At 64.4% G+C, this 110,541-nt stretch carries 112 protein-coding genes, 2 tRNA genes and 1 pseudogene; 65 read left to right on the top strand and 50 right to left on the bottom strand.

From position 1 onward, the window contains the following. Positions 1-98 precede the first annotated feature (98 nt). From FNJ84_RS16165 to FNJ84_RS16105, 13 genes are all read left to right on the top strand, one after another. Entirely contained in the window at positions 99-575 is a 477-nt protein-coding gene (locus FNJ84_RS16165) for a flagellar basal body-associated FliL family protein (protein ID WP_143794330.1), read from the top strand. Then, the gene (locus tag FNJ84_RS16160; protein ID WP_143794329.1) at positions 572-922 is read left to right on the top strand and encodes a hypothetical protein; all 351 of its coding nucleotides are present in this window, start codon (positions 572-574) and stop codon (positions 920-922) included. Before FNJ84_RS16165 ends, FNJ84_RS16160 begins: the two co-directional genes overlap by 4 nt. Positions 923-971: 49 nt before the next feature. Beyond that, positions 972-1,457 (top strand): MotE family protein, encoded by a 486-nt coding sequence (locus FNJ84_RS16155; RefSeq protein ID WP_255471252.1) that lies wholly within the window; start codon positions 972-974, stop codon positions 1,455-1,457. A gap of 10 nt (positions 1,458-1,467) precedes the next feature. Beyond that, on the top strand, positions 1,468-2,334 hold the full coding sequence (gene motA, locus FNJ84_RS16150; protein ID WP_143794327.1) for a flagellar motor stator protein MotA: 867 nt from the start codon (positions 1,468-1,470) through the stop codon (positions 2,332-2,334). Beyond that, a complete protein-coding gene (locus FNJ84_RS16145) occupies positions 2,335-2,601 on the top strand; it encodes a hypothetical protein (RefSeq protein ID WP_143794326.1) in 267 nt (88 codons plus the stop codon). Continuing rightward, positions 2,598-4,700 (top strand): flagellar biosynthesis protein FlhA, encoded by a 2,103-nt coding sequence (locus FNJ84_RS16140; protein WP_143794325.1) that lies wholly within the window; start codon positions 2,598-2,600, stop codon positions 4,698-4,700. The genes FNJ84_RS16145 and FNJ84_RS16140 overlap by 4 nt, the downstream gene beginning before the upstream one ends. Continuing rightward, positions 4,700-5,464: a flagellar biosynthetic protein FliR gene (locus tag FNJ84_RS16135; protein ID WP_143794324.1), complete on the top strand. Its 765-nt coding sequence runs from the start codon at positions 4,700-4,702 to the stop codon at positions 5,462-5,464. The genes FNJ84_RS16140 and FNJ84_RS16135 overlap by 1 nt, the downstream gene beginning before the upstream one ends. Further along, positions 5,461-6,531, top strand: a complete 1,071-nt coding sequence (flhB, locus tag FNJ84_RS16130; protein ID WP_143794323.1) for a flagellar type III secretion system protein FlhB — start codon at positions 5,461-5,463, stop codon at positions 6,529-6,531. Before FNJ84_RS16135 ends, flhB begins: the two co-directional genes overlap by 4 nt. After that, positions 6,525-6,878, top strand: coding sequence for a hypothetical protein (locus FNJ84_RS16125; protein WP_143794322.1), 354 nt, complete (start codon positions 6,525-6,527; stop codon positions 6,876-6,878). Before flhB ends, FNJ84_RS16125 begins: the two co-directional genes overlap by 7 nt. 143 nt (positions 6,879-7,021) lie before the next feature. Continuing rightward, positions 7,022-8,062: a biotin synthase BioB gene (gene bioB / locus FNJ84_RS16120; protein WP_363323864.1), complete on the top strand. Its 1,041-nt coding sequence runs from the start codon at positions 7,022-7,024 to the stop codon at positions 8,060-8,062. Positions 8,063-8,128: 66 nt separating this feature from the next. Then, a complete protein-coding gene (locus FNJ84_RS16115; protein WP_143794320.1) occupies positions 8,129-9,274 on the top strand; it encodes an 8-amino-7-oxononanoate synthase in 1,146 nt (381 codons plus the stop codon). Then, a complete protein-coding gene (gene bioD, locus FNJ84_RS16110) occupies positions 9,259-9,948 on the top strand; it encodes a dethiobiotin synthase (protein WP_143794319.1) in 690 nt (229 codons plus the stop codon). The genes FNJ84_RS16115 and bioD overlap by 16 nt, the downstream gene beginning before the upstream one ends. A 12-nt stretch (positions 9,949-9,960) precedes the next feature. After that, positions 9,961-11,205, top strand: a complete 1,245-nt coding sequence (locus FNJ84_RS16105; protein WP_143794318.1) for an adenosylmethionine--8-amino-7-oxononanoate transaminase — start codon at positions 9,961-9,963, stop codon at positions 11,203-11,205. Between the two features lie 86 nt (positions 11,206-11,291). Here FNJ84_RS16105 and FNJ84_RS16100 read toward each other — a convergent pair whose 3' ends face one another. Beyond that, positions 11,292-12,680: a Glu/Leu/Phe/Val dehydrogenase gene (locus tag FNJ84_RS16100; protein ID WP_255471251.1), complete on the bottom strand. Its 1,389-nt coding sequence runs from the start codon at positions 12,678-12,680 to the stop codon at positions 11,292-11,294. Positions 12,681-13,085: 405 nt separating this feature from the next. Between FNJ84_RS16100 and FNJ84_RS16095 the strand changes: the two genes are divergently transcribed. The 9 genes from FNJ84_RS16095 to FNJ84_RS16055 all read left to right on the top strand — a co-directional run bounded on the left by FNJ84_RS16095 (position 13,086) and on the right by FNJ84_RS16055 (position 19,697). After that, the gene (locus FNJ84_RS16095) at positions 13,086-13,769 is read left to right on the top strand and encodes a TetR/AcrR family transcriptional regulator (protein WP_255471250.1); all 684 of its coding nucleotides are present in this window, start codon (positions 13,086-13,088) and stop codon (positions 13,767-13,769) included. 242 nt (positions 13,770-14,011) lie between these two features. Continuing rightward, positions 14,012-14,257 (top strand): hypothetical protein, encoded by a 246-nt coding sequence (locus FNJ84_RS16090; RefSeq protein ID WP_255471249.1) that lies wholly within the window; start codon positions 14,012-14,014, stop codon positions 14,255-14,257. Continuing rightward, positions 14,257-14,559: an I78 family peptidase inhibitor gene (locus FNJ84_RS16085; RefSeq protein ID WP_143794314.1), complete on the top strand. Its 303-nt coding sequence runs from the start codon at positions 14,257-14,259 to the stop codon at positions 14,557-14,559. Before FNJ84_RS16090 ends, FNJ84_RS16085 begins: the two co-directional genes overlap by 1 nt. A 106-nt stretch (positions 14,560-14,665) precedes the next feature. Next, positions 14,666-14,998, top strand: a complete 333-nt coding sequence (locus tag FNJ84_RS16080) for a DUF2794 domain-containing protein (protein WP_143794356.1) — start codon at positions 14,666-14,668, stop codon at positions 14,996-14,998. Between the two features lie 124 nt (positions 14,999-15,122). Beyond that, positions 15,123-15,518: a VOC family protein gene (locus FNJ84_RS16075; RefSeq protein WP_143794313.1), complete on the top strand. Its 396-nt coding sequence runs from the start codon at positions 15,123-15,125 to the stop codon at positions 15,516-15,518. A gap of 60 nt (positions 15,519-15,578) precedes the next feature. After that, the gene (locus tag FNJ84_RS16070) at positions 15,579-16,100 is read left to right on the top strand and encodes a Twin-arginine translocation pathway signal (RefSeq protein WP_143794312.1); all 522 of its coding nucleotides are present in this window, start codon (positions 15,579-15,581) and stop codon (positions 16,098-16,100) included. A 15-nt stretch (positions 16,101-16,115) separates the two neighbouring features. Then, a complete protein-coding gene (locus FNJ84_RS16065) occupies positions 16,116-17,690 on the top strand; it encodes a GMC family oxidoreductase (RefSeq protein WP_143794311.1) in 1,575 nt (524 codons plus the stop codon). A 154-nt stretch (positions 17,691-17,844) separates the two neighbouring features. Then, positions 17,845-19,089: a sorbosone dehydrogenase family protein gene (locus tag FNJ84_RS16060; protein WP_370454607.1), complete on the top strand. Its 1,245-nt coding sequence runs from the start codon at positions 17,845-17,847 to the stop codon at positions 19,087-19,089. Then, the gene (locus FNJ84_RS16055) at positions 19,086-19,697 is read left to right on the top strand and encodes a cytochrome c (protein WP_143794309.1); all 612 of its coding nucleotides are present in this window, start codon (positions 19,086-19,088) and stop codon (positions 19,695-19,697) included. The genes FNJ84_RS16060 and FNJ84_RS16055 overlap by 4 nt, the downstream gene beginning before the upstream one ends. Positions 19,698-19,709: 12 nt before the next feature. Here FNJ84_RS16055 and ruvX read toward each other — a convergent pair whose 3' ends face one another. Together ruvX and ccmI are read right to left on the bottom strand one after the other, a co-directional pair. Then, complete coding sequence (gene ruvX / locus FNJ84_RS16050; RefSeq protein ID WP_143794308.1) at positions 19,710-20,177, bottom strand: Holliday junction resolvase RuvX; 468 nt, start codon at positions 20,175-20,177, stop codon at positions 19,710-19,712. Next, positions 20,174-21,418 carry a c-type cytochrome biogenesis protein CcmI gene (ccmI, locus tag FNJ84_RS16045; protein WP_255471248.1) on the bottom strand — a complete coding sequence of 415 codons (1,245 nt, stop codon included), beginning with the start codon at positions 21,416-21,418 and terminating at the stop codon, positions 20,174-20,176. The genes ruvX and ccmI overlap by 4 nt, the downstream gene beginning before the upstream one ends. Positions 21,419-21,597: 179 nt before the next feature. On the opposite strand from ccmI, the gene FNJ84_RS16040 reads away from it, so the two are divergent. The 6 genes from FNJ84_RS16040 to FNJ84_RS16015 all read left to right on the top strand — a co-directional run bounded on the left by FNJ84_RS16040 (position 21,598) and on the right by FNJ84_RS16015 (position 27,437). Then, positions 21,598-22,863, top strand: coding sequence for a sarcosine oxidase subunit beta family protein (locus FNJ84_RS16040; protein WP_143794307.1), 1,266 nt, complete (start codon positions 21,598-21,600; stop codon positions 22,861-22,863). A gap of 95 nt (positions 22,864-22,958) precedes the next feature. Beyond that, positions 22,959-23,228 (top strand): hypothetical protein, encoded by a 270-nt coding sequence (locus FNJ84_RS22055; protein WP_185968562.1) that lies wholly within the window; start codon positions 22,959-22,961, stop codon positions 23,226-23,228. Between the two features lie 107 nt (positions 23,229-23,335). Next, positions 23,336-23,671 carry a TfoX/Sxy family protein gene (locus FNJ84_RS16030; protein ID WP_143794306.1) on the top strand — a complete coding sequence of 112 codons (336 nt, stop codon included), beginning with the start codon at positions 23,336-23,338 and terminating at the stop codon, positions 23,669-23,671. A 4-nt stretch (positions 23,672-23,675) separates the two neighbouring features. After that, positions 23,676-23,999 (top strand): sarcosine oxidase subunit delta, encoded by a 324-nt coding sequence (locus FNJ84_RS16025; protein ID WP_143794305.1) that lies wholly within the window; start codon positions 23,676-23,678, stop codon positions 23,997-23,999. Continuing rightward, complete coding sequence (locus FNJ84_RS16020; RefSeq protein WP_143794304.1) at positions 23,996-26,926, top strand: sarcosine oxidase subunit alpha family protein; 2,931 nt, start codon at positions 23,996-23,998, stop codon at positions 26,924-26,926. Before FNJ84_RS16025 ends, FNJ84_RS16020 begins: the two co-directional genes overlap by 4 nt. Further along, the gene (locus tag FNJ84_RS16015; RefSeq protein ID WP_143794303.1) at positions 26,919-27,437 is read left to right on the top strand and encodes a sarcosine oxidase subunit gamma; all 519 of its coding nucleotides are present in this window, start codon (positions 26,919-26,921) and stop codon (positions 27,435-27,437) included. Before FNJ84_RS16020 ends, FNJ84_RS16015 begins: the two co-directional genes overlap by 8 nt. Positions 27,438-27,445: 8 nt before the next feature. Here FNJ84_RS16015 and FNJ84_RS16010 read toward each other — a convergent pair whose 3' ends face one another. After that, on the bottom strand, positions 27,446-28,111 hold the full coding sequence (locus FNJ84_RS16010) for a hypothetical protein (RefSeq protein WP_143794302.1): 666 nt from the start codon (positions 28,109-28,111) through the stop codon (positions 27,446-27,448). A gap of 39 nt (positions 28,112-28,150) precedes the next feature. On the opposite strand from FNJ84_RS16010, the pseudogene FNJ84_RS16005 reads away from it, so the two are divergent. From FNJ84_RS16005 to der, 5 genes and pseudogenes are all read left to right on the top strand, one after another. Then, a pseudogene (locus FNJ84_RS16005) lies at positions 28,151-29,305 on the top strand (exo-alpha-sialidase). Between the two features lie 171 nt (positions 29,306-29,476). After that, positions 29,477-30,076, top strand: coding sequence for a superoxide dismutase (locus FNJ84_RS16000; protein WP_143794301.1), 600 nt, complete (start codon positions 29,477-29,479; stop codon positions 30,074-30,076). A gap of 216 nt (positions 30,077-30,292) precedes the next feature. Further along, on the top strand, positions 30,293-30,973 hold the full coding sequence (locus tag FNJ84_RS15995) for a hypothetical protein (RefSeq protein ID WP_143794300.1): 681 nt from the start codon (positions 30,293-30,295) through the stop codon (positions 30,971-30,973). Between the two features lie 134 nt (positions 30,974-31,107). Beyond that, positions 31,108-32,439: a PQQ-binding-like beta-propeller repeat protein gene (locus tag FNJ84_RS15990; protein WP_143794354.1), complete on the top strand. Its 1,332-nt coding sequence runs from the start codon at positions 31,108-31,110 to the stop codon at positions 32,437-32,439. Further along, positions 32,436-33,920, top strand: coding sequence for a ribosome biogenesis GTPase Der (gene der / locus FNJ84_RS15985; protein ID WP_143794299.1), 1,485 nt, complete (start codon positions 32,436-32,438; stop codon positions 33,918-33,920). The genes FNJ84_RS15990 and der overlap by 4 nt, the downstream gene beginning before the upstream one ends. Here the strand turns inward: der and FNJ84_RS15980 are convergent. The 4 genes from FNJ84_RS15980 to FNJ84_RS22420 form a co-directional block, all read right to left on the bottom strand. After that, positions 33,917-34,819: a hypothetical protein gene (locus FNJ84_RS15980; protein ID WP_143794298.1), complete on the bottom strand. Its 903-nt coding sequence runs from the start codon at positions 34,817-34,819 to the stop codon at positions 33,917-33,919. The two genes, der and FNJ84_RS15980, sit on opposite strands and share 4 nt — an antisense overlap. A 79-nt stretch (positions 34,820-34,898) precedes the next feature. After that, the gene (gene serS, locus FNJ84_RS15975) at positions 34,899-36,191 is read right to left on the bottom strand and encodes a serine--tRNA ligase (RefSeq protein ID WP_143794297.1); all 1,293 of its coding nucleotides are present in this window, start codon (positions 36,189-36,191) and stop codon (positions 34,899-34,901) included. A 132-nt stretch (positions 36,192-36,323) separates the two neighbouring features. After that, positions 36,324-36,563 (bottom strand): hypothetical protein, encoded by a 240-nt coding sequence (locus tag FNJ84_RS15970; protein ID WP_255471247.1) that lies wholly within the window; start codon positions 36,561-36,563, stop codon positions 36,324-36,326. Continuing rightward, positions 36,563-37,039: a thioredoxin family protein gene (locus tag FNJ84_RS22420; protein WP_255471246.1), complete on the bottom strand. Its 477-nt coding sequence runs from the start codon at positions 37,037-37,039 to the stop codon at positions 36,563-36,565. Before FNJ84_RS22420 ends, FNJ84_RS15970 begins: the two co-directional genes overlap by 1 nt. A 165-nt stretch (positions 37,040-37,204) precedes the next feature. On the opposite strand from FNJ84_RS22420, the gene meaB reads away from it, so the two are divergent. The 6 genes from meaB to FNJ84_RS15935 all read left to right on the top strand — a co-directional run bounded on the left by meaB (position 37,205) and on the right by FNJ84_RS15935 (position 41,451). Next, entirely contained in the window at positions 37,205-38,182 is a 978-nt protein-coding gene (gene meaB, locus FNJ84_RS15960) for a methylmalonyl Co-A mutase-associated GTPase MeaB (RefSeq protein WP_143794296.1), read from the top strand. A gap of 46 nt (positions 38,183-38,228) precedes the next feature. Next, positions 38,229-39,308 carry a bifunctional transcriptional activator/DNA repair enzyme AdaA gene (locus FNJ84_RS15955; RefSeq protein WP_255471245.1) on the top strand — a complete coding sequence of 360 codons (1,080 nt, stop codon included), beginning with the start codon at positions 38,229-38,231 and terminating at the stop codon, positions 39,306-39,308. Continuing rightward, positions 39,305-40,039 (top strand): isocitrate lyase/phosphoenolpyruvate mutase family protein, encoded by a 735-nt coding sequence (locus FNJ84_RS15950; protein ID WP_143794295.1) that lies wholly within the window; start codon positions 39,305-39,307, stop codon positions 40,037-40,039. Before FNJ84_RS15955 ends, FNJ84_RS15950 begins: the two co-directional genes overlap by 4 nt. Positions 40,040-40,163: 124 nt before the next feature. Beyond that, the gene (gene rpmB / locus FNJ84_RS15945; RefSeq protein WP_143794294.1) at positions 40,164-40,460 is read left to right on the top strand and encodes a 50S ribosomal protein L28; all 297 of its coding nucleotides are present in this window, start codon (positions 40,164-40,166) and stop codon (positions 40,458-40,460) included. Between the two features lie 136 nt (positions 40,461-40,596). Further along, positions 40,597-40,935, top strand: coding sequence for a hypothetical protein (locus FNJ84_RS15940; RefSeq protein ID WP_143794293.1), 339 nt, complete (start codon positions 40,597-40,599; stop codon positions 40,933-40,935). A gap of 36 nt (positions 40,936-40,971) precedes the next feature. Continuing rightward, positions 40,972-41,451, top strand: a complete 480-nt coding sequence (locus tag FNJ84_RS15935; protein WP_143794292.1) for a copper chaperone PCu(A)C — start codon at positions 40,972-40,974, stop codon at positions 41,449-41,451. Positions 41,452-41,457: 6 nt separating this feature from the next. Here FNJ84_RS15935 and FNJ84_RS15930 read toward each other — a convergent pair whose 3' ends face one another. Further along, positions 41,458-42,081 carry an arylesterase gene (locus FNJ84_RS15930; RefSeq protein ID WP_255471244.1) on the bottom strand — a complete coding sequence of 208 codons (624 nt, stop codon included), beginning with the start codon at positions 42,079-42,081 and terminating at the stop codon, positions 41,458-41,460. After that, positions 42,078-44,534 (bottom strand): heavy metal translocating P-type ATPase, encoded by a 2,457-nt coding sequence (locus FNJ84_RS15925; RefSeq protein ID WP_221931999.1) that lies wholly within the window; start codon positions 44,532-44,534, stop codon positions 42,078-42,080. Before FNJ84_RS15925 ends, FNJ84_RS15930 begins: the two co-directional genes overlap by 4 nt. 426 nt (positions 44,535-44,960) lie before the next feature. Here FNJ84_RS15925 and FNJ84_RS15915 point away from each other — a divergent pair, with 426 nt between their 5' ends. From FNJ84_RS15915 to yghX, 3 genes are all read left to right on the top strand, one after another. Continuing rightward, a complete protein-coding gene (locus FNJ84_RS15915) occupies positions 44,961-45,536 on the top strand; it encodes a L,D-transpeptidase (RefSeq protein ID WP_143794289.1) in 576 nt (191 codons plus the stop codon). Between the two features lie 7 nt (positions 45,537-45,543). Beyond that, positions 45,544-46,596: a tRNA 2-selenouridine(34) synthase MnmH gene (gene mnmH / locus FNJ84_RS15910; protein ID WP_143794288.1), complete on the top strand. Its 1,053-nt coding sequence runs from the start codon at positions 45,544-45,546 to the stop codon at positions 46,594-46,596. 135 nt (positions 46,597-46,731) lie between these two features. After that, positions 46,732-47,622 carry a YghX family hydrolase gene (gene yghX / locus FNJ84_RS15905; protein WP_143794287.1) on the top strand — a complete coding sequence of 297 codons (891 nt, stop codon included), beginning with the start codon at positions 46,732-46,734 and terminating at the stop codon, positions 47,620-47,622. Here yghX and FNJ84_RS15900 read toward each other — a convergent pair. The 12 genes from FNJ84_RS15900 to FNJ84_RS15845 form a co-directional block, all read right to left on the bottom strand. After that, positions 47,619-48,362 carry a hypothetical protein gene (locus FNJ84_RS15900; RefSeq protein ID WP_143794286.1) on the bottom strand — a complete coding sequence of 248 codons (744 nt, stop codon included), beginning with the start codon at positions 48,360-48,362 and terminating at the stop codon, positions 47,619-47,621. The genes yghX and FNJ84_RS15900 overlap by 4 nt on opposite strands. Before the next feature lie 34 nt (positions 48,363-48,396). Beyond that, positions 48,397-49,197 (bottom strand): purine-nucleoside phosphorylase, encoded by an 801-nt coding sequence (locus tag FNJ84_RS15895; RefSeq protein WP_143794285.1) that lies wholly within the window; start codon positions 49,195-49,197, stop codon positions 48,397-48,399. Further along, positions 49,181-50,128 carry an ABC transporter permease gene (locus FNJ84_RS15890; protein ID WP_143794349.1) on the bottom strand — a complete coding sequence of 316 codons (948 nt, stop codon included), beginning with the start codon at positions 50,126-50,128 and terminating at the stop codon, positions 49,181-49,183. Before FNJ84_RS15890 ends, FNJ84_RS15895 begins: the two co-directional genes overlap by 17 nt. A 93-nt stretch (positions 50,129-50,221) precedes the next feature. Beyond that, complete coding sequence (locus tag FNJ84_RS15885) at positions 50,222-50,860, bottom strand: LysE family translocator (protein WP_255471243.1); 639 nt, start codon at positions 50,858-50,860, stop codon at positions 50,222-50,224. Beyond that, entirely contained in the window at positions 50,860-51,957 is a 1,098-nt protein-coding gene (locus FNJ84_RS15880; protein ID WP_143794284.1) for an ABC transporter permease, read from the bottom strand. The genes FNJ84_RS15885 and FNJ84_RS15880 overlap by 1 nt, the downstream gene beginning before the upstream one ends. Continuing rightward, a complete protein-coding gene (locus tag FNJ84_RS15875; RefSeq protein WP_143794283.1) occupies positions 51,957-52,457 on the bottom strand; it encodes a hypothetical protein in 501 nt (166 codons plus the stop codon). Before FNJ84_RS15875 ends, FNJ84_RS15880 begins: the two co-directional genes overlap by 1 nt. Beyond that, complete coding sequence (locus FNJ84_RS15870) at positions 52,454-54,103, bottom strand: ABC transporter ATP-binding protein (protein ID WP_143794282.1); 1,650 nt, start codon at positions 54,101-54,103, stop codon at positions 52,454-52,456. Before FNJ84_RS15870 ends, FNJ84_RS15875 begins: the two co-directional genes overlap by 4 nt. After that, a complete protein-coding gene (locus tag FNJ84_RS15865; RefSeq protein WP_143794281.1) occupies positions 54,103-55,092 on the bottom strand; it encodes a BMP family protein in 990 nt (329 codons plus the stop codon). The genes FNJ84_RS15870 and FNJ84_RS15865 overlap by 1 nt, the downstream gene beginning before the upstream one ends. A gap of 102 nt (positions 55,093-55,194) precedes the next feature. Next, positions 55,195-55,596, bottom strand: coding sequence for a GNAT family N-acetyltransferase (locus tag FNJ84_RS15860; RefSeq protein ID WP_143794280.1), 402 nt, complete (start codon positions 55,594-55,596; stop codon positions 55,195-55,197). Further along, a complete protein-coding gene (gene tsaB, locus FNJ84_RS15855; protein ID WP_143794279.1) occupies positions 55,593-56,186 on the bottom strand; it encodes a tRNA (adenosine(37)-N6)-threonylcarbamoyltransferase complex dimerization subunit type 1 TsaB in 594 nt (197 codons plus the stop codon). The genes FNJ84_RS15860 and tsaB overlap by 4 nt, the downstream gene beginning before the upstream one ends. Then, on the bottom strand, positions 56,179-56,742 hold the full coding sequence (locus tag FNJ84_RS15850; RefSeq protein WP_143794278.1) for a NifU family protein: 564 nt from the start codon (positions 56,740-56,742) through the stop codon (positions 56,179-56,181). The genes tsaB and FNJ84_RS15850 overlap by 8 nt, the downstream gene beginning before the upstream one ends. Positions 56,743-56,871: 129 nt before the next feature. After that, positions 56,872-57,327 (bottom strand): universal stress protein, encoded by a 456-nt coding sequence (locus tag FNJ84_RS15845; protein ID WP_143794277.1) that lies wholly within the window; start codon positions 57,325-57,327, stop codon positions 56,872-56,874. A gap of 157 nt (positions 57,328-57,484) precedes the next feature. Here FNJ84_RS15845 and FNJ84_RS15840 point away from each other — a divergent pair, with 157 nt between their 5' ends. Beyond that, the gene (locus FNJ84_RS15840) at positions 57,485-58,243 is read left to right on the top strand and encodes a sugar transferase (RefSeq protein ID WP_255471241.1); all 759 of its coding nucleotides are present in this window, start codon (positions 57,485-57,487) and stop codon (positions 58,241-58,243) included. 43 nt (positions 58,244-58,286) lie between these two features. Here FNJ84_RS15840 and truA read toward each other — a convergent pair whose 3' ends face one another. From truA to FNJ84_RS15820, 4 genes are all read right to left on the bottom strand, one after another. Beyond that, a complete protein-coding gene (gene truA, locus FNJ84_RS15835) occupies positions 58,287-59,066 on the bottom strand; it encodes a tRNA pseudouridine(38-40) synthase TruA (RefSeq protein ID WP_143794276.1) in 780 nt (259 codons plus the stop codon). Between the two features lies 1 nt (position 59,067). Next, complete coding sequence (locus FNJ84_RS15830; protein WP_143794275.1) at positions 59,068-60,033, bottom strand: 5-bromo-4-chloroindolyl phosphate hydrolysis family protein; 966 nt, start codon at positions 60,031-60,033, stop codon at positions 59,068-59,070. A 192-nt stretch (positions 60,034-60,225) separates the two neighbouring features. After that, a tRNA-Gly gene (locus tag FNJ84_RS15825) sits at positions 60,226-60,299 on the bottom strand. A 41-nt stretch (positions 60,300-60,340) separates the two neighbouring features. Then, positions 60,341-60,955: an HAD family phosphatase gene (locus FNJ84_RS15820; RefSeq protein WP_255471240.1), complete on the bottom strand. Its 615-nt coding sequence runs from the start codon at positions 60,953-60,955 to the stop codon at positions 60,341-60,343. Positions 60,956-61,092: 137 nt separating this feature from the next. Here FNJ84_RS15820 and FNJ84_RS15815 point away from each other — a divergent pair, with 137 nt between their 5' ends. After that, a complete protein-coding gene (locus FNJ84_RS15815; RefSeq protein ID WP_143794274.1) occupies positions 61,093-62,046 on the top strand; it encodes an XdhC family protein in 954 nt (317 codons plus the stop codon). On the opposite strand, the gene FNJ84_RS15810 is transcribed toward FNJ84_RS15815, so the two are convergent. The 11 genes from FNJ84_RS15810 to trpS form a co-directional block, all read right to left on the bottom strand. Then, positions 62,047-64,647 (bottom strand): nitrate reductase, encoded by a 2,601-nt coding sequence (locus FNJ84_RS15810; protein WP_143794273.1) that lies wholly within the window; start codon positions 64,645-64,647, stop codon positions 62,047-62,049. It lies immediately after the preceding gene. Positions 64,648-64,653: 6 nt separating this feature from the next. Beyond that, a complete protein-coding gene (locus tag FNJ84_RS15805; protein WP_143794272.1) occupies positions 64,654-65,502 on the bottom strand; it encodes a formate/nitrite transporter family protein in 849 nt (282 codons plus the stop codon). A gap of 23 nt (positions 65,503-65,525) precedes the next feature. Further along, complete coding sequence (cynS, locus tag FNJ84_RS15800) at positions 65,526-65,990, bottom strand: cyanase (RefSeq protein ID WP_143794271.1); 465 nt, start codon at positions 65,988-65,990, stop codon at positions 65,526-65,528. A gap of 12 nt (positions 65,991-66,002) precedes the next feature. Further along, positions 66,003-66,350: a nitrite reductase small subunit NirD gene (gene nirD / locus FNJ84_RS15795; protein WP_370454606.1), complete on the bottom strand. Its 348-nt coding sequence runs from the start codon at positions 66,348-66,350 to the stop codon at positions 66,003-66,005. Next, positions 66,347-68,773 carry a nitrite reductase large subunit NirB gene (gene nirB / locus FNJ84_RS15790; RefSeq protein ID WP_143794270.1) on the bottom strand — a complete coding sequence of 809 codons (2,427 nt, stop codon included), beginning with the start codon at positions 68,771-68,773 and terminating at the stop codon, positions 66,347-66,349. Before nirB ends, nirD begins: the two co-directional genes overlap by 4 nt. After that, complete coding sequence (locus tag FNJ84_RS15785) at positions 68,773-70,416, bottom strand: ABC transporter ATP-binding protein (protein ID WP_143794269.1); 1,644 nt, start codon at positions 70,414-70,416, stop codon at positions 68,773-68,775. The genes nirB and FNJ84_RS15785 overlap by 1 nt, the downstream gene beginning before the upstream one ends. Before the next feature lie 3 nt (positions 70,417-70,419). Then, complete coding sequence (locus FNJ84_RS15780) at positions 70,420-71,484, bottom strand: ABC transporter permease (RefSeq protein WP_143794268.1); 1,065 nt, start codon at positions 71,482-71,484, stop codon at positions 70,420-70,422. A gap of 13 nt (positions 71,485-71,497) precedes the next feature. Beyond that, positions 71,498-72,859 carry a CmpA/NrtA family ABC transporter substrate-binding protein gene (locus FNJ84_RS15775; RefSeq protein WP_143794267.1) on the bottom strand — a complete coding sequence of 454 codons (1,362 nt, stop codon included), beginning with the start codon at positions 72,857-72,859 and terminating at the stop codon, positions 71,498-71,500. 225 nt (positions 72,860-73,084) lie between these two features. Further along, positions 73,085-74,248: an ABC transporter substrate-binding protein gene (locus FNJ84_RS15770; protein WP_370454605.1), complete on the bottom strand. Its 1,164-nt coding sequence runs from the start codon at positions 74,246-74,248 to the stop codon at positions 73,085-73,087. Then, positions 74,245-74,829, bottom strand: a complete 585-nt coding sequence (locus tag FNJ84_RS15765) for an ANTAR domain-containing response regulator (RefSeq protein ID WP_143794265.1) — start codon at positions 74,827-74,829, stop codon at positions 74,245-74,247. Before FNJ84_RS15765 ends, FNJ84_RS15770 begins: the two co-directional genes overlap by 4 nt. Before the next feature lie 131 nt (positions 74,830-74,960). Beyond that, on the bottom strand, positions 74,961-75,983 hold the full coding sequence (trpS, locus tag FNJ84_RS15760) for a tryptophan--tRNA ligase (protein WP_143794264.1): 1,023 nt from the start codon (positions 75,981-75,983) through the stop codon (positions 74,961-74,963). Positions 75,984-76,058: 75 nt separating this feature from the next. Between trpS and FNJ84_RS15755 the strand changes: the two genes are divergently transcribed. Then, complete coding sequence (locus FNJ84_RS15755) at positions 76,059-76,760, top strand: rhomboid family intramembrane serine protease (RefSeq protein WP_143794263.1); 702 nt, start codon at positions 76,059-76,061, stop codon at positions 76,758-76,760. A gap of 49 nt (positions 76,761-76,809) precedes the next feature. Next, positions 76,810-77,553 carry a hypothetical protein gene (locus tag FNJ84_RS15750; RefSeq protein WP_143794262.1) on the top strand — a complete coding sequence of 248 codons (744 nt, stop codon included), beginning with the start codon at positions 76,810-76,812 and terminating at the stop codon, positions 77,551-77,553. 53 nt (positions 77,554-77,606) lie between these two features. On the opposite strand, the gene murJ is transcribed toward FNJ84_RS15750, so the two are convergent. From murJ to FNJ84_RS15735, 3 genes are read right to left on the bottom strand one after another with little or no spacing between them, the layout of a single operon-like run. After that, entirely contained in the window at positions 77,607-79,142 is a 1,536-nt protein-coding gene (murJ, locus tag FNJ84_RS15745; RefSeq protein ID WP_143794261.1) for a murein biosynthesis integral membrane protein MurJ, read from the bottom strand. Then, on the bottom strand, positions 79,139-81,943 hold the full coding sequence (locus FNJ84_RS15740; protein WP_370454604.1) for a [protein-PII] uridylyltransferase: 2,805 nt from the start codon (positions 81,941-81,943) through the stop codon (positions 79,139-79,141). Before FNJ84_RS15740 ends, murJ begins: the two co-directional genes overlap by 4 nt. A 2-nt stretch (positions 81,944-81,945) precedes the next feature. Then, complete coding sequence (locus tag FNJ84_RS15735) at positions 81,946-83,154, bottom strand: penicillin-binding protein activator (protein ID WP_143794260.1); 1,209 nt, start codon at positions 83,152-83,154, stop codon at positions 81,946-81,948. Between the two features lie 140 nt (positions 83,155-83,294). Here FNJ84_RS15735 and rsmI point away from each other — a divergent pair, with 140 nt between their 5' ends. From rsmI to gshB, 3 genes are all read left to right on the top strand, one after another. After that, positions 83,295-84,170 carry a 16S rRNA (cytidine(1402)-2'-O)-methyltransferase gene (rsmI, locus tag FNJ84_RS15730; protein ID WP_143794259.1) on the top strand — a complete coding sequence of 292 codons (876 nt, stop codon included), beginning with the start codon at positions 83,295-83,297 and terminating at the stop codon, positions 84,168-84,170. A 17-nt stretch (positions 84,171-84,187) separates the two neighbouring features. After that, positions 84,188-84,589: a YraN family protein gene (locus FNJ84_RS15725; protein ID WP_143794258.1), complete on the top strand. Its 402-nt coding sequence runs from the start codon at positions 84,188-84,190 to the stop codon at positions 84,587-84,589. Between the two features lie 80 nt (positions 84,590-84,669). After that, on the top strand, positions 84,670-85,617 hold the full coding sequence (gene gshB / locus FNJ84_RS15720; protein WP_143794257.1) for a glutathione synthase: 948 nt from the start codon (positions 84,670-84,672) through the stop codon (positions 85,615-85,617). Between the two features lie 88 nt (positions 85,618-85,705). Here the strand turns inward: gshB and FNJ84_RS15715 are convergent, their stop codons facing one another. Then, complete coding sequence (locus FNJ84_RS15715) at positions 85,706-87,220, bottom strand: YifB family Mg chelatase-like AAA ATPase (RefSeq protein WP_143794256.1); 1,515 nt, start codon at positions 87,218-87,220, stop codon at positions 85,706-85,708. A 123-nt stretch (positions 87,221-87,343) separates the two neighbouring features. Between FNJ84_RS15715 and coaBC the strand changes: the two genes are divergently transcribed. The 8 genes from coaBC (at position 87,344) to FNJ84_RS15675 (ending at position 95,656) form a co-directional block, all read left to right on the top strand. Next, entirely contained in the window at positions 87,344-88,594 is a 1,251-nt protein-coding gene (gene coaBC / locus FNJ84_RS15710; RefSeq protein WP_143794255.1) for a bifunctional phosphopantothenoylcysteine decarboxylase/phosphopantothenate--cysteine ligase CoaBC, read from the top strand. Further along, complete coding sequence (locus tag FNJ84_RS15705) at positions 88,591-89,634, top strand: cysteine desulfurase family protein (RefSeq protein WP_143794254.1); 1,044 nt, start codon at positions 88,591-88,593, stop codon at positions 89,632-89,634. Before coaBC ends, FNJ84_RS15705 begins: the two co-directional genes overlap by 4 nt. Before the next feature lie 31 nt (positions 89,635-89,665). After that, positions 89,666-91,183, top strand: coding sequence for a Fe-S cluster assembly protein SufB (gene sufB, locus FNJ84_RS15700; protein ID WP_143794253.1), 1,518 nt, complete (start codon positions 89,666-89,668; stop codon positions 91,181-91,183). Positions 91,184-91,262: 79 nt separating this feature from the next. Then, the gene (gene sufC / locus FNJ84_RS15695) at positions 91,263-92,018 is read left to right on the top strand and encodes a Fe-S cluster assembly ATPase SufC (RefSeq protein ID WP_143794343.1); all 756 of its coding nucleotides are present in this window, start codon (positions 91,263-91,265) and stop codon (positions 92,016-92,018) included. Next, positions 92,018-93,355, top strand: a complete 1,338-nt coding sequence (locus tag FNJ84_RS15690) for a SufD family Fe-S cluster assembly protein (RefSeq protein ID WP_143794252.1) — start codon at positions 92,018-92,020, stop codon at positions 93,353-93,355. Before sufC ends, FNJ84_RS15690 begins: the two co-directional genes overlap by 1 nt. Positions 93,356-93,357: 2 nt before the next feature. Next, the gene (locus tag FNJ84_RS15685) at positions 93,358-93,852 is read left to right on the top strand and encodes a hypothetical protein (protein WP_143794251.1); all 495 of its coding nucleotides are present in this window, start codon (positions 93,358-93,360) and stop codon (positions 93,850-93,852) included. Next, the gene (locus FNJ84_RS15680; protein ID WP_143794250.1) at positions 93,849-94,448 is read left to right on the top strand and encodes a YIP1 family protein; all 600 of its coding nucleotides are present in this window, start codon (positions 93,849-93,851) and stop codon (positions 94,446-94,448) included. The genes FNJ84_RS15685 and FNJ84_RS15680 overlap by 4 nt, the downstream gene beginning before the upstream one ends. Further along, positions 94,445-95,656: a cysteine desulfurase gene (locus FNJ84_RS15675; RefSeq protein WP_143794249.1), complete on the top strand. Its 1,212-nt coding sequence runs from the start codon at positions 94,445-94,447 to the stop codon at positions 95,654-95,656. Before FNJ84_RS15680 ends, FNJ84_RS15675 begins: the two co-directional genes overlap by 4 nt. Positions 95,657-95,696: 40 nt before the next feature. On the opposite strand, the gene FNJ84_RS15670 is transcribed toward FNJ84_RS15675, so the two are convergent. After that, positions 95,697-96,593, bottom strand: coding sequence for a LysR family transcriptional regulator (locus FNJ84_RS15670; protein WP_143794248.1), 897 nt, complete (start codon positions 96,591-96,593; stop codon positions 95,697-95,699). Between the two features lie 100 nt (positions 96,594-96,693). On the opposite strand from FNJ84_RS15670, the gene FNJ84_RS15665 reads away from it, so the two are divergent. Both FNJ84_RS15665 and FNJ84_RS15660 read left to right on the top strand, forming a co-directional pair. Then, complete coding sequence (locus FNJ84_RS15665; RefSeq protein WP_143794247.1) at positions 96,694-97,677, top strand: aldo/keto reductase; 984 nt, start codon at positions 96,694-96,696, stop codon at positions 97,675-97,677. Next, positions 97,674-98,054, top strand: coding sequence for a carboxymuconolactone decarboxylase family protein (locus FNJ84_RS15660; protein WP_143794246.1), 381 nt, complete (start codon positions 97,674-97,676; stop codon positions 98,052-98,054). The genes FNJ84_RS15665 and FNJ84_RS15660 overlap by 4 nt, the downstream gene beginning before the upstream one ends. Before the next feature lie 84 nt (positions 98,055-98,138). Here FNJ84_RS15660 and FNJ84_RS15655 read toward each other — a convergent pair. From FNJ84_RS15655 to FNJ84_RS15630, 6 genes are all read right to left on the bottom strand, one after another. After that, a tRNA-Arg gene (locus tag FNJ84_RS15655) sits at positions 98,139-98,215 on the bottom strand. A gap of 56 nt (positions 98,216-98,271) precedes the next feature. Continuing rightward, positions 98,272-98,958: an ABC transporter ATP-binding protein gene (locus FNJ84_RS15650; protein ID WP_143794245.1), complete on the bottom strand. Its 687-nt coding sequence runs from the start codon at positions 98,956-98,958 to the stop codon at positions 98,272-98,274. Further along, positions 98,958-99,701, bottom strand: coding sequence for an ABC transporter ATP-binding protein (locus FNJ84_RS15645; protein WP_143794243.1), 744 nt, complete (start codon positions 99,699-99,701; stop codon positions 98,958-98,960). Before FNJ84_RS15645 ends, FNJ84_RS15650 begins: the two co-directional genes overlap by 1 nt. Then, complete coding sequence (locus tag FNJ84_RS15640; protein WP_143794241.1) at positions 99,698-100,642, bottom strand: branched-chain amino acid ABC transporter permease; 945 nt, start codon at positions 100,640-100,642, stop codon at positions 99,698-99,700. The genes FNJ84_RS15645 and FNJ84_RS15640 overlap by 4 nt, the downstream gene beginning before the upstream one ends. Next, positions 100,639-101,556 (bottom strand): branched-chain amino acid ABC transporter permease, encoded by a 918-nt coding sequence (locus FNJ84_RS15635; protein ID WP_143794240.1) that lies wholly within the window; start codon positions 101,554-101,556, stop codon positions 100,639-100,641. Before FNJ84_RS15635 ends, FNJ84_RS15640 begins: the two co-directional genes overlap by 4 nt. 46 nt (positions 101,557-101,602) lie before the next feature. Next, the gene (locus tag FNJ84_RS15630; RefSeq protein WP_143794238.1) at positions 101,603-102,766 is read right to left on the bottom strand and encodes an ABC transporter substrate-binding protein; all 1,164 of its coding nucleotides are present in this window, start codon (positions 102,764-102,766) and stop codon (positions 101,603-101,605) included. Between the two features lie 232 nt (positions 102,767-102,998). Here FNJ84_RS15630 and FNJ84_RS15625 point away from each other — a divergent pair, with 232 nt between their 5' ends. From FNJ84_RS15625 to FNJ84_RS15615, 3 genes are all read left to right on the top strand, one after another. Then, positions 102,999-103,382 (top strand): DUF6522 family protein, encoded by a 384-nt coding sequence (locus FNJ84_RS15625; protein WP_255471237.1) that lies wholly within the window; start codon positions 102,999-103,001, stop codon positions 103,380-103,382. A 484-nt stretch (positions 103,383-103,866) separates the two neighbouring features. Continuing rightward, the gene (locus tag FNJ84_RS15620) at positions 103,867-106,491 is read left to right on the top strand and encodes a ribonuclease E/G (protein ID WP_143794235.1); all 2,625 of its coding nucleotides are present in this window, start codon (positions 103,867-103,869) and stop codon (positions 106,489-106,491) included. Positions 106,492-106,609: 118 nt separating this feature from the next. Then, positions 106,610-107,353 carry a cytochrome c biogenesis CcdA family protein gene (locus FNJ84_RS15615; RefSeq protein WP_143794234.1) on the top strand — a complete coding sequence of 248 codons (744 nt, stop codon included), beginning with the start codon at positions 106,610-106,612 and terminating at the stop codon, positions 107,351-107,353. A gap of 97 nt (positions 107,354-107,450) precedes the next feature. On the opposite strand, the gene FNJ84_RS15610 is transcribed toward FNJ84_RS15615, so the two are convergent. Further along, positions 107,451-108,236: an enoyl-CoA hydratase gene (locus FNJ84_RS15610; RefSeq protein WP_143794232.1), complete on the bottom strand. Its 786-nt coding sequence runs from the start codon at positions 108,234-108,236 to the stop codon at positions 107,451-107,453. Positions 108,237-108,292: 56 nt separating this feature from the next. Here FNJ84_RS15610 and FNJ84_RS15605 point away from each other — a divergent pair, with 56 nt between their 5' ends. From FNJ84_RS15605 to rpsI, 3 genes are all read left to right on the top strand, one after another. Further along, positions 108,293-108,715: a PaaI family thioesterase gene (locus tag FNJ84_RS15605; protein WP_143794230.1), complete on the top strand. Its 423-nt coding sequence runs from the start codon at positions 108,293-108,295 to the stop codon at positions 108,713-108,715. A gap of 150 nt (positions 108,716-108,865) precedes the next feature. Then, positions 108,866-109,330 carry a 50S ribosomal protein L13 gene (gene rplM, locus FNJ84_RS15600; protein WP_101753476.1) on the top strand — a complete coding sequence of 155 codons (465 nt, stop codon included), beginning with the start codon at positions 108,866-108,868 and terminating at the stop codon, positions 109,328-109,330. Positions 109,331-109,332: 2 nt separating this feature from the next. Continuing rightward, positions 109,333-109,830, top strand: a complete 498-nt coding sequence (gene rpsI, locus FNJ84_RS15595) for a 30S ribosomal protein S9 (RefSeq protein WP_143794229.1) — start codon at positions 109,333-109,335, stop codon at positions 109,828-109,830. Positions 109,831-110,348: 518 nt separating this feature from the next. On the opposite strand, the gene FNJ84_RS22235 is transcribed toward rpsI, so the two are convergent. Then, on the bottom strand, positions 110,349-110,541 hold a 193-nt coding region (locus FNJ84_RS22235), incomplete at its 5' end, for a hypothetical protein (RefSeq protein WP_221931998.1).

The following is a 110,541-nucleotide window of genomic DNA, read 5'->3' as shown; positions in this document are numbered from 1 at the left end:
TCAAATCATTCTTCCTGTCCAATGAGATGGCATGGCGCCCGTTAATATTCGGTTAGTGCCGGCATGATATTCAGCCTGTAATCAGCCGGAGAATCACGATGCAGGCCGAAGCTGCCACTAATGTTGAAACTGAACCGGGTCGGCGAAGGCTTCTGCTGCCACTGATTGCGGCAGTGGCCCTTGGTGGGGCTGGGTTCGGTTCGACCTATCTGGGCCTTTGGGCCCCGCTGGACATGGTTATGAAATCGCCTGGTAAGGCGGTTGCTTCCAAGGACGAGGCCGCCGTGTTCGTCGCCGTTCCACCGATCGAGCTCAGCCTGGCCGGCGGTCGGCACCGCACCCTGGTTCTCTCTGCAACAATTGAAACCGATGAAGCAGCAGAGCAGCAGATCGAGGCCTTGCTGCCGCGTGTTGTCGACAGCTTTAACGGCTTTCTTTCGGATATCGACCCGGCGGCCTTCGACAAGCGCGGTGTGCTGGAAATCATAAAATACGAGCTGACCGCACGTGCCGGCGAGGCGCTGCCGGGGCTGACTGTCAACGATCTGCTGATTACGGAGTTCAGACTTAAATGACATTTCAAACGCTGATCGAGATTGCCATCGTAGCCGGCACCGCCATCCTGATGGTGTTTTGCGTGGTTCTGGCCCGCCGCCTGCGTCGCCTGAATGATCTGGAGGACGGGCTGGGCGGTGCAATCGCCGTCATGGCGGCCGAGGTCGACCGGCTCGAAAGGTCGATCCGCCTCGCCAGACAAGAGGCCATGACCGCAGGCGAGGCCTTGGCAGTTCAGGTCCGGCAGGCACAATCCGAACGGGCGCGTTGGGACTTGCACCTCAAGATGCGCAGCGCCATGCCCCCTCAGCCAGAGCGCAGCCCAACACCCAAGTTGCGCAAGCGTCGGGTGTCGGCCGATGCGTAGGGGCGTGCTGCCCATACTGGGGGTTCTTTTTGCCGTACCAGCGGTCGCGATGCTGCTTCGCAATCACGATCTTGCGCTAAGCCCATTCGCCTTTGCCGAGCCGGCCGGGCTGATGGACGGCTGTGGTGACGTGCCAGAAGCCGTCGCCCTGGCAGAGGAACTGCGAGACCGCGCCTTGCGCATCCAGCGCTACCTTGAGGAAATGGATAATCGCGAACGCGAGTTGCAGGCTGCCGAGGCGACGCTGCGGTCGCGGCTGACCGAGTTGAAGGCGATGAAAGCCAGTGTTCGGTCGGGCGAGGTTAATCGCCGGTCCACGGTGCAAAACGACATTGACCGGCTGGTGGCGGTCTATGGCCAGATGAAGCCGGCCGAGGCTGCTGCGGTGCTGACCAACCTGCCTGCGGATTTCGCGGCAGAGATCCTGATGCGCGTCGAGCCCGAGGCCGGCGCCCGGATTATCGCGGCTGTCGAGCCGAACCAGGCCGCTGTGCTGACGACACATATGGGCGCCCGCAGCATCGGCAGCAGATAGGAGATCATGAATGTTCGGTTTCGTCGGTATCGCATTGACGATGCTTATGGTTTTCGGCGGTTTCATGTTGGCCGGCGGGCATATGGCGGTGATCCTGCATTCCCTTCCCTTCGAGATGATGATGATCGGAGGGGCGGCGATCGGCGCCTACCTGCTGTCCAATGACAGCGCCGTCCTGAAGGCCACGTTGGGCGGGATCGTCCGGTCGTTCAAGGGGCCTCGCTGGACCGAGGGCGATCATCAGGATGTGCTGTGCCTGCTGTATCAACTGTTGCGTGTCGCCCGCGAAAACCCGGTTGCTCTGGAAGAGCATATTGAGAACCCGCATGAATCGCCGATCTTCGCCGCCTATCCGCGCTTGCTGACGGATGAGAATGTGGTGTCGCTTATTACCGATACGTTGCGGTCGGCCAGCTTGAACTATGACGACCCCTACCAGGTGGAAGAAATGCTGTCGCGGCGGATCGCCGCCATGCGGGAAGAGGCGCTGGAGGTCTCGCATGCCTTGCAGACAACGGCCGACGCCTTGCCGGCGCTTGGGATCGTCGCGGCCGTTCTTGGTGTGATCAAGACGATGAGCTCGATCGACCAGCCACCGGCTGTTCTGGGCAAGATGATCGGCAGCGCGCTGGTCGGAACCTTTCTTGGTGTTTTTCTGGCCTATGGATTTGTCGCACCGCTATCGCATCGGCTGGCCGCCGTCACGCGCAAGGATCTGGCCTTTTACGACGTGATCAAATCGGTTCTTGTCGCCGGTCTGCACCAGCATGCCACCAATCTGTGTGTCGAGGTTGGCCGCCAGGCCGTGCCCGAACATGTGCGCCCCGGCTACGACGCCCTAGAGGCAGCGCTGCGCGAACTGAGAAAGGCGGCCTGAATGCTGTTGTCGGCGATCCTGCTGGCCTGGCCCCTGCAACAGGCGGTCGCGCCCGAATTGTACAGCTTTCAGCAGGATGCGATGGCGCGGCTTCTCGCGGGCGATGCGCTGGCGCCGGATTATCGGCAGCAATTGCAGGGCATGCCACCGTCTGAGCGGGTCGAAGCGATCATCTTTCTGCGCCGTGCCGGGTTGTTGACCGGGAAATCTTGGCGGGTCGACGATCTGTTGCGGCCCGCGCGAAATGACATGGAAAGCGACGAATGAACCAGATCTCTGCTGTTGGGCGTCGTGAAGGCGGCGAACGTGCCTCGACACCCCTGATCGTAACCGGCGCGCTGGTGCTGATCGTGATCTCGCTGGTCGTTCCTCTACCGCCTGGATTGCTGGACTTCGGGATCGCGCTGTCAATCGCGACGGCAATTCTGGTGCTGGTCATGGCGGCCCTCGTCGAACGTCCGACGGATTTCCAGGCTTTTCCAGTATTGCTGCTGGTCTCGCTGGTGATCCGGCTGTCGCTTAACGTGTCATCGACACGGCTGATCCTGGCCGAGGGGCATACGGGGACCGAAGCGGCGGGCAAAGTCATCAGCGGGTTCGCGGATTTCGTTGCCGGAGGCTCGCTGCTGGTGGGGATGACCGTCTTTGCCGTGATCTCGGTCGTCAACTTCATGGTGATCACCAAGGGCTCTGGGCGTATGGCCGAGGTCTCGGCGCGTTTCGCGCTGGATTCGCTGCCGGGCAAACAGCTGGCGATCGACGGCGATCTCAGCTCTGGCGCGATCAGCCATGACGAGGCAAAGCGCAGACGGGTTGCGGAACAACGCGAGATCAGCTTTTTCGGGTCGCTGGACGGGGCGTCGAAATTCGTCAAAGGCGACGCGGTGGCCGGCATCGTGATCACCCTGATCAATCTGCTGGTCGGTCTGACCGTGGGGATCGTGGTTCATGGCATGCCCGTTGGCGCGGCGCTTTCCACCTATTCGCACCTGACGATTGGCGACGGGCTGGTCAGCCAGGTTCCGTCGCTGATCACCTCGATGGCGGCCGCGCTGCTGTTGTCACGGGGGGGCGCGACCGAAACCACGTCGAAACTGATATCGCATGAGTTTCTGCTGCGCTGGCATGGACCCGCGGTGGTTGCGGCGGCGATGGTGCTGATGTCCGTTGTTCCTGGAATGCCGCGCGGGTTGTTTCTATCGGTCGCAGCAGTTCTGGCGGTGCTGGCGTTTCGCATCGCTCGGCGTGGGGCAGCACCGGTCGAGGATGTCGCTGCAACCGCCAAGCCAACTGCGCCCGAGGAACAGACCAGCCGTATCGGAGATCTGCTGGATACCGATGAGATCAGCGTAGAGATCGGGGCAGATTTGGTCCTGACGGCGCTTGACCAGTCGCGCGGCCTGGGCGCCAGGATCGCCAACCTGCGAATCCACGTGGCCCGGCAGTTTGGTCTGATCCTGCCTGATGTTCGCATCACCGATAATCCCGAGCTGGCCGGCGGTGACTATCAGATCCGCATCCAGGGTGTAATCAGGGGCCGTGGTACCGTGCGACCCGATCAGGTTCTGGCGCTGGGCGCTGACGATGTGCTGGCGGGGCTGCCGGGTGCGGCCGTGCGAGAACCGGTCTATGGCAGCCCGGCGCGGTGGGTGTCGCGCGCCGAGCAGGAAAATGCTGCCATGTCCGGGGCAACCGTGGTCAGTCCGATGGAGGTGATCTCGACTCATCTGATGGAGGTGGTGCGATCCAATCTGGCGGCACTGATGACCATGGCCGCCATGCAGCGGCAGATCGAAGAGCTGAAATCGCTTTCCGATCCGACAAGAGCAGAGCGCCACCGTCGCTATTTCGACAGCATGCTTCCTGAAAAGGTTGCGCCAGACATGCTGCTATCGGTCTTGCGAGCCTTGCTGGCCGAGGCCGTTTCGATCAGGAACCTGCCCCTGATTGTCGACACGCTATATGAACTGCGCGGCGTGGACAGCACCGAAACGATGTACGAGATGGTCCGCAAGAGATTACGGGATCAGATTACCCAGCAATTGTCCGGTATTGGCGGCTCGCTGGCAGTGATCCAGCTGCATCCCGCCTGGGAAAACGAGTTCATCCAGACCGAGACCGAGGCTGGCCGTCCGGCCGCCGGCGCAATCAATCCCGCGCTGGCGCAAAAGCTGGCGGCAGCGGCCAAGCGCACCATTGCCGCCGTTGATTCCCGTGCCGAGGCCGTGATCGCCACGCCCGACCATCGCCGCCGTGTCGTGCGCAGCATACTTAGCGCGAATGGCATTTCAGCCCCGGTGCTTAGCATGGACGAAATCGACCCGACCGCCAATTTGCGGCTGGTTGGCACGATCGAGGCCGCGTGATGCTGGACAATCTGGTCATGCCAGGCTCGGCGCTGGATTGGTCGCTTATCCTGACCTATCTGCGGATTCAGGCCTGCATTCTCGTGATGCCCGGTTTTGGCGAACGGGTCGTGCCCGCCCGTGTCAAGGTTGCCGTTGCCATGGCTCTGACGCCAATCCTGGCAGAGTTTTCGCACGGCATGGACGGCGAAGCGCGTCTGGAAGGGCCGATGCTGGTGTTTGGCGGAGTGATCACCGAGGTGGCAATCGGTTTCGCCATTGGCACTCTGGTTCGTGTCATCGCCTTCGCCATCAACATCGCTGCAACCGCCATTGCTTCGACGGCATCATTGTCCCAGATCATCGGAGCCCCGAACGAGGCCTCGCCGCATCCGATCGGGAACCTGTTTCATCTTGGTGGAACCGCGCTGCTGCTGGCCATGGGATTGCCGGTGATGCTGATCCGGCTTCTGGCTGACAGCCTGGATCTGTGGCCGGTCGGGGGGCTGCCCGAGATTGCTGGGCTGGTGGGCGAGGTTGTAGGGATCGTCGCAGCCAGTTTTCAACTGGCAATGGTGCTGTCCGCCCCGTTTATTCTGGGCGGATTTCTGTTTCAGGCATTGTCGGGCGTGATCAGTCGGGTGATGCCCGCCCTGCCAGTGGTGTTCATCGGCGCGCCTGCTGCCATCATGTTGGCGTTGATGGCGCTGGTCCTGCTGAGTCCGATGATCCTGTCTGTCTGGCTGGATGCAGTCTTGTCCTTCCAATTGTCGGTGCGGCCATGAGCGCAGATCAGGATCAAAGCGAAAAGCAATTCGACCCGACCGAGCAGCGCTTGCGCCGGGCGCGCGAACAAGGCGATGTACCGCGCTCGACCGAGGTGAATGTGGCGGCAATGTATGCCGGCGCCTGGCTGGCCTTCGGGATCGGTGCGGCATTCGCGGTCAAGGCCTGGCTTGGGATGGCGGCGCGTATCATGGGCTCGGATGGCTGGCCCATCGGGCCGGTCTTTGCGCTTGGGGCGGCGGTGGGGCAATTCGCATCCGTGGCCGTCACCTTGTTGGCCGCCGTGCCGATGGTCTTTATCTTCCTGGTATTGATCGCGCAGCGCGGCCTGATCTTCACGCCGAAGAAGCTGGCTTTCGACTTCAACAGGATCAACCCGGTGAAGAATGCGGCCCAGAAATTCGGCAGTTCGGGCTTGGTGACATTCGCGATTTCGTTGGGAAAATCGGCGCTGGTCTGTGTCGGCGGGGTCTATCTGTTCCGGTCACTTTTCGTCATGTTGCAGAATGCCGGGTTGTCATCGGGCAATGCCTGGGTGGTGGGGTTGGGTGTGATCCTGCAACGGGCTTTCATGCTGGCCCTGGCCGTATCTGTTGCCTTTGCGGTTCTGGACCTGATGTGGAAACGGTTCGAGCATTTGCGCAAGAACCGCATGACGCGGAAGGAAATGCAGGACGAACACAAGGAATCCGAAGGCGATCCGCATATGAAGGCCGCGCGCCGGCAGAAGGCGGTCGATCTTGCGATGTCGCAGATGTTGCAGGATGTCGAGACGGCTGATGTCATCATCGTCAACCCGACGCATTATGCGGTGGCACTGAAATGGCATCGCGGCAGCGGTCGCGCGCCGATCTGTGTGGCGAAGGGCGTCGACGACGTTGCCGCCCGGATCCGCGACAGGGCGAATGCCCATAAGGTGCCGATCTGGTCAGATCCCCCGGCGGCACGGGCGATCCATGCGACGGTCAAGCTTGGCGAAGAGATCCGTCAGGATCATTTTGGCCCGGTCGCAGCCGCCATCCGCTTTGCCGAAAAGATGCGGGAAAGGGCGCGCAAGGGATGGTAACGATCCGCAACAAGATGGCGCAGCTTGCGCGTCTTGCCCAGTTGAAATCCGATTTGGAGCTGAAACGGTTTGCGGCCTTCAGCACGAATGTCGAGGCCGCCCGGCAGCGGATAGAAGCTTGCGAAGAGGCTGTTGCGCGCTGCTATGCTTCGGCCGCGCCAATGACGCTGGCCGAGGCTCGCGTGGCCAGCGCCCAGGCCGGCGAGATGTCGCGCAATGCCGAACGCGGACGGCGCGAGCTTCAGATGATGCTGCCGCGTTTTGAACTGGCGCGGCAGCGGGCTGCCAAGGAATTCGGCCGCGCGAATGTGCTGGAAAGCCTGTCAGGGCAATGGGATCGGAAATAGGCCGGGACAGGTCCGGTGGGTGGGCGGCTGCGATCGTCATTGCAAAGCCGGTATTGGACAGTCCGGTGGCGAGTTGTTAAGGGAAGGGCAATCAAGCCGCCGAGGTGCCTGCCATGCTGCAATCCAACCTGACCGCTGACGCGATGACCAGCCGCAAAGTCTGGTCCGCCGAAGAGGCAAAAGCGCTGTTCGATTTGCCGTTCATGGATCTGCTGTTTCAGGCGCAGACCGTGCATCGGCGGCATTTCGATCCCAACCGGGTGCAGATGAGCCGGCTTTTGTCGATCAAGACCGGCGGCTGCCCCGAGGACTGCACCTATTGCAGCCAGTCAGCGCGGTATGATTCGGGTTTGTCGGCGTCAAAACTGATCGAGGTCGAACGGGTCATTTCCGAGGCGCGGCGTGCCCGCGATGCAGGGGCGACGCGCTATTGCATGGGGGCGGCCTGGCGCAGTCCGAAGGAACGCGACATGGCGCAGATCGTCGCCATGATCGAGGGGGTCAAGGCGCTTGGCATGGAAACCTGCATGACGCTGGGGATGCTGGATGGTGATCAGGCCAAGCGGCTGAAGGTGGCGGGGCTGGATTACTACAACCACAATATCGACACTTCGGAAGCGCATTACAGCAACGTCATCACCACCCGAACCTTTGCTGACCGGCTGGAGACCTTGCAGAATGTCCGCGACAGCGGGATCAAGGTCTGTTCCGGCGGTATTCTGGGACTGGGCGAGGGCAATCAGGACCGGGTCGACATGCTGGTCACGCTGGCCAATCTGCCCGAGGCGCCCGAAAGCGTTCCGATCAACATGCTGATCCCTGTTGCCGGCACCCCGCTGGAGGATGCGCCGCCCGTCGATCCGATCGACTTTGTCCGCACCATTGCCACGGCTCGGATCATGATGCCCCAAAGCCATGTGCGTCTGTCCGCGGGCCGGACCGGCATGAGTGACGAGATGCAGGCGATGTGCTTCTTTGCCGGCGCGAATTCGATCTTTGTGGGCGATACGCTGCTGACCAAGGACAATCCGGCCGAGGATCAGGATATGCTGCTGTTCACCCGGCTTGGTCTGAGCCCGATGCAGGCGCATGAGCATTTTGCCGGCGATCCGGTTGCCGACACGGGTGACGCGCGGCGCCAGGCGGCAAGGGCTGCCGACCCTGCGATCCCGGTTCTGCGGTGAGGGGGCGGGGGCTTTGCCCCCACGGGCCTGCGGCCCGTTCCCCCAGGATATTTGGACACGGATGATATGGCAGGGATTGCGGACCGGCTGTCGGTTTATCGCGACCATCTTGACGCTTTGGCCGATCAGGCGCGGCTGCGTCGGCTAAGCGGGCGCGACGGCGTCGATTTTTCGTCGAACGACTATCTGGGGCTGGCCGGTTCGGCACGGCTGGCGGCGGCGGCGCGGCGCGCGCTGGACCAGGGTGTGCCCGTCGGTGCGGCCGGGTCGCGCTTGCTGCGTGGCAATCTCGGGTTGCAGGAGGCGTTCGAGGCCGAGGCCGCACGGTTTTTCGGGGCTGAGGCGGTGCTGGGTTTCGGTGGCGGTTATGTGGCGAATTTCGCCATGCTTGGCACTTTGCCGCAGCGTGGGGACCTGCTGCTGCTGGACGAGTTGGCCCATGCAAGTTCGAATGAAGGTGCGCGCAGCGGGCGGGCCGAGGTCATGCGGTTTCGGCACAGCGATGTGGACCATGCGGCGGATCTGATCGGTCGGTGGCGTGCGGCCGGAAACCGCGGGGCTGTCTGGATCGCGGTTGAGAGCCTTTACAGCATGGATGGCGATCTGGCCCCGCTGGACGAGTTGGCCGCGCTGGCTGATCAGCATGGTTTTCTGGTGGTCGATGAGGCGCATGCCACCGGCGTCTATGGACCGGAAGGCAGAGGTCTGGCCCATCATCTTGAGGGGCGGGCGAATGTGCTGACCCTGCATACGCTTGGCAAGGCTCTGGGTGGGTCAGGGGCGCTGATCTGCGCGGCGCGTCCGCTGGTCGATTTCCTGGTCAATCGCTGTCGACCGTTCATTTTCGCCACCGCGCCTTCGCCTTTGATGGCGGCGGTCGGGATCGAGGCGCTGGCGATTTTGCGGGACGAGCCTGAACGGCGGGCGGCCTTGCAGGGGCTGGTCGGGTTGTTCTCGGACGAAATGGCGCGGCGTCTGCCGCAGGTGCGGGTCAGCGGCAGCCAGATCGTGCCGCTGATCGTGGGCGGCAATGCCGAGACCATGCAGCTTGCCTCCCGCGTCCAGAGCCGGGGGTTCGATGTCCGCGGTATCAGGCCGCCAACCGTGCCCGAAGGGACGTCGCGGCTGCGGGTTTCGCTGACCCTGAATGCCTCGCCCGAGGATGTGCGGCGGCTGGCCGAGACGCTGGAGGAATTATGGCCCGATATGTGATCACAGGCACCGGGACGGATGTGGGAAAGACCGTCTTTGCGGCCGGGCTGTGCGGGTTGATCCGCGCCGATTACTGGAAGCCGGTGCAATCGGGGCTGGTTGGGAACCTGCCCAATCCCGTGGGGACCGGGGCCGCGCATCCGGTGGCTGCCACAGCTGTCGCAATGGACTGCGCCCCCCAGCAGGCCACGGATGCGGCGGAAATCGTGCGGCTGTCCGGGGCGCGGGTTTTTGCGGAATCCTATCGGCTTGGTCAGCCCCTGTCGCCTCATCGTGCCGCCGAACTGGACAATGTGCTGGTCGAGCCCGCCCGCCTGGTGCCGCCATCTGCCGATCCGCTGGTGATCGAGGGCGCGGGCGGCGTTCTGGTGCCGGTGACACGGCAGGTGCTGTTCGCCGATCTCTTTGCGGAATGGCAGATTCCTGTCATTCTGGTTGCGACCACCGGGTTGGGCACCATCAGCCACAGCCTGACCGCGATCGAAAGCCTGCGGGCGCGGGATGTGCCGATCCATGGCGTTGCCTTCGTCGGAGACGACAATCCTGACAATATGGCCACGATCGGGCAGATCGGCGCGGTGCCTGTGCTGGGGCGGTTGCCGATGCTGGACCATCTGGATCGGCACAGCCTGTCCGCTGCCATGGCCGCGAATTTCCGGCGCGATGACTTCTGAGGAGGGCGGGCAATGACCGGCAATGCAGTCTGGTATCCCTTCACGCAGCACGCGACCGAGCCGGTTCCCCCCGTCGTCACCCGCACGGAGGGTGCCTGGATCGAGACGGCGCAGGGGCGGCTGCTGGACGGGATCAGCAGTTGGTGGGTCATCACCCACGGCCATCGCGAAGCTCGGATCATGGCGGCGATCCGCGATGCAGCCGAGACGCTGGATCAGGTGATTTTTGCCGGCCTGACGCATGAACCGGCCGAGCAATTGGCAAACGCGCTGACCCAGGTTGCGCCAAAGGGGCTGACGCGGGTGTTCTATTCCGACAGCGGATCGACCTCGGTCGAGGTGGCGCTGAAGATGGCACTTGGTTATTGGCGCCATGCCGGCGACGGGCGGCACCGGATCGCGGTCATGCAGCACAGCTATCACGGCGATACCATCGGCACGATGAGCGTGGGCGAACGCGGCGTGTTCAATGCCACATACGAGCCGATGATGTTCGCCGTCGACAGCCTGCCCTTTCCCGAAGGGGACGGGCAGCAGACGCTGGATGCATTCGAGGCGTTGGCGCGCAGCGGTCAGATGGCCGCGCTGATCCTTGAACCGCTGGTGTTGGGCGCGGGCGGGATGCTGATGTATCGGCCTGCGGTTCTTCGCGGGCTGCGCGAAATCTGCGACCGCCATGACGTGTTGATGATCGCTGATGAGGTGATGACGGGCTGGGGGCGCACCGGCCGGCTATGGGCCTGTGATCATGCGGGGATCGCGCCCGATATCCTGTGCACAAGCAAGGGGCTGACGGGCGGGGCGATCCCCCTGGCGGCGACCCTGGCGAGTGAAAGGATTTTCCAGGCGCATTATTCGACCGACCGGACGCGGACCTTCTATCACTCGTCCAGTTATACGGCGAATCCGATCGCTTGTGCGGCAGGGCTGGCCAATCTGCGGCTGTGGGGGGACAGGCCGATGCAGGATGTGCTGGACGGGCTTGCCGCCATGCAGGCGCAGCGGCTGGCCCGGTTCGCCGACAATCCGCGTTTCGGAAATATCCGTCAATGCGGCACCATCGCCGCCATGGACCTGAACGTTCCACAAGGCGGATACCTGGCGCAGGAAGGGCCTCGGATGCGGGCGCATTTCATGGCCAATGGCGTGTTGCTGCGGCCACTGGGCAATACGGTCTATCTGTTACCCCCCTATTGCGTGACGGCTGGCGATCTGGATCTGGCCTATGGGGCCATCGAAAGCTATCGCCCCGCCTGAACGGGGGCGGAACGCAAAAGCCCGCAGCGGCATGGGCGCGCTGCGGGCTTTCCTGGCGATGTGTCTGGCGATATGTCTGGTGGGGCCTACAGCCCCATAGCCTGATAGCTTTGGGCAATCCGCCGGATGGCAACGACATAGGCGGCAGTGCGCAGATCCTCGACCTTGTCGTCGCTGTACCAGATTTCGGCCATGCTTTGGAATGCGCCGCGCATCGTGTCATCCAGGCCCGAGCGGACCAGTTCCAGCTCGCTTGCGCCCTTCAGATAGCGATCCTTGAAATCCTTGGTCAGCGTCCAGCCAAGGCCCTTGTCCGCCGATAGCCGTTCAAGTTCGGTCACCAGCAGGTTGGTCCGCGCCTCTTGTTCGCGCCGCTCCATCCGGCCAAATCGGATATGGGTCAGGTTCTTGACCCATTCGAAATAGGACACGGTCACACCGCCGGCATTGGCATACATGTCGGGAACGATGACGATGCCGCGTTTGCGCAGGATTTCATCTGCCTCGGCGGTGATCGGGCCGTTGGCGGCCTCGACGATCAGGCGGGTGTTGATGCGGTCGGCATTGCTGGCGTCGATCACACCCTCGATTGCGGCAGGAATCAGGATGTCGCAGTCCATCTCCAGCGCGCCAAGGCTGTTCTGGGAATAGCCGGTGGCACCGGCAAAGCCCGCGACACCGCCGGTTTCGCGGATATGTTCGCGCAGATCGCCGATATGCAGCCCGTCGGGGTTCATCACCGCCCCGTCGCGTTCGGATACGGCGATGATCTTTGCGCCGTCATTGTCGGACAGGAATTGCGCTGCGTGGAAGCCCACATTCCCCAGGCCCTGCACGATGATGCGCTTGCCTTCCAGCCCGCCTTCCAGACCGGCGGTCTTCATCGCCTCGGGGTGGCGGAAAAATTCGTGGATCGCGTATTGCACACCACGCCCGGTTGCCTCGACCCGACCCTGAATGCCGCCGAAGGATACCGGTTTGCCGGTGACGCAGCCGCGCGCGTCGATGTCGTCGGGATGCAGCCGCTTATAGGCATCGGCCATCCAGGCCATCTCGCGTTCGCCCGTGCCCATATCGGGGGCGGGCACGTTCTGGCTGGGCGAGATCAGGCTGCGCCGCGACAGTTCATAGGTAAAGCGGCGGGTGATCCGTTCCAGCTCTTCCTCGGTATAGGCGCGGGGGTCGATGGCCAAACCGCCTTTCGAGCCGCCAAAGGGCACCTCGACCAACGCGCATTTATAGGTCATCAGCGCCGCCAGCGCCTCGACCTCGTCCTGGCTGACGGACATGGCATAGCGGATGCCGCCCTTGACGGGCTCCATATGTTCGGAATGCACCGATCGGTATCCGGTGATGGTGTGGATACCACCCCGCATCCGCACGCCAAAGCGAACCGTATAGGTCGAATTGCAGACGCGAATCTTTTCCTCCAGCCCCTGAGGCAGATCCATCAGGCTGGCCGCATGGGTGAACATGCGATCAACCGAGTCGCGGAAAGATGTTTGTGGATGTGACATGGAAGCCCCCCCCCTTTTGCTGGTTTCTCGGCCCGCGAAGGGCCTGCTGACCCCATGCGGTTGCGGTGCATTTTGTTGTTCTTCTTGTAACAGATTGGGAAACTGAAACGGCTGCCGTCAAGTTGTGTGTCACACTGTCGAGGAATTTGATCAGCGGAGGCTTGCGGATTGACTGGATGCATGAGCAATTTAGACTTATGCAGGTAGGTGCCTGTTTCATTCAAGGCGAGTCTTTCTTTATCTGTCGAAGTTGTTGAACGACACAGTACTGATTTCATCGCTGTCCAGACCCTCCCCGGTCTGCCGGCAATTCTTGTTCACCGAATTCAATTTTCGGAGGGGTTAATGGTTTCGCAAAATAGTTTGCCCATCACAAAGGGGCGTAAATTCAAGCAGGTCCTGGAAGGTGCGCGTCGGGTTTTTCTGCGCGAAGGCTATGCAGGTGCCAGCGTCGACGACATTGCCGGTGAGGCCAAGGTTTCCAAGGCGACGCTGTATAGCTATTTCCCTGACAAGGAACTGATGTTCACCGAGGTTTTCCGCGCCGATCTGGCCCTCGACATCGAGGAATCGCTGGTGGCGGTGGTTGCCGACCGACCCGCGGCCGAGGCTTTGCCGTTCCTGGTGCATGCATTGGCCGTGCGGATGGTTTCGGGATCCGGCGTCAACTCTTACCGGTTGCGGGTTGGCGAATCTGCCCGCTTTCCCGACCTGGCGCGGGAATGCATGGATCGGGCCTGTCGCCGCAGGCGCGACGATGTGCGCAGCTATCTGGAACGTTGGACCCGACGTGGCGAGCTGGAGATCAACGACATGGAACTGGCGGCCGAACAACTGATCGCGCTGGCAACCGCGCTGATCCGCGACCGGGCGTTGTTTCTGGGCAGCGACAGCGTGACCGACGCGCATATGCGGCGGGCGACGGTCGGGGCGGCGCATGTGTTTCTGGCCGCCTATGGTCCGCGCTTTGGTGCTGCGGCGCGGGTTCACGGCGATCCGGCGATCAGCCGCGCCGACCGGGCCAAGACGGTGCCGCCGATGGAATGACATTCTGGCAACAGGGCCGGCGCGTCGTGCGGTGCTGATGGGATCGTGATAATAGAGCCAGCTTAACAAGCTGCTATCAACTTCCTATAACGCCGACATCTTTGCACCGGCCCGTCATCCGGGCCGTCATTCACGGACCAGACATGACCAGATCAGTGATCCTGCCGCTTATTGCCTCTGCCACGCTTTTGTCGGCCTGTATGCCGGCACCGGAACCTGCGCCAATGCCGGCGCCTGTGCCTATGGTTCAACCGATTGCCTCGGTTGATGGCGTTGCCGGACTGCAATCGCGCGAACCGGATCTGTGCGGGGCCAAGACCTATGCGACCTATCTGTCGCAGCCCGGCTCGATCATTCCGCAGCTGGGGATCACCAAGGATTACCGCGTCGTCGAATATCGCGGCATCGAGCCGCAGGATTACGACCCGAACCGGATCGTGTTCCGGCTGGATGCGGCGGGCAACATCTATAACGTGGATTGCGGCTGATGCGCGGGGTTCCGGGTCTGCCGCTGCTGGCCGGGGCTGCCATGCTGGCGCTGGCCGCCTGTGAACCGCTGCCCCCCGGCGGTGCGCCCCTGCCACAGCCGCCGGCACCGTCGGATGCCTGTGGCGCTTCGGGCTACAAGGGGCTGATCGGTCAGCCGCGCGAAGTTCTGAACGCGATGAAATTCCCCATCGGCACGCGCGTCATCGGGCCTGACGACGCCGTCACCGCCGATTACCGCGAGGATCGGCTGAACATCGAATATGGCAGCGGCGGCCTGATCGAGAAGGTCAGCTGTTTCTGATCCCTGCCGGCCGATGATTGCCAAAAAGCCGGCATATCCGCATCAGACGTGGATATGCCGGTTTTTCATTGCTTTGGCGCGGGTGCGGTGTCACCATTCTGACATGATGAATGCCTCTTCGCCGTTTAACGCCGACCCGGATCGTGTCGCCTTTGACCGAAGCGAGCTGGGCATTATCCTGTCAGTCTATGGCCGCATGGTCGCCGCGGGCGAGTGGCGCGACTATGCCATGTCCTTCCTGCGCGACGTGGCTGTGTTCAGCGTCTTTCGCCATGCCGCCGAACATCCGCTGTACCGGATCGAGAAGCGCCCCAAGCTGCGCGCGGCGCAGGGTGCCTATGCCGTCATCGGCATGGATGGCCGCATCCTGAAGCGCGGGCATGATCTGGCCATGGTCCTGCGCGTGTTGGAAAAAAAGCTGATCCGCGCGGTCGACTAGGCAGCGATCCGGGGCCGGAACAGGCCCCCCACCCACATATTCCCTTGCTGTAGTAACCCGCTACTACCCGCGGCGCGCGCCCATCCCCTAGCCTTGAATCTGACAAGGATGAAAGGGATGCCGCATGGCAAAATATATCCACTCGATGATCCGTGTGCTGGACGAGGCACGCTCGGTTGAGTTCTATCGCCGGGCCTTCGGGTTCCAGGTGGCCGACCGTATGGATTTTCCCGATTTCACGCTGATCTACCTGTCGAATGCCGAGGCAGAGGCCGAACTTGAACTGACCGTGAACAAGGGCCGGGCCCAGCCTTACGATCTGGGCGACGGCTATGGCCATATTGCGGTTTCGGTCGATGATGTCGACGCCCTGCACGCCCGCCTGACCGCCGAAGGGCTGACGCCACGCAAGCTGGTCGATTTCGCGCCTGCGGGCGAGGTGGTGGCGCGGTTCTTCTTCATCGCCGATCCCGATGGCTACCAGATCGAGGTGCTGCAACGCGGGGGACGTTTCAAATAACGCGAGGGCCGCGCGGCAGGGGAGGGCCGCGCGAACCCGCCAATCAGGGAGGACTTCAACATGAACCAACTTTCCAAGCAGGGGCTGACCCGACGCGCCTTGCTGTCGCGCGCCGCGGCGGCAGGTGCGCTGGCCGTGGCGGGTGCGGGCTTTATCGCCGCGCCTGACGCGGCCTGGGCGGTCGAGGTGACCACGATCAGTGAACACGAGATGGCCACGCTGTTGCAGATGGCGCGTGACATCTATCCGCATGACCGGGTCGGCGACCGTTTCTATGCCATCGCGGTCAAGGGCTATGACAGCGAGGACCAGAAGGCCGCCGTGGCCGAGGGCGTCGCCGCGCTGGACACCGCCGCCAAGGCGGCCGGTTTCGACGATTACATCTCGGCCGGATGGGAGGCTGATCGTGCCGCCATCCTGCGCAGCATTGAGGATTCGCCGTTTTTCCAGACGGTGCGCGGCGGCCTTGTGACCGGGCTGTATAACCAGAAAGAGGTCTGGCCGATCTTCGGATACGAGGGCGAATCCTTCTCGCAGGGCGGCTATATCAACCGTGGTTTCGACGACATCGACTGGCTGTAGAGGGAGGGCTTGATCATGGCTGAAGCAGCAAAATTCGACCTGACCGACAACAGCGTTGTCGTCATCGTGGGCACCGGCGCGGGTGGCGGGGTGCTGGCCAATGAACTGGCGCAGAAGGGCGTCAAGGTCGTGGCACTGGAAGCCGGCGGGCGCTATCTGCCCGAGGATTACATCAACGACGAATGGGACAGTTTCGGGCAGCTTGCCTGGACCGACCCGCGCACGACCAGCGGTGACTGGCGCGTGGCCACGGATTTCTCCGGCCTGCCCGCCTGGATCGTCAAGGCGGTCGGCGGCACCTCGATCCACTGGGCCGGGGCCAGCCTGCGGTTCCAGGACCACGAATGGAAGGCGCTGACGAATTATGGCGCGGTCGAGGGCGCAAACCTGCTGGACTGGCCCATAGACGGGGCCGAGATGGCGCCGTGGTATGACCTGGCCGAGGCAAAGCTGGGCGTGACGGGCGTTGGCGACCGTCCGCGACTGCCGGGCAACAATAATTACAAGGTCTTCGAAAAAGGTGCCAAGGCGCTTGGCTATCAGGACGTGCATACCGGCAACATGGCCATCAACAGCGTCGAATATGATGACCGGATGTCCTGCCAGCAGACCGGCTTTTGCTTTCAGGGCTGCAAATGGGGGGCGAAATGGTCCTCGGCCTATACCGACATTCCGCGCGGCGAGGCGACCGGCAATCTTGAGGTGCGCGACAACGCCCATGCGGCCCGCATCCTGCATGACGATGCCGGCAAGGTCACCGGGGTCGAATATTTCGACAAGGACGGTGCCTTGCAGATGCAGGCGGCGCGGGTTGTCTGCGTGGCCGGCAACAGCTTTGAATCGCCGCGCCTGCTGTTGAACTCGCATTCAACGATGTTCCCCGACGGGCTGGCCAATGGCTCGGGTCAGGTGGGGCGCAACTATATGCGGCACACGACTGGCTCGGTCTATGGCATCTTTGAACAGCCGGTGCGGATGTGGCGCGGCACGACCATGGCCGGCATCATCCGCGACGAGGCCAAACACGACCCCGCACGCGGCTTTGTCGGCGGATATGAGTTGGAGACGCTGGCCCTTGGTCTGCCCTTCATGGCCGCCTTCCTTGATCCCGGTGCCTGGGGGAGAGAGTTCACGACCGCGCTGGATGCCTATGAAAACATGGCGGGCATGTGGATCGTAGGCGAGGATATGCCGCAGGCCGACAACCGGGTGACGCTGTCGGACGCGACCGACAAGTTCGGGCTGAAGGTGGCGAATGTGAACTTCACCGACCATCCGAACGACATTGCGATGCGCAACCACGCCTATGAGGTCGGGCAGGCGATCTATAAGCAGGTCGGCGCGACGCGCACCTTGCCGACGCCGCCCTATCCCTCGACCCATAACCTTGGCACGAACCGCATGTCGGAACGGCCCGAGGATGGCGTGGTCGACAAATGGGGACGCGCGCATGAGGTGCCGAACCTGTTCGTCAGCGATGGCAGCCAGTTCACCACCGGTGCCGCCGAAAATCCGACCCTGACCATTGTGGCGCTGGCGATCCGGCAGGCGGATTATATTGCCAAGGAACTGGCAGCGGGTAATCTGTAACCTGCTCATTGATTGAACGTCGTCGGGGCGGGTCACCGCGCCCCGATTCTTGGTATTCCGGCGCCGCAGCTTCTTGCCGGGCCGGAATGCGGCACGCGGCGCATGCCTGCGCCGCAATCAGGGAGGACAAGAACCAATGAAATGCCATGTGACAATGATTGTGGCCGGGGCGGTTGGTCTGGGCCTGTCGGCGGCGGCCGCGCAGGATACGCAGGTGCCTGAAAATCTGGAAAAGCTGTCCAATTTCCAATCCACCGGCACGACCGAATTTACCGTGATCGAACAGGGCGGCGATTTCGCCGAGGGGATCAAGCGCAACCTGGAACGCATCACCCTGCCGGATGGCTTCAAGATCGAACTTTATGCCGTTGTCCCCGATGCCCGCCACATGGCAGTGGGGCCGCAGGGGATCGTCACCTTTGTCGGCACCCGCAAGGACAAGGTCTGGGCGGTGACGGATCGCAACAAGGACCGGGTGGCCGACGAGGTCAAGGATTTCGCGCCCTCGCTGACCTTCTCGATCCCGAACGGGCCGTGTTTCTCGCCCGATGGATTTCTTTATATCGCCGAACAGAACCGCGTCCTGCTGTTCCCGGCGGCCGAATTTTTCTATGAAAGCCCCGATGTCGCTGCCTTCAATCTGGTGCCAAAGGGGCAGTTGATCCCGGTCGAGGAAGAAAGCTTCAACCACACCGCGCGGGTCTGCAAGATCGGGCCGGATGGCATGATCTATATCTCGCTTGGCCAGCCCTTCAACGTGCCTGCTCCTGAAAAGCTGGACCTGTATGGCCCGCAGGGGATCGGTGGCATCATCCGCATGAAAACCGATGGCACCGGACGCGAGGTTTTCACCAGTGGTATCCGCAACTCGGTCGGGCATGCCTTTGATCCCAACACCGGGGATCTGTGGTTCACCGACAATCAGGTCGATGGCATGGGCGATGACATCCCGCCGGGCGAACTGAACCACCAGACCGCTGCCGGGCAGAATTTCGGCTTTCCCTGGTATGGTGGCGGCGAGGTGCGCACCAACGAATATGCCGATGCCGAGGTGCCCGCCGATGTGGTGATGCCGGCGGTCGAAATGACGGCCCATGCCGCCGATCTGGGCCTGACCTTCTATGACGGGAACATGTTCCCCGACCGTTACAAAGGGGCGATCTTCAGCGCTCAGCATGGGTCATGGAACCGCACCACCCCGGTCGGTGCGCGGGTCATGGTCACCACCATCGCCGAGGATGGCACCGCCACGGCCGAGCCATTTGCCGAGGGCTGGATCGACGAGAATGGCGAATATCTGGGCCGCCCTGTCGATGTGGCGCAGCTGCGCGACGGGTCTTTGCTGGTCTCTGACGATCTGGTTGGGGCGCTGTATCGCATCAGCTACAGCGCGGAATGAGGGCGCTGATCCTTGCCCTCGGTCTCGGCGTCCTGGTGGGCGCCGGGTCCGGTTTCCGGGCCGATGCGCAGCAGCCGGCGCCGGCCGAGGCGCTGGCGGGCGATCCGGCGGCGGGGCAGGCGCTGGCCGGGCAGTGCCGCACCTGTCACGGGGTCGACGGCTATGCCAGGATCCCGATTGCGCCCCATATCGGCGGCGAGCCTGCGGGCTATCTGGCCCGTCAGCTGACCGATTTCCGCGAGGGCCGGCGCGAGCACGAGATGATGACGGTTGTGGCGGCCAATCTGACCGATCAGCAGATCGCCGACCTTTCCGCCTGGTATTCGGCCCAGCAGGTCACGGCCGAGCTGCCCGCCGACCCCGCTGCCGCCCCCGAGACCTGTACCGCCTGCCATGGTGCCGACGGTATTGCGCTGGTTCCCGATGCGCCGAATCTGGCGGCGGAAACCAACATCTATATCGACACGCAGCTAAAGGCCTTTCGGTCGGGCAAGCGGATCAGCGAGATCATGCAGCCCATTGCCGAAGGGTTGGACGATGCCACCATTCGCGCCGCCGCCGACTGGTATGGCGCCGTCCGCCTGACCATCGCGCCGCCGCCCCAATAGCCGGGCGGCGGTTCAGCCCAGATGGCGCAGCCGGTCCAGTGCGCCTTGCAGGATATAGCCTGCCGCTACCTGGTCGATCACCTCGGTCCGGCGGCGGCGGGATGTATCATCCTCCAGCAGGGCGCGTTCGGCGGCGACGGTGGACAGGCGTTCATCCCAGAAGCTGATCGGCAGATCGGTCAACCGCGTCAGGTTACGTGCGAATGCGCGGGTCGATTGGGCGCGCGGCCCTTCGCTGCCATCCATGTTGCGGGGCAGGCCCAGAACGATGCCGGACAGCCCGCGATCCGCGATGATCGCCAGCAGCGCCTGCGCGTCTGCCGTGAATTTCGCCCGCTTGATCACCAGCAGCGGCGAGGCGACCTGGCGCAACCCATCACTGACCGCGACGCCGATGGTCTTGGTGCCCAGATCCAGCCCCACCAGGCCGCCTGCGCGGGGCAGGGCGTCGGCGAAATCCGCCATGTCCTCGTGGATCATTCAGTCAGCCCGCCCTGTTCGGCACCTGCACGGACGATCGCCAGCGCTTCGGGCTGAGAGGCAAAGCGGGTCTGGGCCTCGGACCAGAGATTGCGCGCATGATCGGTATTGCCCAGCATCGCGTGCGAGCTGATCAGCCGCGCCCATTCCTCGGGCGATCCGCCCTGATCGGCCATCCGCGATTCAAGCTGGGCCACCATCCCCTCGATCATCTGCTGGCGTTCTTCAGGGGTCATCTCTTCCGCTGCGGCCAAGGCATCGGCGTCGGGGCCGGGCAGGGCGGGCATTGCCGTCGTGGTGAACTCGGGGGGCACATAGTCGGGCTGCCCGGCCAGCCAGGCCAGTTCCTGTATCGTCGCGCGGATCGGCGCGGCCCAGGGGGCATCGGGCGGCCCTTCGGCCAACAGGTCGCGCCACAGCGGAAAGGCCCGGTCGGGCCGGCCGTTCTGCACCTGCAACAGCCCCAGCATATAGCGCGCCTGCGGATACCGGGGGTTCAGATCCAGTGCGCGGGCCAGTTCGGCCTCGGCCTCGGGGGTGATCAGCCCTCCTGCGGCCTCGGTCATAAGCCCGGCCAGCATGGTGTGATCCTCGACCGTGGCAGCCGCGCCCCTGACCTCGATCAGATTCCGCTGCGCCGCAATGGCCGCGTCAAGATTGCCCAGGCGCGATTCGTGCAGCGCCAGCAGGGCCAGGCCTTGCGGATCATCGGGCGTCGTCGCCACGGCGGCGCGCAATTCCTCGATCAGGGCGGCGTAGTCGGGGTCGATCTCGCCGCGCTGCGGGGCCGGCGCGGCGGCTGCGGCCTCGGCCTGGCTGGGGCGGCTGCGATAGGCGGCCTCGGCTGCGGCGATGCGTTCCGCCAGCGGCAGGTCGGGCATGCCGGGTACGCCCTCGCGCTGATACAGCCACAGCGCCCCGCCCAGCAACGCGGCCAGAACGACGGCCGCACCCGCCCAAGCCACCCCGGCGCGACCCGCGGGCGCGGCCTCGGTCATGCGGCGGTCGGCATCCAGCACCTTGCGCCCGATCTCGCGCCGCAGCCGGTCGGCATCCTCGGCCGCGATCACGCCGCGTTGCAGGTCGCGATCGACCTCGCGCAACTGGTCGCGATAGACCTGAAGGTCAAAGGCCGCCGCGGGCGCCAAGTCCTGCGCTGTCGCCCGCGCACGCAGGATTGGCGCCAGAATTGCCGCCGCCACCACAACCAGCATCGCCGCGGAGATCACCCAGAACAGCATTCGCGCCCTTTCATCCAGCCCCGTACTGCCTACCCGTTTTGGCCCTCGTGCAAAAGCCCCAAGCGGCTGACAAGCCCGCGATGGGTTGTCGCATTTCGCGCCGATGTGACGCATCGAGTCTTGAGCCTGCACCAATCAGCGGGCAATGCTGGTTGGCGAGGATGCAAAGGGGATGCGCCATGCCGACGCCAGCACGATCCGGTCGATACTCGGTCTTTGCCATCGCGCGCGAGGCGATGCGGAACCACACGGGCTGGAACCGGGCCTGGGCCAGCCCCGAGCCGCGCGACCGCTATCAGGTCATCATCGTGGGCGCGGGGGGGCACGGGCTGGCCACGGCCTATTACCTGGGCAAGAATTTCGGCATCACCGATGTGGCGGTGATCGAAAAGGGCTGGCTGGGCGGCGGCAATACCGGGCGCAACACCACCATCATCCGCAGCAATTATCTGCAAGACGCCTCGGCCGCGATCTATGACAAGGCGCTGAAGCTTTACGAAAACCTGTCGCAGGATCTGAACTATAACGTGATGTTCAGCCCGCGCGGGCTGATCATGCTGGCCCAGACCGAACACGAGATTCGCGGTTACAAGCGCACGGTCCACGCCAACCACCTGCAAGGCGTGGCGACCGAATGGATCGACGCAAAGCGGGTCAAGGAACTGGCCCCGATCATCAATATCGACGGCCCGCGCTATCCGGTGCTGGGGGGGCTTTATCAGGCGCGCGGCGGCACCGCGAGGCATGACGCGGTGGCCTGGGGCTATGCGCGGGCCTGTTCCGACATGGGCATGCACATCATCCAGAATTGCGAGGTGACGGGGATCGAGACCCAGGCCGGCCAGGTCCGCGCCGTGAACACCTCGAAGGGGCGGATCGGCTGTGACAAGCTGACTTTGGTGGTGGCCGGGCATTCCAGTCAGCTGGCCGAGATGGCGGGTTTCCGGCTGCCCATCGAAAGCGTGGCCCTGCAAGCGCTGGTCAGCGAACCGATCAAACCCTGCCTTGATGTCGTGATCATGGCCAATACCGTCCACGGCTATCTGTCGCAGTCGGACAAGGGCGAAATGGTCATCGGCGGCGGCACTGACGGGTTCAACAATTTCACGCAACGCGGCAGCTGGCACCATGTCGAGGAAACCGTCCGCGCGCTGGTCGAAACCTTTCCGATGCTGTCGCGGCTGAAGATGCTGCGCCAATGGGGCGGCATCGTCGATATGACCGGGGACCGCTCGCCGATCCTGTCGACCACGCCGGTCGGCGGCATTTTCGTCAATTGCGGTTGGGGCACGGGCGGGTTCAAGGCGATTCCCGGATCTGGCTGGGCGATGGCCGATCTGATCGCCAATGGCCGGCCGGGGCCGCTATCGGCGGAATTTGGCCTGAATCGCTTTCGTGAAGGGCGGTTTATCGACGAATCCGTCGCCGCCGGCGTCGCACATTAGGCGGACAGCTTGATGACCGATAGATTTAGGGGAACCTTTCCGGCACCGGCCGAATTGATCGGCCATAAGACTGTCAAAGCCAAAAAGGGATACTCATGGCTGATCAACAGAATAACAACTCGCTCTGGTTCATCGTCGGCGGCATTCTGGTCGCGGTGCTGGTCATCTTCTTCTTCATGTCGGGTGGCGATGACGCAACCACCGCAGGCGATGCCGGCGGCGACACCACCGTCACCGTTGAAACCGAGGCCCCGGTTGCCGACGCGCCTGTCGCTGACGCGCCTGCCGCCGATGCACCCGCTGCTGACGCGCCGGCTGCCGACGCGCCTGCCGCCGAAGGCGAAGCCGCTCCGGCCTCGAACTGATCGGCTGTCGGCCGGCGGGGCGGTGACGCCGCTTTCATCCGTGCCGAAATATCCACGGGGGTCCGGGGGCAGTCAGCCCCCGGCCTTTCTGTTCCGGGGGGCGCGACATGGCCGTTGACCCCGGTACCGCCCAGTTGATGCGCGACGATCTGTCGGCGCTGGACGGCATTTCCGAAAAAAAGATGTTCGGCGGTCTTGGCTTCATGCGGGGCGGCCATATGCTGAGCGGTGTGATGTCCACCGGTGCGCTGCTTTACCGTGTCGGCAAGGCGCGGCAGGCACAGGCGCAGGCGATGCCCGGTGTCGGCCCGATGGAACATGGCAGCCGGACCATGGGCGGCTTTGTCACGCTGACCGGCGAGGCCATGGCCGATGACGACCAGCGGGCCACGCTTCTGGCGCTGGCCCTTGCCAATGCCCAGGACCTGCCCGCGAAGGAGTAAACGCATGCTGACGCTGACCTGCCCCTATTGCGGTATCACCGCCGAGGAAACCGAGCTTCAACCCGGCGGCGAGGCGCATCTGAAGCGCGTCGGCCCCGATGGCTCGGATGACGAGTTCGAGGCCTATATCTTCGCCCGCGCCAATCCCCGGGGCGTGCATTTCGAACGCTGGCGCCATGCCTATGGCTGCGGCAAGTGGTTCCTGGCCGCACGCGACACGGCGACATTGCAGGTCTTTGGCACCTACAAGGCCCAGACCCCCGCCCCAACCGATGACATCATTGCGGCCATTCAGGCCGCCCGCCCCGACTGGACGCCCGCGCCATGACCCAGAACCGCCCCTTCCGCCTGCCCAAGGGCGGCCGCCTGATCGACCGCGCCTATCAACTGCCTTTCCGCTTTGACGGGCGGCACCTTCGGGGCCTGCAAGGCGACACGCTGGCCTCGGCGCTGCTGGCCAATGGCCAGATGATGATGGGCCGGTCCTTCAAATATCACCGCCCGCGCGGCCCCGTCGCCAGCGGCGCCGAGGAACCCAACGCCCTGTTCGGTCTGGGCCAGGGCGGCCGGTTCGAGCCGAACCAGCGCGGCACCACCACCGTTCTGGAAACCGGCATGGTGCTGCGCAGCCAGAATTGCTGGCCCTCGCTGGATGCCGATCTGGGCGAGATCAACAACTGGCTCTCTCCGTTCTTCCCCGCCGGGTTCTACTACAAGACCTTCATCCACCCGCGCCCCTTCTGGAAGCATGTGTTTGAACCCATCATCCGCCGCAGCGCCGGCCTTGGCCGTGCGCCGACCGACCCCGACCCGGACCGTTACGAACAGGCCTATGACTTCGCCGATGTGGTCGTCGTCGGGGGCGGTATCGCCGGTCTGACCGCTGCGCTGGCCGCCGCCAAGGGCCGCACCCGCGTGCTGGTGCTGGAACAATCCGGCCATTGGGGTGGCCGCACGCCCGTCGATCACAAGGGCGGTCAGGCGCAAATCGACGCCTTGCTGGACGAGCTTCGGGCCAAGAAGAACGTCACCCTGCGCCGCAACACCATGGCCACTGGCCTTTACGACCACGGCTATCTGCTGGCGCGAGAAGCGCTGGCCGATCACGATCCCAATCTGGGCATCCCGCGCCAGCGGTTGTGGCGCATCCGCGCGGGGCAGGTCATCACCGCAACCGGCGCGCTGGAACGTCCGCTGTCCTTTGCCTGCAACGACGTGCCCGGCGTCATGCTGGCCTCGGCCGTGCGCGACTTCATCGTGGATTTCGGCGTTGCGCCCGGTCAGCGCATCGTGGTCGTGACCAACAATGACGACGCCTATCGCACGGCGCTGACGGCGCTGGATGCGGGGCTAGAGGTCTCTGCCGTCATCGACGCCCGCCCCGAGGCCGATGGCGAGTTGGTCCAGGTCGTCCGCGCCCGCAACATCCCGGTTCTGACCGGCACCGCCATCGCCAAGGTCAAGGGCAGCCGGCAGGTCGAGGGCGTGGCCATCTGCGACCAGTCGGGTGACGGCACCATCACCGGCGGGATTGATTGCGACGTGGTCGCGATGTCGGGTGGCTGGTCCCCGGTCGTGCATCTTTACAGCCATTGTGGCGGCAAGCTGATCTGGGACGAAGCGCAAGCCATGTTCCGCCCCGACCCGAACCGCCCGCCACTGGGCGCCGATGGCCAGGGCAATGTCACCGCCACGGGCGCCGCCAAAGGCGATCTGACCTGCGCCGGCGATCTGGAACGCCCCGAGGGCGCGACCATGCCGGTCTGGGTCATGCCCGCGCAGGCGCCCTATAAGCTGCGCTCGAAGATGTGGCTGGATTTCCAGAACGATGTGAAGGTCTCGGACGTCGAACTGGCCGCGCGCGAAGGCTATGCCAGCGTTGAACATACCAAACGCTACACCACGCTTGGCATGGCCACCGATCAGGGGAAGGTCAGCAATATCAACGGCCTGGCCGTCCTGTCCGGGGCGCTGAACCAGCCGATCCCGGCCACCGGCACGACGACCTTCCGCCCGCCCTATACGCCCCTGACGCTGGCCACCATCGCCGCCGAGGCGCGCGGCGACGCCTTCCAGCCGCTGCGCAAGACGCCGATGCACACGTGGCACAACCTCAACGGCGCGCATTGGGAACCCGTGGGCCATTGGCGGCGCCCCTATTGCTATCTGCATGCGGGCGAGGATGCCCATACGGCGGTCGCGCGCGAGGTGCTGGCCGTCAGGAATGGCGTCGGCACGCTGGATGCCTCGACCCTTGGCAAGATCATCGTGAAAGGCCCCGATGCGGGCCGTTTCCTCGACATGCTGTATACCGGCATGATGTCCACCCTGCCGGTCGGCAAATGCCGCTATGGTCTGATGTGCAACGAAAACGGCTTTCTCAGCGATGACGGCGTGGTCGCCCGCCTCAGCGACGACACCTGGCTGTGCCACACCACCACCGGAGGCGCCGACCGCATCCACGGTCATATGGAGGACTGGCTGCAATGCGAATGGTGGGATTGGCAGGTCTATACCGCCAATGTGACCGAGCAATATGCGCAAATAGCCGTCGCCGGTCCCAAGGCGCGCGAGCTTCTGCAACGCCTGCCCGGCACCATCGACCTGTCGCCCGAGGCGCTGCCCTTCATGACCTGGGCCGAGGGCGAGCTGGCCGGTATCCCCGCCCGCATCTATCGCATCAGCTTCTCGGGCGAGCTCAGCTTTGAAATCGCCGTCCCCGCCGGTCGCGGGCTGGAACTGTGGGAGGCCCTGCATCACGCCGGGCGCGATCTGGGCATCGTCCCCTATGGCACCGAGGCGATGCATATCATGCGCGCCGAAAAGGGCTTCATCATGATCGGCGACGAAACCGATGGCACGGTGATCCCGCAGGATCTGGGGCTGAACTGGGCGATCTCGAAGAAAAAGCCCGATTATATCGGCAAGCGCGCGCAGGCCCGCAGCCATATGACCGATGGCAACCGCTGGCGGCTGGTGGGCCTTGAAAGCCTTGATGGCCGCATGATCCCCGATGGCGCCTATGCCGTCGATCAGGGGCTCAACGCCAATGGTCAGCGTGTGGTGCAGGGGCGCGTGACCTCGACCTATCACTCGCCCACGCTTGGCCGCCCCATCGCCATGGGGCTGATCCGCCACGGGCCTGAACGCATGGGGCAGGTCCTGGACTTCCCCACGCCTGCCGGTGAAACCATCCGCGCCCGGATCGTCGATCCGGTCTTTTACGACAAGGACGGAGGCCGCCTGAATGCCTGAAGCCCTCGCCACCATCGCCCCTGTCGCCGGGCTTGGCATGATCACCATCCGCGCCAACCTGTCGCGCGCGGGCGATGCCATCGCCGAGGCCTCGGGCCTGCCCATCCCCGAAGCCACGCGCATCACCACGGATGGCAGCCGCAGCCTTGGCTGGATGTCGCCCGATGAACTGCTGCTGCTTTTGCCCGCCGCAGAAACGGCCGAGGCGCTGACCGCCCTGACTAACGCGCTGGCGGGCGAACACGCGCTGGTCGCCGATGTCTCGGACCTGCGCGCGGTTTTCGACGTGACCGGCCCCAAGGTCCAGCAGGTGCTGCAAAAGCTGTCGCCCACCGATTTCGCCGCCTTCCCCAAGGACGGTCTGCGCCGGACCCGTGCGGCCCAGGTCGCCGTGGCCTTCTGGCGGCAGGGCAAGGGTTTTCGCGTGATCGGCATGCGCTCGACCGGCGACTATCTCCGGCTGATCCTTGAAAACGCCACCATCCCCGGCAGCGATCTAGAGCCGCGCTAACGATCGGGTCAGCCGCCCAGGCCGACCCAGATCATGCATCTCAGGGCTCGGCTGGTGGCGGTTATGGCCGTATTGGCCAGGTTGTCGCCAAGGCAAGCCAGAATGGCACGGATGCGGTTACGGATACCAGTGACGCTACCGGTCTGGTCATAGCATCTCATCGTTTGGCGCACAGAGGTGCTGATCCCTGCCTTGATGAGGCAACCGATAACGGGGTCGGTGCGGATCATGCCGATCAGTTGCTCGATCCGATTGTCTTGCTGGGCGTCAACGATCCTCTGCCAGGCAGCTTCAGGCGATGCGTCGGGCGCAATGGAAACATAATCCAAGGGAAATTCTGCGATTCCCTCACCCAGATATGAGACACGGCAGATCATCTTTTCAAAGTCGAAATCCAACCTGACCGTGACTGTCTTCCATTCGGCTGCGCCTATCTCGCGCCTGCGGGCCGTGACCTCGATCGAGACCATGTTCTCCATGATCGCCGCATCGCGCAGGTCCAGTGCCAGGTCATACTCGATGTTTTCACGGGAACGCGAAACTCGGTTATGCGTAGCATCTCGTTCCTGCTTTTGCTGAATGGAAACAAGCCTATCACGATATTGCGCAGGTCCGGTTCGATGATTGGTCGCCAGGAAAAGGGTGTGATACGTCTCTTGGGCTGGCCGTCTCATCCGTGATATTCTGGTTTGGCAAGGCAGAACGGGCACGCCATGACCGATCTCACCATTCTCGTGGGCACCACCAAGGGCGCCTTCCTGATCACCGGCGATACCAGGCGCGAAGGCTGGACCGTCAGCGGCCCCTTCTGCGACGGCTGGCCGATCAACCATATCATCGGCGATCCGGCGACCGGCACCATCTGGGCGGGCGGCGGCGGTGACTGGCACGGGGCAGGGGTCTGGCGATCCGATGATGGCGGCGAAAGCTGGGCGGTGACCCGTCTGACCAAGGGCCAGATGGATGACTGGGCCGCGAATGACCCGGATTTCGCCCAGATGATCGGCTGGACCGACACGCCCTTGCCCTTCACCGACCAGTTCCAGCAAATCTGGTCGCTCGGCCTTAATGACGGCAAGCTTTACGCGGGCACCAAACCCGCCAGCCTCTTGGTCAGCACGGACCGGGGTGACAGCTTCGACCGGCTGGACGGCCTGACCGGCCATCCCTCGGCGCCCTCATGGAATGGCGGCGCGGCTGGCCTGATCCTGCATTCCATCGTCGCTGACCCGACCGACCGCAAACGCATGTGGGTCGGCATTTCCGCCGCCGGGGTTTTTCAGACCGAGGATGGCGGCGAAACCTGGGACCGCCGCAACCGCCTGTCCAATGCCGAGGCCTGTGGCCAGTATCACCACCCCGCTGCCCCGCGCGACGGAGAGGTCGGCCATTGCGTCCACAACATCGTCCGCGCACCGGGCGACGGGCAACTTCTGTATCAACAAAACCACCACGGCGTCTGGCGCTCGCCGGACGGAGGCCGCAGTTAGGAAGACATCACGGCCAACCTTCCCTCGACCTTCGGCTTCCCGATCCATGTCCACCCGCGCGACCCGGAAACCATCTGGACCCTGCCGCTGAACGGCGACAGCATCGGCCGCTTTCCGCCCGACGCCGCCGCCGCCGTCTGGCGGTCCCGCGACGGCGGGCAAAGCTGGCAGGCGCAGCGCGATGGCCTGCCGCAGACCGCCTGCTTCTTCACCGTCCTCAGACAATCCATGTCCGGCGACCGCCGCGACCCTGCGGGCGTCTATTTCGGCACCAATAGCGGCTCGGTCTTTGCCACCAATGACGAAGGCGAAACCTGGGCCGAAATCGCCCGTCACCTGCCCACGATCCTGGCCGTTGAAACCCTTGACCGCGCCTGACAATTCTTCTTCACGCAAATATCCTCGGGGGTGAGGCGCGGCACGCGCCGAGGGGGCAGACAGCCCCCTGAATCCGGCCTGCACCATGGAACTGCGTTTCTGCCCTTGCGTTGAGGGGCTGAATTGGTGACCTTGCCCACCGAACCGCGAACCCCACGAAAGGACAGGAAAATGGCTTTCACGCTTCCCGATCTTCCCTATGCCCATGACGCACTTGCAGCTGCAGGCATGTCCAAGGAGACGCTGGAGTTTCACCATGACATCCACCACAAGGCCTATGTCGACAACGGCAACAAGCTGATCGCCGGCACCGAGTGGGAAAACAAGTCGGTCGAGGATATCGTCAAGGGCACCTATCAGAAGGGCGCCGTGGCGCAGAACGGCATCTTCAACAATGCCAGCCAGCACTGGAACCACACGCAGTTCTGGGAAATGATGACGCCGAATCCGGGCGCCATGCCGGGCGATCTGGAAAAAGCCATCACCGAATCCTTTGGCTCGGTCGACAAGTTCAAGGAAGAATTTGGCGCGGCCGGTGCCGGCCAGTTCGGGTCGGGCTGGGCCTGGCTGGTCAAGGATGCCGATGGCAGCCTGAAAATCACCAAGACCGAAAACGGCGTGAACCCGCTGTGCTTCGGCCAGACCGCGCTTCTGGGCTGCGATGTATGGGAACACAGCTATTACATCGACTTCCGCAACAAGCGCCCGGCCTATCTGACCAACTTCCTGGACAAGCTGGTCAACTGGGAAAACGTCGCCTCGCGCCTCTGACAGGGTGGCGGACAACGCCTTTCAACGGGCCTGCCGGGGGATCCTGGCAGGCCTTTTTGCATCCTGCCGCTGGCGTCGTGCCGGCTGGTCCCCGCCCGAGCGCGATACGCCACCCCGCCCGGCGCCGCGCCAATGGCCGGATGACAGCTTGCCATTGGCAATTCCGGCCGCGACCGTGTAAGAGCGGTCGCGCTAGGAATATGACGGAAAGCGGCCATGGCCAATCAGAATGACAGCTTCATCGACGAGGTAACCGAGGATCTTCGCCGCGACCGGCTGTTCGGTGTGTTTCGCCGCTATGGCTGGATTGCCATCGCGCTGATCGTCCTGGTCGTGGCCGGCGCGGCCTGGCGCGAATACAGCCTGGCACAGGCGCGCAGCGCGGCGCAGGATTTTGGCGATGCGATCATCGCTGCCGAGACGGCTGCCGATCCCGTGACGGCGCTGGCCGAGGCCGGTGACGACGGCCGGGCCAGTCATGTGGCGCTGGCCGCGCTTTTGCAGGGGAATGCACTGGTCGCGCAGGGGCAGGGCCAGCAGGCGGGCGAAAGGTTGCAGACCGCCGCCGGCGGGCTGACCCAGGCCGACGACCGTGTCATGCATGACCTGGCCCTGTTGAAGGCCGTTCTGGTCCAGGGCAACCAGATGGACCCGGTGCAGCGCGATCAGGTGCTGTCGCAACTGGCCCAGACCGGCGCGCCATTCGAGTTGTTGGCGCTGGAACAGCAGGCCGTTGCGCTGATTGGCGCGGGGCGCGCCGAGGATGCCGAGACACTGATCAAGCAGATTCAGCAGAAAGAGGGCCTAAGCGAAGGCTTGCGTCGCCGCCTGTCCGAGATGATGATCGCCATGGGCGTCGAGCCCGAACCGAACGACCTGACCCCGGCTGCCGATTGATCCGCAGCGCCACGGGCGTGCCTGGGAATGGGCCGTCCTGGGGTCGGTGCAAAGCGAAGTAAAAGGTAAGGCCGGGCCAGATCCGTATAACTGGTCGGTGAAACAGGGAACGAGGGAAGTTCAGCATGATCACGATGACGCGCAACCATGCCGCCGCGCTCGCCCTGTCGCTTGTGTCGGTGCTGGCGCTTGGTGCCTGCCAGGAACGGGAATATATCCTGCCCGGCGAGCGGCTGGACCCGATGGCGGTGAACTCGCCCGATGGGCCGGCCGTGATGGCCCCCACTGCTGTTGCCGCCACCACCGTCGGCCTTGCCGCCGCCCGCGCCAATGCCGATTGGACGCATCGCGCCGGCAATGCCGCCCATGCGCCCGGTCACGTGGCCCTTGGCAGCGGCACAGGCCGCATCTGGACCGCCGATATCGGCCAGGGCGATGACCGCCGCCATCGTATCACCGCCGATCCGATCGTTGCCGCAGGCATGGTCTTTACGATGGACAGCCGCGCGCGCGTCACCGCGACCTCGACCGGCGGCGGCCGTGTCTGGTCCGTCGATGTCACCCCGGCAAGCGAGGGTGGCGACAGTGCCTCGGGCGGTGGCCTGGCTTACGAAGGCGGGCGGGTTTTCGTCTCGACCGGCTATGGCGAGCTTGTGGCGCTGGATGCCGCGACCGGCGGGGTTCTGTGGCGCCAGCGGGTCAATTCCTCGATCAGCGGCGGGCCGGCGGCGCAGAACGGCGTCGTCTATGTCGCCGCGCGCGATTCGACCGGGTGGGCTGTCCGGGCCGAGGATGGCAAGCTGCTGTGGCAGACCTCGGGCAATACCTCGTCCTCGGGCGTGATGGGCGTCGCCGCCCCGGCCGTGTCGGGCAATACCGTGATCTTCCCCTTCTCGTCGGGGCAGTTGCTGGCCGCCGATACCCAGACCGGGTTGACCAACTGGACCGCGCAGGTCGCTGGTCTGCGCGTGGGCCGGGCCATCGCCTCGATCCGCGATCTGACCGGTGATCCGGTGATAGCGGGCGATACGCTGTATTCGGGTTCATCCTCGGGGCGCATCGCCGCCATCGACATGGCCACGGGGCAGGAGAACTGGTCTGCCCGCGAAGGCGCCAATTCGCCGGTCGTGGTCGCCGGCAACTCGATCTTCGCCGTCAATGACGAAGCCAGCCTGGTGCGCATCGACGCCGCCACCGGCGGGCAGGTCTGGCAGATCGAACTGCCCTATTTCACCGATAGCCGCGTGAAGAAGCAGGACAGCATCCATGCCCATTACGGGCCGGTTCTGGCGGGGGGGCGGCTGTTCGTCGCCTCGTCCGACGGGGTGTTGCGGGTCTTTGATCCTTCCAGCGGTGCGTTGGTCGGGCAAGCGCAGATCCCCGGCGGGGCGGCTGCCGCGCCGGTGGTTGCGGGCCAGACCCTTTATGTTGTTTCCCGTTCGGGCCAATTGCACGCATTCAGATGAGCTTTACCCTCGCCATTGTGGGCCGACCCAATGTCGGCAAGTCGACCCTGTTCAACCGGCTGGTCGGCAAGAAACTGGCGCTGGTCGATGACCAGCCCGGCGTCACCCGTGACCTGCGCGAAGGGCAGGGCCGGCTTGGCGACCTGCGCTTTATCGTGATCGACAGCGCCGGCCTGGAAATCGCCGAGGATGACAGCCTGCAAGGCCGGATGCGCCGCCTGACGGAACGTGCCGTGGATGAGGCCGATATCTGCCTGTTCGTCGTCGATGCCCGCACCGGCGTGACGGCTGCGGATGAATATTTCGCCGAGATCCTGCGCCGCCGCGCCCGCCATGTCATCGTCGCCGCCAATAAATCAGAAGGCCGCGCGGGCGAGGCCGGCACGCTGGAAGCCTATGCCCTTGGTCTGGGCGAGCCGCTGCGCATCAGCGCCGAACATGGCGAGGGGATGGACGACCTTTACCGCGCCCTGCTGCCGCTTGCCGATCAGGTCGAGGCCGAACGCCCCGCCCCGATCGAGCCGGAATTTGACATTGCCCTGTCCGATGAGGATGCCGAATCCGGCGAAGGTGCCGAGGAATGGCGCCCATCCGAAAGCCGCCCGCTGCAACTGGCCGTCATCGGCCGTCCGAACGCGGGAAAGTCGACGCTGATCAACAAGATCATCGGCGAGGATCGCCTGCTGACCGGCCCCGAGGCCGGCATCACCCGCGATTCCATCAGCGTGACGACCGAGTTCATGGGCACGCCCATGCGCATTTTTGACACGGCGGGCATGCGCAAGCGGGCTAAGGTGAATGACAAGCTGGAAAAGCTGTCGGTCGCTGATGGGTTGCGGGCCGTGCGCTTTGCCGAGGTGGTGGTGGTCCTTCTGGACGTCGCCATCCCCTTTGAGCAGCAGGACCTGCGCATCGCGGATTTCGCCGAAACGGAAGGTCGCGCCGTGGTGGTGGCCGCGAATAAATGGGATCTTGAAGAAGACAAGCCCGAGAAGCTGAAGGAATTGCGCGAAAGCTTTGAACGCCTGCTGCCGCAGCTGAAGGGCGCGCCTCTGGTCACCGTTTCGGCCCGCACGGGCAAGGGGCTGGACCGGCTGCACAACGCGATCCTGAAGGCGCATGAGGTCTGGAACCGCCGCGTCAGCACCGCCAAACTGAACCAGTGGCTTGGCGCCATGACCGAGGCGCATCCGCCCCCCGCGCCGGGCGGGCGGCGCATCCGGCTGCGCTATATGACCCAGGTGCGGACCCGGCCGCCGGCATTCATCGTCAAGGCCACCCATACCGACAAGCTGCCCGACAGCTATCAGCGCTATCTGATCAACGGGCTGCGTGCCGATTTCGACATGCCCGGCACGCCGATCCGGCTGATGTTCCGCGATCAGGGCGATCAGAACCCCTATCGCCACAAGGCCACCAAGATCAGCCAGTCGGGCGCGCTGTCCAAGCACAAGAACCGGCAGAAACCGAAGGGCAGTTAACTGGCTGCGCGCACCAGCACGATGGCCATGGCCGAAATTCCGATGATCGCCATCATCGCGATGGTGGCGTCGGCCTGCATGGTGGCCAGCGCCAGCCCGACCAACGACCAGATGATCGCCACGGAATAGCAGAACGCGCCGCCCAGCCTCAGCTGGATGATGACCCCCGCCGCCGCGCAAAGCAGCATCGCCGTCACGGTCGACGCCACGGCGGGAATACCCAGATGATCGTTCAGTAATGTCGCGAATGCCGCATAGGTCACGGCTGTCGCCCATCCGGCGAACAGCCCGACCGTCTGCATGCGCCGGATCCGGCTGCCATCGCGCTGCCCCCTGACCGCCGCCGCCAGCGCCAGCGACAGCATCGCCAGCGCCAGCACGAAGCCGCTTGCCTGATAGCGGTCGATAAGCCAGGGCCAGGCCGCCCCGGCCAGCAACGCCAGCGCCAGCGGGGCATGTTCGGCAAGGTCATTGTCATGGCTGTGGCGCAGCGCCAGCTGCTGCGCCGTCGGCGGCCCGGCATCACCCTTATCCTGACCGATCTTGGCGGGTGTCGCCTGACTGGCGACCGCGCCGGCCAACTCGGTCCGGTGTTGTCGGCGCAGCACCCCGAAGGCATGAATGGTCAATGCGATCCACACGGCAACCAGCAGCGACCACAACACCGGATCTTCGGGTTGCAGGAACAGGCTGTGCAGGCCAAGCGAACCATCGGGCAGCGGCGCGACGACATCGGGAATCCCCGGCATTCCCAAACGTGTCATCGCTGCAAGCTGCGTGCTTGCCGCGGTCATCGGCAGCGCTACCGGACCCGAATGCTGACCGACCGCATAGGTCAGGCTGCTGAAGATGAAGATCCCCACCGCCAGACAGACCATGATTGCCGCGCTTCTGTTCATGCCACGAAACGCCGCACGGTGCCCAAGGGTTTCGGCCCTTCAGACAGGAAGCCGAAAACCCCTGCTTCTGGGCGGGGACTCAGGCCAGAACGCCCTCGGCCGTCAGCCGCGTCTTGCCACCCAGATAGGGATGCAGCACGCCCGGCAGCTCGACCGAGCCATCTGCCTGCTGCCCGTTCTCCAGCACTGCGATCAGCGCCCGACCCACGGCCAGCCCTGACCCGTTCAACGTATGCACGAACTCGGGCTTGCCGCCGGCTGCGGGACGATAGCGCGCATTCATCCGCCGCGCCTGAAAGTCGCCGCAGTAACTGACGCTGCTGATCTCGCGATATTTGTCCTGACCGGGCAGCCAGACCTCAAGATCATGGGTGATCCGCGCGCCGAAACCCATATCGCCGGTGGACAGGACGACGGTGCGATAGGGCAGGCCCAATGCCTCCAGCACGGCTTCGGCACAGCGGGTCATCCGGGCATGTTCGTCCAGGCCGGTCTCGGCATCGGTGATCGACACCATCTCGACCTTTTCGAACTGATGCTGGCGCAACATGCCCGAGGTGTCGCGTCCCGCGCTGCCCGCTTCTGACCGGAAGCACTGGCTGTGTGCGGTCATCCGGCGCGGCAGATCGGCCTGATCCAGCAGATCGCCATGGACGGTATTGGTCAGCGTCACTTCCGAAGTCGGGATCAGCCAGTACCCCTCGCGGGTCTTATAACTGTCCTCGCCGAATTTCGGCAGCTGGTTGGTGCCATACATCATATCTTCCAGCACCAGAACCGGGGCCCAGGTTTCCTGAAGCCCGTGCTTGTCGATATGAAAGTCGATCATGAACTGCGCCAGCGCCCGGTGGATGCGCGCCACCGCGCCCTTCAACACGACAAAGCGGCTGCCCGACAGCTTGGCGGCGGTCTCAAAGTCCATGCCGGGCTTCACGCCCGCAATCTCGTAATGCTCGACCGGGCTGAAATCGAAACCGCGAGGGTCGCCCCAACGGCGGATCTCGACATTGTCAGCCTCATCGACCCCATCGGGAATGCTGTCCAGCGGCAGGTTCGGAATGCCCATCAACAGATCGCGCAGCTGCGCATCCATCTCGGCGGCCTCGGCCTGCATCCGCGCCACATCGGCCTTCTTCTCGGCCACCAGCCCGCGCAGCCGTTCAAATTCGGCCTCGTCGCCGCGACCCTTGGCGGCACCGACTTCCTTGCTGGCCTTGTTCTGCTCGGCCTGTGCGGCCTCGGCCTCGGCGATCCGGGCGCGGCGATCGGCATCCAGCCGCAGGATTTCGGGCGACATGGCGGGCAGCCGGCGCCGCGCCAAAGCGGCGTCGAATGCAGCAGGGTTTTCACGGATCGCGCGGATGTCATGCATGGGCTTGCCCTCGTCAGATATGACCAAGGGGCATAACCCAAGCGGCTACGGGACAAAAGCCCGCCCCATCATCCGTGCAAAAATATCCTGGGGAGTCGCCGTCAGGCGACGGGGCAAAGCCCCATGCCCGCTCTAATCCGCACAGAACAGACGATACATCAGGCCGACCACCTGCCCCGCCCGCGGATCGGCAATGGAATACAGCCGCGACTCGCCCTCGCCATGGGCCAGATGGCACAGGATCTTCATCCGCCCCTCATGGGCCAGCACCTTCAGAAAGGAGGCGGCTTCGGTCGCGCGGGCTGTCATCTCTTCCACCGGTGGGGACATGCCGCCGGCACCACCATCGGCGAAAACAGCGTGCTTTTCCATCATTCCACCTGTTCGATGGCCACACCTGCGTTGCGCATCATCTCGGCCAGAACCGGATGGAAATAGGCCTGGCCCACATAGCCCTCGATGCGGTCCAACTCGACGCCTTTCTTCAGCAGGATGAAGGTCGGCGTGATCGCAGGCCGCGAGTCCAGAACGATCCCGTCCGGCCATGGTCCATCTATATCGACGCGCATCAAGGGTGCCGTGCGACCCTCGGCGCTGTTGGCAAAGCCGGGGGCGATCTCGGCATCCCATCTTGCGCAATAGATGCAACCCGCCTGCTCGACCATCATCAGCCTTATGGGCTGGCCCTGCCAGTCTGGCGCAGCTGCGGCCAGGCTCTCTGCCTGGGCAGAGGGGGCGCTGGCGATCATGCCCCCGGCTGCCATTGTCACGGCAGCAAGGGCGGCACCGCACAAGGCGCCCCGCAGCGTCCTGATGCCGGTCAGGCCCCGGCTGATCGCGTTCTTCATGCCCTTGCATATACGAGCCGCCATCACCTGTCACAAGCAGGCCATGCGGCAGGGCCCGTCGCGGGTCGGGAAACTTCGCGTGACCATCCGCCCCTTGGCATTTCAGCCCTGCGCAAATATCCACGAAGCTGCGGGGCACCGGGCCCCTGCTGCTGACGGGGCGATATGGACGATCTGTTGACGGAACTGACCGGGGGCAGCCGCCGGGCCTTGTCGCGCGCGATCACGCTGATCGAATCGACCCGCGCAGACCATCGCGAACAGGCGCTGGCCCTGCTTGCCGGGCTGCCCGACCGGCAGGCCCTGCGCATCGGTCTGTCCGGCACGCCCGGCGTTGGCAAGTCTACCTTTATCGAGGCCTTTGGAACCATGCTGACCGGGCAGGGGCTGAAGGTGGCGGTTCTTGCTGTCGACCCCTCATCGGCGCGGTCCGGCGGCTCGATCCTGGGCGACAAGACCCGGATGGAACATCTGGCGCGTGATCCCAACGCCTTTATCCGCCCCTCGCCATCGCGGGCCGAACTGGGCGGCGTCGCCCGCCGCACGCGCGAGGCGATCCGGCTGTGCGAGGCGGCCGGCTTTGACGTGGTGCTGATCGAAACTGTCGGTGTCGGCCAGTCCGAAACGCTGGTGGCGGAAATGTCCGACCTGTTCATCCTGCTGCTGGCACCTGCGGGTGGCGATGAACTGCAAGGCGTCAAACGCGGCATCATGGAAATGGCCGACCTGATTCTGGTGAACAAGGCCGATGGCGACCTGCTGGCAACCGCTCGCCGCACCGTGGCCGACTACGCCGGCGCATTGCGGCTGTTGCGCAAGCGTCCGCAGGATCCCGAGGGCTTTCCCCTTGCCCATGCGGTTTCCGCCACCACCGGCATCGGGCTGGCCCAGGCCTGGGACGAGATGCAGACGCTGACCGGATGGCGCCGCGAACATGGGCATTTCGATGCCAATCGCGCGCGTCAGGCACGGAACTGGTTTCAGGCCGAGGTTCGCGCGGGCCTGTTGTCGCGGCTTGACGCGCCCGAGGCACGCGCCAAACTGGATGAACTGGGGCAGGCCGTCGCGGCGGGCAGCGCGGCGCCGGGCGAGGCGGCTGCACATATGCTGGCATGGCTGGACCGGGAAGCAGCGCCGAAATAGACGCCCGATTCTGCGGCCCGGCAGGAAGGCGAATCGAGTAGGGTAAATGCAGATAAACAAGGAACGCACCATGTTGGACCTGCCCGAACCCGGCGCGCTGTATGACGCGCTCAGCAGCCGAGACCCCGCCTTTGAAGGCCGCGCCTATGTCGGGGTCACCACCACCGGCATCTTCTGTCGCCTGACCTGCCCGGCCCGCAGGCCTCGCCCCGAAAACTGCCGCTGGTTCGCCAGCCCGGCCCAAGCTGCCGCCGCTGGCTTCCGCCCCTGCCTGCGCTGTCACCCGACGGGGCCAGAGGCCGAAGGGCACGCCACCGTCACCGCCCTGATCGCCGCGCTGCATGCCGATCCCGAGCGCCGCTGGAGCGAGAGCGACCTGACCGGACTGGGGCATGATCCTTCGACCGTGCGCCGGGCCTTCAAGCGCCATTTCGGCCAGACATTTTTGGAAATCGCCCGCGCCGCCCGCCTGCGCGAGGGGCTGAAATCCATCACGAAAGGAAGCGCCATGATTGACGCGCAGCTTGATGCCGGTTTCGATTCGGCCAGCGGTTTCCGCACCGCTTTTACCCGGCTTTTCGGCCATCCTCCGCATCAGATGCGCCAGCCCGCCGATCTGCGGGCCGACTGGATCGAAACCCCTCTGGGCGGCATGATCGCCATCGCCGACGATACCGCGCTGCATTTGCTGGAATTTACCGACCGCAAGGCCTTGCCTCAGGGATTGCGTCGCCTTTCGGGCTTTGTCGGCGGTCGGATCGGCCTTGGTCGCACCGCCGTGACTGACCGGACCGAATCGCAGCTGGCACAGTTCTTTGCGGGCGACCGCCCGTTATTCGATCTGGATCTGCACCTGCACGGCACCGATTTTCAGCGCCGCGTCTGGCAAGGTCTGCGCCAGATCCCGGCAGGCGACACCCGCAGTTATGCCCAACTGGCGGGCGCCATCGGTCAGCCCTCGGCCACCCGCGCTGTCGCCAATGCCAATGCGAATAACCGCATCGCCATCGTCATCCCATGCCACCGCGTCATTGGCGCCGATGGCACGCTGACGGGCTATGCCGGCGGGCTGTGGCGCAAGCAGCGCCTGATCGAGGTCGAACGCAGTTATGGGGTCGCCGCATGAGCTTTGCAGATCTTCACGAACCCGGCAAGCCGCTGATCCTGTTCAATATTTGGGATGCCGGATCGGCGGCTGCAGTGGCCGGGGCAGGGGCGCCGGCGCTGGCCACGGGCAGCGCGTCGGTGGCCGGGGCGAATGGCTATGGCGACGGGCAGAAGATGCCGTTCGACCAGCTTCTTGGCGTCGTCGAACGGATTCGCGCGGCCAGCGATCTGCCCCTGACCGTCGATTTCGAGGCGGGTTACGCCAACAGTCCCGATGGCGTGGCGCGGAACGCGCGCGCGCTTGCTGCGCTTGGCGTGGCCGGTGTCAATCTGGAGGACGGCGTTCCGCCCGAAACCGGCATTCGTCCGGCGGTCGAGATGGCCGCGCTGATCGCCGCCGTCCGCCGTGCCACCGATCTGTTCATCAATGCACGGACCGATCTTTTCCTGCAAAGCCCGGCCGAGGATCATCCCGCGCTGATGGCTGAAGCCGTTGATCGGGCGGGGGTTTATGCCGATGCGGGGGCAAAGGGTTTCTTTGCGCCGGGGCTTGTCGATCCGGGTCTGATCGGGGATTTGTGCAAGGTCAGCCCGCTGCCGGTGAACATCATGAAATCACCCCGCGCGCCGGGCATTGCGGAACTGGCCGCGCTTGGCGTGGCGCGGATCAGCTTTGGCCCGTTTCCGTGGCGCGAGGCCATGGCGGCGCTGGCGCAGGCCTATCGCGATCAGGTGGCCAACGGGGCTTGACGCCCGCCGCGCAAGGGACTAATCACCCGCGAACGGAATTTCGGGCGCTGCCACGCGGCGCCCTTTCACATTGGGGTGGTGCGCCTGGCGTCTCACCCGACAGCTGTAACGAAGGATGACCACCATGTCGCGCGTCTGCGAACTGACCGGCAAAGGCCCGATGACTGGCAACAATGTCAGCCACGCAAACAACAAGACCCGTCGCCGGTTCCTGCCCAACCTCAACGATGTCAGCCTGATCTCGGAAAAGATGGGTAAGACCTATTCGCTGCGGATCTCGGCCGCCGCGCTGCGTTCGGTGGATCACCGCGGTGGTCTGGATGCATTCCTGGCGAAGGCCAAGGATGACGAACTGTCGGCCCGCGCCCTGAAGATCAAGCGCGAGATCGCCAAGAAAGACGGCCCGGCCCAACTGGCCTAAGCCCTTCTGGCAGACCCGCATTGCGCCCCGCCCGTGACGGCGGGGCTTTTGCATTTGTGCGGCATCCGGGTGCCGGCAATCCGCGACAGTTTGGCTGATGCACAAGCCAGGCGTCGTCGCTAGGGTCGCCGGCACGATGCAAGTGATTCGCCCGCTCCTGATCCTGTGCCTTGTGCTGACCAGCTTTGCGCTTGGTTCGGCGCGCGGGCAGGCGCGGATCGGGGATCAGGTCGTGCTGTGTTCGGGCGAGGCCGTGGTTCTGGTCTATGGCCCCGACGGCGCCCCGGTTGAAAGCCCGTATTACTGCCCCGACATGGTGCTGTCGATGCTGGCGGCCACCGTGCTGCCCGACCCATCGGCACTGCCCGAGCCGACTGCTTTCGCCGCATATTTCACCGAATTGCACCTTGGTCTTGCCGAGGCGGCGCAAGTCGCGCCGCAGGCCCGTGATCCGCCGCTGGTCAGCATTACCTGACCAAAGATACGCGAACACGAACAAGGACAGATCCACATGAAAACCATCATTTACACCGCCGCAGCGGTGCTGTTTCCGCTGGCCGCAGCGGCCCATGACGGCATGGCCGTCGAAAACGCCTATGCCCGCAGCGCCAACCCCCAGACCGCGGCGGCCTTCATGCTGCTGGACAACCACCGTGCCGTCTCCTGCACGCTGGTCGGCGTTGCTTCTGACGCAGCAGCGAAGGTTGAACTGCACACCAATCTGGACGTCGATGGCGTGATGAAGATGCAGCCGATCGAGGGCGGGATCGAGGTCGCCCCCGGTGCCCAGCACGAACTGGCCCGTGGCGGTGATCATGTCATGATGATGGGGCTGAAGGCGCCGCTGGAAAACGGCCAGACCATCGCTCTGTCGCTGGATTTCGGTGATTGCGGCGTGATGGAGGTCGAGGTGCCGGTGGATAACGACCGCCAGCCCGAACCCGCCGATGCCGCAGCCGGGCAGGGCGAGACGGACCATAGCGGGCACTGAGCGGCCTCAGACCTGCCGGGTCAGGGCCTGCACGCTTGGTCCCAGATGATCCACCAGCAGCTTCACCCCTTTACCCGAGGGGTGAAGCCCATCGGCTTGCAGATAGGGCTTGCGGTCCCCCGCCGGAATGGCCGCCAGCGGCGCGATGATATTGGGCAGCAGCAGGCAGCCATGCCGCTCGGCCAGACGCGGCCAGATCCCGTCCCAGTCCGGTCCCGAACGGCGCAGCGACAGTCCGACCAGCAGCACCGGACGGTCGCCCTGCCGGGCGGCGGTCAGGATCGCGTCCAGATTGGCCTCGGCCTGCCGTGGCGACCAGCCCAGCAGCATGTCATTGGCGCCGAGGGCGACGATGACCGCATCGGCCCCGCCCCAAAGCGACCAATGGATGCGCACCCGCCCGCCATAGGTGGTATCGCCCGACAGTCCCTCATTCACGATTTGTGCGGGCGTGTTGTGCCGGGTCAGCCAGTCCTGAAGCACCGGAACCAGCCCCTCGGTGCTGGGCAGGCCGAAACCGGCGGTCAGGCTGTCACCAAAGGCCACGATGCGCGGCCCCTGATCGGCGCCGAGGGCGGCAGGGACCAGCGCGGCCCCCGCCATCGCAGCAAGAAAGCGCCGCCGGATCACGGCGCCCGCTTCAGCCGCAAGGCATTGGTCACGACAAAGACCGAGGACAGCGCCATCGCCGCAGCGCCCAGCATCGGCGACAGTTGCGGGCCGCCGAGCGGCACCAGAGCACCCATGGCCACCGGGATCAGCGCGGCGTTATAGGCAAAGGCCCAGAACAGGTTCTGCCGGATATTGCGCATCACCGCCCGGCTAAGGCGGATGGCCGTGACCACGCCCGCCGGATCGCCGCCGATCAGCACCGCATCGGCGGATTCGATGGCGACATCGGTGCCGGTGCCGATGGCGATGCCGGTATCGGCGGCCGCCAGCGCGGGCGCGTCATTGATGCCATCGCCCACAAAGACGCTGCCCTTGCCCATTTCGCGCACGGCGGCCAGCTTGCCATCGGGCAAGACGCCGCCAATCACGCGGTCGATGCCCAGCTGCCGGCCCACCGCATCCGCCGTGGCCTGCACATCGCCCGAGATCATGACGGTCTGGATGCCCAGATCATGCAGCGCCCGGATGGTGCCCGCGCTGCCCTCACGCACCGGATCGGCCAGCGCAAACGCTGCGGCATGGCGGCCATCGACCGCCAGATGCACCGGCGTCGCGCCGTCCGCCGACCATACCGTCGCGCGGTCCAGCAGGCTGGGTTCTGGGTCGATGCCGACCTCTTGCAAGGCGCGCAGATTGCCGATCAGCAGGGTTTTCCCGTCGACGGTCGCGGTCAGCCCGCGCCCGGCACTGGCCTGAACCCCCTGCGCCTCGGCCAGCGGCAGGCCACGCCCGCGCGCGGCGGCGACCAGGGCCGCGGCCAGCGGATGTTCAGAGCGGATCTCGGCGCTGGCGGTCAGGCGCAAGGCCTCGTCTTCGGTGATGCCTTCAGTGGCCAGCGCGGTCAGGGCAGGGGCGCCCTGCGTCAGTGTGCCGGTCTTGTCAAAGGCGACCACGCGCGCTTCGGCCAGCCGTTGCAGCGCGTCTCCGCGCCGGAACAGCACGCCCAGTTCTGCGCCCCGGCCGGTGCCGACCATGATCGAGACGGGCACGGCCAGACCCATCGCACAGGGGCAGGCGATGATCAGCACGGCAACCGCCGCAACAAAGGCCGGCGCAAGGCCGCCGCCGAAAGCCAGCCACAGCAGGAAGGCCAGCAATGCCAAACCGATCACCACCGGCACAAAGACGCGGGTGATCTTGTCCACCAGGGCCTGCACAGGCAGCTTTGCGGCCTGCGCATCCTCGACCATGCGCACGATGCGGGCCAGCGCGGTATCGGCGCCGGTCGCCGTCACGCGATAGGTCAGTGCGCTGTTCCCGTTGACTGTGCCGCCGGTGACGGCATCGCCGGGGGATTTCGTCACCGGAACCGGCTCGCCCGTCAGCATGGATTCGTCGATCAGGCCGCTGCCTTCGGTGATCAGCCCGTCCACCGCCACCCGTTCACCGGGGGCAAGGCGGAGCAGATCGCCGGGTTGCAGGTCGGCCACGGCCACCCGTGCCTCGATCCCGTCGCGGACCACCACCGCATGATCGGGCGCCAGTTCCACCAGCCGCCGGATCGCGGCGCTGGCCTGACCCTTGGCGCGTGCTTCCAGCCAGCGACCCAGCAGGATAAGGGTGACGATGACCGCCGCCGCCTCGAAATAGACATGCCGCGCGGTTTCCGGCAGCAGACCGGGGGCCAGAGTGACGACGGTGGAATAAAGAAAAGCCGCGCCTGCGCCCAGAGCGACGAGGCTGTTCATCTCGGGCGCGCCCTTCAGCAGGGCGGGGATGCCGATGCGAAAGAAGACCCGGCCGGGAAAGGCCAGGACCAGCGCGGTCAGCACCAGTTCGGCCAGCCACAGGGTTGGCGTGCCGATCGCGCCCATCAGCCAGTGGTGAAAGGCCGGAACGGCATGGCCGCCCATTTCCGCGATAAAGACCGGCAGGGTCAAAGCCAGCGCGATCAGGAAGTTGCGGCGCAGGGTTGTCGCTTCATCGTCATGGTGCAGGTGGCCGGCATGGGCGGCGTGATCAGCGCGCAATTGCGCCGGATAGCCCTTGGCGGTGACGGTCTGGGCCAGTGTTTCCGCGGCCACGCCTGCGTCATGGGTGATGTCGGCGCGGCCCGCGGCCAGATTGACTGCGGCCGCGCTGACGCCGGGCAGGGCGGTCAGGGCGCGCTCGACCCGGCCCACGCAGGATGCGCAGGTCATGCCCTGAACCTCTAGCGTGGTATGGACCGGCTCGGCGGGATAGCCGGCGCGGGCCAGCGCCTCGGTCGCGCGGGGCAGGGCTGCGGGATCGGTCAGGCGCAGATGGGCGCGGTGGGTGGCCAGGTTGACGCGCGGCTCGGTGACGCCGGGAACGGCGGCCAGCGCGCGCTCGGCACGGCCTACGCAGGACGCGCAGGACAGGCCGGTCAGGGTCAGTTCGACCTCGTGCGTGGGCTGGTGTGCGTGGTGTTTTTCAGATGCGGAAGGCATGGTGTTGTCCTTGGCTGAATCCATGATGCAGGGTTTCAGTCAAGGAAAACGGGGGTGCCTGTGGTTGACGCGTGGCGGCTTGCGGCGTCTCGGCCAGCGGGCCGGCGCCGGGCAATCGCTGCGGCGGCAGGTCCTCGCCAAGGGCCAGCGGCCAGACGGCGCGGGCATGGCGCGGACGCGCCGCCATGTGACAGCGACAACCACGCCCCCCACGGCCCCGGCACAGATGCGGGGCGCGGGTGGCGGCTTTGCGCGGGGCGTCAGGGCCGTATGTAGGTCGCGTTGCGGCGGTCATGTCTGGTGAGATGTGGCCTCGGGGTCGCTGCGTCAAGGGAAACTGTGGCGATGACGTTGGATTGAGTTGTCTTGCCCCCTATGGAACATATAGGGAATGACCAACCCGAGCAGTCACAGGATGAGTTTGCCATGAACCGCCGTCAGATGATTTCGCTGGCCGTGCCGCTGATCGCCGCGCCGTCGCTGCTGTTGGCGCAGGCCGCGCCCCAGGCCACCACCCCTGCCGCCGCCGGCCGTGATCCCTATGCCCCCACCGAGGTCGCCATTCGCGACGGGTTCGAGGTGGGCAGTATCATCGTCGTCAGCAAGGATTTCTTCCTTTATCACGTGATCGCGCCGGGCAAGGCGATCCGCTACGGTGTCGCCGTCGGTCGCGATGAACTGGTCTGGAAGGGCCGCGCCACCGTCGGCCGCAAGACCGAGTGGCCCAGCTGGCGCCCCACGCCCGAGATGATCCAGCGCAACCCGGCCGCCTATAAGAAATACGAAAATGGCATGCCGGGCGGGCCAAGCAATCCGTTGGGTGCCCGCGCGCTGTATCTGTATAACGACCGCGGGCAGGACACCGCGATCCGCATCCATGGAACGACCGAGCCGGGCAGCATTGGCCGCGCCGTCAGCAATGGCTGCCTGCGGATGCGCAACGAGGCCGTGATGAGCCTTTACGACCAGATTCCCATCGGCACGCCCGTTTACGTCTACTGATACCGACTTGAGCTTTCGTCTGACCGACGTGTCGCACCCCGTTCGCGCGGGGTTCGACGATATCATCGACGTCCGCAGCCCGGCAGAATATGCCGAGGATCATCTGCCCGGTGCGATCAACCTGCCGGTGCTGGATGATGCCGAGCGTGCGCGTGTCGGCACGATCTATAAGCAGGTCTCGCCCTTTGATGCGCGCAAGATCGGGGCGGCGCTGGTTGCGGGCAATGCCGCGCGCCATATCGCCGGGGCACTGGCCGACCGGCCGGGCGGCTGGCGACCGCTGGTTTACTGCTGGCGCGGCGGGCAGAGGTCGGGCAGCTTTGCCGCGATCCTGTCGCAGATTGGCTGGCGGGTCGAGCTGGTCGAGGGCGGCTATAAAAGCTGGCGCGGGCTGGTGGTGCAGCAGGTGCAGGACATGCCCGTTGCCGCGCCGGTCATCGTGCTGGACGGCAATACCGGCAGCGCCAAGACGGCGATCCTGTCGCGGCTGGCGGTGCGGGGTTGGCAGGTGATCGACCTTGAGGGTTTGGCCGCGCATCGCGGCAGCCTGTTTGGGGCGATGCCCGGCGGGCAGCCCAGCCAGAAGCTGTTCGAGGGGCGGTTAGCGCTGGCGCTGGCGACGCTGGATCCCGCGCGTCCCGTGCTGGTCGAGGCCGAAAGCAGCCGCATTGGTGCCGTCACCCTGCCCAAGGCGATCTGGCAGGCGATCTGCGCCGCCCCGCGCCTGCGCATCGAGGTGCCCGTTGCGGCGCGGGCGGCCTATTCGGCGCGCGACTATGTCGATGTGGCGGCGGATCCCGTGCGTTTGGGCGAGATTATCGCCGCATTGGCGCCGCTGCATCCGGGCGAACGGATCGAAGCTTGGCAACGGCAGGCAGCGGCCGGTCAATGGCCAGCGCTGGCCGAGGGGTTGATGCGTGATCACTATGATCCGCGCTATCTGAAGCACCGGGCGCGCTATGCCGCCGGTGAACGCGCCGTCGTGGCGCTGGATGATCTGTCGGATCTGGATCACGCGGCGGGACGGGTCGAGGCGGCGCTGGCGGTTCTGACCGGCTGAGCCTTGTCCGGGGTCGGCGGCGGGTGCCTCCGGCGGGGATATTTGGGTGAAGAAGAAAGCTGGTCGCCCGATTGTGAACGGGTGTGGCGGGATTGCGGCCTACACTTTTTGCGAAAGCAACAGGAGGGGGATGCGATGAACCGGATGACGGCCAAGGATTTCGACCAGGAGCTGCTGGAACTGTATGATTATTACGCGCATGGAGTGATCACCAAGCGCGAGTTTCTGGACCGGGCGACGAAATTCGCTGTGGGCGGCGTCACGGCGGTGGGGCTGTTGCAGATGCTGAGCCCGAATTACGCCATGGCCCAGCAGGTGAATTTCAACGACGAGACGATCCTGCCCGAATATGTGACCTATGATTCGCCCAATGGCAATGGCGAGGTCCGCGGCTATCTGGTGCGGCCTGCGGGCGTCGAGGGGCCGTTGCCCGCCGTTCTGGTCATCCATGAGAACCGGGGACTGAACCCCTATATCGAGGATGTGGCCCGGCGCGTGGCCAAGGCCGGGTTCATGGCGCTGGCGCCCGATGGGCTGACCTCGGTGGGCGGCTATCCGGGCAATGACACCGAAGGGCGTGAATTGCAGCAGAGCGTCGATCCCGAAAAGCTGATGAATGATTTCTTTGCCGGGGCCGAGCATCTGATGGGGCGCGAGGATTCGACCGGCAAGGTTGGCGCGGTCGGCTTTTGCTATGGCGGCGGGGTCTGCAATGCGCTGGCTGTGGCCTATCCAGAACTTGCGGCCTCGGTGCCCTTCTATGGGCGACAGGCCGCCGTCGAGGATGCGGCGAAGATTCAGGCGCCCTTGTTGCTGCATTATGCCGGGATGGATGAGCGGATCAACGAAGGCTGGCCGGCCTATGAGGCAGCGTTGAAGGCGGCCGGAAAGACCTATGAGGGGTATATCTATCCCGGTGTGAATCATGGGTTCCACAATGATTCCACGCCGCGATACGATCAGGCCGCCGCAGATCTGGCATGGCAGCGGACGATCGACTGGTTCAACCGGTACCTGACGGCCTAATCCGGCTTGGCGATGGTGCTGAGGTCGTCAAAGATCGCCCCGGTCGAGGGGATGTTCCTGATCCGGCTGGCAAAGCCCCACAGGCCCCATTCCGCCTGTTCAAGTTGCAGATTCAGCCGGCGGTAATGGGTGGTGGCGTGGGCAAGGTCCAATTGGCCGTCGGGTGGAACTGACACCAGCATATGCGCGCCACTGGTCGTTTCGGGCCAATGGGGCAGGCGATAATCGGTGGCGCCGATGCCTTTGGCATACCAGTAAGAGGTGGCCGAGATGAAGGCATAGCTGTAGGGAAACGGCGCATTACGGTCGGGGTTGTCCAGCGCCGCCCAAAGGTCGATTGGCCGTGACGGGGGATAACCTTCGGGATCGGTTACCCGTTGAATATCGGCGACGGTGACATCGCTGACGAAGGGCAGTTGCGCGAAGGGGCATTCCTCGCGGCAGGTGATCCCGGCGGTGTTCATGTTTTGCAGATGCAACAGCCGGCCCGGTGGCAGGGTCAACTGGTCGGGGCGAATGCTGTCGGGGGCAAGTGCGGCCAGATCCCTGCGCATTGTCACCCTGTCCGAAAGCGCAGGCAGGCAGGACAGGGCAACGGCGATGCCTGTCGCGCCGAGGATCGGCCAGCGCCAGCCTCGGCGGGATAAAATGCGATGGATGAGCAGTGTCAGCACCGCTGTCAGGACCAGCGGGACGGCATATTGCCAGCCGAAGATCAGCAGATACAGCAGGACTTCCATTCCGGTCTAGGCCCGCCCGGCAGGCACTGGCCGCTTAGCCATCCTTCAGAAAACGCCGCAGCACTTTTTCCAGCTTGGCCGCGCCCAGGGGCGCCATGGCCTTGGTGTGTTCGTGGCTGAGCGATTCATTCGACAGGCCCGCACCCATATTGGTGATGACCGAGATCGCCGCGCAACTGAGGCCGAAGAACCGGCCGAGAATGATTTCGGGAACGGTCGACATGCCCACCGCGTCGCCACCGATGATCTGGGTCATGCGGATTTCGGCAGGCGTCTCGAAACTGGGGCCGGAAAACCAGCAATAGACGCCCTCGGGCAGGTCGATCCCTTCGGCCTGGGCGGCGGCGGCAAGGCGGGCGCGCAGGGCGGCATCATGGGCGTCGGTCATCGGCTGGAAACGCGCGTCGGTCGTCTCGCCGATCAGCGGGTTGGCGCCGGACAGGTTGATGTGATCGGATAGCATCATCAGCGAACCGGGCTGCATCGCCGGCCGCACCGAACCCGCCGCATTGGTCAGGATCAGCTTTTTCGTGCCAAGGCCCGCCAGCACCTGAAGCGGCAGCCGCATCGCGTCGGGCCGCCCGGATTCGTAGTAATGCGACCGGCCGCCAAAGACGGCGACGCGGCGACCCTCCAGTTGGCCGATGACCAGTTGCGGGACATGGCCCGAGACGCCGGCATGGGGAAAGCCGGGCAATTCGTCATAGGGTATGGCCACACCGTCCACCGTGCCCGAGATATGCCCCAACCCGGATCCAAGGATCAGGCCGTATTCGGGGGCTTCAGCGCCCGCGCGGTCGCGGATCAGGGCGATCAGGTCAGCGTTCTTTGACATAGGGCTCTCCGCCCGCGCGTGGCGGGATGGCGCGGCCGACGAAACCGGCAAGGATGATGACGGTCAGGATATAGGGCAGCGCGTTCATGAACATGGACGGGATGGTGACGAAACCAAGGTCCAGATTGGGATATTGGTTGGCGATGGATTCCAGCAGGCCGAACAGCAGCGTGGCAAACAGCGCGCCCCAGGGCCTCCATTTCGCAAAGATCAGCGCGGCCAATGCGATAAAACCGCGGCCGGCGGTCATTTCCTTGACAAAGCCCGCCGACAGTCCAGTTGCCAGATAGGCGCCGGCAATGCCGCACAGCACGCCGCAGATCGCCACCGCGACATAGCGCTGGCGCGTTACCGACACGCCGGCCGTGTCGACCGAGGCGGGGTTTTCCCCAACCGCCCGCAGCCGCAGGCCAAAGCGGGTGCGAAACAGCACCCACCAGGTCAGTGGCACGCATAGCACAGCGACATAGACCAGGATCGAATGGCCCGAAATCAGCTGTGCATAGATCGGACCGATCACCGGCACGCCCGACAGGGCATCGGCAAAGGGCAGGGTGATTTCCTGAAAGCGGCCACTGCCTTGCAGCGAGGGCGTTCTGCCGCCCAGGCCAAAGATCTTGATCCCCAGCAGCACCGTCAGCCCCGAGGCGAGAAAGTTGATGGCAACGCCGGAAATCAGCTGATTGCCGCGAAAGGTGATCGAGGCCAGCCCGTGAATCAGCGACAGGGTAAGCGCGCCCCCGATCCCGGCGAGCAGGCCCAGCCAGGCGCTGTTGGTCAGCGCGGCCACGGTGGCGGCGGTAAAGGCGGCCATCAGCATCTTGCCTTCCAGCCCGATGTCGAAGACGCCCGCGCGTTCAGAATACAGCCCCGCCAGACAGGCCAGCAACAGCGGTGTCATCAACCGCAGCGCGCTGTCCATGCCTTGCATGGCCCGGCTGGAATCAATCAGCGCCCAGATCAGGCAGATACCAAGGACGATGATCGGGGTCAGCGCGTCTTTCAGCACGTCAAGTTTCATGGCTCAGCTCCGTTCCGTGGCCAGCCGGAAGGCGACAAGGGCCAGAAAACCGCCGATCGCGGCCTCGATCCAGCGCCGGGCGCGGTCATAGGCCAATCGGAAAGGGGACGAGGACAGCAGCACGGCATAGATGCCATGACCTACCAGCGACAGCAGGAAGGCGCCGGCGACGAAGGTGGCCACGACGGGCGCGGGGGCGCCGATGGTGGCCCCGACCGAGGCGATGGCCAGCCAGAAGACAATCGCCTTGGGATTGGTGATCTGCATCAGAAAGCCCATCGTGAAGGCGCGCCACAGGCCTTTGCCCTGAATGTTGCGGGTGATGGTGACGTGGGGCGGCTGCGCGGCGCGGCGAAAGGCCTTGAACGCCAGCCACAGCAGATAGAAGATACCGGCCACGCGGATGATGGTGGACAGCCACGCCACCTGCTCCATCAGCAGGCCAAGGCCCTGGGTCGTGGCCAGGGCCAGACAGGCAGCCCCAAGCGCGATGCCAACGGATGCCGCGAAGGCGCTGGCGCGTCCTTGCGACAAGGCGATGCCCAGAAGCAGCGCAACGCCCGGACCGGGCGAGGCCACCGCGACCGCCTGAATGGCATAGGCCGCGCCGAAGCCGGGCAGATAGGGGATCAGCCAGTCCATCACGCATCCCCCCGCTTGCGCAGCGCCAGAAACAGCCGCTCCAACGGCATGCGGACCATGTTGTCCAGCGCGCCGGTGAACAGGATGACCAGCGCCTGAATGACGATGATCAGCTCGCGCGGGATGGACGTCCACAGGGCCAGCTCGCCCCCGCCTTGATAGAGGAACCCGAACAGCAGCGCCGCCAGGAACACGCCTAAGGGGTGGTTGCGGCCCATCAGCGCCACGGCGATGCCGATGAAGCCGGCGCCCTCGACCGCGTTCAGCACCAGCCGTTCGCTTTCGCCCATCACGTTGTTGATCGCCATCATTCCGGCAAGACCGCCCGAAATCAGCATGGCGATGATGGTGATGCGGGCGGGCGAGATGCCGGCATATAATGCGCCGGGCTCGGATTTGCCGAAGGCGCGGATCTGATAACCCAGGCGCGTGCGCCAGATCAGCAGCCAGACCAGCAGGCAGGCCGCGATCGCCACGAAGAAGGTGACGTTGACCGGGGTGTTCTTGCCCCATTCCATCCCGATCGCGGCCGCCATGTCACTGATCGAGGGCAGATGCGTGCTTTCGGGAAACCGGGCCGAGGCCGGATCCATGCTGCCCACGGGGCGCAGGATATTGACCAGCACATAGTTCAGCGCGGCCGCCGCGATGAAGTTGAACATGATCGTCGTGATGACGATATGGCTGCCCCGTTTCGCCTGCAACCAGGCCGGTATGAGCGCCCATGCCGCGCCGAAGGCTGCCGCCCCGATCATCGCCACGGGCAGCGCGATCAGCCAATGGGGCAGGGGCAGATACAGCAGCACCAGCGCCACGCCCAGCCCGCCCATCGCCGCCTGTCCCTCGCCGCCGATATTGAACAGCGCCGCGTGATAGGCGACCATCACGGCAAGCCCGGTAAAGATGAAATTGGTCGTGTAATACAGGGTGAAACCCCAGCCATAGCTGGACCCAAGCGCGCCATCCACCATGGTGGTCAGCGCCACCCACGGACTTTCCCCGATGGCCAGAATGACCAGCGCCGAGATCGCCATGGCCAGAAAAAGCGAGATCAGAGGCGTCAGGATGACATCTGCCCATTTCGGCATCTTTTCCATCAGTCATCTATCCTTGTCGCCAGCGTGTCGGGCTGCAAAAGCTGGTCGCAAAGCCGGGTAAATGCCGCAGGATCGGACAGGCGCGATGTCACGTCGGGCCATGCGCCGCTGTTCACCGGGTAATACAGCCTTTCAAAACGCGGCCGGCGCGGTGATGAACTTGCATTGCGATGAAGCGTGACCACCGTGACAGTCGTGCCCTGACCTGGGCCGGATCTGGCAAGACAACGGCCCTCGCGGGCGGTTGCAAGACTGCGATCCGGCGTGGCCGCATCGCCCTTGAGCAGGCAGGCCGCGCCCTTGGAGGTGGTCGCGCATTCGGCGCCGGCGCTTTCAAGCCCCGCCAGCGGCGCGGCATCGGCCCAGGCCCCGCCGGGGCCACGCGCCACAAGCCGGCTTTCCGGGTCGGAAAGTGGCGGCAGCGACGCCAACCCTCCGGGCTCCGTCAAGGCGCAGGCCGAAAGGCCAAGGGTGACGATCAGGGCGGCCAGTGGTTTCATGGCTGTTCTCCCGGCAATGTCGCAACATGCTTGTGATCGGGTGGAAGCCCCGTGTTGTCGGCTGCATTTTCGGTATCGGTGATGCCGGCCATCAGCAGGCCCAGCTCGCCCGTCGTGGTCTGGCTGGGCAGGCGTTCGCCCATGATCCGACCGTCAAACATCACCGCCACGCGGTCCGACAGCGACAGGATCTCGTCCAGCTCGACGCTGACCAGCAGCACCGCCTTGCCCGCGTCTCGCAATTCCACGATGCGCTTGTGAATGAACTCGATCGCGCCGATATCGACGCCGCGCGTCGGCTGGCCGATCAGCAAAAGGTCAGGGTTCCGCTCGATTTCGCGGGCCACGACGATCTTTTGCTGGTTCCCGCCCGAGAAGTTGCGGGCGGCCAGGTTTGCATTGGGTGGCCGCACGTCGAAACGTTCGATCTTGCCCTCGGCATCGGCGCGGATGGCGGCGTTGTCCATCAGCCAGCCCTTGTTGTATTCAGGCGCGTGGTGATAGCCGAAGGCGACGTTTTCCCAGGCGGTGAAATCCATGATCAGACCCTCGACCTGACGGTCCTCGGGGACATGGCCGATGCCGCGTGCACGACGAGTGGCCGCGTCGGAATACCGGCCCGTCAGGTCTAGTTCCTGCCCGTTCATCCGCACCGAGCCGCTGACCTTGCTGCCCTTTTCGGGATAGCCGCCCAGCAGTTCCAGCAATTGCGTCTGGCCATTGCCGCTGACACCGGCGATGCCCAGGATCTCGCCGGCGCGGATGTCCAGGCTGATGCCGCGCAGGCGTTCCACGCCATCGGGATCGACCAGCCTAAGATTGCGCACCTCAAGGATGGCGGCACCGGGCTGCGCCGGGGTTTTCTCGACGTTCAGCAGAACCTTGCGGCCGACCATCAGTTCCGCCAGTTCCTCGGGGGTCGTCTCGGCCGTTCTGACCGATGCCACCATCTCGCCGCGCCGCATGACCGAGACATTGTCGGTGATTTCCATGATCTCGCGCAGCTTGTGGGTGATCAGGATGATGGTCTTGCCCTCGGCGCGCAGCCCTTCGAGGATGCGGAACAGGTGATCGGCCTCGGCCGGGGTCAGCACGCCGGTGGGTTCGTCCAGGATCAGGATATCGGCCTGTCGATACAGCGCCTTCAGGATCTCGACCCGCTGCTGGTGGCCGACCGACAATTCCTCGATCGTCATGTCGGGGTCGACGTTCAACTGATATTCCTCGGCCAGTTGCCGCAGCACGCCGCGCGCCTTGGCCAGCGAGGGGCGCAGCAATGGCCCGTCCTCGGCGCCGAGGATGATATTTTCCAGCACCGTGAAATTCTGCACCAGCTTGAAGTGCTGGAACACCATGCCGATGCCGGCGCGGATGGCGGTCTGACTGTCGGTGATGGTCAGCGGCTGGCCACCCACGCGGATCTCGCCGCTATCGGGTTTGTAGAAACCGTAAAGGATCGACATCAGCGTCGATTTCCCTGCCCCGTTCTCGCCGATGATGCCGTGGATCGTGCCCTTTTCAACCCGCAGGTTGATGTTCTTGTTCGCCTGCACCGGCCCAAAGGCCTTTGAGATCCCGCGCAGCTCGATTGCAGCAGGGGCGGCCGCATCGGGCCGCCCCTCTGAATTTTGCGATGCCGCCGCCATTACTGGACCGGGCAGGTATTGTCGGCCATGTAGTCATGCACCCGGGTGCTGCCATCGGCGATCTTGGCCGAGGCCTCGTCGATCGCGGTCTGCATTTCCGGCGTGATCAGATCCTTGTTGTTGTCGTCGATGGCCACGGCCACGCCGCCTGCTGCCAGATCCATGACCTTGATGCCCGGTTCCAGCTCGGTGCCGGCGGTAAAGGCGTCAAAGACCGCATTATCGACCCGCTTGACCATCGAGGTCAGCATCTGGCCCGGATGCAGGTGGTTCTGGTTGCTGTCGACGCCGACGCCCAGCTTGCCCTCGTCGGCGACGGCTTGCAGCACGCCGATCCCGGTGCCGCCAGCAGCGGCATAGACCACATCGGCACCTTGGCTGATCTGGGCCTTGGCCAATTCGCCGCCCTTCACGGGGTCATTCCACGCGGCAGGGGTGGTGCCGGTATAGTTGATGATGACCTTGCCCTCGGGCTTGACCGATTTGAAGCCCTGGGCAAACCCGCATTCGAACTTGTGGATCAGCGGGATGTCCATGCCGCCGATGAAGCCGACGGTATCGGTCTTGCTGGCCATAGCGGCCATGATGCCGGCCAGATAGCTGCCCTGTTCTTCGGTAAAGACCACCGATTGCACATTCGGCTGATCGACCACCATGTCGATGATGCCGAATTTGGTGTCGGGATAGTCGCCGGCGACCTTGTTCAGCACGTCGCCAAAGGCAAAGCCGGTCATGATGATCGGGTTGGCGCCGGTTTCGGCCAGTCGGCGCAGGGCCTGTTCGCGCTGCGCCTCGGACTGCATCTCCAGTTCCTTATAGGTACCGCCGGTTTCCTCGACCCAACGCTGCGCGCCGTTGAAGGCCGCCTCGTTGAAGGATTTGTCGAACTTGCCGCCCAGATCGAAGATCAGCGCGGGCTCGGCGGTGGCGATGCCGGCGGTCAGCGCCGTGGCTGCGCTGGCCACGAGAAGCGATTTCATCAAGGACATTCCAAGACCTCTTCCTGTTGTTCTTGTCATGGGCGATTCTGCCCGTTTGATCGTGCGATTGTGCCAATCGCAACTGGGCGGTCAACTGGTTTCTTGGCGATTTCAAAGCGCAAGGCGCAGGACCAGGGCATCAATTCCCGGTGCGTAATAGTCGCGCCGCAGGCCCGCCCCGGCCCAGCCATGGCGGCGATACAGCGCCAATGCCGCCGCATTGTCCGAGGCGACCTCAAGGAAGGCCGTCTCGGCTTCGCGTGCCCGCGACGCTGCGGCAAATTCGGCCAGCAATGCGCTGGCCAGCCCCTGTCGGCGGGCTTCGGGTGCGACGGCAAGGGTCAGCAGTTCCGCCTCGCCGGCAATGGCGCGGCCCAGCAGCATGGCATCGGGCGCGCGGGTCAGCAGAAAGCTGTGCGGGCTGTCAAGCAGCCCGGCAAGTTCAGTGGCGGTCCAGGGGCGTGGCTGCGTGAAGCAGCGCCCGTGCAGTGCTGCCAGCGCGTCGGGCGTCACGGCAGCATCACCGGCGGCGTATCGCGTGAGGGTGCGGCATCGGCGGGGCGCAGATAGATCGGCGCGGGCCGGGGGCCGGGGGCGTCGCGGCGCGACAGGGCGATGCGGGCGATGGCCACCGGCAGCGGCACGACCGGCGCAGCCGGCGTCGGGCCGGGCGGCAGCGTATCGGCCGCAGCTTGCTGCGGCCGAGCTTCGCCATCGGTTCCGAAATCTTGCCAGATAACCTGATCGCCCCGCGACGGGATCACAACGCGGCAGGGCCGGGGCAGATCCAGCGCCGTGGCTTCGGTCACGCTGACGCCGACGGCCGGGATGTCCAGCGACAGCGCCAGCCCCCGCGCCGCCGCGACGGCGATGCGGATGCCGGTGAAATTGCCGGGCCCGGTGCCGACGCCGATCACCGACAGATCGTGCCAGCGCATCCCCGCCTCGGCCATCACCTCTTCCAGCAAGGGCATCAGCCTTTCGGCCTGGCCCTTCGTCATCGGCTCGACCCGCTCGGCCAGGACGCGCCCGTCCGACAGCAATGCGGCCGCGCAATGCGCGGCCGATGTGTCAAAACCCAGAACAATGGCGGGGTCAGGCAACGGGCCGGACCTCGATCACCTCGGGGATATAATGGCGCAGCAGGTTCTCGATCCCCATCTTCAGCGTCAGGGTCGAGGACGGGCAGCCCGCGCAGGCGCCCTGCATATGCAGATAGACAATGCCGCGATCGAAGCCGTGGAAGGTGATGTCACCACCATCCTGCGCCACGGCCGGGCGGACGCGGGTATCCAGCAATTCCTTGATCTGGGTGACGATCTCGCCATCGGGGCCGTCATGGCTGGCATGGCCGCCGCCGGCCTGCGCCTGATTGCCCTCGATCGCCGGGGCGCCGGACTGGAAATGCTCCATGATCGCGCCCAGCACCGAGGGCTTCAGATGGTCCCACACCGCATCATCGGCCTTGGTCACGGTGACGAAATCGCCGCCGAGGAAAACGCCGGTCACGCCGGAAACGGCAAAGATGCGCGCCGCCAGCGGCGATGTGCCGGCTGTGTCGCGATCAGGAAAATCGGCTGTGCCGCCCGCCAGCACGGTTTCGCCCGGCAGAAACTTCAGCGTGGCGGGGTTCGGCGTGGTTTCGGTCTGAATGAACATGGCGCGGCTCCTTTGACAGGGCAGATATGGCCATCCCGACCCGCTGGGTCAAGCCGCGCAACCGGGCAAAGGGCGTGGTTTTCACCGCCGCGAACGGGGTCAGCGCAGGGAATTCGGTCCCCGCCGGCGTCAGGTGATCGCCTCCAGCCGTTCCTTGGACATGTCACCCGGTACCAGCGTCAGCGGGCAGCCCAGCACCCCGGCATCGCGCATAAGGCGACTGATCACAGGGTTTTTCGCCCCTTTTTCCGCGGAAACCCCCAGCACGACCACGCCGATAAGCGGATCTTCGCCGATCTGCGCCAGCATCTCCTCGGCCGGGTCTCCTTCGCGGATCACCAGCTCGGGTTCGACCTTGGGACGGTCGCGCATCCATTTCGCAAAGACCTCGAAATGGGCCTCGATTCTTTCGCGTGCCTCGGCCCGCATGACCTCGGCAACCCCCAGTCCGTGCTGGATTTCTTCGGCCGGGATCACCGCCAGAACGACCACCACCCCACCTGTATTCGAGGCCCGCATGGCCGCGAAGCGCATGGCATTCAGGCATTCGCGGCTGTCGTCCAGAAGGACCAGAAATTTGCGCATGACGCGGGCTCCTGTGCCGATTGTCGCGCATAGAGTGGCCCAAGCGACAACATGGTGCAAGTTCGTGGAACCCAAACAGCCACCGACTGTTTCAATAGCGGTTCCGGTGTGTTACCGGCAATCAGCAAGGTATGGGCACAGTAAGGCAGTCGCCAAAGTGACGATTCATCAAGATTGGGACAAGACCGAAGTTGCGCAGCTGACCGGGCTGAACATGCCGAAGATGGCATGGTTCACGGCCGAGTCCGCCGGTCAGATTCGTCCGATGCCGCCGTCCAAGCGGGTATTCGATATCGCCTTTGCCCTGGTCCTGCTGCTTCCCGTGCTGCTGCTGATGGCAGGCGTCGCGCTGACGCTGCTGATCCTTCAGGGTCGGCCGATCATCTACAGCGCCCGGCGCATGTCGGGGCTGAACCAGTCCTTCACGCTGTGGAAATTCCGCACCATGAGCCTGGAGGAAAGCGATTACGGCGTGACCGGCCCGCACAAGAACGCCCGCATCACCCCCTTTGGGCATTTCCTGCGTCGCACCCGCATCGACGAGTTGCCGCAACTTTTCAACATCCTGCGCGGCGACATGAGCTTTGTCGGCCCCCGCCCGCCCAATCGCGAACATGTCGAGCAATATCCCACGGTCTATGCTCAGGTGCTGAAAAGCCGGCCGGGCGTGACGGGGCTTGCGACGCTGATCTATCACCGGCACGAGGGGCGCATTCTGGCAACCTGCACCAGCGCCGAATCGACCGAGTTCGTGTATCGCCGCCGCTGCCTGCCGGCCAAGCTGCGGCTGGATCTGATCTATCAGCGGCATCGTTCGATCCTGATGGATCTGTGGATCATGTGGCAGACCGTCCGCATCGTCACCGTCGGCGTGGAACGCCGCAAGCGGCGGGCCCGCAAGCCAGTCACCGAATAGCGAACCGCCAGGCTCGGGCCTGGTCCGCAGACGGGTTCACGGATCACCCGGCAAATGGATCCTGCGGATAGTTAACCCCTGTCAGATACAGCCCCTGAGGCGGGCAAACCGGACCACAGGCTGCGCGATCGCGTGCGGCAAGGGCCTCGGCCACGCGGTCGGAATGCCATGATCCGGCACCAACCCGCTCCAAGGTGCCGACGATGGACCGCACCTGATTATGCAGGAAGGACCGCGCGCGCAGGTGAAAGCGGTATTCCGTGCCATCGGGCAGGGGGATTTCCTCGATCTCGATCCGGTCCAGCGATTTGACCGGGCTTTGCGCCTGGCAGATCGAGGATCGGAAGGTGGTGAAATCATGCCGGCCGATCAGATGCGCCGCCCCTGCGCGCATGGTCGTCACGTCCAGCGGGTTCAGCACCTGCCAGACCCTGCCGCGTTCATGGGTAACCGGCGCGCGCCGGGCGATCAGCCGAAAGGTGTAACGCCGTTCCAGTGCCGAAAACCGCGCGTGGAAATCATCCGCTACCGCTGCTGCGGCAAGGATCGCCACGGGTGCCGGTTTCAGGTGCCAGTTCAACGCCTCGGACAGACGGAACGGATCCCAGCCCTTTGCCAGATCGGCATGGGCCACCTGACCCGTCGCATGCACGCCCGCATCGGTACGCCCTGCTGCCGCGATCCGCGCGCCAGCGGCGAATCCGGGGTCCAGCCGGGCCAGCGCGGCCTCGACCGCGCCCTGAACCGAGGGCTGGTCGGCCTGCGCCTGCCAGCCGGCAAAGGGCGTGCCGTCATATTCGACCTTCAGCGCGTATCGGGGCATGTCAGTTTTTGGTTCCGGTCCGGCCAGGCACATGGTCGGGCGCGCGCAGCAACTCGTCCATGGTGACGGCATCACGGCTTTCCAGCGCGGCTGTCGCGCGTTCGGGGCTGGCGACGCCCTCGCGTGCCAGACGGTCACGCAGCACCTGAATCTCGATATCCAGATCTGTGCGCCCGCCCTGGATCAACTGTCGGGTCCGGGCGGCGAAATTGGTTTCCAGATCGTCCAGCAACGCCTCGTAATCCTGCCGGGTTCGGGCGTCGCGGGTCTGGGCGTAAAGATCGGCGAATTTCACCGTCGCATCCCGCGCACCCACCAGATAGACCCCGATATAGCGCCGCGCCGCCGCAAGATCGGCGGGGTTCTGCTGGACCTGACGGAACAGGTCATGCACGGTTGCCTCGAACATGGCGACCCGCGCCTCCAGCCGCCGTTCGCCGGTCCGCAGGATCGCGTCCTTCATGCCATCGAGATAGCGTTGCGCCTCGGTCACCATGCGGTCGACACGATCCTGTTGAAAGCCGTCGACGCCCTCCATCCCCTTGTCGCGCATCGGATCGGGGCCGAAGGCCAGCCAGTGCAGCACGGCGCCCGCGATGCCGATCAGGCCCGCGCCGGCCAATGCGCCCGGCTCATAGGCGCCAAGGCCAAGGCCAAGCCCGGTCAGGACGCCGCCCAGCAGCTTGCGTGGAAAGGCGGGGCGCCTGGCCACGCGGCGGGCGTCATAGGCGGCTTCGGCCTGCAAGCCTTCGCGGGTCAGCCAGCCGGCCAGCGCCATGATGCCAAAGGCGGCCAGATCGGTGAACATGCCGGCAGGGGCGCGGAAAAACGCGCCCAGCAGAAACGGGCTGGCGGCGATGGTGATCCATTTGACGCGGCTTTCCAGCGCGTGACGCACAGGTGCGGCAGGGACCGGGTTCTGCTGATTGCCGCCCGGTGAATAGCGGCCGCCGAAACGTTGCGCCATGGTCAGGCCGCGCCCGCCAGCGACGCATACAGCGTCAGCAGCACCAGCAGATAAAAGGACAGCCGTTGCGTGGCCTTGCGGGACATGGGCGGGACCTTCAGTCGTTTCACTTCTGCCGTGAAAGATAGGCAAGCCGGGCCGGTCGCGAAAGGGCCGGGGCCAAGAAATGCGTCGACTGTGCCGGGGGATGGTTGGAGCGGGTGATGGGAATCGAACCCACGTATTCAGCTTGGAAGGCTGCTGCTCTACCATTGAGCTACACCCGCATCGGGTTTGGGTATATGCGCCTCGCCCGGCCAGTTCAAGCTTATCCGAGCGCGATCCCGCGTTGATGCAGAGCCTCGGCCAGCGCGGTCGCGCCGGTGAAATGGATGGCGTCCATGCCGACGGCGCGGGCGCCGTCCACATTGGTGGCACTGTCGTCGATAAACAGGCAGTCGGTGGGCGCAATGCCGTTGCGATCGGTCAGGGTCAGATAGATCGCGGGGTCCGGTTTCAGCAGCTTTTCCTGACCCGAGACGACGATGTCCTCGAACAATGTCGTCAGCCGAGGATAAAGCCGCGTCGCGGCGGGCCAGTTATCCGCCGACCAGTTGGTGATGGCGAACATGCGGTGGCCCGCGGATTTCAGGGCCTCGGCGATCTGCCATGTGCCGGGCATCGGTTCGGCGATGGTGGCGGCGAAACCGGCGGGATAGGCGGCCAGCGGCGTGGCCAGATCGCCGAAACGCGCATGGGCGGCGGCAAGGCCATCGGCCAGGCTGCGGCCACCGTCCTGGGTGCGGTTCCAGTCGTGAAAGTCGATCTGCTCCAGCCAGTCGCGGGCGGCCTGCGGGTCGGGGAAGTGGTCGGCAAAGGCCACCTCGGGCTGCCAGCCGATCAGCACCCAGCCAAGGTCGAAGACGATATGGGGCAGGGGCATGGGGCGGCTCCGGGTGTTTGGGTTGGAGCGAAGGTGGCGCAGCCGCAAGCCGAAGGCAAGCCGCGTTCAGGACCAAAGGCGCATTGCCCCGCGCGCCGCGGCACCCTAACTCTGGATCGCAGAGAAAGAGTTTGCGCATGGATATCCTGAGCCAATCCGCCGCCGTTTCCCGCGACCCGCTGGCCGAGGCCGCCATGGCCGCCGGCCCGGTCGTGCTGGCCATCATCACAGGGGTCGAGGGGCCATCCTATCGCCCCATCGGCGCGGTCATGGCGATCATTCCCGATGGCGAGGGGCAGGGGCTGGTCGGCACGCTGTCCTCGGGCTGCGTGGAATCCGATATTGCCCATCACGCAAAGCAGGCGTTGGCCGAGGGGCGGCCGCGCAGCGTCCGATACGGTCGCGGCTCGCCCTTCATCGACATTCAGCTGCCCTGTGGTGGCGGGCTGGAGATCCTGCTGCTGCCCAATCCCGACCGCGAGGCGCTGCGCGAGGCGACGGCCTGCCGCGCCGCAAGGCAGGTCTGCGTGCTGCGGATCGACCGGGACAGTGGGGCCATCCGTTTGGCCAATGGCGGTCAGACCGGCCATGACGGCCCTGATTTCGTGCTGCGGCTCGAACCCGAGCTGCGCTTTCTGGTCTTTGGCAAGGGGCCCGAGGCGTTCACCTTTGCCGCGCTGGCCCATTCGGTCGGCTATCCGGTGCTGCTGCTGTCACCGGACACGGAAACGCTGGACAGCGCCGCCGCTGCCGGTTGTCCGGTCCGGCAGTTGATCCGGCCCGGCTGGCCTGCTGATCTGGCGGTGGACGCATGGACCTCGATCCTGCTGTTTTTCCACGATCACGATTGGGAGCCCGCAATCCTGAAGGGCGCGTTAGCGACGCCCGGTTTCTATATCGGCTCGCAGGGCAGCCAACGTGCCGCCGCCACGCGACGGGTTGCGCTGGCGGAACTGGGCGTGCCCGAGGACCGGATCGCGCGGCTGCATGGGCCGGTGGGGCTGATCAGGTCCGCGCGGGATGCGCGGGTGCTGGCGGTCTCGGTCCTGGCCGAGGTGCTGGATGTGGCCAAGGTCGGTTCCGGTCGCTGATCATTCGGCGGCGATGGCCGGGGGGCGTTCCTGCGACAGGATGCCGGCGATCTGGCTGCGGCAAGACCCGCAATTCGTGCCGGCGCGCAGGGCCTGGCCGATCTGGTCGACGGTCCGCGCGCGGCCTTCGCGGATGGCGGTGATGATGGTGTTCGCGCCGATATCGAAACAGGCGCAGACCAGCGCGCCGGGGTCGGGCATGTCGGCGCCGGGGCGGCCTGCGATCAGTTGAGGGGCGTCGTGGCCCACGCGGCGGGCGACGAAATCGCGCGACAGGGCCACGGGTTCGGGGGCGATGAACAGGGCGGCGCGGATGATGCCGTTTTCCGACAGCGCGATATGGTGGCGGCCTTTGGCGATGTCGCTGACGGTTTGCGCCTCCGCCTCGGGCAGGTCGAACAGGTCGCGGGCAAAACCCTCGGGGTCGGTCAGGCGGGCGGCGCCGGCCAGTTCGGCGCGCAACCCGGTCTCTGTCCGCGCCGTGGCCCAGTAGTCGCACTCCGGGCGAAAGTCGTGGGCGGCCACCGCAAAGCCATACCAGGCGGCGCGGAAGGGCAGGACGGTGACGGCGGCCTCTTTCAGGGCGGGCTGGCCGGAATGGGGATCGGTCGGCCCCGTGACCAGCGCATCGACGCGGCCGGCGGCGGAATTGCGGCCCGACCAGTGCATCGGCGCAAAGACCTGCCCCGCAGCCGCGCGATCCGTGACCAGCACCCGCAGGATGGCGGTGCCGTGGCCATTCGACAGCTGCGCCAGACCGGCGGGTTGCAGGCCAAGGCGCAGGGCATCGTCGGGGTGAACCTCAAGGAAGGGTTCGGCGATATGGCCCGACAGGCGGGGCGACAGGCCGGTGCGGGTCATGGAATGCCACTGGTCGCGGATGCGGCCCGTGTTCAGGCGCAATTGGCCGGGACGTGCCGGGGCGATTTCGGGTGTCACCGGGATCATCCGCGCCTTGCCGTCGGGCGTGTGAAAGCGGCCATCGCCAAAGAAGCGCCCGCCTTGCCGCGCCTTCGATTGCGGCCAGAGGGTCGGCTGCATCGCCTCATAGTCCTGATCCCAACCCGAGATGTCGAAATCCGACCCCATCCGCCCGGCGAGACCCGAGAGTTCGGCATATTCGGCGAAGATCTGGGCGGGTCTTGTCCAGGCGAAAGCTTCGCCCCAACCCATGCGCGCGGTAACTTCTGAAATGATTTTCCAATCCGGCATCGTCTGTGCCGGAGCCGCCCGAAACGCCCTCTGCCGGCTGATCCGGCGTTCTGAATTGGTGACGGTGCCGTCCTTTTCGCCCCAGGCGGCTGCGGGCAGCAGCACATCGGCAAGGCGGGTGGTGTCAGTATCTGCCATCACATCGCTGACCACGGTGAAATCGCAATTGGCGATGATCCGCGCCACCCGGTCGGCCTGCGGCATCGACATGGCGGGGTTGGTGGACATGATCCACAGCGCCTTGATGCGGCCATCCTCGATGGCGTCGAACATCTCGATCGCTTTCAGGCCGGGACCAGAGGCCATGCGCGGACTGTGCCAGAAGTCCTGCACGGCGGCGCGGTGGACGGGGTTCTCGATGGCCAGATGGCAGGCCAGCATGTTCGACAGCCCGCCGACCTCGCGCCCGCCCATGGCGTTGGGCTGGCCGGTGATACTGAACGGGCCCATGCCGGGATGACCGATGCGGCCGGTCAGCAGGTGGCAATTGAGGATCGCATTCACCTTGTCGGTGCCGGTGGCGGACTGGTTGATGCCCTGGGAATAGACGGTGACCACCTTTTCGGTGCTGCACCACAGGTCGGTGAACTGCACCAGCAGCGCCGGGTCAAGGCCGGTCAGCGCCGGATCGGTGGCGGCTGCTGCGGCAATGGCCGCGCCTGCGCCCGTAAGGTTGTCGAGGAAGGCCGCATTGGCCAGCCCCCGCTCGGCCGATGCGGCCAGCAGCGCGTTGAACAGCGCCGCATCCGATCCCGGTGCCAGCGGCAGATGCAGGTCGGCGATCTCGCAGGTGGCGGTCCGGCGCGGGTCGATGACGACGACGCGCATCTCGGGCCGCGCGGATTTTGCCGCCAGCAGGCGCTGGTACAGCACCGGATGGCACCAGGCGAGATTACTGCCGGTCAGCACCACCAGATCGGCAAGTTCCAGATCCTCATAAAGGCCGGGCACCGTGTCGCTGCCAAAGGCGCGGCGGTGGCCCGCGACGGACGAGGCCATGCAGAGCCGCGAATTGGTGTCGATATTGCCGCTGCCGATAAAGCCCTTCATCAGCTTGTTGGCGGCATAGTAATCCTCGGTCAGCAGCTGACCCGAGACATAGAAGGCCACCGCATCCGGGCCGTGCCGGGCGATGGTTTCGCTGAACCGGCGCGCGACCAGCGACAGGGCGTCATCCCATGTGGCCTTGTGGCCCGCGATGCGGGGGGTCAGCAACCGGCCCCGCATCCCGATGGTCTGGGCCAGGGCCGACCCTTTGGAACAGAGCCGCCCGAAATTCGCCGGGTGGTCGGGATCGCCTTCGACGGTGATCCCTGTGGGGCTGCGGCTGACCAGCACTCCGCAGCCGGTGCCGCAATAGGGACAGGTGGTGCGGACGGGGCTGGTCATGGCGGTCTACTCCGCCGGGACGGGCATGGGGGCGGCGGGTTCGTCGGCCACCGGACGGGCGGGCGAGGTCTTGTAATGCGTGGCATAGATCATCGCGCCCACGAAGGTCAGGCCGCCGACGAGGTTGCCGATAACGGTCGGGATCTCGTTCCAGATCAGATAGTCCATGATGGTGAAATTACCGCCAAGCAGCAGGCCCGAGGGGAACAGGAACATGTTCACGATGGAATGTTCGAACCCCATGTAGAAGAAGATCAGGATCGGCATCCACATGGCCATGATCTTGCCCGAGACGCTGGTCGACATCATCGCCGCGACCACGCCGGTCGATACCATCCAGTTGCACATGACCGCCCGGACAAACAGCGTCAGCATGCCCCCCGCGCCATGGGCGGCATAGCCAAGCGTGCGGCCTTCGCCGATATGACCGATCCTTTGGCCGACCTCATTGGGTTCGGAGGTAAAGCCGAAGGTCACGATGATCGCCATGAAGATCGCCACCGTAAAGGCACCGGCGAAATTGCCCGCAAAGACCAGCCCCCAGTTGCGCCACAACCCGTTCATGGTGACGCCCTTGCGCTTGTCCAGCAGCGCCAGCGGCACAAGGGTGAAAACCCCTGTCAGCAAATCGAAACCCAGAAGATACAAAAGACAAAAGCCGACCGGGAACAGCAGCGCCCCGATCAGGGGATCGCCGGTGTTGACCGTGACGGTCACGGCGAAGGCCGCCGCCAGCGCCAGAATCGCGCCGGCCATATAGGCGCGGATCAGCGTGTCCTTGGTAGACATGAAGACCTTGGCCTCGCCCGCGTCGATCATCTTTTTCGCGAAGTCTTGGGGGGTGACATAGGACATGGGTGGTTCCTTTCCGTGCGGGCTTACCAGTTCGCGTATTCCAGATATTTGCCGGACATGGTGACCCTGACCCGGTCGCCTTTGGGGTTCGGCTCGCGTTCGACCTGCATCGAGAAGTCGATGGCCGACATGATGCCGTTGCCGAATTCCTCGTTGATCAGCGCCTTCAGCGTCGGGCCATAGACGCCAACGATTTCATAGAAGCGGTAAAGGCAGGGATCGGTCGGCACGTCTTGGGTCCAGACCTTCAGCGGGCTGTCGGTCAGCAGAGAAATGGCGCTGTCGGGCAGGCCCAGAAGGTCGGCGAAGGTATATGCCACATCATCGGGAAAGGCGTTCATGCCGGTGGCGGCGGAATGGGTCCAGACCGGGGATTTGCCGATGGCTGCGGCGATATCCGCCCATGTCAGCCCTGCGCGGCGTTTGGCACGCAGGATCGTCGCGGTCAGGTCGTCGCGGGTGATTTCATCCACGGTGATCTTGTTCATTGCATTCTCCTTTCAGGCGGCGGTGCGGCGGGTCAGCATCTCGGCGCCGACCAGCACGCGGCCCTTCTCGACCCGGACGGGCCAGGTGCGGACCGCGCCCTCATCGGCGCCAAGGGCCTGGCCGCTGTTCAGGTCAAAGACCCAGTTATGCAGCGGGCAGGTGATGGTGTGGCCGGCAACGATGCCTTCGGACAGGGGGCCGCCCTTGTGCGGGCAGCGGTCGTCCAGCGCAAAGACCCGGTCGTCATGGGTGCGAAACAGCGCCACGCAGCCTTGTGCCGTGCGGATCAGGCGCGCGCCCTGTGGCGGCAGGTCGGAAAGCGCCGCGACATCCAGCCATTCGGTTGGTTGAGCCATCATTCCGCAGCCTCCAGTCGCAGGTCGGCAAGGGGGGCGAATTCGTCCCGCGCGCCGGGTTTGGCATGTTCGGCCCAGGGGTCGCGGCGATAGACCGACTGGCTGATCTCGAAGCGTTCGACCAAGGCGCGGCGGTTTTCGGGATCGGAGAGATGGTCCTTGACCCAATCCAGCCCCACCTTGGCCGTCCATTTCCACGCCCGGTCCAGATAGCGGGCATTCTCGCGGTAAAGCTGGACGAAGGCGGTGATCCATTCGACAGCCTCATCCTCGGTTGGGACGGTGACCAGCAATTCGGTCTCTTTCACCTCCATCCCCGCCGCGCCCGAGACGCTGACCTGAAAGCCGCTATCGACGCAGATGACGCCAACATCCTTGCAGGTGGCCTCGGCGCAGTTGCGGGGGCAGCCGGAAACGCCCAGCTTGACCTTATGCGGAGTCCATGACCCCCAGAGCAGTTTTTCCAGCCGGATGCCGAGGCCAGTGGAATCCTGCGTGCCAAAGCGGCAGAACTCGCTGCCGACGCAGGTTTTCACCGTGCGCAGACCCTTGGAATAGGCGTGGCCCGAAACCATGCCGGCATCGTTCAGATCGGCCCACATGGCGGGCAGATCCTCTTTCCTGACACCCAGCAGGTCGATGCGCTGGCCGCCGGTGACCTTGACCATCGGCACGTTGTATTTCTCGGCCGCATCGGCGATGGCGCGCAGCTCGGCGGGGGTGGTGACGCCGCCCCACATGCGCGGGACGACCGAATAGGTGCCGTCCTTCTGGATATTGGCGTGGTTCCTTTCGTTGACGAAACGCGACTGGCGGTCGTCGCGATAGTCCAGCGGCCAATCGGCCAGCAGATAGAAGTTCAGCGCGGGGCGGCATTTCGCGCAGCCATCTGGCGTGGTCCAGCCGCATTCCTGCATGACGGCGGGCATGGATTTCAGGCCCCTGGCCTTGATCAGGCGGCGCACATCCTCGTGGCTGAGGTCGGTGCAGGTGCACATGCCTGCGGGGGTATCCGCGACCTCGCCGCCCAATGCCAGCGCCATGACCTGCTGCACCAGCCCCGTGCAGGTGCCGCAAGAAGCCGACGCCTTGGTCGTGGCACGCAGCTTCTCCAGCGTGTCGGCGCCGCCCAGCAGGGCATCGGTGATCTTGCCCTTGCAGACGCCGTTGCAGCCGCAGATTTCTGCGTCAGGCGGCAATGCTGCAACGGCCGCCATAGGGTCCACGGAACCCCCGCCCTGAAAGGCCGGGCCGAAGATCAGCGTATCGCGCATCTCCGAAATATCGGTGCCGTCCTTGATCAGACCGAAGAACCAGCTGCCGTCCGCCGTATCGCCATACATGACCGCGCCGATCAGCCGGTCCCCTTGGATCACCAGCCGCTTGTAGATGCCACGGCCCGGATCGCGGAAAACGATATCCTCGCGCCCCTGCGCATCGGCGAAATCGCCTGCGCTGAACAGGTCGCAGCCCGTGACCTTCAGCTTGGTCGCCGTCTGCACCGGCTGGAAGGCCGAGGCGTCACCCAACAGCGTGGCCGCCAGAACCTTGGCCTGATCGTAAAGCGGCGCGACAAGGCCGAACAACTGGCCGTCATGTTCCACGCATTCCCCAAGCGCATAGATCGAGGGGTCGCTGGTCCGCATCTGGTCGTTCACGGTGATGCCGCGCTCGACCTCCAGCCCTGCATCGTTGGCAAGGCGGGTTTCCGGGCGGATGCCCACGGCCATGACCACCAGATCGGCGCCATAGACGGTGCCGTCTTCCAGCAGAACGGCCTCGGCATGGGTTTCACCCATGATCGCCTTGGTCGCGCCCTTGCAATGGACGGTGATACCGCGTGCCTCCAGCGTCTTTTGCAGCAGATAACCGGCCGAGGGGTCCAGCTGACGTTCCAACAGGTGACCCATCAGATGAATGACGGTGACCTTCATGCCGCGCATCTGCAAACCGGCTGCGGCCTCTAGCCCCAGCAACCCGCCACCGATCACCACGGCCTCGGCGCCGGGCACGGCGGCGGTGATCATGGTATTGGTGTCGTCCAGATCGCGATAGGCGATGACGCCGGGCAGGTCGCGGCCCACCACGGGGATCATGAAGGGCGCGGAACCCGTGGCGATGACCAGCTTGTCATAGGGCACCTCGCCCTGCTGGCCGATCACGACCTTGCGCGCCCGGTCGATGCCCACGACATGCTCGCCAAAGCGCGTGGTGATGCCGCGATCCGCATACCAGGTCTCGTCATGGGTGACGATCTGCTTATAGGTTTTCTCGCCCGACAGCACCGGGGACAGCATGATGCGGTTGTAATTCCCGCGCGGCTCGGCATTGAACAGGGTGATTTGATAGGGCGCGGCGGCGTCGGTCAGATGCTCCAGCATCCGGCCCGAGGCCATGCCCGCGCCGATGACGACAAGCTTTTCCATCACGCTGCCTCCTTCTTCTGGCCGTGTTCATAGTCTTCGAGGAAGCCAATGATTTCCTCGCGATAGGCGTAGTAATCGGGGTGGCTCAGCAGTGCCTTGCGGCTGCGCGGGCGCGGCAGGTCGACATGGGTGATCTTGCCGATGGTCGCCTGTGGGCCGTTGGTCATCATCACCACGCGGTCGGCCAGCAAGATCGCCTCATCGACATCATGAGTGACGCAGACGGCGGTGACCTTGGTTCGGTCCCAGACCTCCATCAGCACTTCTTGCAGCTGCCACCTTGTCAGGCTGTCGAGCATGCCGAATGGCTTATCCAGCAGCAGCAGCTTGGGCGACAGGGCGAAGGCGCGTGCGATGCCGACGCGCTGACGCATGCCGTTCGATAGTTCCGAGGCGAGGCGGTGCATGGCGTCGCCAAGGCCGACCCGTTCGAGGTAATATTCGACGACCTCCTGCCGCTCGGCCCGGCTGGCTGTCGGATAGACCCGGTCCACGCCGATGGCGACATTTTCGCGGGCGGTCAGCCAGGGAAAGAGGCTGGGCGATTGAAAGACCACAGCGCGTTCGGGGTCGGCGCCCTCGACATGGGCGCCGTCGAGGATGATGGCGCCCTTGCTGATGGGGTTCAGCCCCGCCGCCATTGTCAGGACGGTGGACTTGCCGCAGCCGGAATGGCCGATCAGCGACACGAACTCGCCCTTTTTCAGGGTCAGGTTCACATCCTCGACCACGGTTAGCGGGCCTTTCGGCGTGGGATAGATCTTGTGCAGTTTCGAGAATTGCAGATAGCGCGCATCGCTGCGGGCCGCCGCCGCGCGGGCATAGGCGCGGGGCATGGCGTGCAGCGGCGTCACATTGGGCAGGCTGCGGCGCTGTTCGGCCGTCGCCTGCGCGCCAGCCGCGATCAGGTGGCCCGTGACCTCGGCGCGCAGGGATTTGAACGCGGGATCGTGGTTCATCGCCGCGCGGTCGCGGGGGCGGGGCAGGGTGACGCGGAACTCGGCCCCGATGGTGCCGTCGGGGTCGAGGCACAGGATGCGGTCGGCCAGAACGATGGCCTCGTCCACATCGTTCGTAATCAGCACCACGGTCTTGCGGTCGGCCTGCCAGATCGCCTCGATCTCGTCGGCGAGATTGGCGCGGGTCAGCGCGTCCAGCGCAGAAAGCGGCTCGTCCAGCAGCAGGATTTCGGGATCCATGGCCAGCGCGCGGGCGATGCCGACGCGCTGGCGCATGCCGCCGGACAGTTCTGCCGGGCGGCGGCTGGCGGCGTGGGAAAGGCCGACCATGGCGATATATTTGGCCACGCGTGCGGCCTGTTCCGCCGCCGTCAGCCGGGGCAGCGCGGCCTGCACGGCCAGGGCGATATTGCCGGTGACGGTCAGCCAGGGCATCAGCGAATAGGACTGAAAGACCACGCCGCGTTCTGGCCCCGGCCCGGTGACGGGCTTGCCACGGAATTGCACGGTCCCGGTCGAGGGCAATTGCAAGCCTGCCATCAGGCTGATCAGCGTCGATTTGCCGGTGCCGGAAAAGCCCAGGATGGCCACGAACTCGCCGGGTTCGACCTTCAGGTCGATGCCGCCCAGCACGGGCTGGCTGCCATAGGTCTTGGTGACGCCTTTGAGGTCCAGAATGGCCATGGCTTACCTCTTGTCCGAGAAGGTGATCAGCGACTGGATGGCGAACATCATCCGGTCCAGCAGGAAGCCGATGATGCCGATGGTCAGGACGGCGACCATGATCCGGGCGAGGCTGTCAGAGGACCCGTTCTGGAACTCGTCCCAGACAAATTTCCCAAGGCCGGGATTCTGGGCCAGCATCTCGGCCGCGATCAGGACCATCCAGCCGACGCCAAGCGACAGGCGCAGCCCGGTGAAGATCAGCGGCAGGGCCGAGGGCAGCACAAGACGCCGTACCTTGGTCATCGGTGACAGCTTCAGCACGCGCCCCACATTGACCAGATCGCGGTCGATGGAGGCAACACCAAGCGAGGTGTTGATCAGCGTGGGCCACAGCGAACACAGGGTTACGGTGATGGCCGAGACGATGAAGCTTTTGGAAAACAGCCCGTCATTGCTGCTGGCCAAGGCGCTGACCACCATGGTCACGATGGGCAGCCAGGCCAGCGGGCTGACCGGCTTGAATATCTGCACCAGCGGGTTGATCGCGGCATTGACGGTTGGTGACAGGCCCGCCGCGATGCCAAGCGGAACGGCGATCAACGTGCCGATCAGGAAGCCGAAAAACACGGTTTTGATCGAGGTGCCGATCTGCTGGTAATAGGTCGGCTTGCCGGTATAGTCGCGGGTCTTGACCTTGTCGGCCTGACCATCGGCGATCAGCTTTTCGTTGCGCTCTGCCTGCCGTTCGTAAAACGCCTCGCGCTTTTCGCCCTCGCGCACCGCACTTTCATGCAGGGCCACGGCCTGCCCCCAGACCTGCGCGGGCCCCGGCACCGCACCAAGCGAGGTCTGCACCTGAGGCGCCAGCACCGCCCAGAGCGTCAGGAAGCCGAGGATGGCCAGCACGGGCACGAACAGCGTCTGCCACAGCACCTTGACCTGCGCGCGGGGATTGTCGCCCGCGATGGCGCGCAGAAGTGGGGTCATGAAGGGCAGGCCCAGCACCTTGAACCATCCATCGGCGCGGCTGATGCGTTGCAGGCGACGGGCGCGGGGATCAAGCTGGGTGGGGTCTATGGCGGTCATGGCGGCTCCTCCCTCAGCCCTGCACGTCGCGGGTGGTGACGGTCTGGCCGCCCTTCAGCCCGATGGGCAGGCTGTCCAGATAGAGGTTGGGCGTGCGGCCGTCATAGGTGACGCCGTCGATGAAATCGGCGGTGGCGGGTTTGAAGCCGTCGCTGTCCCAGGGGAAATCGGCCTCATCCACCAGCCCCTCATCGACCAGCAGGCGGGCGGCCTGAAGGTAGATTTCGGGCTTGTAGACCTGCTTCGCCGTGGCCGCATACCAGTCGTCGGGCTGGGCGGTCGGAATCTGACCCCAACGGCGCATCTGGGTCAGGGTCCAGATGGCGTCGGAATAGAAGGGATAGGTGGCGTGATAACGGAAGAAGACGTTGAAATCGGGCACGTCGCGCTTGTCGCCGGGCTCGTATTCAAAGCTGCCGGTCATGGAATTGGCGATCACCTCGGCATCGGCGCCGACATAATCGGGCTGTGACAGGATCTCGACGGCCTCGGCGCGGTTGGCGTTATCCTCGGCATCCAGCCATTCGGCGGCGCGGATCAGGGCCTTGGTCAGCGCCAGCGTGGTCTTCGGGTTCTGGTCCACGAATTCGGCGGTCAGGCCAAAGACCTTTTCGGGATTGTTCTTCCAGATCTCGTAATCGGTGACGACCGGGACGCCGATCCCTTTCAGCACCGCCTGCTGGTTCCATGGCTCGCCGACCGAATAGGCCTTGATGGTGCCTGCCTCCAGCGTCGCGGGCATCTGCGGCGGCGGCGTCACCGAGAGATACACATCCGCGCCGATCTGGCCCGAAACGTCATCGGGGCTGTAGAAACCCGGATTGATCCCGCCCGCCGCCAGCCAATAGCGCAGTTCATAGTTATGGGTGCTGACAGGAAAGACCATGCCCATGTTGAAAGGCTCGCCGCGCGATTTGTAATCCTCGATCACCGGCTTCAGCGCGGCGGCGCTGATCGGATGCGCGGGCTTGCCATCGGCACCCACCGGAATGGCCGGCTTCATCGCCGCCCAGACATCATTGCTGACGGTGATCGCGTTGCCGTTCAGGTCCATCGAAAAGGGCGTCACGATATGCGCACGGGTCCCGTAGCCAATGGTCGCGGCCAGCGGCTGACCGGCCAGCATATGCGCCCCGTCCAGCTCGCCCGAGATCACCCGGTCCAGCAGCACCTTCCAATTGGCCTGCGGTTCGAGGGTGACATAAAGCCCCTCATCCTCGAAAAAGCCCTTCTCATAGGCGATGGCCAAGGGCGCCATATCGGTCAGCTTGATGAAGCCGAGGGTCAGTTCGTCTTTTTCGACATCCAGCATTTCGGCCGTGGCCGGGCTGGCAAGGATGGTGCTGGCTGCGAGGATCGTGGCGATGCGTATCATCTGTGTTCCCGTATCTTTTGGGCAAAAAAAGAAGCCGCTGATCCAATGGCCGCGCGAAAGGGAGGGGACGCGGTCAGGGATCGGCGGCTTTGCCTATGGCCCCGGTCAGTGGGCTCGGGCGGAACGGCGTTGTCCCGTTAAGCTTACTTTGCGGGTGCCGCGTCGAATCGCCAAGCGGGACGCAAACGGTTTTCGCTGCGATGCAGCAAACTGCCTAAGGATTGGTCAGATTTCGGGCGAGGGATCAAAAACAAGGCCGTCGAAGAACCGGTTCCGGGCAAGAATCAGCGAGGAACGGGTGGCGCCGACCGTCTGAGGCCGTGGGCAGGCACCCTCGACCTTGGACGAGGCGGCGGGCAGAATCGCGATCTCGGCCAGATGCTGACGATACAGATCGCTGCGCCAGACGCCCTGCGCCGTTTCGGCAGCGGCGGTCGGATCAAGGCCAAAGCGGCGGGCCATGCGCGTTGCGATCCAGGCGGCCTGTGATCGCCATGGGAAATTCGCGGCGCCGTCGTGAAATTCCAGCAGCGCGTCGCTGCGGATCGTCGTGCCGCGCCGCTGGGTCAGCAGCCGTCCGGTCAGGGCGCGGTCGATGATCTCGGGCTCGACCGACAGGCAATCGGGTGCGCCCAGCAGCTCCGATGCCAGATGCCGGTTCTGGTCCTGCGCCAGCCATTCCGCCGCCCGCCAGACCGCGCGCATCAGCCGTCCCGCAAGGCCGGGATTGTCGTCCGCCCATCCACTTCTTGCGGCCAGCACCTTTTCGGGGGCCTGACTCCAGATGGCCGATCCCGGCAGGATCAGCTGTGCCACACCCATTTCGACCGATTTGGACCCCCAGGGTTCGCCCACGCAAAAGGCCTCGATCTCGCCATCGCCGATTGCGGCAGCCATGTCGGGCGGGGGCACGGTGGTCAGCGTCACCTGTGGCCCAAGCCAATAGTTCAGCAATTCGGCATGCATGGAAAACGGGAAGGGCACGCCGATACGCAGACCTGCGGAGCGGGCCGCCAGCAACGCCTGCGCCGTGGCCGAGGCATCGCCAAAACCAAAAGCAAGACCGGTTGCCTGCATATCCTGTGCCAGCAGGGGCGAGACGCCCACGACCTGACCGTTCATTGACAGGACCATCAGCGTCTCGACCGCCGGCCCGCCCCCGCCCCCGCCCCCGCCCAGACCAAGGGCGCGGGCGACGGGCATGGGCGACAGCATATGCGCTGCATCGACGCGGCCCAGATCCAGAAGATCGCGCAGCATCGACCAGTTGGCTGCCCTGTGCAGGCGCAGATCCAGCCTTTCGCGCGCGGCAAATCCCATCTCGCGCGCCACGATCAGCGGGGCGGCATCGACCAGCGGCATGAAGCCGACATCCACCACCTGCATCATTGCAAAAGCTCCGATGCGGTGACGATGGCGGCCGCGACATCTGCGATCTTGCGGCCCTTTTCCATCGCTGCGCGGCGCATCAGGGCATAGGCCTCGTCCTCGGTGATGCCGCGGGCCCGCATCAGCACACCCTTGGCGCGGTCGATGATCTTGCGCTGTTCAAGGGCGGCGCGGGTTGCCTCAAGCTCTGTCCGCATTTTCTGGAACATGTGGAACCGGGCCAAGGCGGCATCCAGCACCGCCCGAATGCGGTCCGGGCGCAGCCCGTCGACGGCATAGGCCGATACGCCCGCCTCGACCGCCGCGCGGGTCAGGGCGGGATCGCTGCGATCCACGAACATGGCGACGGGCCGGTCGATCGGGGCCGAGGCCAGCGTCAACTCCTCCAGCGTATCGCGGGACGGGTTGGCCAGGTCGATCAGCACCATATCGGGGCGCATCTGCGCGATCCGGCTGGCCAGCCGCGAATCCGAGCGCACGACCATCACGTCGGTCTCGCCCGCCTGACGCAGGGCGTCGGTCATCATGTCCGCGCGGGCGGGGTCATGCTGGACAACGAGGATACGAAGCGGTTCTGCCATGCCGTCAGATCGCGGCCGGCGCCGGCCAAGGTCAAGCACGGGGGGCGTGGAATCACGCGGCAATGCGGCATGACGATGCGTCCGGCCCCGCATTGCCGCAAAAAATGGCAGTCCGCGAAGGCCGCAGGCAGTTACCCGCGCGAGCGGATCAGCCCGATGATGTCCTTGGTCCGGTTCAGAATCGGGGTGGCGATGGCATCGGCGCGATCCGCGCCATTTCCAAGGATCCGGTCGATCTCGGCCGGGTCGGCCATATATTCAGTCATCCGCTTGGCGATGGGGGCCATGACCTCGACCGCGACGTCGGCCAGGGCCGGCTTGAAGGCGCCAAATCCCTGACCCTCGAACCGGGCCAAGACCTGATCAGGCGTCTCATCCGACAGTGCGGCATAGATATTGACCAGGTTGCGGGCCTCGGGCCGGTCTTTCAGGCCATCCATGCTGCCGGGCAGTGGGTCGGCATCGGTGCGGGCCTTGCGGATCTTTTGCGCAATCGCATCGGCATCGTCGGTCAGGTTGATGCGGCTGGCATCCGAGGGGTCGGATTTCGACATTTTCTTGCTGCCGTCGCGCAATGACATGACGCGGGTGGCCGCGCCCTCGATCAGCGGCTCGGTGATCGGGAAGAATTCGACGCCATAGTCGTGGTTGAACTTGGTCGCCACGTCGCGCGTCAGTTCCAGATGCTGTTTCTGGTCGTCGCCCACCGGCACGGCGGTCGCGTGATAAGTCAGGATGTCCGCCGCCATCAACGCGGGATAGGCCAGCAGCCCAAGGCTGGCATTCTCGCTGTTCTTGCCGGCCTTGTCCTTGAACTGGGTCATCCGATACATCCAGCCGACGCGCGCGACGGTGTTGAACAGCCAGGCCATTTCCGCATGGGCCGAAACCTGCGACTGGTTGAACAGAACGGATCGCGCGGGATCCACCCCCGCCGCCATGAAGGCCGCCGCCGCCTCTCGCGTTTGCTGGCGCAGCTTCTCGGGCTGCTGCCAGACGGTGATGGCATGCAGATCGACGACGCAATAGATCGTTTCGATCCCGGTTTCCTGCAAGGCTGCGAAACGCTTCAGCGCGCCCAGGTAATTGCCAAGGGTCAGCCCGCCCGAGGGCTGGATGCCGGAAAAGATCCGCGGGGTATGGGTCTTGTTCATCGCTCAAGCCTGCTTGGAATTTGCTTGGCTTTCGCTTAGCGGTTGCCCGGCGGCTTCGCAACCACAGGAGAGATCATGCGCGACGGGATGAATGAATCACCGATCAACCAATTGCCCTGGGTGGTCTGGGTTCTGGCTCTGCCGATGATCGCGGCCGAGGCGGTGTTTGCCCTTGGTCGCGCCGGCCTGATCGGTGGGGCGCAGGGGGTGACCCTGCGCAGCAATGCCATCGCGCAGACGGCCTATCCGCCGGAACTGGTCGAACGCATGTGGGCCATGGGGATCGTCGATTTCAGCCAGGCCTATCGGCTGCTGAGCTATCCCTTCATCCATCTCAGCTTTACCCATGCGTTGTTCGTGATCGTGTTCACGCTGGCCTTGGGCAATCTGGTCGCCTCGAATTTCCGGCCGCTGGCGGTGCTGGGGCTGTTTTTCGGCTCGGCCATAGGGGGGGCGCTGATCTATACGCTGTTCGCGGCCTTTTACGATGGCCGGGTTGCGCCGCTGGTGGGCGGATACCCGGCGGTTTACGGGTTGGTCGGGGCCTTTACCTTCCTGCTGTGGACGCGGCTGGCGGCGGCGCATGTCAACCGCATGCGTGCCTTTTCGCTGATCGGCATGCTGTTGCTGTTCCAGCTGGTGTTCGGGCTGATCTTTGGCAATGCCGGTTTCGGCTGGATCGCCGAACTGGCCGGCTTTGCCTGCGGCTTTGGCCTGTCCTTCCTGCTGGTCGACGGCGGCATGTCGCGGGCCTTGCAGCATTTGCGGCAGCGTTAACGCGGTCTTTACCGATCGGGGCTAGCCTGTGGTGGAAAGGAATCCACCGATGCGCCTTGCCCTGATCATCATTTGCCTTGCCGCTTTGCTGAATCCGCCGGTTCTTCAGGCAGAACAGACGACGACGGACAGGTCGCCGCTGTCGGAAGCGCAGGTCCAGAGCCTGTTTCTCGACTATGGAATCGACCCCGATACCGAGGGGGTGGCAGGTGGTGACGTCGATGATGCTGCCCCGAAACCAGCGGAAATGGTGCTGGGACTGAAAATCTATCAGGCGCTACCGCAATCGACGCGCGACGCATTGGGGCGCTATGGCACCGACCATCTGGATTTTGCCGAGGATCTGATCACCGGCTATGGCGATATCGACCGCATCAATGCGGACCGCCTGCGGGCTTATGTTGGCTTCCAACGCGCTGGCCTGCGGGGCGGGGTCGCGGATCAGCTGGTCTCGGCTGATCTTGACGGTGATGGCATCCTGACGGCGGCAGAAAAGGTGCAGGCGATGCAGATGCTGTCCAGCGGCCTGCGCTCGCGTCTGGCGCGCACATATGACGCGGCGGATCGTGATGATGACGGCACGGTCTCGGCCAGAGAGATGGCGGCCTATCCCGACATCTATGCCCAGCAACGCTTTGGTGCCGCCGACGAGCAGAGGATCATGGCCTTGCTGGCCTTTGACCTGAACGCAGATGGTTGGGTCGAGGTGGACGAGTTGCGCCACGGCCTGCGTGCGCTGGAGGATAGCGGCGCCTCTGATGGCGACGCGATCAAGTTGTTGATTGGCGGTTGATGTCGCGTGCCGCCGGGCTTTGCGTCGGGCAGGGCATCGGCACCGCCGCTGGCCTAGCGCGACCGACGCATCGCCGCCTTCAGTTCCGACGGCTTGTAGGCGCCGGTCGCAAAGGCCAGCGTGAAATAGATCGCCGCGCCGCCGAAGACCAGAATGGCCAGGCCGGGAATGCGTGCCAGGCCTGACGCGTCCAGCCAGTCACGCATGAACCACAGCGCGACAGCCATCAGCAGGGATGACAGAAGAATGCGCGGCGCGGTCCGGCGCAGGCGGGCATCGGCGCGGGCGGCCTGACCCATGACGCGCGTACCCCACCACAGTTGACCCACCATCACCCAGGCAGCGACGGTCGTGCCAAGTGCGGCGGCCAGAAAGCCCATGCTTCCCATCAGGCCAAAGGCGACGGCGGCATTCACCACCATCGAAAACAGCGCATAGCGGAACGGGGTGCGGGTATCCTCGCGCGCGAAATACAGCGGTTGCAGGATCTTTTGCAGCACGAAGGCCGGCAGACCGGCGGCATAGACAACCAGTGCGCGTGCGGTCTGGATCGTGTCCTCGGGGCCGAAGGCACCGCGCTGGAACAGGGTGGCGACCATCGGCACGGCGATGACGGCAATGGCAAATGCCGCAGGCAGCGTCAGAAACAGGCCGAATTCGGTCGCGCGGGAATAGGCCTGCTGGCCGCCGGCATGATCTTCGGCCCGCAAGAGGCGGGCCAGTTCGGGCAGCAGCACCACGGCCACCGCCGCGCCAACCACGCCAAGCGGCAGCTGATACAGCCGGTCGGAATAGGAAAGCCAGGCGATTGCGCCATCGAACTGAGAACCGACCTGACGGCCGATCAGCAGGTTCAGCTGCACGACCCCCCCGGCAAAGGCGGCGGGCAGGGCGATGGCCAGCAGCCGTCGCATGTCGGGCGACAGGCGTGGGCGGCGCGGCCAGAAGGTCCAGCCGGTGCGACGCGCATCCCACCAGACCAGCCCAAGCTGGGCGATGCCGGTGATAGGCGTGGCCCAGGCCAGCGTCAGCCCCAGATCCCAGCCCCGCCAACGCCCCAGCCCCATGGCCAGGATGAACAGCAGGTTCAGCAGAACCGGCGCGGCCGCGGCGGCGGTAAAGCGGCCGTTGGCATTCAACACGCCCGAGACCATCGAGGCCAGCGAGATCAGCAGGATATAGGGAAAGGTGATGCGCCCGTATTCCACCGCCAGCGCGAAACGTTCATCCCCCGCAAAGCCCGAGGCCATCAGCCAGACCAGCCCCGGCATGAAGATCATCGCCAGCGCCGACAGGATCAGCACGGTGACGAACAGGCCCGAAAACGCCTCGGAGGCGAAGCGCTGCGCCGCGGCCCGATCTTCCAGCTTTTTCGAGAACAGCGGCACGAAGGCGGTGTTGAACGCGCCCTCGGCGAAAAAGCGGCGGAACATGTTGGGCAAAGACAGCGCGATCAGAAAGGCCTCGGCCACGGGGCCGGTGCCCAGCCAGGCGGCCATCAGGATATCGCGGACAAAACCCGAGACGCGGGACACCATCGTCCAGCTGCCGACCGACAGAAAGCCGCGTACAAGTCCGGGTCTGCTCATGCCGTGGCGCCTGCCCTGTCAGCACCCTGCTGGATCGCCATTCGCAGCTTTTTTTCCAGCCCGTCGCGCTTGGCATCGCTGAACAGCTTCATGCCGAACATGTCCTTGACGTAAAAGCTGTCAACGACCTGCGCGCCATAGGTGGCGATCACGGCACTGGCGATCTGGATATGGTTCGCGGCCAGCGTACGTGTCAGATCATATAACAGGCCGGGTCGGTCGCGGGTGTCGACCTCGATGATGGTATAGATGTCGCTGCCCTCGTTGTCGAAGGTGATATGCGTGGGAAAGCGGAACTCGCGGTCGCGCTTGCGCACCTTGTCACGGTCGGCAAAGGCATCGCGGGCAACCACCTCGCCCTTCAGCGTGCGGTCGATCATGCGGCGCAGGCGGGGCAAGCGATCCTCGGCATAGGGGTGGCCGTCTGCGTCCTGCACCCAGAACACCGCCGTGGCGAAGCCGTCCTTGGTGGTATAGGTGCGCGCGTCAACCACATTGGCCCCCATCAGTGACAGCGCCCCGCACAGGCGCGAGAAGATGCCCGGATGGTCTGCCAGCACAAAGGCTGCGCGGGTGGCGTCGCGGTCGGTATCGGGATGCAGGCTGATGCGGATCTCGTCGGGGCCGATGCCTTGCAGCAATTCGGCGAAGATCACCTGGGTCTCGGTCGGAAGGCCGGGCCAGTAGCTGTCGTAATGGCGGGCGATTTCGGTGCGGATTTCCTTGGCGTCCCAGCCCTTCGCGATCAGCAGATGGCGCAGGCTGCGGCGTGCCTCGTTCTGTCGCTTGTCACGGTTCAGCTCTTCCAGCCCGCCATCCAGGGCGGCGGCGGTTTCCTGATGCAGCTTGCGCAGCAGCATGGCCTTCCAGTTGTTCCAGGTGCCGGGGCCGACGCCGCGAATATCGCAGACGGTCAACACCAGCAGCAGATCAAGTCGCCGGCGCGTCTTTACGGCCTTGGCAAAGTCGCGCAGCGTGCGCGGGTCCGAAATGTCGCGTTTCTGCGCGACATCCGACATCAGCAGGTGGTTTCGGACCAGCCATTCCACCGTCTCGATTTCTTCGGCCGAGAACCCAAGCCGCGCCACCACCCGCCGCGCCAGCCGCGCGCCAAGGATCGAGTGGTCTTCGGGCCGGCCCTTGCCGATATCATGCAGCAGCGTCGCCAGATACAGCACCCTGCGGTTGACGCCCGATTGCATGATTTCGTGCGACAGGGGCAGGTCATCGGGATGTTCGCCGCGCTCGATTTCGGCCAGGGCGGCAACGCATTGGATGGAATGTTCGTCCACCGTATAATGGTGATAGACGTTGAACTGCATCATCGCCACGATCGGTTCGAATTCAGGAATGAAGGCTGACAGCACGTTCAGCTCGTTCATCCGCCGCAGGGCGCGTTCGGGGTTGCCGTGCTTCAGCAGCAGGTCGACAAAGATTCGCGCGGCCTCGGGGTCGGTGCGCATGGAATCGTCGATCAGATCCAGATTCGAGGTGACCAGCCGCATCGCGTCCGGGTGGATCAGCAGCCCGGTCCGCAGCGCCTCTTCGAACAGGCGCAGGATGTTCAGCGGTTGGGTCAGAAACGCCTGATCATCGGCGATGGCCAGCCGGCCATGCTGTTCGGCAAAGCCGGGGCGCAGCTTGCGGCGGCGGCGGAACAGACGGCCGAGGAAGGGGGCCTTGTGGACGTGGTTCGCCTCTAGCGCGGTCAGAAAGACGCGCGTGACCTCGCCCACATTGGTGGCGTGGCGGAAGTAATCCTGCATGAAATATTCGACATCACGCCGCCCGGCGCTGTCGCGATAGCCCATGCGGCGGGCGACCTCGACCTGCATGTCGAAGGTCAGCACGTCGACGGGCCGACCGGCGATCAGATGCAGATGGCAGCGCGCGGCCCACAGAAAATCCTCGGCTTGCCAGAAATTCAGATGTTCCTCGCGGGTGAAAAAACCCAGATCGACCAGTTCGACGGCGCGGTCGACGCGGTGGATATACTTGCCGATCCAATACAGCGTTTGCAGGTCGCGCAGCCCGCCCTTGCCTTCCTTGACATTGGGTTCCAGCACATAGCGCTGGCCGCCCTGTCGATCGTGCCGGGCCTCGCGTTCGGCCAGCTTGGCCTCGACAAATTCGGGCACGGTCTTGGCAAACAGTTCCGACCACAGGCGTTCGCGCAGATCCTCGGCCAGCGGGGCATGGCCGGTGACAAGGCGATGTTCGACCAGCGAGGTGCGGATGGTCATGTCGGCGGCGCCAAGCCGCAGGCAATCATCGACGGTGCGGATCGAATGGCCGATCTTCAGCTTCAGATCCCACAGCATGTACAGCATGGATTCGACCACGCTTTCGGCCCATGCGGTGACTTTCCAGGGCGTCAGGAACAGCAGGTCGATATCGGATTGCGGTGCCATCTCGGCTCGGCCATAGCCGCCAACCGCCAGCACGGCCAGCCGTTCGGCCTCGGACGGGGTTTTCTGCGGATGCAGGTGAACCGTGGCGACATGGTGGATCGCGGTGACGATCCCATCGGTCAGGCTGGCGATGGCGCGCACGGTTTCGCGGGCGGCACGGGGATGGGATTCGAAGCCGGTCACCACATCGGCCAGCGCCGATTTGCGCGCCTCGGCCAGCATGCGGACCGTGGCCGCGCGGATGTCACGCGGCTCGGTCAGGGGGGCAAGCGTCTGGTCCAGCAGGGGCAGGAAACTGGCAGGGTCGAATATTGAATGCGCCCCGGGCAGTGCCGGGGCGCTTTGGACCGGGGCCGGGCCCGGTTCGATCTGCTGTTCGTCGGCGGGCAAGGTCAGAACCCGAAGCCACCAAAACCGCGCGGGGCGGGGTCAAGGATGACCAGCTGGTTTCCGCGAATGGTGGCGACTGCCAGCGCACGCTGGTTGGTGCCATCGGGGCGGAAGCGGAAGGCCCCGTCAACCCCGGCAAAGCCTGCACGCTGCGTCAGGCCCGACTTGGCCACCGCATCGCGCTTGCCCGCGCGGATATTGGCGGCGATCGCCGCGACGCCGTCATAGGCCAGGCCCGCCAGTTCATGCGGGGCCTCGCCATAGGCCGCGCGATAGCGTGCCTCGAACTCGGCCTTGCGGGTGTTGTCGGGCAGGGCGAACCAGCCGCCTTGCAGCTGCGGCATTTCCAGCCGCGAAGAAGGTTCGTCCCAACGCGTCAGGCCCATGAATTGCGTGACCTGGCTTGAGACGCCGGCGGCCGCCAGCTTCTCGGTCAGATAGGGCAGCACGGCCTGATTGTTGGCGGTCATGAAGATCGCATCGACCCGCCCCGAGCGCGCGGCCTCGGCGATCTGCGGAGTGACGCTGTCGATGCCGGTGATCGAGACCGGATGTGTGATACGGCCTGCCAGCGTGGCGCCATTGCGGGCGATGGCTGTCTCGATGGCGCGGGCGCCGACCTGGCCGGCCACATCATCCTCGGACACCGACAGGATGCGGCGCTTGCCGTTCCGGGTGCCGTAACCAACCAGCCGGTCGGCGATATTGGCGAAGGTATTGCCCAGCACAAAGACATTGCCGCCCGCCACATCGGCATTGTTGGAAAAGCTGAGGACGTTGACATTGCGCTGTGCCATCGCATTGCCGACCGCATTGGCCGATTCCGCGAAAAGCGGCCCCAGTATGACCTTGGCGCCGGCATCGACGGCCTCGTTCGCGCGGGCAACCGCCAGGCCAGCATCGTCACCCGCGTCATAGATGCGCAGGTCGATCTGCGCGCCCTGCGCATCCGCCGCCGCCATGCGCGCGGCGTTTTTCAACGAGCGCGACAGCCAGTCGAGATTGGCATTGCCGCTGCCGCCCGGCGCCAGCAGCGCCACCGCGACGGGCTGCGAGGGGTCGATCATCTGACCGCTTTGGCCGCCGGCCGACGGGCCAGCCTGACCGAGCGGTTGACAGGCGGCGATCAGAAAGGCGACGGCGACGGTACCGGCGCGTTTCAGCAATGATGAATGATGGAACGCGCCGCGACGTTGGGCAAAGGCGAACATGATCGGAATTCCCTGTAAAGTCCGGACTTGTCTTATCGCGGGCAGCGTATTCACATAAGCCGGCTTTGGCAATCACGGCGGGCAGGCAGCAGAGGCAGGTGCGGGATATGATGAAGGGAAAGGCCGACAGGTCTCAGGACATGGCAGCGGGACTTGCAGCAAGGATCGAGGCCGTGGCGCTGGCGCCGGGCCTGTATCTGGTGGCCACGCCAATCGGCGCGGCGCGCGATATCACCCTGCGGGCGCTGGATGTGCTGAACTCGGCCGATGTGCTGGCGGCCGAGGACACGCGCACCCTGCGCCACTTGCTTGAGATCCACGGAATCCCGCTGCGGGGACGGCGGATTGTTGCCTATCATGATCACAATGCCGACCGGGCACGCCCCGCGCTGATCAATGCCCTGCGCGAGGGCGCATCCATCGCCTATACGTCCGATGCCGGGACACCACTGGTCGCCGATCCCGGCTTCAAGCTGTCGCGCGATGCGGCGGCCGCAGGTCTGCGGCTGCATCCGGTGCCAGGGCCTTCGGCCGCGCTTGCCGCCCTGACCATCGCCGGCCTGCCAAGCGATCGGTTCCTGTTTGCAGGATTTCCGCCCGCCGCGTCCGGCGCGCGCGATACCTGGCTGCGCCAATGGGCTGCGGTCGATGCGACGCTGATCCTCTATGAAAGCCCAAGGCGCGTTAAGGATACATTGGGAAAATTGTGCGAGATTGAGGCGAATCGACCTATCGTGATTTGCAGGGAACTGACCAAGAAATTCGAAGAGGTCATTCGCGGAACGGCTGCGGAACTGGCCGACAGCATTCCGGATGAGGGACTGAGGGGCGAGATCGTTCTGGTGCTGGATCGGCCGGCGCCGCTGGTGGCGGATGATGATCGAATCCGGTCAGAGTTGCGGCAGGCGCTGTTGTCGGCCTCGGTCAAGGACGCCGCCCGTGAGGTCGCGCAACGCCTGGGGTTGCCCCGGCGAGATGTGTATCAACTGGCGCTTCAGATGGCGGCCGGCGAATAAAGGAAGGGCAGGGACGGATGACTTGCGCGATCGTTGGTGAAGTAAAGTCAGCCACCCGGCGGCGGCGTGGTCAGGTTGCAAATCTGGCCGGGCGTCTGGCCGAAGATTCGGTTGCTGCGCGATATGAGGCTGAGGGCTGCAAGGTGCTGCAGGCGCGCTGGCGTGGACAAGCAGGCGAAATTGACCTGATCGTGCGCGATGGGGCGGACATTGTGTTTGTCGAGGTCAAGAAATCCTCGACACATGCTTTGGCCGCACATCGGTTGGATCGCCGGCAAATGGACCGGATTTGCCTTGCTGCACTGGAATATGCTGAAGGGATTGATGGTGGCCGGCCGATTGGTATGCGCTTTGATGCGGCTTTGGTTGATGATCTCGGGCGGATCGACATTATCCGCAACGCCTTTGGGATGAACTAGGCGGTCTGCTGACGATCGCCCCCTTGCAACCCCTTCAGGACGGGGCCAAAAGCGAGAGGCGCTGATCCAGGAGACATGGCATGTCACTTTCCGTTGCCCTTCAGATGGACCCGATCGAGCAGGTTTCGATCACCGCCGACAGTACGTTCCGCATCGGTCTTGAGGCCGAAGCACGCGGGCATCGGCTGTTTCAGTATACCGTTGATCGGCTGGTTTTCGATGAGGGGCGTGTTCTGGCGACCGGGCGGCCGGTAACGCTGCGGCGCGAGGCTGGGAATCATGTGACCTTCGGCGATTGGGCCGAGGTTGATCTGGCTGAATTTGACGTTGTTTGGCTGCGTCAGGACCCGCCGTTCGACATGGGTTACGTCACCTCGACCCATTTGCTGGATCGCATTCACCCTGAAACCCTGGTCGTGAATGATCCGTTCTGGGTTCGCAACAGTCCTGAAAAGCTGATGGTGCTGGATTTCCCTGACCTCACCCCCCCGACGCTGATCGCGCGCGACATCGCAGCGATCCGTCGGTTTCGGGAACGTCATGGCGACATCATCGTCAAGCCGCTTTATGGTAATGGCGGGGCCGGGGTGTTCCATTTGCGGCCTGACGATCCGAACCTGTCCTCGCTTGTCGAGGTTTTCGCCGGCATCAACCTAGAGCCGCTGATCGCGCAGAAATATCTGCCCGCCGTGGTCAAGGGCGACAAACGCATCATTTTGGTCGATGGCGAACCGATCGGCGCGATCAACCGTGTGCCTGCGGTGGGTGAGGCGCGTTCGAATATGCATGTGGGTGGCAGGCCGGAAAAGGTCGGGCTGACCGACCGGGAACGAGAGATCTGTGACCGGATCGGGCCTGTTCTGCGCGAGAAAGGCCTGATTTTCACTGGCATCGACGTGATCGACGGCTGGTTGACCGAGATTAATGTCACGTCGCCGACGGGGCTTCAGGAACTTGAACGTTTCGATGGGGTCAATGGTGCAGCGCTGATATGGGACGCGATCGAGCGGCGTCGCGCCGCACGCTGATACGGGACTGCGCGGGTGGTCATGCAGCCTGGACCCCTCGATGGGGTTCAGGCTGCATCCCGTCGCGGGACGCAATGCCGGGCGGGTTTTACCCGCCGGGCAGGAAGGGCAGGCGATAACTTATCGCCTCGGCCAAATGGTTGACGCGCACATGGTCGCTGGCGTCAAGATCGGCAATCGTGCGTGCAGTCCGCAGAACCCGATGGTAGCCGCGTGCCGTCAGCCCCAGCTTTTCAGATGCTTTCACGATCAGCGCCCGGCCTTCGCTGTCCGGCGCGGCGATTTCGTCGAGGATCGCACCCGAGGCCTCGGCATTGACGCGCGCCCTGCTGTGGTCTGCGTATCGCGCGGTCTGAATGGCGCGAGCTGCAGCGACCCGAGTGGCAATCGTGACAGAGCTTTCCGCGCCGGCTGGCAGATCAAGATCCAGGAAGCTGACCTGCGGCACCTCGATGCGCAGATCGAACCGGTCCATCAGCGGCCCGGAAATCTTGCCCATGTAGTCGGACCCGCAGGCCGGCACCCGTGAACAGGCGCGTGCGGCATCCGCCAAATAGCCGCAGCGGCAGGGATTGGCCGCGGCTATCAGCTGGAAGCGGCAGGGATAGCGGATATGGGCATTGGCACGGGCCACCACGACCTCGCCCGTCTCTATGGGCTGGCGCAAGGTTTCAAGAACCTGGCGCGAAAATTCGGGGAACTCGTCCATGAACAGCACGCCGTTATGGGCCAGGCTGATCTCGCCGGGTTTCGCCCCGCGCCCCCCGCCGACGATGGCGGCCATCGAGGCGGTATGATGGGGTTCCCGCATGGGCGCATGGCGGGAAATGCCGCCGTCCTTCAACGTGCCGGCAAGCGAATGGATCATCGAGGTTTCCAGCGCCTCGACCGGGTTCAGTGGCGGCAGCAGGCCAGGGACGCGCGCCGCCAGCATCGACTTGCCCGCACCGGGCGGGCCGACCATCAGCAGATGGTGACGGCCAGCCGCCGCGATTTCCAGCGCGCGCTTGGCGCGTTCCTGCCCCTTCACCTCTGACAGGCAGGGCTGAAATCCGTTGGCGTCGACGCTGCCGGGCCGGGCCGGTGTGATCGGCGCGCGATCGGTCAGGTGGTCGACGACCTCGCGCAGGGTGGCGGGCGCGAGAACAGGAACCGAGTCGACCCAGGCCGCCTCGGGGCCGCAGGCGCGCGGGCAGATCAGCGCGCGGTCATCCTCGGCCGCAGCCATCGCGGCGGGCAGGGCGCCCACGACGGGAACCAACCGTCCGTCAAGGGCCAGCTCGCCCAGGGCGACACAGCGCCCCAACTCGTCCCGCGGGATGATCTCGATCGCAGCCAGCACCGCCAGCGCGATGGGCAGGTCGAAATGCGAGCCCTCTTTCGGCAGGTCGGCAGGCGACAGATTGACCGTGATGCGCCGGTTCGGCAGCGCCACCGCCAGCGCGTCAAAGGCCGCGCGCACCCTTTCGCGGGCCTCGCTGACCGCCTTGTCTGGCAGGCCAACGATGGCAAAGCCCGGCAGCCCCGCGGAAACCGAGCATTGCACCTCGACCAGACGGGCCTCGACCCCTTCAAAGGCGACCGAATAGGCGATCGCAACCATACCCACCCCCATTTTTTCATATTGGTTAACGGGGCGGTGTTAAGACATGGTTAACAGCGCCCGTTTCTTGCGCCGGGGGGTGCGGGCGTCTATCTGTCGGGCAGGACGGCAACGGGGGTCGCGATGGACGGCAAGCGCATTCTTCTGATCATCGGGGGCGGGATCGCGGCTTATAAGGTGCCGCTGCTGATCCGGCTGATCCGGGCCGAGGGCATGCAGGTGACCCCGGTGCTGACGCGCGCAGGGGCGCAGTTCACCACGCCGATGACGGTATCGGTGCTGGCGGGCGAGGCAGTGCATGACGATCTGTTCGACATTTCGAACGAGGCCGAGATCGGGCATATCTCGCTGACGCGGAACGCCGATCTGGTGGTTGTGGCACCGGCGACGGCCGACATGATGGCCAAGATGGCCAATGGTCTGGCCGATGATCTGGCCTCGACGCTGCTTTTGGCGTCGAACAAGAAGGTGTTGATCGCGCCGGCCATGAATGTGCGGATGTGGAACCACCCTGCGACGCAACGCAATCTGGCCATGCTGCGGGATGATGGCATCCTGACGGTCGGGCCGGATCGCGGAGAGATGGCCTGCGGCGAATTCGGCGCGGGCCGGATGGCCGAACCCGAGGTGATCATGGATGCGATCCGCGATGCGTTGGGCGGCGCACCCGCGTTGGGTTCGGGGCTGCTGAAACTGCTGCCGGAAAACAAGGTCGTGTCCGGGCCGCTGTCGGGACGGCATGTGATCGTGACCTCTGGCCCTACGCACGAGCCGATCGACCCGGTGCGCTATATCGCGAATCGCAGCAGTGGGGCCCAGGGGGCAGCGATTGCCGCAGCGCTGCGTGATCTGGGCGCACGGGTCAGCTTTGTCACCGGCCCGGCCACGGTGCCGCCGCCCGAGGGGGTGGACGTGGTTGGGGTCGAAACCGCCCGGCAGATGCGCGACGCGGTGCAGGCCGCGCTGCCCGCCGATGCTGCCGTGATGGCGGCGGCGGTGGCGGATTGGCGGGTGGACAATGCCAGCCCGTCCAAGATCAAGAAGGACGGTTCGGGCAATCTGCCGGTGCTGAGCTTCAAGGAAAACCCCGATATCCTGGCCTGGGTCAGCCAGTTGACCGAGGGTCGCCCGCGTCTGGTCGTGGGCTTTGCGGCCGAAACCAATGACGTGATCGCCAATGCCACCGCCAAAAGGGCGCGCAAGGGCAGTGACTGGATCGTGGCCAATGATGTCAGCCCGGCGACCGGGATCATGGGCGGCACGGAAAACGCCGTCACCGTGATCCGCGCGGATGGCGCGACCGAATGGCCGCGCATGGCCAAGGATGCCGTGGCGCGGCGGCTGGCGGATGAAATCGCGACGGCGCTGGCATGACCCGGCACTATCTTGACTGGAACGCCACCACGCCGTTGCGCCCCGAGGTGAAGGCGGCGATGGTCGAGGCGATGGAGATCGCGGGTAATCCGTCATCCGTCCACAGCGAGGGGCGGGCGGCCAAGATGCTGCTGGAGCGCGCGCGCGAGGATCTGGCGGCGGCATTGGGGGCCGAGGGCGCGGATGTGATCTTTACCTCGGGCACGACCGAGGCGGCAGCGATGGTCCTGCCGGGGCGCGGCATTCATTGCGCGCCGGCCGAACACAGCGCCATCAAGGTCTGGTGCGATCAGGATCTGGCGGTCGATCAAGACGGTATCATCGCGGTGCCCGACCCGGCGCAGGCGACCTTGCAACTGGCCAATAACGAGACCGGCGTGATGCAGGATCTGCCGCAGGGGCTGGGCAGCAGCGACCTGACGCAGGCTTTTGGCAAGGTGCCCTTCGCCTTCAACTGGCTGGGCGTCACGGCGGGTTTCGTCAGCGCACATAAGCTGGGCGGTCCCAAGGGCGTTGGCGCGCTGATCCTGCGCAAGGGCACCGAGATCGAGGCCCTGATTCGTGGCGGCGGGCAGGAACAGGGGCGCCGTGCCGGGACCGAGAACCTGATCGGCATCGCCGGTTTCGCCGCCGCCGCCAAAGCCGCGCAGCGCGAGCTGGACGATGGCACCTGGGACCGCGTGGCCCAGCTGCGCGACGGGCTGGAGGCGCGGATGCAGGCTGCCGCACCCGGCGCAATGATCGCAGGGAAGGGCGCGCGGCGCTTGCCCAACACCTCTTGCGTTCTTACATCGGGCTGGAAGGGTGAAACGCAGGTCATGCAGATGGATCTGGCGGGCTTTGCGATTTCTGCGGGGTCGGCTTGTTCATCGGGCAAGGTGCGCGCCAGTGGCGTCTTGCAGGCGATGGGCTATTCGGATAGCGACGCGGCCTCGGCCATTCGCGTTTCCCTTGGGCCCGCCACCACGGCGGATGAGGTGATTCGCTTTGCGGATGCGTGGGAAAAGGCGTATCTGCGGTGGCGCGAACGGAACGGCTGACTGAAACGGTCGGCACGAGGAAGGGCGAAAGATGAGCGAGAGCGATCTTGAGGTGCGCGAGGGCGTCGACCGGGAAACTGTCGAGACCGTGCAGAACATGGGCAGCTATAAATATGGCTGGGACACCGAGATCGAGATGGAATACGCCCCCAAGGGCGTGAACGAAGATATCGTCCGCCTGATCTCGAAAAAGAATGACGAACCGGAATGGATGACCGAATGGCGCCTGGCGGCGTTCCGGCGCTGGCAGGGCATGGTCGAGCCGAAATGGGCGATGCTGAACTATCCTGAGATCGACTATCAGGACATCTATTACTATGCCCGCCCGAAAAGCATGGAGGTAAAGCCCAAGTCGCTGGACGAGGTCGATCCCAAGCTGCTGGCCACCTATGAAAAGCTGGGCATCCCGCTGAAGGAACAGATGATCCTTGCCGGCGTCGAGGGCGCTGATGGCGCGCCGGCCGAGGGCCGCAAGGTGGCCGTAGATGCTGTTTTCGACAGCGTTTCGGTTGGCACCACCTTCAAGGATGAATTGGCCAAGGCCGGGGTCATCTTCTGTTCGATCAGCGAGGCGATTCGCGAACATCCCGAGCTGGTGAAGAAATATCTCGGCAGTGTCGTGCCGCAATCGGACAATTATTTCGCCACGCTGAACAGCGCGGTGTTTTCCGATGGCAGCTTTGTCTATGTGCCGCCGAACACGCGCTGCCCGATGGAATTGTCGACCTATTTCCGCATGAACGCCGAGAATACCGGCCAGTTCGAACGCACGCTGATCATCGCCGACAAGGGCAGCTATGTCAGCTATCTGGAAGGTTGCACCGCGCCCAAGCGCGACACCAACCAGCTCCATGCCGCCGTGGTGGAAATCGTCATTCTGGAAGATGCCGAGGTCAAATATTCGACCGTGCAGAACTGGTTCCCCGGCGACGAGGAAGGCAAGGGCGGCATCTATAACTTCGTGACCAAGCGCGCCGATTGCCGCGAGGCACGGGCCAAGGTGATGTGGACGCAGGTTGAAACCGGCAGTGCGATCACCTGGAAATACCCGTCCTGCATCCTGCGCGGCGATGAAAGCAGCGGCGAGTTCTACTCGATCGCCATCGCCAACAACATGCAGCAGGCCGATACCGGCACCAAGATGATCCATCTGGGCAAGAACTCGCGCTCGCGGATCGTGTCCAAGGGGATTTCGGCGGGCCGCGCGCAGAACACCTATCGCGGGCTGGTCTCGATGCATCCGCGCGCCACGAACAGCCGCAACTATACCCAATGCGACAGCCTGCTGATCGGTGATCAATGCGGCGCCCATACGGTGCCCTATATCGAGGTCAAGAATACCAGCAGCCGCGTGGAACATGAGGCCACGACCAGCAAGGTCGATGATGACCAGCTGTTCTATTGCCGCAGTCGCGGGATGGACGAGGAACAGGCCGTGGCGGTGATCGTCAACGGTTTCGTCCGCGAGGTGTTGCAGGCGCTGCCGATGGAATTTGCCATGGAGGCGCAGTCGCTGGTCGCGATCAGCCTTGAGGGCTCGGTCGGGTAATGGATTTGCGGCGCCGCCTGGCGGGGCCTGATGGATATGCTGCGGCCCCTGTGTCGCGCCGAAGATGATGGGACGAATGATGCTGAAAATCGACAACCTGCACGTCAAGCTTGAAGACGAGGACAAGCAGATCCTGAAGGGTCTGTCGCTGGAGGTACCCGCCGGCGAGGTCCATGCGATCATGGGGCCGAACGGCTCGGGCAAATCGACGCTGTCCTATGTGCTGTCGGGGCGTGATGGTTACGAAGTGACGGAAGGCGGCGCCAGCCTGGATGGCGAGGATCTGCTGGAGATGGAGCCAGAGGAACGCGCCGCCGCCGGTCTGTTCCTGGCCTTCCAGTATCCGGTCGAGATCCCCGGCGTGGGCAACATGACCTTCCTGCGCACGGCGCTGAACGCGCAGCGCAAGGCCCGCGGCCTGGACGAGATGTCCTCGGGCGATTTCCTGAAGCTGGTGCGTGAAAAGGCCAAGGCGCTGAAGATCGACGCCGACATGCTGAAGCGCCCGGTCAATGTGGGTTTCTCGGGTGGCGAGAAAAAGCGCAACGAGATCCTGCAAATGGCCATGCTTGAACCGCGCATGTGCATCATGGATGAAACCGATAGCGGTCTGGACGTCGATGCGATGCGGCTGGTTGCCGATGGCGTCAATGCACTGCGCAGCCCCGATCGCAGCTTTCTGGTGATCACCCATTACCAGCGTCTGCTGGACCACATCCAGCCGGATGTGGTGCATATCATGGCCGATGGCCGTATCGTTCGGACCGGCGGCCCGGAACTGGCGCTGGAAGTCGAGAAGAACGGCTATGGCGATCTGCTGGCGGAGGCTGATTGATGGCCGAAGCAGCTGTTCAGACCAAGGACGTGACGGCGCCCGCGGCAGGCGCCAGATCCGTCGACGCGCTGGCCGCAAGGCTGGATGCGCTGGCGGTGCCCAAGGGCGGCTTCACCGCCGCCGCCCGCGCCGATGCTCTGGCCCGGTTGCAGGCCATGGGCCTGCCGGGGCCGCGCGACGAATACTGGCGCTATACTGACCCCAAGGCTTTCAACGCGCCTGTCCCGCAGCCGATTCCGATCGAGGAAAAGGCCCCGGATTCGCCCCTGTTCACGGATCTGGATCGCATCGTTCTGGTCTTTGTCGATGGGCAGTTCATCGCGCAGGAATCGACTGATCTTGCGGGTCAGGGGCTGGAAATCGACATTCTGTCCGCGGCGGATCAGGGTGCGGATCATTGGGCGGCCGACCTTTATGGCGTGCTGGAAACGGCGGGTCAGAACCCGGTCAAACGGCCCTTTGCGGCGTTGAACACCGTGGCCGCCACGGATGGCGTGCTGATCCGCGTGACCGGCAAGGCTGAAAAGCCGGTTCATATCCTGCATCGTCGCGGCAGCGCCGATGCCGACGTGACCTGGCATCACGTCATCCGGCTGGAAGAGGGCGCGGAGCTGACCTTGCTGGAAACCGGCATGGTTGGCGCGCGCAGCAACGGCATGATCGAGGCCGATCTGGCCGCCGGCGCCAAGCTGCATCACATCGCGGCCAAGCGTGCGGGGCATCAGAAGCTGGGTTTCTCGGCGATCTTTGCCCGCGTGGCGACCGAGGCGCAGTTCAAAAGCTTTACCCTGTCGGTCAACGGCACGCTGATGCGGCATGAGGGCGTGATCGAGTTCGTAGGCGATGACGCGGTGGCCCATATCGCCGCCGCCGTGCTGGGCGACGGCGCCAAGGGGCCGTTCCATCACGACGATACGGTCTTTGTCACCCACGGGGCCGAGCGCTGTGAAAGCCGCCAGGTCTTCAAGAAGGTGCTGAAGAACGGCGCCAAGGGCGTGTTCCAGGGCAAGATTCTGGTGAAACCCGGCGCGCAGAAAACCGACGGCTATCAGATCAGCCAGGCCTTGCTGCTGGACGAGGACAGTCAGTTCCTGGCCAAGCCGGAACTGGAAATCTATGCCGACGACGTGGTGTGCAGCCACGGCTCGACCACGGGGGCGCTGGATGAAACGGCGCTGTTCTACCTGCGCTCGCGTGGGGTGCCCAGGGATCGGGCCATCGTGCTGCTGGTGCTGTCCTTCCTTGCCGACGCCCTGGAAGAGGTCGAGGACGAGGCGCTGCGCGGCCAGATCAATGACCGGCTGGAAGCATGGCTGACGCGGCGGGCCAAGATCTGACCATGGCTGGGGTGCCTGGCGGTATCCTGCCGCGAGTGATCCAAAGCTGGTGGGCCCCGCGCCGGGTGGTGCGGGGGCTGGCCGACATGCCTGACCGGGCGCTGATCGCGGTGCTGATGGCGGCGATGCTGATTTTTCTGATCGCGCAGGCGCCCGCCCATGCCCGTGCGGCGGCGCTGGACCCCTCGATCCCGCTGGAGGCGCGGATTGGCGGGGCTGTCATGGCGGTGATGTTCCTGATGCCGGTGATTGCCTATGGCGTGGCGGCGCTGGTTTCGGCCTTGTCGCGGCTGACCCGATGGCGGCTGGATGCGCGACATTCGCGGCTGGCGCTGTTCTGGGCGCTGCTGGCGGTGGCCCCTGCGATGCTGCTGGCCGGGCTGGTCGGCGGCCTGATCGGGCCGGGTCCGGCGCTGATGCTGGCGCAGGCGGTGGCAGGCATCGGCTTTCTCGTGATATGGGGCGCAGGTATCGTGGCACTTGCAAGGGCGGCATGAACGAGTTTGATCTGAAATCGCTGGTGGGGCTGACTCTTCGCAGTCCGATGACTGCGGGGCGGGTGATTCTGGCGGCCAATCTGCCTGTCCCCGCGCGTTGGGCCTCGGCCGTTGTGATCGTGGCGCTGGCTGGCATTCTGGCCTGGATCGCGCTGTCGATGCTACCGGTGCCGGTGGGTGATGACGCATCAGTCCCGCTTGCATGGATCGGGTCGCAGCCGCTGCTGCGGTCGGGCCTGCAATTGCTTGCCGTGGTGCTGACGGCCGGGCTGATGGCCGGCGTAGGGCGCATGTTCGGCGGCCAGGGCTGGTTCGAGGACGCGCTGATCCTGACCGTCTGGGTCGAGGCGATGCTGCTGATCATCCAACTGGTGCAGGTCCTGACCTTGCCTCTGGCCCCGCAGCTTTCCGCCATGCTCAGCTTTGTCTCGATCGGACTTTTCTTCCATCTGACCGTGCAGTTCACCAAGGTGCTGCATGGCTTTCACAGCGGCTGGAAGGTGCTGCTGGCGATGATCGGAACCATGTTGGTGTTTGGGTTCCTGCTGTCCTTCATTGCCGCCGCCTTCGGTCTTTTGCCCGAGGTGCCCGCATGAGCTTTGATCTGGACAAGGTCCGCGCTGATTTCCCTATCCTGTCGCGGCAGGTGAATGGCCGCCCGCTGGTCTATCTGGACAATGGCGCCAGCGCGCAGAAGCCCCGGCAGGTGATCGACGCGATCACCCGCGCCTATGAGGGCGAATATGCCAATGTCCACCGTGGCCTGCATTTCCTGTCGAATCTGGCGACCGACAATTACGAACGGGTCCGCGCCATCATCGCGAAATTCCTGCATGCCCCGCGCGAGGATGAGATCATCTTTACCTCGGGCGCGACCGAGGGGATCAATCTGGTCAGCTATGGCTGGGCCGCGCCGAACCTGAAGCCGGGGGACGAGATCGTTCTGTCGGTGCTGGAACATCACGCCAATATCGTGCCCTGGAATTTCCTGCGCGAGCGTCAGGGCGTGGTGCTGAAATGGGTCGAGCCTGAAGCAGATGGCAGCCTGCCCCCCGAAAAGGTGCTGGCCGCTGTTGGCCCGAAAACCCGGCTGATCGCCGTGACGCATATGTCGAACGTGACCGGCACCGTCGTCGACGTGGCCGCCATCGCCGCCGGGACCGATGTGCCGGTGCTGGTCGATGGCTCGCAGGCGGCAGTGCATATGCCCGTGAATCTGATGGCCCTTGGCGTCGATTTCTATTGCATCACCGGGCACAAGCTTTACGGCCCCTCGGGTTCTGGCGCGATCTGGATTGCGCGGGATCGTCAGCTGGAAATGCGCCCCTTCATGGGCGGCGGTGACATGATCAAGACGGTCACGCAGGATGCTGTCACCTATGCCGACCCACCGCTGAAATTCGAGGCGGGCACGCCGGGCATCGTCAACCAGATCGGCCTTGGCGCGGCGCTGGAATACCTGATGGATATCGGGATGGACAATATCGCGGCCCATGAACGCGTGCTTCGCGACCGGGCGCGTGACAAGTTGCGCGCGCTGAACTGGTTGCAGGTGCAGGGCGATGCGCCGGACAAGGGTGCGATCTTTTCCATGACGATGGAAGGGGCCCATGCGCATGACATCTCGACCATCCTCGACAAGCGCGGCATCGCGATCCGCGCCGGCAGCCATTGCGCCATGCCGCTGATGGAGTTCTTCGGCATCAATGCCAGCGCGCGGGCATCCTTCGCGATGTATAACACCGAAGCCGAGGTTGATGCACTGATCGACGGGCTGATCTTCTGCCGCGAGCTGTTCGGCTAGGCATCGGCACAGGCCCGCCAAAAATGACGATCCGCCGGATCTAGGCGGATGTCGCCCCCGGCTGTTCCAGATCGGCCCGCGCATTCAGAATCAGCTCGGCCAGGAAACTTGCGACGACACGGACCCTGCGCGACTGCGCAAGGTCGGTGTGAAGCGCCAGCCAGATTTCCTGGTCGATGCCAAGGCTGTGCTGCAAACAGTCCAGACCATGCGCGCGCCCAAGGAAATGCGGCAGGACGGCCAGCCCAAGCCCCGCCTTCGCGGCGGAAAGCTGGGCGCCAAGCGTGGTCGTTGTCAGGGCCGGGGCGCGATCGCGCCGCATCCGCTCGATCCACTGTGCGGCAGGCAGGTGGGTAAACGCCTCTGACCAGGCGATGAACCGGTCGGCCTTGAACCGGGCGCTTTCCGCGCGATGACGGGCATAGTCCGGTGATGCATAAAGCCCGTATCCAAGGGTCCCCAACCGCCGGATCGTGACATTGCCGCGTTCGGGTTTGACCATTCTGATCGCAAGATCGGCATCCCGGCGATGCAGATTTACGGTCTGGACATCGGTTACGATTTCCAGCGTCAGTTCGGGGAAAGCCCGTGCCAGCTGTGGCAGAGCGGGGATGATGATATGGTCAGCCAGCATCTCGGCGGTTGCCAGTCTGACGCGCCCCGAAATTTCAGTCTGCGCGGCGGATCCTTCGGCAAAGGCATTGGCGGCCTGTTCGAAGGCCTCGGCCCGGTCCAGCAGTGCGGATCCATCATCGGTCAGGCGATAGCCGTTCTGATGTCGGCTGAACAGCACCAGTCCAAGCGCGTTTTCCAACCGCCCGATCTGGCGCGACACGGTCGCGATGCCCATCCCCAGGCTGGCCGCCGCGCCGCTAAGCGATCCGCTGCGGGCGATTGCCAGAAAAACGCGCGCGTCGTCCCAACGCAGGCGATTCATTCAATGGTTTCCATTTTCGGAAAACTGATTGCAGATATTCGCCATTTTCTTCATCGAAACAGAAAAGCATCTTTGCCCCTGCCAAACAAGGAGCAAGGCAATGCAACATCGAAAACTTGGCCCCGACCTGTCGGTTTCCGCCATCGGCCTTGGCTGCATGGGCATGAGCGAGTTCTACGGCCCGCGTGACGATCAGGAATCGCTGGCAGTGCTGGGGCGTGTCGTCGATCTGGGCATCGACTTTCTGGACACCGCCGACATGTATGGCCCGCATCACAACGAAACGCTGATCGGTCGTTTCCTTGCCGAAAGCGGTGCCCGACCGAAAATCGCGACTAAGTTCGGGATTGTCCGCAAGCCGGGTGAATATGCGCGCAGCATCGACAACAGCACCGAATATATGCGCCGCGCCTGCGAAGCCTCGCTGAGGCGGCTGGGGGTCGAGCAGATCGACCTGTATTATGTGCACCGTATCGACCGCGACCATCCCATCGAGCAGACGATGGAGGGGCTGGCCGCGCTGAAGCGCGAGGGCAAGATCGGCCATATCGGTCTGTGCGAGGTCAGCGCCGAGACGCTGCGGCGCGCCCATGCCGTGCATCCGGTGACCGCGGTGCAGACCGAATATTCACTGTGGACCCGCGATGTAGAGGCGGACATCCTGCCAACCTGCCGGGCCTTGGGGATCGGATTCGTCCCCTATTCGCCACTGGGGCGTGGGTTCCTGACGGGGCGGTTTCAGGCCGGTGCGACGTTCGACGCCGGTGATTTTCGCGCGAACCTGCCACGCTTTGCCCCGGATAACGCGGCGACCAATGACGCGCTTGTCGATGTGTTGCGTGCGATCGCGGCGGCGAAGGGCTGCACTCCTGCGCAAGTCGCCTTGGCGTGGCTGCTGGGAAAGGGTGACGACATCGTCCCGATTCCCGGAACCAAGCGACTGAAATATCTGGAAGAAAATATCTCTGCCGCGTCGATCAAGCTGAACCTGGAAGAGAACGCGACGCTGGAACGTGCACTTTCGCGGCTGCCTGTCGCCGGCGATCGTTACACCGCCGAGGGCATGAAAGGATTGAACGCATGACACCGGATCGCCGCGCAAAGGCCCTTGATCTGCTTGGCCGTCTGGATCCTGCCGCCCCGCATCGCGTCGCCGCGAATCTTGACGCATTGTCCGATGATTTCCTTGAAATCATTCTGGGGTTCTCGTTCGCGGATGTCGTGTCACGCCCCGGACTGGATCTGCGGACGCGGGAAATGCTGACCGTATCGGCGCTGACGGCGATGGGCACCGCCCCCGCCCAGTTAGAGTTTCATATGCGCGCGGCGTTGCATGTCGGTGTTACCCGCGAAGAAATCACCGAGATCCTTCTTCAGATTGCGGTCTATGCCGGCGTCCCGGCTTGCATGAACGGCATCGCCGCCGCCAAGATGGCATTCGCGACAGCCCCCGCAGCATAGCCCATTTGCTTATCCCGGTCGCGCAGGTCGGCCGCCAATGGAGCCGAGCCCGTAGACTGCATTTGTCAGTGATCGGTGAGGTATTGGCGCACCCGAGAGGATTCGAACCTCTGACCTCTGCCTTCGGAGGGCAGCGCTCTATCCAGCTGAGCTACGGGTGCCGCGCAGGCCTCAATAACCGGGCTTGGTCCGGGGTGCAACGGGTAATACAAGCCGGTCAGACATGCAGGTAACGCTCTTTCACCTCGGCAGAGGCCACCATTTCGGCGTTGTCGCCTGTCCAGACCACGCGCCCCTTCTCGATCACCACATGGCGGTCGGCCAGGCGGGTCAGCGCGTCGATGTTCTTGTCGACGATCAGAATCGCCTCGCCTTCGGCCTTCAGGGCGGCGAGGCAGGCCCAGATCTCGTCGCGGATCAGGGGGGCAAGCCCCTCGGTCGCCTCGTCCAGGACGATCAGGCGCGGGTTTGTCATCAGCGCCCGGCCGATGGCCAGCATCTGCTGTTCGCCACCCGATAGCTGGTTGCCCATGTGGCCGGTGCGTTCCCCAAGGCGGGGAAACAGCGTCAGCACACGGTCCAGCGTCCAGGCGCCGGGGCGGGCGGTGGCGATCAGGTTTTCGCGCACGTCCAGCGTCGGAAAGATCTGCCGCCCCTCGGGCACCAGGCCCAGCCCGGCCAGCGCGATCCGGTGCGGCGGCGCGTTGGTCAGGTCGGCCCCGCCCACGCTGACCCGGCCGCTGCGCGCGGGCAACAGGCCGAAGATGGTGCTGATCGTGGTGGTCTTGCCCATGCCGTTGCGGCCCAGCAGGGTCACGACCTCGCCGGGTGCAACGGCCAGGTCGATCCCGTGCAACACTGCGCTTTCGCCGTAACCTGCCTGCAAACCCTCGACCAACAGCATCAGGCGTCCTCGCCCAGATAGGCGGCGCGCACTTGCAGATCGGCGCGAATCGCGTCGGGTGCGCCGGTGGCAATCACCCGGCCATAGACCAGCACGCTGATCCGGTCCGCCAGCGCAAAGACCGCGTCCATGTCATGTTCGATCAACAGCACCGTCACCTCGCCCTTCAGGCTGGCGATCACCTGAACCAGCCGTTCGGCCTCGGACCCCGAGGTGCCGGCAAGCGGCTCGTCCAGCAGCAGCAGCCGGGGCTGGGTCGCTAGGGCAATCGCCAGTTCCAGCTGCCGTTTTTCGCCATGGCTCAGCGATCCGGCGCGCTGCGCCGCGCGATCCTGCAAGCCAACGCGGGTCAGCGCGGCAATGGCGGATGTGTTCAAGCCCGCCTCGGCGGCGACCGGGGCAAAAAAGCGGAAGCTGCTGCCGGATCGAGCCTGAACCGCAGCTGAAACATTTTCCAGAACCGAAAAGCCCGGCAGGATCGAGGTGATCTGGAAGCTGCGCGACAACCCGCGTCTGGCGCGCTGCGGCATCCGCATTTCGGTGATGTCCGCGCCATCGAAGATCACCCGCCCGCTGTCACTGCGCAACTGGCCTGACAGTTGCGAGATCAGTGTCGTCTTGCCGGCGCCGTTGGGGCCGATGATGGCATGCAGCTCGCCGGGCTCGACCGACAGGCTGACATCGTCTGTGACCTTCAGCGCGCCATAGCTTTTGCGCAGATTCTGCACAGTAAGAAGGCTCATTTTCCGCCTCCGATCCGCCGGATCAGGCCACTGATGCCATCGCGAGAGGCAAGGACGACGATCACCAGGAACAGGCCAAAGAACAGTGGCCAGTGTTCCGACATGCGTGACAGCCACTCCTCTAGCAGCAGGGCGATGACGGCGCCACCGACCGCGCCGATCAGGTTGCCGATGCCGCCCAGCACCACCATCACGATCAACTCGCCCGAGCGGTGCCAGTTCATCAGCGCGGGTGACACGAATTCGGTCTGGTTGGCCAGCATCACCCCCGCCACCGAGGCGATGCAGCCCGAGATGACATAGGCCGTCAGTTGATAGGGAAAGGGCGAAAAGCCGATGGCCTGCATGCGCAGCGGGTTTTCGCGGGTGCCTGTCAGGACGCGGCCAAAGCGCGACCCGGTGATGCGCAGGGCCAGCAGATAGGCGGCGATCAGCAGAGCCAGCGTGGCATAGAACAGGGTGGTATCGTTTTCCAGCAGCGGCTGGCCCAGCAGCGTTGATCGCGCAGCCAGCGTAACGCCGTCATCGCCGCCATAAGCCGACAGCGAGACGAAGAAGAAATAGGCCATCTGCGCAAAGGCCAGGGTAATCATGATGAAATAGACCCCGCGCGTGCGCAGCGAGATGGCCCCGGTGATCAGCGCAAAAGGGGTCGCCATCGCAATGCCGCCCAGCAGATGCAGGCCCAGATCGGTGATGCCGGCCCGCGACAGCATGGCCACCGAATAGGCCCCAAGGCCCAGATAAGCGGCATGACCAAAGCTGACCATGCCGCCATAACCAAGGATCAGGTCCAGCGCCAATGCGGCGATGGCGAAGGCAAGGATACGGGTGGCGACGACGATCAGGAAACTGTCGCCCAGAACCTGCGCCAGCAACGGCAGAATCGCGAAGCTGCCAAAGACCACCAGTGCCGCGATGTTTCGGATGCGTGGGTTCATGTGCGTTGCCCGAACAGGCCGGCCGGCCGCAACGCCAGGATGACGGCCATCAGGATATAGACCAGCATCGGCGCCAGAACACGCCCCGCTTGCGCGGCGGCGGCAGGATCCATCACCGCTTTCAGGGCGATGGGGCCAAAGATGCGCCCGACCGTATCGACGATACCCACAATCAATGCACCGGCAAAGGCCCCCTTGATCGAACCGATGCCGCCAATGACGATCACCACGAAGGCCAGGATCAGCACGCTTTCGCCCATGCCCGGATCGACCGCAAGGATCGGCGCGACCATCGCTCCTGCAAATCCGGCCAGCATGGCGCCAAAGGCGAAGATCATGGTGAACAGCCGCCGCACGTCGATGCCAAGCGCCGACAGCATGGCGCGGTTGCTGGCGCCGGCGCGCAGTTGCATGCCGATGCGGGTGCGGCTGATCACGAACCACAGGCCCAAGGCTGTCAGCAAACCCGCGGCAATGATCGCCAGCCGGAACACCGGATAGCGCAGCGGCCCAAGCAGCGGGACCGATCCCGACAGGATCTGCGGTATCGGGACGGTCAGGGGGGCGGCCCCCCAGATGATCTCGACCGCTTCGCTGATGATCATGACCAGTCCAAAGGTCGCCAGCACCTGATCCAGATGGCTGCGATCATAGAGGTGTCGAAAGACCAGAAATTCCAGCACCAGACCCACGGCGAGCGTCGCGGGCAGGGTCAGCAGCAGGCCCAGTCCATAGCTGCCGGTCATCGCGGCGAAGGTCACCACCAGATAGGCGCCGACCATATAGATCACGCCATGGGCGAGGTTCACGAAATCCATGATCCCGAAAACCAGCGTCAGCCCGGCTGCGATCAGAAACAGCAGCACGCCGAATTGCAGCCCGTTCAAGAGTTGCAGCAGGAAAAGATTGGTCATGTCGGCTCGTGCGAAAAGGGCGCGGAATGACCCGCGCCCCGTTGGCTTAGTTCATCTGGCATTCGGCGACGTAATTGTCGGCATAATCCTGAAAGATCGGTTTCACGATCGAGGTGGCGAACTGGCCATCATCGCGCTTGACCACCTCGGCCAGATAGAAATCCTGCACCGGGAAATGGTTCGCGCCAAAGGCGAAATCGCCACGGACCGAGGCGAACTGCGCGCCCTCCAGTGCCGCAATCAGCGCATCCTTGTCGCCAATCCCGCCTGCTGCGCGCACGGCCGCGTCGATCAGCCGGGCCGCGTCATAGCCATGGGCGGCATAGCTGGCCGGAACCTTGCCGAATTTTTCCTCGAAGGCGGTGACAAAGGCCGTGTTTTCTGGCGTGTCCAGGTCGGGCGCCCAGTTGGTGCCCGAAAAGAACCCGACGGCCGCGTCCTGCTGGGCCGGCAATGTGGATTCGTCGACAGTAAAGGCGGACAGGAACGGAATGCTTTCCAGACCAGCCTGACGGTACTGCTTGACCAGGTTCACACCCATGCCGCCGGGCATGAAGGCAAAGACGGCATCGGGCTGCATCGCTGCGATCTGCGCCAGCTCGGCCGAGAAATCCAGCTGGCCAAGCTGGGTGAACACCTCGCCCGCGACGCCGCCATCATAGCTGTGCTTGAACCCTGCCAGACTGTCCTTGCCCGCCTGATAGTTCGGCGCGATCAGGAACACGTTGTCATAGCCCTGTTCCTTGGCATAGGCGCCCATCACCTCGTGGTTCTGGTCGTTCTGATAGCTGACCGAGAAGAAGGCCTTGTTGCATTCCGCCCCGGCCAGGTTCGACGGCCCGGCATTGGGGCTGATCAGGATCGCGCCGGCATCGGTCACAGGTTTCACGATGGCGCCGGCGATGTTCGAGAAGATCGGGCCGATGACGATGTCTGCGCCATCACGCTCGACCAGTTCACGGGCCTTGTTCGCGGCGATGTCGGGCTTTTGTTCGTCATCGGCGATGATGATCTCGGTCTTCATGCCACCGATTTCGCCAATCTCGTCGGCCGCCAGCTGAAAGCCGTCGCGGGCCATTTCGCCCAGCACCGCGGCGGGGCCGGACAGGGTCAGCAATACCCCGATCGTCAGCGTGTCATCGTCCTGCGCGGCGGCCGGACCGGCAAGAATGGTCGAGGCGGCAAGCAGGGTCAGGATCTTGCGGGTCATGTCGGGTCAACCTTCCTGTTATGGGCACACCCTTGGCGGGGCATTTGGCCGTTCATCGGCGCATTGACACTAACAGGCACCGAGCGCGGTCCGCGAGTCAAGAAAATTGTTTCAGGCTTAAAACATATCGGGCAACTTCGGGATCCGGGCCGGGGGGGGGGGGGCGCCATCGCCGGCGCGGTGCCGGACATCTTGCGAGAGGCTGCCTTGAACCGCTAGGATCGCGGGATAAATGTCTGGCGGGACAGGCCGCCGGACCAAGCGAACGATCATCCGAGATGCGCAGTTTTCCCCGTTCCCGACGAATTTCACCCTCTGGGCGGTGCCGATGAAGATCGACCGCAGGGATGGGCGCATTGTCGTCGATGCCGCCGAACTGGCGCCGTTGCTGGCGCTGGAGCCGGCAGAGTTTCAGCGCCAGATGCGCGCCGGCCAGATCTCGACCATGTCGGAAGAAGGGCAGGGTGCGGACCAGGGCCGCTTTCGCGTCACCTTCCGATCGGCTGAATGGCGGCTGCGCCTGACCTGTGCACCCGATGGCACAGTGCTTAGCCATATCCGCACGGCGCAGACGCCTGGCGCCGCCCTGCGCAGGCAGGACGAAAGCCCCCGATAGGCGGTAAGGCGCTGCCGTGGCCATGGGCATCTGCCCGGCAAGGTGGCGATTGGGGGCCTATCGTCGGGGCGAGGATGATTTATCCATTGAATTTTCCCCGGTTGAGCCACTATGTTGATCATACGCATTGCATCAACCGCAACCGATGGTTGTGCATTGCACATAGTTTCGCAGCGTGGTGCCGCTGAATTCGCCCATGGATGGGCGGCATGCACCACGCGGAAAACCCTCGTCCCCAGTTGCGGTTCGGCCGTGCGGGGGCGGTATTCGCAAGCTGCGTCGCCATTAACGGCGATCTGGCCAACACAGGTAACGAACGCGATGGAACGCGCTTTGGGCAGGGCAAGGGTGACAGGGTGGGCCGCAAGGCTGGCCGCGCCATCTGCCCCGCCCGGCAGCGCGCCCGCGTCCCCATCATATCGCAGCCGCATCTTGTCCGGGCCACCTGGTTCCGCGCATCTGCGCCTGCGCGAAAGATTTATTCATGGCAAAGAAGATGCTGATAGACGCGACCCATGCCGAGGAAACTCGGGTTGTGGTCAGCGATGGAACCAAGGTTGAAGAATTTGATTTCGAGACCGTAAACAAGCGGCAACTGGCCGGAAACATCTATCTGGCAAAGGTCACGCGGGTCGAACCCTCGTTGCAGGCGGCCTTTGTGGATTATGGCGGCAATCGCCACGGTTTCCTGGCCTTCGCCGAGATTCACCCCGATTACTACCAGATCCCGGCGGCTGACCGCGAAGCGCTGCTGACGGAAGAACGGGCCTATGCCGAAGCCCAGGCCGCCGAGGAATCGGGCAAGTCCAAGTCACGGCGTCGTGGCGGGCGGTCACGGGCTGAAACCGTCAAGACGGCGGATGAGATTGTCAGCTCGGATCAGATCGCCGGGATGGATGTGATCGACCCCGAGGAAGCCGATACCCTGCTGGAAAGCGAATCGGCAAGCGATGTCGATGACGATACTGCCGAGGCGCAGGCTGCGGTTGAGTTTGATCGCAGCGAAGGTGATGCCCTGCCGGGTGATTCTGTCGCCGAGGATGCGGCCGAGGCCCAGCCCAGCAGCGCCAGCGACAAGGACAGCGACATCGAATCGGTCGCCGAAGAGGACGTGACTGAGGAAATCCGCGCCCCGCGCAAGCCGCGTCAGCGCCGCTACAAGATTCAGGAAGTGATCAAGGTCCGGCAGATCATGCTGGTCCAGGTGGTCAAGGAAGAACGTGGCAACAAGGGCGCTGCGCTGACGACCTATCTGTCGCTGGCCGGCCGTTACTGCGTTCTGATGCCGAACACCGCGCGCGGTGGCGGGATCAGCCGCAAGATCACCAATGCCGCTGACCGCAAGAAGCTGAAGGATATCGCATCCGAACTGGCCGTTCCGACCGGCGCGGGCCTGATCATCCGCACCGCGGGCAGCCAGCGCACCAAGACCGAGATCCGCCGCGACTATGAATATCTGATGCGGCTGTGGGAACAGATCCGCGAGTTGACCTTCAAGTCCATCGCGCCGGCACCGATCTATGAGGAAGGCGACCTGATCAAGCGGTCCATCCGCGATCTTTACAGCAAAGAGATCGACGAGGTTCTGGTCGAGGGCGAGCGTGGCTATCGCACGGCCAAGGACTTCATGAAGATGATCATGCCGTCCCACGCCAAGAACGTGAAGCATTACAACGACCCGATGCCGCTGTTCGCGCGTTTCCAGGTCGAAAGCTATCTGGGCGGGATGTTCAACCCGACAGTGCAGCTGAAATCGGGCGGATATATCGTCATCGGGGTGACCGAGGCGCTGGTCGCCATCGACGTGAACTCGGGCCGGGCCACCAAGGAAGGCAGCATCGAGGACACGGCAACCAAGACCAATCTTGAAGCTTCCGACGAGATTGCGCGGCAGTTGCGTCTGCGTGACCTGGCCGGTCTGATCGTCATCGACTTCATCGACATGGAAGAGCGTAAGAACAACGCCGCCGTCGAGAAGCGCCTGAAGGATCGGCTGAAGACCGACCGCGCCCGCATCCAGGTGGGCAAGATCAGCGGCTTCGGCCTGATGGAGATGAGCCGCCAGCGCCTGCGCCCCGGCATGCTGGAATCCACCACCCAGCCCTGCGCGCATTGTCATGGCACGGGCCTGATCCGGTCCGATGACAGCCTGGCATTGACCATCCTGCGCGCGGTCGAGGAAGAGGGAACGCGCAAGCGCACGCGCGAGATTCTGATCAAGGCGCCGGTCGCGGTGACCAATTTCCTGATGAACGGCAAGCGCGAACATATTGCGATGATCGAGGCGCGCTTTGGTATGTCGGTGCGGGTCGAGGCGGACCCCACGTTGATCTCGCCCGACTACTCGCTGGAAAAGTTCAAGACGGCGACCCGCAATGTGCCGGAAGTCGAGACCCCCGTGGTTTCGGCTAGCGCGCAGCTGATGGCGCAGATCGACGATGCCGATGATCTTGTCGAGGATGAAGACGAGACCGAAACCACGGTCGAGGTTCGCGGCGAGGCGCGTGACAGCGATGGCGAGGGCGAGGACGGTCAGGGCCGGTCCAAGCGCCGCCGCCGCCGCCGGCGGAGGAAGCCGGGCGACCGCGCCGAAAGCGACATGGCCGCCGGTGATGACGGGCAGGGCGATAACGATGCCCCGGTCGAGGATGAGGTGACCGTTGACGCCGAGGCCGCACCTTCTGGTGACGATGCTGGAGGTGATGCGCCCGAGGCCGACGCGACCGAGCCTGCGAAAAAGCCGCGCAAGCCGCGCTCGCGCTCGCGCCGCAAGGCCGATGCAAAGGAACAGCCGGCCGGGGATGAGGTGGTTCAGGCCGAGGCCCCTGCCGAGGTCGTCGAGAATGTCGAGGCGGTTGAAGCCGAGCCGGTTGCAGACGAGCCGGCCGAGGTCCCGGCGGATGAGGTGGTCGAGACCGAAACCACCGAGGTTGCTGTGGATGCTGCCATTGCGGCCGTCGCGCCCGAGGCGCGGGCCGAGGAGATCCCGGCGCCTGCGGTGATCGAGGTTCCGGTGCTGGAACAGCGCAAACCCGAACCCGTCACCACGGTCGAATCGGAAAAGCCGGCCCGCCCCAAGCGGCGAGGCTGGTGGTCTTTGGGCCGCTGATCCGAGTGATTTCCCGCCCCGGCACAGCATTGCTTTGCCGGGGCTTTTTCTTGCGCCCCACGCAGCTGTGACAGGGTGACGCCTTTCCGTTTTCGCACAGGGCGTTACAGTGCCGGTCATGTTGGGAATCGAACTTGTCGACGCTGCCTTTCTTCCTGCCGCCCTTGTTGCGATGCTGGCGGGCCTGCTGTCTTTTTTGTCGCCTTGCGTGCTGCCGATCGTGCCGCCCTATCTGGCTTACATGACAGGGGTGAATGTCGGCGGCCTGAAATCGGGCGAGCGCAGCCCCGTCTGGCCGGCGCTTATGTTCGTTCTGGGCCTGTCGGTTGTTTTCCTGGTGATGGGATTCGCCGCATCGGCCTTTGGTCGGGCCTTCCTGCAATATCAGGACTGGCTGGCGCGCATTGCTGGCGTCGTCGTTATCGTCATGGGGCTGCATTTTCTGCATGTGATCCGCATTCCCTTCCTTGATCAGGAAGCGCGTCTGGAGGCGGGTGAGCAGGGCGGCTCGGCCTTTGGCGCCTTTGTCATGGGGCTGGCTTTTGCATTTGGCTGGACCCCCTGCATCGGGCCTCAGCTGGGGATGATCCTGTCGCTGGCCGCAACCGGGGGCGAGATGGGGCGCGGCACCGCTTTGCTGGGCGTCTATGCCTTGGGCCTGGGAATTCCGTTCCTGCTGTCGGCGATCTTCATCACCCGCTCGATCGGACTGATGAACCGGATCAAGCCCTATCTCGGCATGATCGAGCGGGGCATGGGTATCTTCCTGGTCGTCGTCGGAGTCATGTTGCTGACCGGGGCTTTTGCCGCCTTTTCCTATTGGCTGCTTGAGACCTTCCCGGTTCTGGGGCGCATGGGCTGAAGCGCAGGACCGGGGCGCCGCCCGTCGCCGGCGGGGTCTTGAACCTGTGGCGACCCAACCGGCGACCCGGAATATTGGAACAGGGCTGATCCGGTGATCAGGACCAGTTGGGTTTTCGCTTTTCCAGAAAGGCCGAAATGCCTTCGTCCGTATCGGGCAGCATCATATTTGCGCACATGGTTCCGCCGGCGCTGTCATAGGCATCTGCCAGACCAAGGCGCAGTTGTTGGTGGAAGGCGCGTTTGCCCATGCGCACCGCTGCCGGCAGTTTGCTGGCGATAAGCTGCGCCATCTGCATCGCTGTTTCGGCCAGCGCGTCGGCGGGGACGACGCGATTGATCAGGCCAAGTTCACGGGCGCGGTCGGCGTCGATGAATTCGCCTGTCGTCAGCATTTCGAACGCGGCCTTGGCAGGAACGGCGCGTGTCAGCGCCACCATCGGGGTAGAGCAGAACAGCCCGATATTGACGCCATTGACGCCAAAGCGCGTGCCCTCGGCCGCGACGGCCAGATCGCAGCTGGCGACCAGTTGGCAACCGGCCGCGGTGGCAATGCCCTGCACCTGCGCGATGACGGGCTGGGGCAGGGCGGGGATCTGCTGCATCATGCGGGCGCAGGCGTCGAAAAGGGCTTCATAGGCGGCGCTGCCGCCATCCGCATCGTCGCGTGCGGCCTGCATCTGGCGCAGGTCATGGCCGGCCGAGAAGGCCTTGCCCTCGGCCGCCAGGATCACGGCGCGGATATTGTCATCCGCCGCGATCCGGTCGAAGGCATCCGAAAGATCGGCAATCATCTGGACCGAAAGGGCATTGAAATTCTGCGGGCTGTTCAATGTCAGATGCGCCACATGGCCGGTGTCGTTGCGTAAGATGCGCTGGTTCATCTTGAAATCCCCTCTGCCTGCCGGAACTGTAGGCCGGATCGCCAAAGGGGGGAAGCATGGCATTGGCAATGGATGCAGCGGCGCTGAATGCGTTTCTGGCAAATGACTTCGAGCAGGTAGCGCCTGATTTCGTGATCGACTCGGTCGCCGAGGATGTGCTGATCGCGCGCCTGAAGGTGAAGGATGGCCATCTGCGCCCCGGCGGCACGGTCAGCGGGCCCTCGATGTTCGGGCTGGCGGATCTGGCGATCTATACGGCGATTCTGTCCCATATCGGGCCGGTGGCATTGGCCGTGACCACGAATGCCAGCATCGACTTCATGCATAAGCCCGAGGCCGGGCGCGATCTGCTGGCGCATTGCCGGCTGCTGAAGTTGGGTCGGGTCCTGGCCGTGGGCGAAGCGATGATCTTTTCCGAAGGAAAGGACCAGCCGGTGGCGCGCTGTTCGATGACCTACTCGATTCCGCCGAAACGCTAGGGTTTTCGGGTGCAATTTTGGGGTATTTTAATACCTATTTTTTAAGATATTGAAATACAACAAAAAATATACAATCGCGCTGCTTGACGGGTGGCTTGCGATCCCCGATATAGCCGCATCTCGGATTTACCCCCACCAAAGGGACGCAAGATGAAAACCTATACCGCTAAACCGGCGGAGATCGAGAAGAAATGGATCCTGATCGACGCCGAGGGCGTGGTTCTGGGCCGTCTCGCCACGATCGTCGCCAACCGGCTGCGCGGCAAGCACAAGCCGACCTTCACGCCGCACATGGACATGGGCGACAATGTCATCATCATCAACGCCGACAAGGTGCAGATGACCGGCAACAAGCGTGATGACAAGAAATACTACTGGCATACCGGCCATCCGGGCGGCATCAAGCACCGCACCGCGCGCCAGGTTCTGGAAGGTGCGCACCCCGAGCGCGTCGTGACCAAAGCAGTCGAGCGCATGATCAGCCGCAACAAGCTGGGCAAGCAGCAGATGACCAATCTGCGCGTCTATGCCGGTGCCGAGCACCCGCATGAGGCACAGCAGCCCGAAGTTCTGGACGTGAAGGTCCTGAACGCCAAGAACACCCGGAGCGCGTGATTATGGCTGAAGATATCAAATCTCTCGACGACCTGAAATCGGCCGTTTCGGGCAATGCGGCCTTGGCCGAAGCGCCTTCGGCTGCTGTCATTCGCGAAGCGAAGCGCGACAATCTGGGCCGGTCCTATGCAACCGGCAAGCGCAAGGATGCGGTTGCCCGCGTCTGGGTCAAGCCGGGCTCCGGCAAGGTTGTCGTGAACGGAAAGGACATGAGCGAATATTTCGCGCGTCCGGTGCTGCAAATGATTCTGCGTCAGCCCTTCGAGGTTGCCGGCGTCAGCGGTCAGTATGACGTCCAAGCCACCGTCAAGGGCGGCGGGCTTTCGGGTCAGGCCGGCGCGGTCAAGCATGGTATCAGCCAGGCGCTGCAACTGCACGAACCCAGCCTGCGCGCCGCGCTGAAGGCTGCGGGCTTCCTGACCCGCGACAGCCGGGTTGTTGAACGGAAGAAATACGGCAAGGCCAAGGCCCGCCGCAGCTTCCAGTTCTCGAAGCGCTAAGATCAGAAACGCGGCCTCCGGGCCGCGTTTTTCATTTCTGGGCCCCTGCTTCATGTCGAGACCGGGCGATCCTGCCCCTGCTGACCGGTTGTTGGGCTGCTCATCGCCCCGACTTGCCAAATCGCCAGCCCGCGCCAGTTACTTCTGACTGGCTATCAAAAATGGCCCACTCAGCTGGGGCGTTTCATTGGTCAACATGAGCATGGCAGCAAGAAGCGCATAGGCGACCGATTCCCCCGCAAACACATTCGACAAGATGCGCATCTCGCGCGGCTTGGAAGAAATCTGTCACATCGTCGTCGTGATTCTGTGCGATTCTCTCGCCAGGAAACTGCGATGCCGCAGAGGCGACATTTTTTGGCTGGAATAACGACGATAATTCAATAGCTTGCAAAATTAATGCGCCGAGATGCAATTTTCCGGTTGCAGCCTCCGGCGGCCGGACCTAAACACCGCCTCACCGAAACGGCGACGCCGGATCGGACGGGCCTCGGAAGGTCGCCTGAAGAAAGTTGAGATTACCTCTTGACGATCATCGGATGGGTGGCTAGATAGGGTTCCTGCTTCGGAGACGAGGTGGAAAAATCTGGGAACTTGGACGGCTTGACGGCGCCAAAGGTTATGGCGCGGTTTGGTTGTTTTTGTTTCCACTGCTTTTTGACATTGATGGTATATCTGAAGAGATATGCGGGCGGTCTGGTCGTTAATCGA

This window comes from Paracoccus sp. M683, from assembly GCF_007096355.1.
GTDB lineage: Bacteria > Pseudomonadota > Alphaproteobacteria > Rhodobacterales > Rhodobacteraceae > Paracoccus.
This window is presented reverse-complemented; position numbering and strand designations above follow the sequence as displayed.

Coding starts and splice junctions, on each gene's coding strand:
- FNJ84_RS16165 (WP_143794330.1), top strand. CDS start 99: ATGCAGGCCGAAGCTGCCACTAATGTTGAAACTGAACCGGGTCGGCGA.
- FNJ84_RS16160 (WP_143794329.1), top strand. CDS start 572: ATGACATTTCAAACGCTGATCGAGATTGCCATCGTAGCCGGCACCGCC.
- FNJ84_RS16155 (WP_255471252.1), top strand. CDS start 972: ATGCTGCTTCGCAATCACGATCTTGCGCTAAGCCCATTCGCCTTTGCC.
- motA (WP_143794327.1), top strand. CDS start 1,468: ATGTTCGGTTTCGTCGGTATCGCATTGACGATGCTTATGGTTTTCGGC.
- FNJ84_RS16145 (WP_143794326.1), top strand. CDS start 2,335: ATGCTGTTGTCGGCGATCCTGCTGGCCTGGCCCCTGCAACAGGCGGTC.
- FNJ84_RS16140 (WP_143794325.1), top strand. CDS start 2,598: ATGAACCAGATCTCTGCTGTTGGGCGTCGTGAAGGCGGCGAACGTGCC.
- FNJ84_RS16135 (WP_143794324.1), top strand. CDS start 4,700: ATGCTGGACAATCTGGTCATGCCAGGCTCGGCGCTGGATTGGTCGCTT.
- flhB (WP_143794323.1), top strand. CDS start 5,461: ATGAGCGCAGATCAGGATCAAAGCGAAAAGCAATTCGACCCGACCGAG.
- FNJ84_RS16125 (WP_143794322.1), top strand. CDS start 6,525: ATGGTAACGATCCGCAACAAGATGGCGCAGCTTGCGCGTCTTGCCCAG.
- bioB (WP_363323864.1), top strand. CDS start 7,022: ATGACCAGCCGCAAAGTCTGGTCCGCCGAAGAGGCAAAAGCGCTGTTC.
- FNJ84_RS16115 (WP_143794320.1), top strand. CDS start 8,129: ATGGCAGGGATTGCGGACCGGCTGTCGGTTTATCGCGACCATCTTGAC.
- bioD (WP_143794319.1), top strand. CDS start 9,259: ATGGCCCGATATGTGATCACAGGCACCGGGACGGATGTGGGAAAGACC.
- FNJ84_RS16105 (WP_143794318.1), top strand. CDS start 9,961: ATGACCGGCAATGCAGTCTGGTATCCCTTCACGCAGCACGCGACCGAG.
- FNJ84_RS16100 (WP_255471251.1), bottom strand. CDS start 12,680: ATGTTCACCCATGCGGCCAGCCTGATGGATCTGCCTCAGGGGCTGGAG.
- FNJ84_RS16090 (WP_255471249.1), top strand. CDS start 14,012: ATGGTTCAACCGATTGCCTCGGTTGATGGCGTTGCCGGACTGCAATCG.
- FNJ84_RS16085 (WP_143794314.1), top strand. CDS start 14,257: ATGCGCGGGGTTCCGGGTCTGCCGCTGCTGGCCGGGGCTGCCATGCTG.
- FNJ84_RS16080 (WP_143794356.1), top strand. CDS start 14,666: ATGAATGCCTCTTCGCCGTTTAACGCCGACCCGGATCGTGTCGCCTTT.
- FNJ84_RS16075 (WP_143794313.1), top strand. CDS start 15,123: ATGGCAAAATATATCCACTCGATGATCCGTGTGCTGGACGAGGCACGC.
- FNJ84_RS16070 (WP_143794312.1), top strand. CDS start 15,579: ATGAACCAACTTTCCAAGCAGGGGCTGACCCGACGCGCCTTGCTGTCG.
- FNJ84_RS16065 (WP_143794311.1), top strand. CDS start 16,116: ATGGCTGAAGCAGCAAAATTCGACCTGACCGACAACAGCGTTGTCGTC.
- FNJ84_RS16060 (WP_370454607.1), top strand. CDS start 17,845: ATGATTGTGGCCGGGGCGGTTGGTCTGGGCCTGTCGGCGGCGGCCGCG.
- FNJ84_RS16055 (WP_143794309.1), top strand. CDS start 19,086: ATGAGGGCGCTGATCCTTGCCCTCGGTCTCGGCGTCCTGGTGGGCGCC.
- ruvX (WP_143794308.1), bottom strand. CDS start 20,177: ATGATCCACGAGGACATGGCGGATTTCGCCGACGCCCTGCCCCGCGCA.
- ccmI (WP_255471248.1), bottom strand. CDS start 21,418: ATGCTGTTCTGGGTGATCTCCGCGGCGATGCTGGTTGTGGTGGCGGCG.
- FNJ84_RS16040 (WP_143794307.1), top strand. CDS start 21,598: ATGCCGACGCCAGCACGATCCGGTCGATACTCGGTCTTTGCCATCGCG.
- FNJ84_RS22055 (WP_185968562.1), top strand. CDS start 22,959: ATGGCTGATCAACAGAATAACAACTCGCTCTGGTTCATCGTCGGCGGC.
- FNJ84_RS16030 (WP_143794306.1), top strand. CDS start 23,336: ATGGCCGTTGACCCCGGTACCGCCCAGTTGATGCGCGACGATCTGTCG.
- FNJ84_RS16025 (WP_143794305.1), top strand. CDS start 23,676: ATGCTGACGCTGACCTGCCCCTATTGCGGTATCACCGCCGAGGAAACC.
- FNJ84_RS16020 (WP_143794304.1), top strand. CDS start 23,996: ATGACCCAGAACCGCCCCTTCCGCCTGCCCAAGGGCGGCCGCCTGATC.
- FNJ84_RS16015 (WP_143794303.1), top strand. CDS start 26,919: ATGCCTGAAGCCCTCGCCACCATCGCCCCTGTCGCCGGGCTTGGCATG.
- FNJ84_RS16010 (WP_143794302.1), bottom strand. CDS start 28,111: ATGAGACGGCCAGCCCAAGAGACGTATCACACCCTTTTCCTGGCGACC.
- FNJ84_RS16000 (WP_143794301.1), top strand. CDS start 29,477: ATGGCTTTCACGCTTCCCGATCTTCCCTATGCCCATGACGCACTTGCA.
- FNJ84_RS15995 (WP_143794300.1), top strand. CDS start 30,293: ATGGCCAATCAGAATGACAGCTTCATCGACGAGGTAACCGAGGATCTT.
- FNJ84_RS15990 (WP_143794354.1), top strand. CDS start 31,108: ATGACGCGCAACCATGCCGCCGCGCTCGCCCTGTCGCTTGTGTCGGTG.
- der (WP_143794299.1), top strand. CDS start 32,436: ATGAGCTTTACCCTCGCCATTGTGGGCCGACCCAATGTCGGCAAGTCG.
- FNJ84_RS15980 (WP_143794298.1), bottom strand. CDS start 34,819: ATGAACAGAAGCGCGGCAATCATGGTCTGTCTGGCGGTGGGGATCTTC.
- serS (WP_143794297.1), bottom strand. CDS start 36,191: ATGCATGACATCCGCGCGATCCGTGAAAACCCTGCTGCATTCGACGCC.
- FNJ84_RS15970 (WP_255471247.1), bottom strand. CDS start 36,563: ATGGAAAAGCACGCTGTTTTCGCCGATGGTGGTGCCGGCGGCATGTCC.
- FNJ84_RS22420 (WP_255471246.1), bottom strand. CDS start 37,039: ATGAAGAACGCGATCAGCCGGGGCCTGACCGGCATCAGGACGCTGCGG.
- meaB (WP_143794296.1), top strand. CDS start 37,205: ATGGACGATCTGTTGACGGAACTGACCGGGGGCAGCCGCCGGGCCTTG.
- FNJ84_RS15955 (WP_255471245.1), top strand. CDS start 38,229: ATGCAGATAAACAAGGAACGCACCATGTTGGACCTGCCCGAACCCGGC.
- FNJ84_RS15950 (WP_143794295.1), top strand. CDS start 39,305: ATGAGCTTTGCAGATCTTCACGAACCCGGCAAGCCGCTGATCCTGTTC.
- rpmB (WP_143794294.1), top strand. CDS start 40,164: ATGTCGCGCGTCTGCGAACTGACCGGCAAAGGCCCGATGACTGGCAAC.
- FNJ84_RS15940 (WP_143794293.1), top strand. CDS start 40,597: ATGCAAGTGATTCGCCCGCTCCTGATCCTGTGCCTTGTGCTGACCAGC.
- FNJ84_RS15935 (WP_143794292.1), top strand. CDS start 40,972: ATGAAAACCATCATTTACACCGCCGCAGCGGTGCTGTTTCCGCTGGCC.
- FNJ84_RS15925 (WP_221931999.1), bottom strand. CDS start 44,534: ATGCCTTCCGCATCTGAAAAACACCACGCACACCAGCCCACGCACGAG.
- FNJ84_RS15915 (WP_143794289.1), top strand. CDS start 44,961: ATGAACCGCCGTCAGATGATTTCGCTGGCCGTGCCGCTGATCGCCGCG.
- yghX (WP_143794287.1), top strand. CDS start 46,732: ATGAACCGGATGACGGCCAAGGATTTCGACCAGGAGCTGCTGGAACTG.
- FNJ84_RS15900 (WP_143794286.1), bottom strand. CDS start 48,362: ATGGAAGTCCTGCTGTATCTGCTGATCTTCGGCTGGCAATATGCCGTC.
- FNJ84_RS15895 (WP_143794285.1), bottom strand. CDS start 49,197: ATGTCAAAGAACGCTGACCTGATCGCCCTGATCCGCGACCGCGCGGGC.
- FNJ84_RS15890 (WP_143794349.1), bottom strand. CDS start 50,128: ATGCAAGGCATGGACAGCGCGCTGCGGTTGATGACACCGCTGTTGCTG.
- FNJ84_RS15885 (WP_255471243.1), bottom strand. CDS start 50,860: ATGGACTGGCTGATCCCCTATCTGCCCGGCTTCGGCGCGGCCTATGCC.
- FNJ84_RS15880 (WP_143794284.1), bottom strand. CDS start 51,957: ATGGAAAAGATGCCGAAATGGGCAGATGTCATCCTGACGCCTCTGATC.
- FNJ84_RS15875 (WP_143794283.1), bottom strand. CDS start 52,457: ATGAAACCACTGGCCGCCCTGATCGTCACCCTTGGCCTTTCGGCCTGC.
- FNJ84_RS15870 (WP_143794282.1), bottom strand. CDS start 54,103: ATGGCGGCGGCATCGCAAAATTCAGAGGGGCGGCCCGATGCGGCCGCC.
- FNJ84_RS15865 (WP_143794281.1), bottom strand. CDS start 55,092: ATGTCCTTGATGAAATCGCTTCTCGTGGCCAGCGCAGCCACGGCGCTG.
- FNJ84_RS15850 (WP_143794278.1), bottom strand. CDS start 56,742: ATGTTCATTCAGACCGAAACCACGCCGAACCCCGCCACGCTGAAGTTT.
- FNJ84_RS15845 (WP_143794277.1), bottom strand. CDS start 57,327: ATGCGCAAATTTCTGGTCCTTCTGGACGACAGCCGCGAATGCCTGAAT.
- truA (WP_143794276.1), bottom strand. CDS start 59,066: ATGCCCCGATACGCGCTGAAGGTCGAATATGACGGCACGCCCTTTGCC.
- FNJ84_RS15830 (WP_143794275.1), bottom strand. CDS start 60,033: ATGGCGCAACGTTTCGGCGGCCGCTATTCACCGGGCGGCAATCAGCAG.
- FNJ84_RS15820 (WP_255471240.1), bottom strand. CDS start 60,955: ATGCCCCTGCCCCATATCGTCTTCGACCTTGGCTGGGTGCTGATCGGC.
- FNJ84_RS15815 (WP_143794274.1), top strand. CDS start 61,093: ATGGATATCCTGAGCCAATCCGCCGCCGTTTCCCGCGACCCGCTGGCC.
- FNJ84_RS15810 (WP_143794273.1), bottom strand. CDS start 64,647: ATGACCAGCCCCGTCCGCACCACCTGTCCCTATTGCGGCACCGGCTGC.
- FNJ84_RS15805 (WP_143794272.1), bottom strand. CDS start 65,502: ATGTCCTATGTCACCCCCCAAGACTTCGCGAAAAAGATGATCGACGCG.
- cynS (WP_143794271.1), bottom strand. CDS start 65,990: ATGAACAAGATCACCGTGGATGAAATCACCCGCGACGACCTGACCGCG.
- nirD (WP_370454606.1), bottom strand. CDS start 66,350: ATGATGGCTCAACCAACCGAATGGCTGGATGTCGCGGCGCTTTCCGAC.
- nirB (WP_143794270.1), bottom strand. CDS start 68,773: ATGGAAAAGCTTGTCGTCATCGGCGCGGGCATGGCCTCGGGCCGGATG.
- FNJ84_RS15785 (WP_143794269.1), bottom strand. CDS start 70,416: ATGGCCATTCTGGACCTCAAAGGCGTCACCAAGACCTATGGCAGCCAG.
- FNJ84_RS15780 (WP_143794268.1), bottom strand. CDS start 71,484: ATGACCGCCATAGACCCCACCCAGCTTGATCCCCGCGCCCGTCGCCTG.
- FNJ84_RS15775 (WP_143794267.1), bottom strand. CDS start 72,859: ATGATACGCATCGCCACGATCCTCGCAGCCAGCACCATCCTTGCCAGC.
- FNJ84_RS15770 (WP_370454605.1), bottom strand. CDS start 74,248: ATGATGCAGGTGGTGGATGTCGGCTTCATGCCGCTGGTCGATGCCGCC.
- FNJ84_RS15765 (WP_143794265.1), bottom strand. CDS start 74,829: ATGGCAGAACCGCTTCGTATCCTCGTTGTCCAGCATGACCCCGCCCGC.
- trpS (WP_143794264.1), bottom strand. CDS start 75,983: ATGAACAAGACCCATACCCCGCGGATCTTTTCCGGCATCCAGCCCTCG.
- FNJ84_RS15755 (WP_143794263.1), top strand. CDS start 76,059: ATGCGCGACGGGATGAATGAATCACCGATCAACCAATTGCCCTGGGTG.
- FNJ84_RS15750 (WP_143794262.1), top strand. CDS start 76,810: ATGCGCCTTGCCCTGATCATCATTTGCCTTGCCGCTTTGCTGAATCCG.
- murJ (WP_143794261.1), bottom strand. CDS start 79,142: ATGAGCAGACCCGGACTTGTACGCGGCTTTCTGTCGGTCGGCAGCTGG.
- FNJ84_RS15735 (WP_143794260.1), bottom strand. CDS start 83,154: ATGTTCGCCTTTGCCCAACGTCGCGGCGCGTTCCATCATTCATCATTG.
- rsmI (WP_143794259.1), top strand. CDS start 83,295: ATGGCAGCGGGACTTGCAGCAAGGATCGAGGCCGTGGCGCTGGCGCCG.
- FNJ84_RS15725 (WP_143794258.1), top strand. CDS start 84,188: ATGACTTGCGCGATCGTTGGTGAAGTAAAGTCAGCCACCCGGCGGCGG.
- gshB (WP_143794257.1), top strand. CDS start 84,670: ATGTCACTTTCCGTTGCCCTTCAGATGGACCCGATCGAGCAGGTTTCG.
- FNJ84_RS15715 (WP_143794256.1), bottom strand. CDS start 87,220: ATGGTTGCGATCGCCTATTCGGTCGCCTTTGAAGGGGTCGAGGCCCGT.
- coaBC (WP_143794255.1), top strand. CDS start 87,344: ATGGACGGCAAGCGCATTCTTCTGATCATCGGGGGCGGGATCGCGGCT.
- FNJ84_RS15705 (WP_143794254.1), top strand. CDS start 88,591: ATGACCCGGCACTATCTTGACTGGAACGCCACCACGCCGTTGCGCCCC.
- sufB (WP_143794253.1), top strand. CDS start 89,666: ATGAGCGAGAGCGATCTTGAGGTGCGCGAGGGCGTCGACCGGGAAACT.
- sufC (WP_143794343.1), top strand. CDS start 91,263: ATGCTGAAAATCGACAACCTGCACGTCAAGCTTGAAGACGAGGACAAG.
- FNJ84_RS15690 (WP_143794252.1), top strand. CDS start 92,018: ATGGCCGAAGCAGCTGTTCAGACCAAGGACGTGACGGCGCCCGCGGCA.
- FNJ84_RS15685 (WP_143794251.1), top strand. CDS start 93,358: ATGGCTGGGGTGCCTGGCGGTATCCTGCCGCGAGTGATCCAAAGCTGG.
- FNJ84_RS15680 (WP_143794250.1), top strand. CDS start 93,849: ATGAACGAGTTTGATCTGAAATCGCTGGTGGGGCTGACTCTTCGCAGT.
- FNJ84_RS15675 (WP_143794249.1), top strand. CDS start 94,445: ATGAGCTTTGATCTGGACAAGGTCCGCGCTGATTTCCCTATCCTGTCG.
- FNJ84_RS15670 (WP_143794248.1), bottom strand. CDS start 96,593: ATGAATCGCCTGCGTTGGGACGACGCGCGCGTTTTTCTGGCAATCGCC.
- FNJ84_RS15665 (WP_143794247.1), top strand. CDS start 96,694: ATGCAACATCGAAAACTTGGCCCCGACCTGTCGGTTTCCGCCATCGGC.
- FNJ84_RS15660 (WP_143794246.1), top strand. CDS start 97,674: ATGACACCGGATCGCCGCGCAAAGGCCCTTGATCTGCTTGGCCGTCTG.
- FNJ84_RS15650 (WP_143794245.1), bottom strand. CDS start 98,958: ATGCTGTTGGTCGAGGGTTTGCAGGCAGGTTACGGCGAAAGCGCAGTG.
- FNJ84_RS15645 (WP_143794243.1), bottom strand. CDS start 99,701: ATGAGCCTTCTTACTGTGCAGAATCTGCGCAAAAGCTATGGCGCGCTG.
- FNJ84_RS15640 (WP_143794241.1), bottom strand. CDS start 100,642: ATGAACCCACGCATCCGAAACATCGCGGCACTGGTGGTCTTTGGCAGC.
- FNJ84_RS15635 (WP_143794240.1), bottom strand. CDS start 101,556: ATGACCAATCTTTTCCTGCTGCAACTCTTGAACGGGCTGCAATTCGGC.
- FNJ84_RS15630 (WP_143794238.1), bottom strand. CDS start 102,766: ATGACCCGCAAGATCCTGACCCTGCTTGCCGCCTCGACCATTCTTGCC.
- FNJ84_RS15625 (WP_255471237.1), top strand. CDS start 102,999: ATGTCTGGCGGGACAGGCCGCCGGACCAAGCGAACGATCATCCGAGAT.
- FNJ84_RS15620 (WP_143794235.1), top strand. CDS start 103,867: ATGGCAAAGAAGATGCTGATAGACGCGACCCATGCCGAGGAAACTCGG.
- FNJ84_RS15615 (WP_143794234.1), top strand. CDS start 106,610: ATGTTGGGAATCGAACTTGTCGACGCTGCCTTTCTTCCTGCCGCCCTT.
- FNJ84_RS15610 (WP_143794232.1), bottom strand. CDS start 108,236: ATGAACCAGCGCATCTTACGCAACGACACCGGCCATGTGGCGCATCTG.
- FNJ84_RS15605 (WP_143794230.1), top strand. CDS start 108,293: ATGGCATTGGCAATGGATGCAGCGGCGCTGAATGCGTTTCTGGCAAAT.
- rplM (WP_101753476.1), top strand. CDS start 108,866: ATGAAAACCTATACCGCTAAACCGGCGGAGATCGAGAAGAAATGGATC.
- rpsI (WP_143794229.1), top strand. CDS start 109,333: ATGGCTGAAGATATCAAATCTCTCGACGACCTGAAATCGGCCGTTTCG.